The 113984-nt window shown below is 64.6% G+C and carries 82 protein-coding genes, 2 rRNA genes, 3 pseudogenes and 1 riboswitch; of the genes and pseudogenes, 32 read left to right on the forward strand and 55 right to left on the reverse strand.

The genetic code is table 11. The annotated features are described in order from the left end of the window. From QZM15_RS25975 to QZM15_RS25995, 5 genes are all read left to right on the forward strand, one after another. On the forward strand, positions 1-4901 hold a 4901-nt coding region (locus QZM15_RS25975; protein ID WP_302107563.1), incomplete at its 5' end, for a YadA-like family protein. 124 nt (positions 4902-5025) lie between these two features. Further along, a complete protein-coding gene (locus QZM15_RS25980; protein ID WP_302107514.1) occupies positions 5026-5694 on the forward strand; it encodes an OmpA family protein in 669 nt (222 codons plus the stop codon). A gap of 390 nt (positions 5695-6084) precedes the next feature. After that, positions 6085-7230, forward strand: coding sequence for a DUF2827 domain-containing protein (locus tag QZM15_RS25985; RefSeq protein ID WP_099317812.1), 1146 nt, complete (start codon positions 6085-6087; stop codon positions 7228-7230). A 14-nt stretch (positions 7231-7244) separates the two neighbouring features. Further along, positions 7245-8399: a DUF2827 domain-containing protein gene (locus tag QZM15_RS25990; protein ID WP_302107515.1), complete on the forward strand. Its 1155-nt coding sequence runs from the start codon at positions 7245-7247 to the stop codon at positions 8397-8399. Between the two features lie 28 nt (positions 8400-8427). Next, positions 8428-9564, forward strand: coding sequence for a DUF2827 family protein (locus tag QZM15_RS25995; protein WP_302107516.1), 1137 nt, complete (start codon positions 8428-8430; stop codon positions 9562-9564). Positions 9565-9588: 24 nt separating this feature from the next. On the opposite strand, the gene QZM15_RS26000 is transcribed toward QZM15_RS25995, so the two are convergent. From QZM15_RS26000 to QZM15_RS26075, 16 genes are all read right to left on the reverse strand, one after another. Further along, a complete protein-coding gene (locus QZM15_RS26000) occupies positions 9589-10005 on the reverse strand; it encodes a hypothetical protein (protein ID WP_059575451.1) in 417 nt (138 codons plus the stop codon). A 72-nt stretch (positions 10006-10077) separates the two neighbouring features. Further along, a complete protein-coding gene (locus QZM15_RS26005; protein ID WP_302107517.1) occupies positions 10078-10881 on the reverse strand; it encodes an EAL domain-containing protein in 804 nt (267 codons plus the stop codon). A 794-nt stretch (positions 10882-11675) separates the two neighbouring features. Next, entirely contained in the window at positions 11676-12818 is a 1143-nt protein-coding gene (locus QZM15_RS26010) for a DUF2827 domain-containing protein (RefSeq protein WP_302107518.1), read from the reverse strand. Between the two features lie 250 nt (positions 12819-13068). Continuing rightward, positions 13069-13575: a type VI secretion system lipoprotein TssJ gene (gene tssJ, locus QZM15_RS26015; RefSeq protein ID WP_059575458.1), complete on the reverse strand. Its 507-nt coding sequence runs from the start codon at positions 13573-13575 to the stop codon at positions 13069-13071. A 20-nt stretch (positions 13576-13595) separates the two neighbouring features. Continuing rightward, positions 13596-15422 (reverse strand): type VI secretion system baseplate subunit TssF, encoded by a 1827-nt coding sequence (gene tssF, locus QZM15_RS26020; RefSeq protein ID WP_302107519.1) that lies wholly within the window; start codon positions 15420-15422, stop codon positions 13596-13598. 23 nt (positions 15423-15445) lie between these two features. Beyond that, entirely contained in the window at positions 15446-19012 is a 3567-nt protein-coding gene (locus QZM15_RS26025) for an ImcF-related family protein (protein WP_302107520.1), read from the reverse strand. Beyond that, positions 18978-20294, reverse strand: coding sequence for a hypothetical protein (locus QZM15_RS26030; RefSeq protein WP_302107521.1), 1317 nt, complete (start codon positions 20292-20294; stop codon positions 18978-18980). Before QZM15_RS26030 ends, QZM15_RS26025 begins: the two co-directional genes overlap by 35 nt. Further along, entirely contained in the window at positions 20294-20554 is a 261-nt protein-coding gene (locus QZM15_RS26035) for a PAAR domain-containing protein (RefSeq protein ID WP_302107522.1), read from the reverse strand. Before QZM15_RS26035 ends, QZM15_RS26030 begins: the two co-directional genes overlap by 1 nt. 20 nt (positions 20555-20574) lie before the next feature. After that, on the reverse strand, positions 20575-21021 hold the full coding sequence (locus QZM15_RS26040) for a hypothetical protein (RefSeq protein WP_302107523.1): 447 nt from the start codon (positions 21019-21021) through the stop codon (positions 20575-20577). Positions 21022-21185: 164 nt separating this feature from the next. Continuing rightward, entirely contained in the window at positions 21186-21617 is a 432-nt protein-coding gene (locus tag QZM15_RS26045; protein ID WP_302107524.1) for a hypothetical protein, read from the reverse strand. A 292-nt stretch (positions 21618-21909) separates the two neighbouring features. Then, positions 21910-22563 carry a hypothetical protein gene (locus QZM15_RS26050; protein ID WP_302107525.1) on the reverse strand — a complete coding sequence of 218 codons (654 nt, stop codon included), beginning with the start codon at positions 22561-22563 and terminating at the stop codon, positions 21910-21912. A gap of 154 nt (positions 22564-22717) precedes the next feature. Next, positions 22718-23182: a hypothetical protein gene (locus QZM15_RS26055; protein WP_302107526.1), complete on the reverse strand. Its 465-nt coding sequence runs from the start codon at positions 23180-23182 to the stop codon at positions 22718-22720. 249 nt (positions 23183-23431) lie between these two features. After that, positions 23432-23797 (reverse strand): hypothetical protein, encoded by a 366-nt coding sequence (locus tag QZM15_RS26060; protein ID WP_302107527.1) that lies wholly within the window; start codon positions 23795-23797, stop codon positions 23432-23434. Positions 23798-24606: 809 nt separating this feature from the next. Continuing rightward, positions 24607-25197 carry a hypothetical protein gene (locus tag QZM15_RS26065; RefSeq protein ID WP_302107528.1) on the reverse strand — a complete coding sequence of 197 codons (591 nt, stop codon included), beginning with the start codon at positions 25195-25197 and terminating at the stop codon, positions 24607-24609. A gap of 11 nt (positions 25198-25208) precedes the next feature. After that, on the reverse strand, positions 25209-27473 hold the full coding sequence (locus tag QZM15_RS26070; RefSeq protein WP_302107529.1) for a peptidase M23: 2265 nt from the start codon (positions 27471-27473) through the stop codon (positions 25209-25211). A gap of 5 nt (positions 27474-27478) precedes the next feature. Beyond that, positions 27479-29830 (reverse strand): type VI secretion system Vgr family protein, encoded by a 2352-nt coding sequence (locus tag QZM15_RS26075; protein WP_302107530.1) that lies wholly within the window; start codon positions 29828-29830, stop codon positions 27479-27481. 379 nt (positions 29831-30209) lie between these two features. On the opposite strand from QZM15_RS26075, the pseudogene QZM15_RS26080 reads away from it, so the two are divergent. Further along, positions 30210-30509: pseudogene (locus tag QZM15_RS26080) on the forward strand (galactosyl transferase GMA12/MNN10 domain protein); the annotation flags it as partial. Between the two features lie 139 nt (positions 30510-30648). Here the strand turns inward: QZM15_RS26080 and QZM15_RS26085 are convergent. The 6 genes from QZM15_RS26085 to QZM15_RS26110 form a co-directional block, all read right to left on the reverse strand. Further along, the gene (locus QZM15_RS26085; RefSeq protein ID WP_302107531.1) at positions 30649-32763 is read right to left on the reverse strand and encodes a phosphocholine-specific phospholipase C; all 2115 of its coding nucleotides are present in this window, start codon (positions 32761-32763) and stop codon (positions 30649-30651) included. Between the two features lie 42 nt (positions 32764-32805). Then, the gene (locus tag QZM15_RS26090; RefSeq protein WP_011694854.1) at positions 32806-33009 is read right to left on the reverse strand and encodes a hypothetical protein; all 204 of its coding nucleotides are present in this window, start codon (positions 33007-33009) and stop codon (positions 32806-32808) included. 326 nt (positions 33010-33335) lie between these two features. Then, entirely contained in the window at positions 33336-35336 is a 2001-nt protein-coding gene (locus QZM15_RS26095) for an acetyl/propionyl/methylcrotonyl-CoA carboxylase subunit alpha (protein ID WP_302107532.1), read from the reverse strand. A 36-nt stretch (positions 35337-35372) separates the two neighbouring features. Further along, positions 35373-36158 carry an enoyl-CoA hydratase/isomerase family protein gene (locus QZM15_RS26100; protein WP_059575479.1) on the reverse strand — a complete coding sequence of 262 codons (786 nt, stop codon included), beginning with the start codon at positions 36156-36158 and terminating at the stop codon, positions 35373-35375. An 18-nt stretch (positions 36159-36176) separates the two neighbouring features. Next, a complete protein-coding gene (locus QZM15_RS26105) occupies positions 36177-37784 on the reverse strand; it encodes a carboxyl transferase domain-containing protein (RefSeq protein ID WP_302107533.1) in 1608 nt (535 codons plus the stop codon). 31 nt (positions 37785-37815) lie between these two features. Continuing rightward, entirely contained in the window at positions 37816-38997 is a 1182-nt protein-coding gene (locus QZM15_RS26110; RefSeq protein WP_302107534.1) for an isovaleryl-CoA dehydrogenase, read from the reverse strand. A gap of 170 nt (positions 38998-39167) precedes the next feature. On the opposite strand from QZM15_RS26110, the gene QZM15_RS26115 reads away from it, so the two are divergent. Beyond that, a complete protein-coding gene (locus QZM15_RS26115) occupies positions 39168-39914 on the forward strand; it encodes a TetR/AcrR family transcriptional regulator (RefSeq protein WP_059643618.1) in 747 nt (248 codons plus the stop codon). A gap of 47 nt (positions 39915-39961) precedes the next feature. On the opposite strand, the gene QZM15_RS26120 is transcribed toward QZM15_RS26115, so the two are convergent. Continuing rightward, positions 39962-40450 carry a MarR family winged helix-turn-helix transcriptional regulator gene (locus QZM15_RS26120; protein ID WP_099317826.1) on the reverse strand — a complete coding sequence of 163 codons (489 nt, stop codon included), beginning with the start codon at positions 40448-40450 and terminating at the stop codon, positions 39962-39964. 201 nt (positions 40451-40651) lie between these two features. On the opposite strand from QZM15_RS26120, the gene QZM15_RS26125 reads away from it, so the two are divergent. Both QZM15_RS26125 and QZM15_RS26130 read left to right on the forward strand, forming a co-directional pair. After that, entirely contained in the window at positions 40652-41731 is a 1080-nt protein-coding gene (locus QZM15_RS26125; protein ID WP_124658441.1) for an aromatic ring-hydroxylating dioxygenase subunit alpha, read from the forward strand. Further along, the gene (locus tag QZM15_RS26130) at positions 41728-42693 is read left to right on the forward strand and encodes a PDR/VanB family oxidoreductase (RefSeq protein ID WP_302107535.1); all 966 of its coding nucleotides are present in this window, start codon (positions 41728-41730) and stop codon (positions 42691-42693) included. Before QZM15_RS26125 ends, QZM15_RS26130 begins: the two co-directional genes overlap by 4 nt. A 167-nt stretch (positions 42694-42860) precedes the next feature. On the opposite strand, the gene QZM15_RS26135 is transcribed toward QZM15_RS26130, so the two are convergent. Beyond that, on the reverse strand, positions 42861-43307 hold the full coding sequence (locus tag QZM15_RS26135) for a hypothetical protein (RefSeq protein ID WP_302107536.1): 447 nt from the start codon (positions 43305-43307) through the stop codon (positions 42861-42863). Between the two features lie 404 nt (positions 43308-43711). Here QZM15_RS26135 and QZM15_RS26140 point away from each other — a divergent pair, with 404 nt between their 5' ends. Continuing rightward, on the forward strand, positions 43712-45874 hold the full coding sequence (locus QZM15_RS26140; RefSeq protein ID WP_302107537.1) for a TonB-dependent siderophore receptor: 2163 nt from the start codon (positions 43712-43714) through the stop codon (positions 45872-45874). A 13-nt stretch (positions 45875-45887) separates the two neighbouring features. Here the strand turns inward: QZM15_RS26140 and QZM15_RS26145 are convergent, their stop codons facing one another. The 3 genes and pseudogenes from QZM15_RS26145 to QZM15_RS26155 form a co-directional block, all read right to left on the reverse strand. Continuing rightward, positions 45888-47813, reverse strand: coding sequence for an SMP-30/gluconolaconase/LRE-like region family protein (locus QZM15_RS26145; protein WP_302107538.1), 1926 nt, complete (start codon positions 47811-47813; stop codon positions 45888-45890). Between the two features lie 419 nt (positions 47814-48232). Next, a pseudogene (locus tag QZM15_RS26150) lies at positions 48233-48343 on the reverse strand (aldehyde-activating protein); the annotation flags it as partial. 113 nt (positions 48344-48456) lie between these two features. After that, a complete protein-coding gene (locus tag QZM15_RS26155; RefSeq protein ID WP_124863247.1) occupies positions 48457-49650 on the reverse strand; it encodes a porin in 1194 nt (397 codons plus the stop codon). Positions 49651-49944: 294 nt separating this feature from the next. Between QZM15_RS26155 and QZM15_RS26160 the strand changes: the two genes are divergently transcribed. The 3 genes from QZM15_RS26160 (at position 49945) to QZM15_RS26170 (ending at position 51967) form a co-directional block, all read left to right on the forward strand. Further along, positions 49945-50586, forward strand: a complete 642-nt coding sequence (locus QZM15_RS26160) for a LysE family translocator (RefSeq protein ID WP_302107539.1) — start codon at positions 49945-49947, stop codon at positions 50584-50586. Between the two features lie 12 nt (positions 50587-50598). Continuing rightward, positions 50599-51135, forward strand: a complete 537-nt coding sequence (locus QZM15_RS26165; protein WP_059575501.1) for a GNAT family N-acetyltransferase — start codon at positions 50599-50601, stop codon at positions 51133-51135. A 97-nt stretch (positions 51136-51232) separates the two neighbouring features. Continuing rightward, a complete protein-coding gene (locus QZM15_RS26170) occupies positions 51233-51967 on the forward strand; it encodes a metallophosphoesterase (protein ID WP_059575503.1) in 735 nt (244 codons plus the stop codon). Between the two features lie 106 nt (positions 51968-52073). On the opposite strand, the gene QZM15_RS26175 is transcribed toward QZM15_RS26170, so the two are convergent. Both QZM15_RS26175 and QZM15_RS26180 read right to left on the reverse strand, forming a co-directional pair. Continuing rightward, complete coding sequence (locus QZM15_RS26175; protein ID WP_059575505.1) at positions 52074-53396, reverse strand: ATP-binding protein; 1323 nt, start codon at positions 53394-53396, stop codon at positions 52074-52076. Next, a complete protein-coding gene (locus tag QZM15_RS26180; RefSeq protein ID WP_059575507.1) occupies positions 53393-54133 on the reverse strand; it encodes a response regulator in 741 nt (246 codons plus the stop codon). The genes QZM15_RS26175 and QZM15_RS26180 overlap by 4 nt, the downstream gene beginning before the upstream one ends. 227 nt (positions 54134-54360) lie before the next feature. Between QZM15_RS26180 and QZM15_RS26185 the strand changes: the two genes are divergently transcribed. Beyond that, complete coding sequence (locus QZM15_RS26185; RefSeq protein WP_104012507.1) at positions 54361-54942, forward strand: thioredoxin family protein; 582 nt, start codon at positions 54361-54363, stop codon at positions 54940-54942. Between the two features lie 53 nt (positions 54943-54995). Here the strand turns inward: QZM15_RS26185 and QZM15_RS26190 are convergent, their stop codons facing one another. Then, on the reverse strand, positions 54996-55634 hold the full coding sequence (locus QZM15_RS26190) for an FMN-binding negative transcriptional regulator (protein WP_302107540.1): 639 nt from the start codon (positions 55632-55634) through the stop codon (positions 54996-54998). Positions 55635-55757: 123 nt separating this feature from the next. Here QZM15_RS26190 and QZM15_RS26195 point away from each other — a divergent pair, with 123 nt between their 5' ends. Together QZM15_RS26195 and QZM15_RS26200 are read left to right on the forward strand one after the other, a co-directional pair. Beyond that, complete coding sequence (locus tag QZM15_RS26195) at positions 55758-57293, forward strand: PLP-dependent aminotransferase family protein (RefSeq protein WP_302107541.1); 1536 nt, start codon at positions 55758-55760, stop codon at positions 57291-57293. A gap of 97 nt (positions 57294-57390) precedes the next feature. Further along, entirely contained in the window at positions 57391-59622 is a 2232-nt protein-coding gene (locus QZM15_RS26200; protein ID WP_302107542.1) for a penicillin-binding protein 1A, read from the forward strand. A gap of 34 nt (positions 59623-59656) precedes the next feature. Here QZM15_RS26200 and add read toward each other — a convergent pair whose 3' ends face one another. Both add and QZM15_RS26210 read right to left on the reverse strand, forming a co-directional pair. After that, the gene (gene add, locus QZM15_RS26205) at positions 59657-60757 is read right to left on the reverse strand and encodes an adenosine deaminase (RefSeq protein ID WP_302107543.1); all 1101 of its coding nucleotides are present in this window, start codon (positions 60755-60757) and stop codon (positions 59657-59659) included. 45 nt (positions 60758-60802) lie between these two features. Then, the gene (locus QZM15_RS26210) at positions 60803-62152 is read right to left on the reverse strand and encodes an NCS2 family permease (protein ID WP_302107544.1); all 1350 of its coding nucleotides are present in this window, start codon (positions 62150-62152) and stop codon (positions 60803-60805) included. Between the two features lie 94 nt (positions 62153-62246). On the opposite strand from QZM15_RS26210, the gene QZM15_RS26215 reads away from it, so the two are divergent. Continuing rightward, positions 62247-63155, forward strand: coding sequence for a LysR family transcriptional regulator (locus QZM15_RS26215; protein WP_302107545.1), 909 nt, complete (start codon positions 62247-62249; stop codon positions 63153-63155). A 31-nt stretch (positions 63156-63186) separates the two neighbouring features. On the opposite strand, the gene QZM15_RS26220 is transcribed toward QZM15_RS26215, so the two are convergent. The 4 genes from QZM15_RS26220 to QZM15_RS26235 form a co-directional block, all read right to left on the reverse strand. Next, on the reverse strand, positions 63187-64239 hold the full coding sequence (locus tag QZM15_RS26220; RefSeq protein WP_124863229.1) for a nucleoside hydrolase: 1053 nt from the start codon (positions 64237-64239) through the stop codon (positions 63187-63189). Positions 64240-64249: 10 nt separating this feature from the next. Then, on the reverse strand, positions 64250-65362 hold the full coding sequence (locus tag QZM15_RS26225) for a porin (RefSeq protein ID WP_124863227.1): 1113 nt from the start codon (positions 65360-65362) through the stop codon (positions 64250-64252). Between the two features lie 161 nt (positions 65363-65523). Further along, a complete protein-coding gene (locus QZM15_RS26230; RefSeq protein WP_124863225.1) occupies positions 65524-66837 on the reverse strand; it encodes a hypothetical protein in 1314 nt (437 codons plus the stop codon). Between the two features lie 334 nt (positions 66838-67171). Continuing rightward, positions 67172-68590 carry an MFS transporter gene (locus QZM15_RS26235; RefSeq protein WP_124658426.1) on the reverse strand — a complete coding sequence of 473 codons (1419 nt, stop codon included), beginning with the start codon at positions 68588-68590 and terminating at the stop codon, positions 67172-67174. Positions 68591-69038: 448 nt separating this feature from the next. Here QZM15_RS26235 and QZM15_RS26240 point away from each other — a divergent pair, with 448 nt between their 5' ends. After that, complete coding sequence (locus QZM15_RS26240) at positions 69039-71483, forward strand: DUF3772 domain-containing protein (RefSeq protein ID WP_124658425.1); 2445 nt, start codon at positions 69039-69041, stop codon at positions 71481-71483. Between the two features lie 51 nt (positions 71484-71534). Here the strand turns inward: QZM15_RS26240 and QZM15_RS26245 are convergent, their stop codons facing one another. From QZM15_RS26245 to QZM15_RS26265, 5 genes are all read right to left on the reverse strand, one after another. Continuing rightward, complete coding sequence (locus QZM15_RS26245) at positions 71535-72992, reverse strand: TolC family protein (protein WP_059575535.1); 1458 nt, start codon at positions 72990-72992, stop codon at positions 71535-71537. After that, positions 72964-74307 (reverse strand): HlyD family type I secretion periplasmic adaptor subunit, encoded by a 1344-nt coding sequence (locus tag QZM15_RS26250; protein WP_302107546.1) that lies wholly within the window; start codon positions 74305-74307, stop codon positions 72964-72966. Before QZM15_RS26250 ends, QZM15_RS26245 begins: the two co-directional genes overlap by 29 nt. Continuing rightward, positions 74304-76490, reverse strand: a complete 2187-nt coding sequence (locus QZM15_RS26255; protein ID WP_302107547.1) for a type I secretion system permease/ATPase — start codon at positions 76488-76490, stop codon at positions 74304-74306. Before QZM15_RS26255 ends, QZM15_RS26250 begins: the two co-directional genes overlap by 4 nt. 101 nt (positions 76491-76591) lie before the next feature. Next, positions 76592-81253: a calcium-binding protein gene (locus QZM15_RS26260; RefSeq protein ID WP_302107548.1), complete on the reverse strand. Its 4662-nt coding sequence runs from the start codon at positions 81251-81253 to the stop codon at positions 76592-76594. A gap of 3 nt (positions 81254-81256) precedes the next feature. Continuing rightward, positions 81257-81880 (reverse strand): hypothetical protein, encoded by a 624-nt coding sequence (locus tag QZM15_RS26265; protein ID WP_302107549.1) that lies wholly within the window; start codon positions 81878-81880, stop codon positions 81257-81259. 504 nt (positions 81881-82384) lie between these two features. On the opposite strand from QZM15_RS26265, the pseudogene QZM15_RS26270 reads away from it, so the two are divergent. Continuing rightward, a pseudogene (locus tag QZM15_RS26270) lies at positions 82385-82663 on the forward strand (transposase domain-containing protein); the annotation flags it as partial. Positions 82664-82718: 55 nt separating this feature from the next. Here the strand turns inward: QZM15_RS26270 and QZM15_RS26275 are convergent. Both QZM15_RS26275 and QZM15_RS26280 read right to left on the reverse strand, forming a co-directional pair. Then, on the reverse strand, positions 82719-83273 hold the full coding sequence (locus QZM15_RS26275) for a hypothetical protein (RefSeq protein WP_185716553.1): 555 nt from the start codon (positions 83271-83273) through the stop codon (positions 82719-82721). Positions 83274-83653: 380 nt separating this feature from the next. Continuing rightward, the gene (locus QZM15_RS26280; RefSeq protein ID WP_302107550.1) at positions 83654-85165 is read right to left on the reverse strand and encodes an aldehyde dehydrogenase family protein; all 1512 of its coding nucleotides are present in this window, start codon (positions 85163-85165) and stop codon (positions 83654-83656) included. 729 nt (positions 85166-85894) lie between these two features. On the opposite strand from QZM15_RS26280, the gene QZM15_RS26285 reads away from it, so the two are divergent. The 3 genes from QZM15_RS26285 (at position 85895) to QZM15_RS26295 (ending at position 89566) form a co-directional block, all read left to right on the forward strand. Then, on the forward strand, positions 85895-87379 hold the full coding sequence (locus tag QZM15_RS26285; RefSeq protein WP_367033705.1) for an amino acid permease: 1485 nt from the start codon (positions 85895-85897) through the stop codon (positions 87377-87379). Between the two features lie 138 nt (positions 87380-87517). Then, positions 87518-88786, forward strand: coding sequence for an FAD-binding oxidoreductase (locus QZM15_RS26290; protein WP_302107552.1), 1269 nt, complete (start codon positions 87518-87520; stop codon positions 88784-88786). Between the two features lie 105 nt (positions 88787-88891). Further along, positions 88892-89566 (forward strand): TetR family transcriptional regulator, encoded by a 675-nt coding sequence (locus tag QZM15_RS26295; protein WP_059575553.1) that lies wholly within the window; start codon positions 88892-88894, stop codon positions 89564-89566. A 54-nt stretch (positions 89567-89620) separates the two neighbouring features. Here the strand turns inward: QZM15_RS26295 and QZM15_RS26300 are convergent, their stop codons facing one another. Further along, a complete protein-coding gene (locus tag QZM15_RS26300; RefSeq protein WP_302107553.1) occupies positions 89621-91402 on the reverse strand; it encodes a phospholipase D-like domain-containing protein in 1782 nt (593 codons plus the stop codon). A 105-nt stretch (positions 91403-91507) separates the two neighbouring features. Beyond that, positions 91508-92266: a DeoR/GlpR family DNA-binding transcription regulator gene (locus tag QZM15_RS26305; protein ID WP_059575557.1), complete on the reverse strand. Its 759-nt coding sequence runs from the start codon at positions 92264-92266 to the stop codon at positions 91508-91510. Positions 92267-92490: 224 nt separating this feature from the next. On the opposite strand from QZM15_RS26305, the gene QZM15_RS26310 reads away from it, so the two are divergent. The 3 genes from QZM15_RS26310 to nadE all read left to right on the forward strand — a co-directional run bounded on the left by QZM15_RS26310 (position 92491) and on the right by nadE (position 94781). Beyond that, complete coding sequence (locus QZM15_RS26310) at positions 92491-92676, forward strand: hypothetical protein (protein ID WP_006480515.1); 186 nt, start codon at positions 92491-92493, stop codon at positions 92674-92676. Positions 92677-92869: 193 nt separating this feature from the next. Beyond that, complete coding sequence (locus QZM15_RS26315) at positions 92870-93739, forward strand: DMT family transporter (RefSeq protein WP_302107554.1); 870 nt, start codon at positions 92870-92872, stop codon at positions 93737-93739. Between the two features lie 190 nt (positions 93740-93929). Then, the gene (gene nadE, locus QZM15_RS26320) at positions 93930-94781 is read left to right on the forward strand and encodes an ammonia-dependent NAD(+) synthetase (RefSeq protein ID WP_059575561.1); all 852 of its coding nucleotides are present in this window, start codon (positions 93930-93932) and stop codon (positions 94779-94781) included. 75 nt (positions 94782-94856) lie between these two features. On the opposite strand, the gene QZM15_RS26325 is transcribed toward nadE, so the two are convergent. The 3 genes from QZM15_RS26325 to QZM15_RS26335 all read right to left on the reverse strand — a co-directional run bounded on the left by QZM15_RS26325 (position 94857) and on the right by QZM15_RS26335 (position 99116). After that, a complete protein-coding gene (locus tag QZM15_RS26325) occupies positions 94857-96533 on the reverse strand; it encodes a S10 family peptidase (protein ID WP_060315180.1) in 1677 nt (558 codons plus the stop codon). A 73-nt stretch (positions 96534-96606) separates the two neighbouring features. Beyond that, entirely contained in the window at positions 96607-98196 is a 1590-nt protein-coding gene (locus QZM15_RS26330; RefSeq protein ID WP_302107555.1) for a protease pro-enzyme activation domain-containing protein, read from the reverse strand. A 299-nt stretch (positions 98197-98495) separates the two neighbouring features. Next, positions 98496-99116, reverse strand: a complete 621-nt coding sequence (locus tag QZM15_RS26335) for a LysE family translocator (protein ID WP_059643529.1) — start codon at positions 99114-99116, stop codon at positions 98496-98498. 135 nt (positions 99117-99251) lie between these two features. On the opposite strand from QZM15_RS26335, the gene QZM15_RS26340 reads away from it, so the two are divergent. Beyond that, positions 99252-99716 carry an Lrp/AsnC family transcriptional regulator gene (locus QZM15_RS26340; RefSeq protein ID WP_006488501.1) on the forward strand — a complete coding sequence of 155 codons (465 nt, stop codon included), beginning with the start codon at positions 99252-99254 and terminating at the stop codon, positions 99714-99716. Positions 99717-99779: 63 nt separating this feature from the next. Here QZM15_RS26340 and QZM15_RS26345 read toward each other — a convergent pair whose 3' ends face one another. Next, a complete protein-coding gene (locus QZM15_RS26345) occupies positions 99780-100697 on the reverse strand; it encodes a LysR family transcriptional regulator (protein WP_302107556.1) in 918 nt (305 codons plus the stop codon). 134 nt (positions 100698-100831) lie between these two features. On the opposite strand from QZM15_RS26345, the gene speB reads away from it, so the two are divergent. After that, positions 100832-101788: an agmatinase gene (speB, locus tag QZM15_RS26350; RefSeq protein WP_059575568.1), complete on the forward strand. Its 957-nt coding sequence runs from the start codon at positions 100832-100834 to the stop codon at positions 101786-101788. Between the two features lie 54 nt (positions 101789-101842). Then, the gene (locus QZM15_RS26355) at positions 101843-103168 is read left to right on the forward strand and encodes an MFS transporter (protein ID WP_060315178.1); all 1326 of its coding nucleotides are present in this window, start codon (positions 101843-101845) and stop codon (positions 103166-103168) included. A gap of 108 nt (positions 103169-103276) precedes the next feature. Here the strand turns inward: QZM15_RS26355 and metE are convergent, their stop codons facing one another. Continuing rightward, positions 103277-105571, reverse strand: coding sequence for a 5-methyltetrahydropteroyltriglutamate--homocysteine S-methyltransferase (metE, locus tag QZM15_RS26360; protein ID WP_302107557.1), 2295 nt, complete (start codon positions 105569-105571; stop codon positions 103277-103279). A 127-nt stretch (positions 105572-105698) separates the two neighbouring features. Between metE and QZM15_RS26365 the strand changes: the two genes are divergently transcribed. Continuing rightward, positions 105699-106607 carry a LysR family transcriptional regulator gene (locus tag QZM15_RS26365; RefSeq protein ID WP_302107558.1) on the forward strand — a complete coding sequence of 303 codons (909 nt, stop codon included), beginning with the start codon at positions 105699-105701 and terminating at the stop codon, positions 106605-106607. A 22-nt stretch (positions 106608-106629) separates the two neighbouring features. Here QZM15_RS26365 and QZM15_RS26370 read toward each other — a convergent pair whose 3' ends face one another. Then, complete coding sequence (locus QZM15_RS26370) at positions 106630-107352, reverse strand: CbtA family protein (RefSeq protein WP_302107559.1); 723 nt, start codon at positions 107350-107352, stop codon at positions 106630-106632. A gap of 13 nt (positions 107353-107365) precedes the next feature. Further along, a complete protein-coding gene (locus QZM15_RS26375; RefSeq protein ID WP_034175140.1) occupies positions 107366-107575 on the reverse strand; it encodes a CbtB-domain containing protein in 210 nt (69 codons plus the stop codon). Between the two features lie 32 nt (positions 107576-107607). Continuing rightward, a riboswitch (cobalamin riboswitch) is annotated at positions 107608-107751 on the reverse strand. Positions 107752-107797: 46 nt separating this feature from the next. Between QZM15_RS26375 and QZM15_RS26380 the strand changes: the two genes are divergently transcribed. The 3 genes from QZM15_RS26380 to QZM15_RS26390 all read left to right on the forward strand — a co-directional run bounded on the left by QZM15_RS26380 (position 107798) and on the right by QZM15_RS26390 (position 111207). After that, on the forward strand, positions 107798-108385 hold the full coding sequence (locus tag QZM15_RS26380) for a histidine phosphatase family protein (protein WP_302107560.1): 588 nt from the start codon (positions 107798-107800) through the stop codon (positions 108383-108385). 164 nt (positions 108386-108549) lie between these two features. Then, positions 108550-110142, forward strand: a complete 1593-nt coding sequence (locus QZM15_RS26385; protein WP_302107561.1) for an inorganic phosphate transporter — start codon at positions 108550-108552, stop codon at positions 110140-110142. A 303-nt stretch (positions 110143-110445) separates the two neighbouring features. Then, positions 110446-111207, forward strand: a complete 762-nt coding sequence (locus QZM15_RS26390) for a 2OG-Fe(II) oxygenase (RefSeq protein WP_099317842.1) — start codon at positions 110446-110448, stop codon at positions 111205-111207. Positions 111208-111490: 283 nt separating this feature from the next. On the opposite strand, the gene QZM15_RS26395 is transcribed toward QZM15_RS26390, so the two are convergent. The 3 genes from QZM15_RS26395 to QZM15_RS26405 all read right to left on the reverse strand — a co-directional run. Next, positions 111491-112915, reverse strand: a complete 1425-nt coding sequence (locus tag QZM15_RS26395; RefSeq protein ID WP_302107562.1) for a DHA2 family efflux MFS transporter permease subunit — start codon at positions 112913-112915, stop codon at positions 111491-111493. Between the two features lie 562 nt (positions 112916-113477). Next, positions 113478-113590 (reverse strand): 5S ribosomal RNA (rrf, locus tag QZM15_RS26400). 155 nt (positions 113591-113745) lie between these two features. Then, positions 113746-113984, reverse strand: a 23S ribosomal RNA gene (locus QZM15_RS26405); the annotation flags it as partial.

A 113984-nucleotide genomic window follows, 5' to 3' on the forward strand; every position in this document is an offset into this window, starting at 1 on the left:
ACAGCTCGGTTACGTCGCTTTCGACTTCCACGTCGACGGGCCTGTCGTCGGCCAACAGCTCGATCGGTTCCCTGTCGACCTCGACTTCGACCGGCATCAACTCGCTGTCCACTGGCCTCAGCTCGGCTAACAGCTCTGTGACGTCGCTGTCGACCTCCACGTCGACGGGCCTCTCGTCGGCCAACAGCTCGATCACCTCGCTGTCAACCTCGACTTCGACCGGCATCAACTCGCTGTCCACCGGCCTGAGCACGGTCTCGACGAAGACCGACAACCTGGGTAGCAGCACCGCGTCGGCACTTGGCGGTGGTTCGACGTACGACCCGACGACGGGCAAGGTCTCGGCTCCGGCGTACACCACGTACAACGCGAACGGCACGACATCGACGGCCAATAGCGTGGGCTCGGCGATCAACAACATCAACAGTCAGGGCATCAAGTACTTCCACGCGAACTCGACCGGCGCCGATAGCACCGCAACGGGCACCGACGCCGTCGCCATCGGCACCGGCGCCGTCGCCGGCACGAACAACTCCGTCGCGCTCGGCGCGAACTCGGCGACCGCCGCGGCCACCCCGACGAGCAGCGCGACCGTCAACGGCGTTACGTTCGGCGGATTCGCCGGCGCCACGCCGGTCGGCACCGTCAGCGTCGGCGACCTCAACAAGGAACGGCAGATCACCAACGTCGCTGCCGGCCAAGTGACCCAGACCAGTACCGACGCGATCAACGGCAGCCAGCTTTATTCCGTCGCCCAACAAGTCGGTACCGCGACCAGTGCCATTTCGTCGCTGTCGACGTCGACTTCGACCGGTCTGTCGTCCGCGAACAGCTCCATCACGTCGCTCTCGACCTCGACTTCGACGGGCCTCTCGTCGGCTAACAGCTCCATCACGTCGCTCTCGACTTCGACCTCGACGGGCCTGTCGTCCGCGAACAGCTCGATCACTTCGCTCTCGACCTCGACTTCGACGGGTCTCTCGTCGGCTAACAGCTCAATCACCTCGTTGTCGACCTCGACTTCGATGGGTCTTTCGTCGGCTAACAGCTCGATCACCTCGCTCTCGACTTCGACTTCGACAGGTCTTTCGTCGGCCAACAGCTCGATCACTTCGCTGTCCACGTCGACCTCGACGGGTATCAATTCGCTGTCGACGGGCCTCAGTTCGACCAATAGCTCGGTGACGTCGCTGTCCACCTCCACGTCGACCGGCTTGTCGTCGGCCAACAGCTCGATCACCTCGCTGTCGACCTCGACATCGACGGGTATCAATTCGCTGTCGACGGGACTCAGCTCGGCCAATAGCTCGGTGACGTCGCTGTCCACCTCCACGTCGACCGGTTTGTCATCGGCGAACAGCTCCATCACGTCGCTGTCGACTTCGACTTCGACCGGCATCAACTCGTTGTCGACCGGCCTCAGCTCGACCGATAGCTCGGTGATGTCGCTGTCGACTTCTACGTCCACCGGTCTCTCGTCGGCTAACAGCTCGATCACCTCGCTGTCGACCTCGACCTCGACGGGTATCAATTCGTTGTCGACCGGCCTCAGCTCGACCGATAGCTCGGTGATGTCGCTGTCGACTTCTACGTCCACCGGTCTCTCGTCGGCCAACAGCTCGATCACCTCGCTGTCCACTTCGACTTCGACCGGCATCAACTCGTTGTCGACCGGCCTCAGCTCGACCGATAGTTCGGTGATGTCGCTGTCGACTTCCACGTCCACGGGTCTCTCGTCGGCTAACAGCTCGATCACCTCGCTCTCGACCTCGACCTCGACGGGTCTGTCGTCGGCCAATAGCTCCATCACGTCCCTGTCGACCTCGACTTCGACTGGCCTGTCCTCGGCCAATAGCTCCATCACGTCCCTGTCGACTTCGACGTCGACCGGCCTGTCGTCGGCCAACAGCTCGATCACGTCGCTGTCGACTTCGACTTCGACTGGCCTGTCCTCGGCCAATAGCTCAATCGATTCGCTGTCCACGTCGACCTCGACGGGCCTCTCGTCGGCAAACAGCTCGATCACGTCCCTGTCGACCTCGACCTCGACCGGCATCAACTCGTTGTCAACGGGTCTCAGCTCGACCAATAGCTCGGTGACGTCGCTGTCGACTTCCACGTCCACTGGCCTCTCGTCGGCAAACAGCTCGATCACATCGCTGTCCACATCGACCTCGACCGGCATCAGCTCGCTGTCCACCGGCCTGAGCTCGACCGATAGCTCGGTGTCGTCGCTGTCGACCTCCACGTCGACCGGCTTGTCGTCCGCGAACAGCTCGATCACGTCCCTCTCGACCTCCACGTCGACCGGCCTGTCGTCCGCGAACAGCTCGATCACGTCGCTGTCGACCTCCACGTCGACCGGCCTGTCGTCCGCGAACAGCTCGATCACGTCGCTGTCGACCTCCACGTCGACCGGCCTGTCGTCGGCCAACAGCTCGATCACGTCGCTCTCGACCTCGACGTCGACCGGTCTGTCGTCGGCTAACAGCTCCATCACGTCGCTGTCCACGTCGACCTCGACCGGCCTGTCCTCCGCAAACAGTTCGATCACCTCGCTGTCCACGTCGACCTCGACTGGCATCAACTCGCTGTCCACCGGCCTGAGCTCGACCAACAGCTCGGTGACGTCGCTGTCGACCTCCACGTCGACCGGCCTGTCCTCGGCCAACAGCTCGATCACGTCGCTCTCGACCTCGACCTCGACGGGCCTCTCGTCGGCTAACAGCTCAATCACCTCGCTGTCGACCTCGACTTCGACGGGCCTGTCGTCCGCGAACAGCTCCATCACGTCCCTCTCGACCTCGACGTCGACGGGCCTCTCGTCGGCAAACAGCTCGATCACGTCCCTGTCGACTTCGACTTCGACCGGCCTGTCCTCCGCAAACAGTTCAATCACCTCGCTGTCCACGTCGACCTCGACTGGCATCAACTCGCTGTCCACCGGCCTGAGCTCGACCAACAGCTCGGTGACGTCGCTGTCGACCTCCACGTCGACGGGCCTGTCGTCGGCCAACAGCTCCATCAGTTCCCTGTCGACTTCGACGTCGACCGGCCTGTCGTCCGCGACCAGCTCCATCACGTCCCTGTCGACCTCGACCTCGACCGGCATCAGCTCGTTGTCCACCGGCCTGAGCAGCACGGACAGCACGATCACGTCGCTGTCGACCTCGACGTCGACCGGCATCGGCTCGTTGTCCACCGGCCTGAGCAGCACCAACAGCGCGGTATCGTCGCTGTCGACCTCCACTTCGACCGCGATCAACGCCGCGAAGACGCACTACTACAGCGTCAACGACAACGGCACGCAGCAAGCCAACTACGCGAACGACGGCGCCACGGGCACCAACGCCCTCGCCGCCGGCGTGAACGCCAGCGCGGCGGGCGCCAGCAGCGTGGCAGTCGGCGACGGCTCGAACGCGCAGACGGCAGGCGCGGTTGCGATCGGCCAGAACGCCTCGGCAACGGGCGGCAAGGCCGTGTCGATCGGCTCCGGCAACACTGCGTCCGGCGATGGCGCGGTCGCGATCGGCGATCCGAACGTGGCGACGGGCACCGGCGCAGTGGCGATGGGCGCGAACAACACGGCGACCGGCGACGGCGCGGTGTCGCTCGGCAACCAGAACACGGCAACCGGCGCCAGCGCGCTCGCCCTCGGCAGCGCGAACCAGGCCACCGCGGACAACACGATCGCGCTGGGCAGCCAGGCCACGGCCAGCGCCACCGGCGCCCAGGCCTACGGCTCGGCCGCCAAGGCCACGGCCGCCGACGCACTCGCCTTCGGCACGAACGCGCAAGCGAACGTCGCGAACTCGATCGCACTCGGCGCGAACTCGGTCACGGCGGCAGCCGTCGGCACGTCGAGCGCCACGATCGGCGGCGTCACGTACCCGTTCGCGGGCGGCTCGCCGGTCGGCGTGGTGAGCGTCGGCGCACCGGGCCAGGAACGCCAGATCACGAACGTCGCCGCGGGCCGCATCTCGGCCACGAGCACGGATGCGATCAACGGCAGCCAGCTCAACGCGACGAACACGGCGCTCAACACGCTGTCGACGTCCACCGCGTCGAACGTCGCGTCGCTGTCCACCGGCATCAACTCGCTGTCCACCGGGCTGAGCACGACCAACAGCAACGTGGCCTCGCTGTCCACGTCGACCTCGACCGCGATCAGCTCGCTGTCGACGGGCCTGAGCACGACGAACAGCACCGTCACCTCGCTGTCGACGTCGACGTCGACCGGCATCGGCTCGCTGTCGACCGGCCTGAGCACGACGAACAGCAACGTGGCGTCGCTGTCGACCGGCGTGACGAACATCAACAACCAGTTGAACCAGTTGTCGACGACGATCAACAACAACACGACGCGTGCAGTGAACAACAACGGCATCGCCGCCGACATGAACGGCACCGGCAGCGATCACCCGACCGTCACCGCCGGCTCGAACTCGGTGGCGATCGGCGCCGGCTCCAACGACGGCGGCCGCTCGAACGTGGTGTCGGTCGGCAGCGACCAGCAGCAGCGCCAGATCACGAACGTCGCGCCGGGTACGCAAGGCACCGACGCGGTGAACGTGAACCAGCTGACGCAGGTGCAGACGACGCTGTCGACGGCGCTGTCGGGACAGCAGGCGCAGATCAACTCGCTGGGTTCGCAACTGCAGCAGACCGACCAGATGGCGAAGCAGGGTATCGCGGCCGTGGGCGCGATGGCCTCGATCCCGCAGCTCGATCGCGACGCCAACTTCGGGATGGGCGTGGGCACGTCGACCTTCCTCGGCCAGAAGGCGATGGCGGTCAACATGCAGGCGCGCATCACGGAGAACCTGAAGGCGTCGATCAACGGTGGTTTCAGCGGCGGTCAGAAGGTGATCGGCGCCGGCGTGCTGTACCAGTGGAAGTAATGCGTCGCGCCGCCAGGCCGCCCAGCTCGCCAGCCGTGCGGCCCGCGGCGGCCCCGACGGCCAGACGAGCCCGCCGCGCAACCCGTGGCGGGCTTCAGTCAACCCAAGCATTGAGGATGTAACCGTGAACAAACTCGCTCTTGCGCTCGCGCTTTCCGCAACGGCCCTCGCCGCATGCTCGACCGCATCCGGTCCGACCTTCAGCGCCTCCGAACTGCAGCCGCGCGACGGCGTGCGCGCCTTCCAGGTGGACTGCCACGGCCTGCTGTCGGGCCCGCAGACCTGCATGAAGGCCGCCCGCAAGATCTGCGGCGACGAGCCCGTGCGCGCCGTCGATTCGGCCCGCGCGCTGCGCGACCAATCCGATCCGGCCACGCTGGTCTTCCAGTGCGGCGTCGCACAGGCCGAAGCGGCCTCGGCCGCCACACCCGCACCCGCTGCCGCCGTCGTCGAGCGCGTGAACCTGTCGGGCGACGCGCTGTTCGCGACCGACCACGCGACGCTCGCACCGACCGCGCGCGAATCGCTGGACCGGCTGCTGAGCGAGCGCGCCGACCGCACGTACTCCCAAGTGACGGTCACCGGCTTCACCGATTCGGTGGGCAGCGACGACTATAACCTCGCACTGTCGAAGCGCCGCGCCGAATCGGTCGCCGCCTATTTGAAGGCGCATGGGCTGAAGACCGATTCGATAACGGTGTCGGGTCGCGGCAAGGCCGATCCGGTCGCCTCCAACGCGACGCCGGAAGGCCGCGCCAGCAACCGCCGCGTCGAAATCCGGCTGCAGCACTGAGCCGCCTGCGGCCGCCCATGCGGCCGCGCTATCCGGCGGGCCGCACCCGCCGCGCCGGAACTCCGCCGGACCACCGGGCGCCGCTTCGCCGGCGCCCGTCCCCGTTGGCCATCGGCTATGTCAAAGTTCGTCACGCCCTGCCAAAAACGGCGGTTTCCATGCCACAATCGCCGCAGACAGTCGCCGGGGCAGCCTGCCCGACGCGCGCCGTGCGGGGCGTGCCCGGCGACACGCCGGCATCCGGCTGCCGCCTTCGCGAATCTCGTCGCGCGATTCGCGCACCGCGGCGCCACCGGCGCAAATCGAATCATGACGATCCACGGCGCGCCGCTGCCGGCCAGACGCTCGACGCGATGCCCGGACGCACGACGCCGCAGAGGAAACCAACCGGTGACGGACATCAATGAAGCCGCCGCGGGCGGCACCCGCAAGCAACGGCCGGCGGTCGGCATCTCGCTGTTTGCGCGCGACGGCCAGGCGATCTGGGAAAACGGCATCCACCAGAACATCGCGTTCCTCGCGATGATGCTCAAGCGCTCGGATCGCGTCGGCCCCGTCTATTTCCTGAACGGCGGCGACGCCACTGCCCTGCCGGCCGGGCTCGAGCTCGACGGCCTCGACATCCCGCTCGTGAAACCCGCCGACGTCACGCACGAACTCGACGTCGTGATCGAAATGGGCGCGCAGTTGCCGGTCGAATGGCTGCGGCACATGAAGGCGCTCGGCAAGAAGATCGCCGCGTTCTTCTGCGGGCACGTGTATGCGGGCCTGTGCGAGACGCCGATCTTCGGGAAACCGTCGGGGCACGTGTTCAACGGCGCACCGTTCGACGAAGTATGGCTGCTGCCGCAATACGACAAGACCGCCGCGCCGATGCTGCGAACGATCCTGCGCGCCCCCGTTCACCTGATGCCGCACATCTGGTCGCCGTACTTCCTCGAGCGCCGCGTGGCCACGCTCGCCGACGAAGGCGCGACGTTCGGCTATCGGCCCGGCCAGCGGCCGTGGAGGCTCGCGACGCTCGAGCCGAACATCTCGGTCGCGAAGTCCTGTCACTACCCGATGCTCGCGTGCGACGCTTTCTACCGCACGCGGCCTGATGCGGTGCAACACATGTTCGTCGTCAATTCGATGCACATGAAGGAACATCCGACCTTCCTGCACTTCGCGAACAGCCTCGATCTCGTGCGCCAGCACAAGGCGACGTTCGAACCGCGGCTCGACCTGCCGGGCTTCATGGCGCGCCACGCGGATGCGGTCGTGTCGCACCATTGGGAAAACGGACAGAACTATCTGTATTACGACGTGCTGTACGGCGGCTATCCGCTGATCCACAACTCGACGCTGATCGGCGACGCCGGCTATTACTACCCGGACTTCGATTCGGCCGCCGGCGGCCGCGCGCTGCTCGAAGCGTGGCTGCATCACGACGAACGCCTCGACGACTACCGCGCGAAAGCCGGCCGGCTGCTGCAGTCGGTCTCGATCGACAACCCCGCGAACCTCGACGCGTTCGTCTCGCGTCTGGTCGCCTGAACCGGAGCATACGCATGTCGGACTCCAATGCCCGTCAAGCGCCCGGCGAGGGCAAGCACCTCGTCGTCGGCGTGTCGCTGTTCGTACGCGGCGCCGGCCAGTCGCTGTGGGAAAACGGCATTTTCCAGAACTGCCTGCTGCTGATCCTGCTGTTGCGCCAGTCGCCGCTCGTCGCGGATGCCGTGATGGTCAACGGCGGCGAACAGGTCGCCGATCCGCAGATGATGCTCGGCGAGTGGAACGTGCCGCTGCTGTCGATGGACGAAGCGCTCGAGCGCTGCGACGTGCTGATCGAGATGAGCGCGCAATTCGGCGCGGACTACCTGCGCGCGTTCCGCGAGCGCGGCGGCAAGGTCGTCACGATGCGGGTCGGCAACGACTACGTGATCGACATCGAACGCGCGATGTTCGACAAGCCGTCGGGCTTCCTGTTCTCGGGCGCGCCGTACGACGCGGTGTGGACGATTCCCGAATTCGAGCGCTCGTGCCTGCACTATTACCAGACGGGCTTGCGCGCGCCGGTCACGATCGTCCCGCATATCTGGCATCCGATGCTGTTCGACAAGGCGCGCGCGACGCTCGGCGCCGGTTTGTCGTTCGGCTATCAGCCCGGCAAGCCCCGGTGGCGCGTGACGATGTTCGAGCCGAACATCTGCATGGTGAAGACCAGCATCATCCCGATGCTCGTGACCGAGGAAGCGTATCGCGCGAAGCCGGCGTTCCTCGAATTCGTGCGCGTGTGCAACACGATCCACCTGAAGGAACATCCGACGTTCGTGCACTTCGCGAAGAGCCTCGACATCGTGAACCACGGCATCACGACGTTCGAAAGCCGCTACGCGGTGTACGAGTTCATGGCCGCGTACGGCGACGCGGTGGTGTCGCACACGTGGGAGAACGCGCAGAACTACCTGTATTACGAGCTGCTGTACGGCGACTATCCGCTGATCCACAACTCGCCGTTCCTCGGCAAGGCCGGGTATTTCTATCCGGACTTCGATTGTCAGGCGGGCGGCCGCGCGCTGCTGCAGGCGTTCGCCGAGCACGACGCGAATCTCGACGCGTACCGCGAGCAGTCGAGGCACGTGCTCGACTCGGTCAGCATCTACAACCCCGACAACGTCGCGGCCTATACGGACGCGATCGCCACGCTCTATCGCGACGCGTGACCTGTTTCCGCCCCACGGAGCCGATCCGATGAAACTCAATGTCGCGATAACGATGAACGTGCAGCGCGACGCGACGCAGTCGATCTGGTACAACGGCGCGAACCAGCACTGCGTGTACCTGTACATGCTGCTGAAGCAGTCGCCGCTGATCGGCGAGGTCTGGCTCGCGCACGACGACGGCGTCACCGAGTATCCGCAGGCGCTGATGATGGACGCGTTCGGCGACGCGCTGCGGCCGCTGTCGGCCGTTGTCCACCAGACCGACCTGCTGATCGAGATGAACGCGTTCATCGACCCGTCGTACACGGACGTCGTGCGCCGGCGCGGCGGCAAGTGCGTGTCGTACCGCTTCGGCAACGACTACGTGATCGCGGTCGAGACGATCAACTTCGAGAAGAACGACTGGCGACCGAACCCGCACCGCGTGCAGTTCGACGAGATCTGGACCAATCCGCAGCACATGCACACGTGCGCCGCGTATTTCCAGGCCGTGTACCGCGCGCCGGTGATCGAGCTGCCGCATATCTGGTCGCCGTACTTCATCGAACGCAGCCTCGACGCCGATCCCGAGCTGAAGGCGCGCTTCGGCTATCGCAATCACGGCCCGGCCAAGCGCATCGCGTTCTTCGAGCCGAACCTGAATGTCGTGAAGAGCGCGATCGTGCCGATGCTCGCCGCGAACGCGTGCTACGTCGACCATCCGGAGCTCGTCGAGCACGTGTACATGACCAACACGTTCGACAAGAAGGAGAACGTCGCCTTCAAGCATCTCGCGCTCGGGCTCGAGATGGTGCGCGACGGCAAGGCCACCGCCGACGTGCGCGCGCCGTTCGTCGCGTGGGCCGCGCATCACACCGACATCGTCGTGTCGCACCACTGGGAAAACGGCCTGAACTACCTGCTGTACGACGCGCTGTACGGCAACTACCCGCTCGTGCACAACTCGCCGTTCCTGCGCGACGTCGGCTACTACTATCCGGACTTCGAGATCTTCGATGCGGCGCGCGCGATCGCGACCGCCGCGCAGACGCACGACGCACGGCTCATCGACTACGCAGCCGCCGCCCGACGCTGCCTGCACCAGGTCGACGCGCTCGCCGAGCACAACGTGCGTGCCTATTCCACGCAGATCCAGCACCTGTTCGCCGATCGCCCGCTCGGCTGATTGCGATCGCACGCGCCCGTCGCGTTACACCCGTACCCGATCGCCGCTTTGCGCGGCGAACGCGCGGCCGTGCCGCCGTCCGATGCGCGCGAGCACCGCGAAACAACGGGCTGCCGACCGGCCCGCGCGGCCCGATTGCCTGACGAGGCTGTCGCATACGCCGCGCGCGATCGCCGACTCGTCACCGCACGCGCCGGCAATGACGCCCGCGTAATAGTGCCGCGCCGCCAGCTCGCGGCCGCCCGCGTCGAGCGGGTTCATCCGCTGAATGCGGCGCGCGACCGTCGTCAGGCCGTCGAGATAGGGCGCGACATCGATCGGGGCATCGGGCGACTCGGCGCCCAGTTGCCCCAGCATGTCGGCCAGTTCGGCGAGGGCGATCAGGCCGCGCACATCGGTTGCCTGCGTGCCCGTTCCGCCTCCGGCTTTCGTCTCCGCCATCTCCACGCCCCTTTTTGCGATTCGTCCCGCCCCCGACGCGCATCCCGCGCATCGCCCTGCCCGTTCCCGCGATCACGCGGCGGCCGGCGACCGCCACGAAAAGCGGATACCCTGCGCCCACGCGACGCCGGCATCCACGATGATCTGCCGGTCCATCTCGCTTTCCACACCCTCGACGACGACGTGCCGCGCACCTTCATGCGCAAACGCGATCAACCGGCGAAACCGGTATCGCCCGATCGCGTTGCGTTTGATCATCGACAGAATCGAGCGGTCGAGCTTCACGATGTCGGGATTGCCGACCACCAGATTGTTCAATGCACTGAAACCGACACCGAAATCGTCGATCGCGATCCGGCACCCGGCGCGCCGGAGGCGGTCCACGAACGACCGGCCCGCGACAGGGTTCAGCGGCCCCGTCTCCGTGATTTCGACCACCAGCCGCGCCGCCACCGACGGCTCGCACTCGAGCCGCCTGAAGATCGCGAGCCACGCGTCATCCACGACCGCACTGGCCGCCGCGATGTTGCACCCGTACACGGCACCGGTATCGGCGCGCAGCGCGTCGATCATCCGGCCGACCACCAACCGGTCGAACCAGCGCATCAGCCCGAGCGCTTCGAGGCGCGGCAGGAAGGCGAGCGGCGGCAGCGCGTCGCGCTCGCCCCATCGCAGCCGCGCCAGGCATTCCTGGTACAGCACGCCGCCCGACAGGTCGGCGCGGCACACGGGCTCGCGCGCGAACCCGAGCCGGCTTTCGACGAAACTGCGTACCGACGCGAGGTCGGGATGATCGTCGCGCGCGCCGAACACGCGGTCGATTTCGTCGCGATTCGCTTTCCGATTCGCCTCCTGGCGAGCTTCGACCGCATTCATCCGGCGCTCCGGCAAATGGCGAGCCGCCGATCGCGACTCGACCTCAACACATCAGCGGAACGAGCCGACCTCGACGCGCTCCGCCGCCCTACCCGGCCCATCCTGTCATGTCGATTTTTCCGGGGAGCGGACTGTTCGCTGCGGCGCCGTCAAATTCGATATTTTTTGCGATATTCGGTTACCTGAAATACATCACGCACGCACGATGCCGACAGTGCGACAGGTTACACAACCTGAATTACAAGGAACCCGAAGCTTGAGTCGTTTATCTTTTTCGTCGAAACAGTTTTATCTGAATCGTCTCTTCTCGAATTCCGCCGTCTCGGGAATCAGGGCACCGTCAATTGATCTGACCAATACCGTGCCGTGAAGTACCGATCAGGCGAGACAGGCCGCGGTGAAACACCGTTCTCCATACACGAGCCGCCCCGCGAGAAACCCGTTTCCGCACACCATTCGATCATTGCGGCATTCAATTTTCACGTTTCAAACGATATTATTAAAATTCCATGCAGAATCAATCTACATTTAATCAATAATACCAAACTTCAATTATATGAAGATTATGGATTGAAACATGTTTAACAATTTTTCCAACTTGTTAACCTATAAACTTGTTTTTGACGGACTTCCCTCGGAGCCGTCAATTTCGTGCCTTCGAAAACCGTCGAACCGATCGCGTTCGGCGGTTTCTTTTTTAACGGCATGATTTCGTCAGACATGAGGGCGGGACAAACCCGGCGGTGGCAGACGGCGCGCGGGCCGCAACGAACCGGTACCGCGGAAAATCGGCTTCAGGCAGCCGTCGCGCCGATCAGGTTCGCGAGCAGCGCGTCGTACTCGGCGACGAGCGCCAGATTCGACGACGTGTAACGGCCGAGGATCTCGCGCTGGCGCCGCGTGTACGCCTGCCAGTCGTCGTCGTGCGTATGCAGCGCGCGCAGCAGCGCATCGGCGCCTTGCTGCACGTCGTTGTCCGGATAGTAGTAACCGAGATCGGGCGCGAGGCTCGCATTGTGCACCAGCGGATAGCCCTGCCAGCACACGTCGAAATAGAAATAGTTGAGCGGGTTCGACCACTGGTGCGACACGACGATATCGGTCAGGTCGGCCAGGAACAGCGGCGTATCGAAACGCCCGACGAAGCTCGCCTTGCCCGCGCGCACGATGTCGAGATAGTTCATCAGCATCACGAACTCCGGGCTGTCGTGCGCGAGGCGATCGGCGTTCGTCACGTGCGTGAAGCAGATCGCGTCCGGGTCGCGGCGATACGCTTCATCGATGATCAGCATCGGATACACGCAGAACTTCACGACGTTGTGGTTCGGCTCCATCACCGTGAGCCGCTTGCCGGGCTCGCTGCGCGGCCGGTATTCGCCGTGCTCGGGCAGTGAGCGCGCGCGTTCGGTCAGGAACATCGGATCCCACACGAACGGCACGACGCGCCCCGGGCAGCGACGCAGCGACTGCAGGAACGGCAGCGACGACGGCGCGATCTGCGGAATTGCCCATACCTCGTCGTAGCCGCGGTTGATGAACAGCGAATCCCACAGCCGGCGGCCGAACAGCATCGACTCCATCGCGTTGATGTACTCGACGCCGCAGCAATAGCTGACGAGCTTCACGCCGCGCGCTTTCAGGTAGGCCGTCTGCTCGCCGTCGATTTGCCCGCCAAGCTCGATCATCACGTCGAGCGCGTCCTTCATGTCGGCGAACGCGCGCGTGTCGTACACGCTGCGGTCCCACGGCAAGGCGTCGGTCAGCGGCACGTCGGTCGTGTTGACCAGCGTCACGCGGTAGCCGTGCGGCGACGCCATCAGCAGCTTCGCGAGGAACAGCGCGTTCTGCTTGATGCCGTTGATCCACAGGCTTTCGTCGGGGGCACGCAATCCGATCGTGATGCCGATGCGCAGGCCGGTCAGGACAGGAGACGTCATCGTCGGCAGGATGGAAAGTTGAACGGGGATGGCATGGCGCAGTGTAGCGCGCGAAGCGCCGCCTGCGTCAAGCGGCGGCAATCCGGCATTCTAGCGGAGCGCCAGCCGCACACTGTCAGGGATGGTCAGCGGCCGGTCCGGAGCGCTTTTCAATGGAAGAAGAGCCCGTTGTGCGCCAGACATGGCCGAGTTAACTCTCACCATCAGGGATTCCGTCGCCGACGATCAAGCTCCCGAAACCGCACCTCGTTCATGGAACCAGCTCCATCCGATTGCCCGTCACGACCAGCTTGACGGGATCGGATTTCTTCCATTGCGATTTCGGGATCAGCAGTTGCCATTCGGCACCGGCTTGGTTACGGAAGAATCCCGCGACACCGACAACTTGCGCATCATCCGCCATGGGCGCCGACAGCTTCACCGTGGCGCCAGGCCCGAGCGTGGTTTCCATACTGCCGAGCAGATCGGCCCTCAGTAACGCTCTATCGTCATCGAGCAACTGGGCGTAACGCGCTTTTTCGAAGACCTTCGCGTCTTTCAGCTGGTAAACGCGCACCACAACCGGTAATGATTGACCCTGCTCATTTTCGTTGAGCGCGGAACGACTTTCGATCACCAGATTCATCTGCTTGACCTTCGCGACGAATACCGCGCGCGTCGTATCGACCGCCGTATCCATCACCGACTGCCACATGCCGCAGCCGGACATCGCCGCGACCATCAGCGCACCGACCGCTACCAGTCGAATGCTTCGCATCCTGCGATGGTTTCTCGGTATCACAACCAGTCTCCCTTCTTGCTCACGCACGGATAGCGCCGAATCGGCCCCCCGACGCCTTCGTACAGAACGAGTCGCACTGCAAAGTGGCAACACGCGTAGCGGCCTACGAAACGGCTGAGTACGTCGCCGAATAGCGCGACGTCGCCCGGCCCGGCGAAACCCGACGGCTCGATACCTACGTTCACATTCACGATGCGATCGACGCGCATACCGAACCGTTCCGTTTCCTCGTCGAGCCACACGTAATGGATCGCCTCGATACGTCGCCGGTTATCGTCCTGTCGCGTCCAGTCGTACAACGACAGCGCGCCGCGCAGCACGTTCGCGTCCATCATGTTCAGCTCGGTTGTGCCTGCCGCGTTGAAGTGAGAAATCACCCGCCAGTCATAGTCGCGCCCGCGCGGCGGATACAGCGGCATCGTCGGGGCCGTCAGGTTGCATACGCTCTCGACACCGTTAAAGGTCGAAGCAGGCGTGGCAATCGTCGATTCACGCAGGGCCATGCGCGGCAATCGGCCATTGTTTGCCAATACCCGGACCGTCACGTGCGCGTCCGGCAAGCTGCCCGGCTCATCCCATGGATGCCCGCCCAACGTCACGACCATCTCGCGCTGGCCGGTCACGCCTTGCCGAATCGACGCGTGGTAGTAGCGATCCGGCGATTCGTGCCGCATCATCCCGCCGCGGTGACGGAATTCCTTGATCGACCGATACGCGTATTGATTGGCGGTGCGCGGATCGGTCGCCACGACCGACAGCGCATCGTAGGGCTCGACGTGCTCGCCCGCCGACCGGGGAGGGAGCACCGGATAGTCGCGATCGTGTCCGTTGGGCCGGATTGCCTGCGCGTCCAGTTCGAACAGGTTGATCACCGGCGTGCAGAACAACCGGATATTGTCCGCGCCGAACGTGGCGTCACCGGGTATCCGATCCCGGATCACGATTTCGAATTCAAGACGCGTTTCGCCCGGTGGCACACTCGCCGCGTCGAAACCGCACAAGTCGACGAAGTGGAACTTCTCAGGGAACGCGAAATATTCGAGCATAGTCTGCTCGCGATCGAGAGCGGCGTCGCGTGCGTCGTGATCGACGGGCCACAGTCGCTCCTGTGCGCCAAAGCCAGCCGCCTCGAACCGCATCGCCGGACGCGGCTGTAGCTGGCCGTCGAGCAGGCGCGGCATGCGCACGCCGATCGACTCGACCTGGCGCGTGAACACTGCGTACAGCGCGGATGCGGTCGGCCGGTCGCCATGCAGGTAAAGCCGGATACGCGACAGGTCATCCAGCAACCGCTGCTCGCGGTGCAGCAGGTCGAACGCGAGCCGAATCACCGTGCGACCGTCCTCGCGCATACGCGCACCCGCCTCGCGCACGCCGAGCGGCAACAGGGTTACCGCCTGAGTGGTCCGATAAACGCATATCGTCCCGTCCTGGCCGACCGGTGTCGAATGAACCTGTAGCCCCGGCGGCAACGTATCGAGAATCCGCGCCTCGCCGGTGCGGGGCATGCACGCAAGGATCGCCAGCGACGGAATCGTGCGACCCGCATGCGGCCAAAGGTGGTCGATCAGCGGATCGGTGATTTCCGAATAGACGTCGTCGAGCTTCATGCGCAGCCGGCTCGTGAGGAAAGCGAAGCCCTCGTAAGTCTGCTCGACACTGTCGTGGAGTGCGCCGGGCATCATCGTCATTCCCACACGGCGGGCACCTTGCGGCTGTTCCTTCGCAAATTCCCGCGCCGCTTCGCGCAGGTAGCGCATCTCGGCATCGAAGTAGCGCAGGTACGGATCGTCCTCCGCGCCGAAGCCGACGCCTTCGGGCATCACCGGTTTGTTTTTGCCTTCACTCATGGCTGGAGATCCTGTGGCAGCGGCGGCAGGAGCGGCATGGTAGATACGACACCGGCGTTGCCGACGATGAAAATGCGATCGGGCATTCGGAATCCGCGCAGTTTCAGCAGGCCAATCGGCCCGGCGCCGACCTGTGTGCGCAGCACATACGAAAGCGGCTCGCTGCTCCCGGTGTTCCACGTGAGCCGATAGCGCGTGCTATCAAGCTGCTTGACGTCCGCCTTGCTCAGCAGACGCAGGAACGCCCAATCGCCGGTCGAATCAAACGCCTGCCGCAGGCCCGCGTCGAGCGTCTGCCACGTGAGCCCCGCGTGTCCGTTCAGGCCATTGCCTGGCCACGCCAGCGGCGTCCAGCGTTCCTGCTGATTGAAATAGACGATCTGCTTGCCGTCGATCGACAGTTCCGAGCGTGTTACCTCCGGCGTCGGCAGGGCCATCATTTCGAATTTCTGTCCCGCGTCGCCCTGCAAGTAGAGCTGCGCGCCCACAGTCGACAGCTGCCGGACGGCGCTCAGGAATTTCGGGTCGAACTGCAGCGCCTGCGGCGCAAACTCGTTCGGCACCCAGTGATCGCCCTCCAGCTTCATCACGCCGGCCAGTTGTGTAGTGACGAAACGCGAAATCAATCCGGTGTCGGGCCGCACATAGCGGCCAAGCTCAGCGAAGGATGCATCGGCCTGCGTATCGAAGAACGGATAGCGGCCGCTCATCGCCGCGTTGAAGGGCGCGGCAACGCTGGCTCGCCATGCGTCGTTCAGGCTCGCTGCGGCCGGTTGCAGGATCGTCTGCCATGCGGCCTCGAGCGGCTGCGCAAACACCGCATCACCAAAACCCGCCCATGCCGCGCCCAGACTTGCGGCCGTCAGCGCCGCGTCATCGCGTGCTTGGGACAGCTCCGACAACTTCCCCTGGAACACCGCCTGCGCGAGCGAACGCGCCATCGCCTGCGCATCCGGACTGCCGGAAATCTGCTGCAACTTCAGCCGCATCGTCGTGACTGCCGTCAGGTAGCGCGACAGGCTCACACCGGTCAGCGCGATACCGGCCGGCAGAGCGCTCTTCGCGTTTGCAGCGGCCGGCGACGCGCCCGTGTCGCTCATCAGCATGAGCAGCGGACCGAACGGCTTGTCGAGCGGGCTGACGACGGCCGCCCCTGCCTGCTCGTCCGTGCCGATCAGGTCTTGCGCCTTGCGCACCAGCGTGTCAACCAGCGCCTGCGACGGGCGGCCCGCCTGGGCCTGATACTGCGCGGATTTCATCAGCGCGATCAACGGCGAGGTCTGTGCATCCGCGAGCCGCGAAAGCTGTGCCACCGCACCGCCGAGATTGGATGCCGGCTGCCATTTCATACTGTTGAGCATGCGCTGCCACGCAGCCGTGTACTCGTCAAAATAACGCGCCGTCAGCCGCTGCTTCAGTTCCTCGGCCGCGCGCTTCTCGTCGACGATCGGCTTGGCTTGGACCATGCCCTGTGCGAGCGTATTGCCAATCGGCTGCGGCGCCTGCGAACCGGTCAACACCCAGTCACCGCTCACCCGGCGTTCGCGGGATGCCTTGTCGATCGCCGCAGCGATCATCCCGTCCCATGCCGCGCGCGTATAGATTCCCGGTACAGTCTGCGACGCCGTGAACATCCCGTAGGCATCGGAACCGTTTAAAAGGGTTTCGAGCGACGCGTCGGCGTATTTGTTCGTAACGTCGTCGATAATACTTTGGTACACCGTGTCGTCGGCCGATGCGAGTCCCATTTGCGTGATCAACATGTTCCGGGTCGCGGTCACAACACCGTCGTCCATCGCGATCCGCCATTCGGGATGCGCTTTGAGGTGATCGGCGTAAAACGCCGCGAGCCGCCGGCCGGTATCGTCGCGCTCGCCTAGCGGCATCTCGACGGGTCTCGGCCACAAGGCGACCAGCAGGCGCCTTAGAAACGCCGGATCGGCTCGCGACGGATCGCCAAGCATCAGGTAAGTCTTGAGCGCATTGTAGGTACTGCTGCGTATGTCCTGCGATTGAAGGCTGTCGGCGCGCGCCTGGTCCGCGGCTTTCAGCAACCCGTCGATCGTTTGCACGACGGGTATCTGCAAGTTGCGGGTCGCCGCGATTCGGTATGGTTGCCAGAGGCCGCTCAGGATTTCGTCATTGCGCGACAGGCCCGCGCGCAGGTACCACGGTGCGCCATGGTGCTGCCGGTATTCAAGCTTTTCCATCAACTGCTGTAGCGCGAGTTGCGTGCGCCAGGCAACTGCAGTCTGTGGCCGGGCGCCGATGGCAGCATTCGCCGTCGCCTGCGCCTCGCGCATGAGTTGCTGGTTGCCAATGAACGACGTGGTCATCCATACGCACCATGCAATCGTGGCAAGGGTCACACACATCGCCAGCGCGTTCGACCAGCAGAACCCCACGCGCCGACCATTGCCTCGTCGATTGGCAATTTCCAGCCACGTCGGCAACAACGCGGCGGGTTGCCTCGCGAACTCAACCGTTCCGTTCGGAACAGTTGCAGCGTTTGGCGCCGCGCTCCTGTCCCCACCCTCGGCGACCGGGGCAGGCGTCGGCATGGTCACCGTCGTCGCGAATACGGGTGCGAACATCACGCCCGCCAGCGGTGCTCGCAAACAGTGCGAAGCAAGTAGCGCTTGCCAGCTCGCGACGATGTGTTCGTGCTGTTTGCCAATGTATCGCGAGATCTCGGCGAGACAGGTGATGTGCGAGGCTTCCGTACAAAGCCGCACGCCTGCGTCCGCCGTATCACGTTCGATAGCGGCAAGCTGATCGCGCAAGGTGGCGACCGCCGCGGGCGCCCCGTTGTGTGCGAGTTGCGAAAATGCGCCAATCGCGTCGAACGTCTCGGGGCTCCCTCCCCGCACGGGCACCGCATGCAGGAAGGTAACGGGCGCGGCCCAGCCGAGATCGTTCGCGAGCGCGGCAAGCACACGCGGCAGCTCGGTATCGCGCTCATCCGCGTCCGTAACCTGCACCACGCTATCGACCGGCCGGCGACGACGCAGCATCCGGATTTGGCGGCGCCACTCACCCGCCTCGATACCGTCGGGTTCGGCGTGCACGAGGATCGCATTGCCGACGGACATCGCACCCGCGCGCTTGAGGCCGGGCGCGACTTTGTCGATCAACACGTTCGTCCCGTTCACCAGCAGCCATGGTGACCGGTATCGCCAGCGCCAGCCTTGCGAGACACGTAGCTCATCGACCATACGTTGCAGACGGGCATCGCGTTTCAGCGGCTTCCGCGCCTTCGTCGTGTCGCCGGTCTCCTTGCGAAACATCTGTCCGGCGACGGCATACGCGCCGATGAAAAACAAGCTGATGTGAATAGCGATGAAGAGAATCAGGGCGATGACGATGACGATCACGACCTGCATACGCGCCATGCCGGGCGAGAGATCGAACAGATCGCCGCGGCCCCACACGAGGCCAATCGCGAACGCGGCGGCGATCAGCGCAGCAGCGATCACGCCCCAGAGCGCGACGCGTCCAGAAGGCGCAGATTCGACAGTATGGGCCGAGTCAAGCGGTCGCAAGGTCAGTTTCGGATCGATCATGCTGAGTGTGTTCAGGCAACAAAGTTTCCTTCCCATGCGTACCGGGAAGGACGTGAACAATGGCCGACTGCACGCCATCGACGATCAGTTGCGGCGTGCCCGCCGCACCCCATTCGCTTGCGGCTGCGACGGACAGCCAGCCGCTGGCGTTACCGAAATCGCCCACGATGTAGGCGAGGTCGCATTGGGCGTCGCCACTCGCAAGCGCATCCAGGTTCGCGATACGCAGCCCCTGATTGCAACGCTTGACGGCACGCGTGACCCACGCACGCGTCACGGCAGCGAAATCCGCGCTGCCCCATATCACCGCATTCGCGAAGCCGTACTCGATCTCGTCGGCCTTGCCCTCGACGGGTCGATGCAGGGCTGCCACCACGGGCACATCTTCCGGTAGAGCGTAGAAGCCGGCATCGAGCAGTATCGCGACACATCCCTCCGTGCTGCCGGTCGGAGGCTGTTCTTCGTGCCATGCCGTTGCAATCACAAGCAGCGGGCATGCCTCGCGAGCGTCGAGCCATGCGTCGGCCACCAGCAACCCGTGCGAAGCAGGTACGGCCAACACGGTGAGCGATGGCAGGCCCGCCAATTGGAGCGCGTCGCGCACCTCCTGTTCGCGCAAAGCTTCCTCGCCGGGTTCGGCCAGCACACGCACCTTTGGCCAGTAAGCCGATTCATACTGCGTGAGCGCGTGCAGGCTCGGGGTGAGCGAGTCAAGCGCTTCGGCGATCTTGAGTGCAAGCTCGGTAATGGGTCGCGTTGGAGCCGCATCGGCCCCGCTTTCCTCCGCCGGATCGGCCACGTCGGGTTCAGCGAATGTTTCCGGAGGATCATCAAAGCGGCAATGCTCGACGACACCTGCGCCAAAACGGGGCTGCTGCTGTCGCGGCAGACGCGCGCCAACACGAATCGCCTGGGCAAGCGTCTGATCGTTCAAGGGAAGGCAGTAGCCGATGCCAAGCACCCGTAGCGGCTGCTGCGCGAAACGGATGCGCTCCGCCAGCCATCGGTCGCGATGGAGGTTGCGGTGATACGCGCGATACCACACGGCCTCATAGCGCGCTCGCTCGATCGCAAAGAGAAAGCCGAAAAAACCGTTCGGGATACCTGCGGCGCAGAACCAGAACCATGGGCTGCCCGCGCGTTCACCCTTCGGCCATATCAGCAGGACAACGGCCGCTCCGGACACCGCGCAGGTCAGCCAAATGCAGAACCACCACGGCCAGAACCGTGGGCCGCGCGGATAAGCGCTCGGGCGCCCCGCTCGAGAGAGGTCGACGGGCATTATTCGAAGTGGACGTTCGGCAGCGACGAGATCAACCGACAGCCACATGCGCAGCGATGGCCGTCCAGCGCGAATGGCTTGTGGCCGCGATCGGCAAACTTGTCGGTGCCCTCGTCAATGACGGTCCGGCCGTGCAGTTCGCAGATCGCCTCGTCGCCTTTACGAGCAAGCGGGCGGCCCATGAATGTCGTCCAGGGCGAGCCGCTGGTGACTTCGCCGCCGTGTTCGAGTTTGTCGGCTTTGCGGATGGGAGATTTCATAACAGCCTCAAAATCAGTTGTTAATCTTTGCATTTCTGCATTGAAAACTGTGGCTCCGACCCTGGATCAGAAGACTTGATTTTCATATCTTTTATATCTATGACATCAAATCCAAAACGGCTAGAAATTAACATCGACCTCCGATCAGAACCAATCGCAACATCATATATCCCGCCGCCGTATGTTCTTTTTAAAATCATGCCCAACTTAGGTTTTAATATATAAATTGAAAGAAATGTTGCTTGAGGACTGCGAAGATCTATCTTGTTTGGCAACCCATAAACAACGAAGCTCTTTTCATCCAAAGAAAAAACACCCCCATCAATACTGTGATCAATTTTAACTACCCCTATTTCCTTCCCGTCTCGCTTAACGAGTATTTCGGCCTGACCAGTAGCCTGCGCTGAATATCTTCCGTCACAAGATGTAACAACTTGCGCACGCGCATTCGACAGTAAAATTGTCAACAAAAAAAATTAAGATAAACTTCTTCATGCCTTGTCTCCCAATATTCGTTGCGTCTTTTGTCCGTCCGTCCGGCGTATTGTCCGCCTCGCAGAACAATCATTTCTTGTCGCGCACGAAATTTTTCCATACATTGACCACAAAAACCGCCAACGCGCATCAATAATCATCTTCGAAAATTGAATAATCTTTCGCACGTTTTTCTGTCAATTTCGACCGATCTTCCCGCTCGTATTTCAATGATTTCAAATTTTGCGTCTATCCCACATTGATGTCGATCCAACGATATATACTTTCCATCAAGTGATATAACAGGATTCATATCTGAAGATGCCTCCTCTTCCAATTTGGAATTACTTACAGTGGTTCGATAGAATCCTGGAATTTCAACCAAACTCCTGTCACTACCGATCCTCCCAACAATCGCCACAAAACCCAAGGGAGAAACAGCTACCGGCACCATTGATGCATAAATTCCCGCTTTGACGTTTACGTCCGACAGGAAGCCCACATGCGGGGCTGCGCGCCTCACATGAACCGGCCTGCCGGCCTTGCAATGATTTAATTCATTGACAAGAACGTAGTCAGTACCGGACACGATAACCGCCTCACCGTCGGAACTCAGCGTAGTGTCTATTGGTTATTTGTCGATTAAGCAGTGAACGTCCCCAGTCATAGTTCGCACGGTCAAATCGAAAGATTTTACTGTGGTCGCAACACTAGTAGTCCGGCAGCAACCTTGAGCCGAGGCAGCCAGCAGACCAATAAGTACGAACATTTTTACTTTCAAAGGAGAACCTCCCTGACCACGCAAATATATTAAATTCTCTTATCAAACCCACTCAATCATCGCTGACAATAATTTGTGCAATTACCCCCCCTCACAACAATCATTTATTTTTCGGCAGCGAATTTGAATATTTTTTCTCTAGTACCTTTCGAATCGATTCAGCATCCTTATAACGGGCATGCGTTGAGCGCCCATCGCGGAAACCACATTCACATTGGTTCAAGAAAGGTGCGCTGGCATCACTTTGCAGTCCGGCAAAGACAGCTCCCGCTTGAGGATCGCCAGTCAACTTGTAGACATAGCCATCGTAATACTCCCCACCGTAGTCGTAATGATTCAGTGGCGTTCGCACCAAAACAACGACCTCCTTACTCTTTCGATCATGATCTGCATTCGCAAAAAACACAGTATAAATTTCAGGAACCCCATCATCCTTCACATAACGATCGAATAATACATCGCGCCAAATATGACTCTTATCATAAAATATTAGATGCGCATCAAGCACGTAAGGCCCATCACCTTTAGCATAATCACGAAAACTAGATGTATTCGCGACAAAATAAATATACACCCCTTGCATTGCGGGTGCCGCATCGATGATCGGCGGCTGCAATTTATGAACTTCTCCAATACGGGCCTTTATTTCCGCCTGAATAGTGGCTGGAACATCGGCCGCATAGACTCGATGCACTGAGAACAGACAAAATAACACCAGTGAGACACCGAATACAAATCCGTGTCGACCACCCATAATAGCCAACCCTCAAAAAAATCAACCCTAAAAATTCCCAATCGATAAGTACGCACCGCCCCTCAAAAGCACACGTTATTTATAATTTATCTCGAGTTTTCATCTTTTTTATTGACGATCCATTATTCCCATTGCCGCTAAATTAAGCCATTTATCACCTCTCAACCGACAACCTAGTAATACACCTTTTAGGAACATTTCTACTCCAATAAGTGCTAACCAAATAACGCCTCTTTTCACCCATCCTAAGGTTAGCAAATTCATCCCCGCATGAAGGAAACCTCTCCACAAACTCATTAGACGATGGGGAAGACGTGAAAACCCTATCGACTTCATACGTCCCCATTCCATCGTCCGCATGCGACACCCAAAAGCCGAGCCGCCCGCTAAAATCATAATTACCGATTTTTATACTAAGTGGCTTTTCTGAATCGATAAATATTTCCCCCTGCTTAACCCCGCTCTTTCCAGATAAGCTCCAAAACAAATTTTGCCCCTTAATTCTCACTAGGGCCATGATCCCCGGAGATGGAGCAAAGGTCCTTAAAACATCATCAGCCCACGCGAAAAATGATGTCGAGAACATCACTACAGCCAGCAAAGTCCTGATAATCTTCATTGATCACTCCGGCTTAAGCATGTTTACCAACACCGCTTTTTGAGGCGAGGCGGATTAGCTAACACCACCCCATCAACATCAACTCCATCGCCCAAGACGCGCGTTCTAAATACTGAGTACGGCTGCCTCTCGCCGCATCCACTTTCACCACCATTAACGAGCCGATTCATAAAATCTACGTTCTAAGCTGAAACATCTTCAATATCCACTCAAAAAAAACTTGCACTCACTTTCGACTCGCACGAGATGTCAAAAAAATCGAAATGATGAGAATAGATAATTGAAAGCGCGCGCCCTCTCCCTACCGACCTTCAACGTCCGGTCTCCGTAGTACAAACGAAAAACAGTCGAACGTGCACCATTACCAGCAATGAAAACCCATTGTTGCTTTTGATATTCAACAATGGCTCCCGTCGGTTTTATTGCCGGGTAGCTTATGATATAGAGGTCACCACCTGACAACTGAACATGTTCCTTCGAGACCGCCCTAAATAGGCCGTTTTGAGCCGCTCCGTCTACCGACTCAACTTGCGCCAGACGATCCCCCACCGGAATCGCCTCGACAGTCAGGGCAAAATCTGTCAAAGCGCGCCAGTCGTCGGGCATGTGCGGCATAGGCCCAGTTCGTTTAAGCCGAAGCTTCCCCGTATATAGAAACGGTATGTAGCACTCATCTTTCCCTAATGCGATGGTGTGCCCAACGTCGACATACTCAAGGCCATTGGGGATCGCAAACGACAAATGACAATCATCCCTCAAGACCCTCTCCGGTTCCTTGCCACTCGCCGAACACACAAAGACCATAAAGCACAAAATACTCACCCCCCGCAAAATGAATCGCCTCATGATTCCTCACATTACCGGCTTGTAGCCTACATTCGGCACCACCTCCCAACCACCCACCTACCTACCCAAGCAAATTAATTTTTCTCACATTTTTGCATTTCAAATCCTGGAACATACGTCACATCAAACGAATGTGTCCTCTCTTTCTCGACATCCATCACCTCAACTCCAAATCGAATATTAATAACGATAAATTTTCGATCGTCACTAAATTCGGCATCATATACTCCGCCCCCCATAAATCCCTCCCCTACAGCACGAACACCCCTCCCAATCAAATATATAGAAGGGTATAAAACTTAGGAAATCGACGATCCATCGCAAACGGAAGCCCAAATATAATCAACACGTAATCGTCGAGACTAAATACTCCGCCATCGATAGAGTGATCGATTTTCATCGCCCCAACGTGCCTCCCACCCCTCAAAACAGCCATTTCTTGGGGCCGCTGATTTTCGCCACATAACTTTTCCATCGCAAGACGTTTCTATTCCGGCCTTCGCACCACCATGGAAAATAACCAAAACCAAGTGAAGTGCAATTTTTCTCACAAGCCGCCTCGAAATTCGCATCCATGGTTATTTATCGATTTTTATGGATTTAATGATCTCATTAATCACCCTCACCTTACCCATTGCCTTTTCACTAAGCCTCCCGCCCGGAGCGGGTGGCTTCTCAATGATGGCAGAGACGAAAATTACCGGAGGTGTATTGGATTTCTTAGATGAAATCAATGCTGCTTCGTAACAAATCGCGGGGCGCTTTTCTGCAGTGTCAGAAATATCGCAGAGCGTGTTGTCAGCCTCATAAACGATAAAATCTCCAATTTCTTCCTTTCTTGTTTCATAGAAACCACCGTAGCTCCCTTCTACATATACAAGAGCATCATCAGGCAATGAGGAAATTCGATTTTTACCTTCCGAAGGAAGCTCTCCGTATTTAATGAATCCATTGTCTTGGAAAATTTTGTCGGACGTTTTGTCGTATAGACATATGGTAGCTATCGTTTCCAGCCGATTAACATCTACGCATACGGAACCGGAACCATCCGGATTGGCTCGCTTGTTTTCGTATGCAGGCAAATGAATTTTTGTTTCGTTATCAAATGTAAAATTTTTCGCATATAAAGGCGACGCGAATCCAAGCAAGACAGTTGCGATGAGAGACATGACGAAATTTCTCATACCAGATCCATTAATATTCTTGAAATGCGTTGAGTGTGATTGATACGATCTTCCAGCCCGTTTGGCTTGCTCGTCTTTTTGTTTATCCCGTTGATAGCGCGAGACACGACGAAAATCGATTGAGCAGAGACATCCATCTCCTGGATCGATGAATTAATCGTAATGAACTTATTGCTTGCGGCACCTGCCGTCCAATACCACCCGCCTGCATCAATACAGTTAAATGGATCGATGCTAATTTGTTGGGGAGCGGCAATAATTGGCCGGATGCGTGTTTTGTCTACCAACCATTTTATGTCGAAGGACGATGAATCTAGCCAGCCGCGGTACACCCAGTAGCTGGCATAGTTCACTCGCCCGGTAAGTTGCTTCATACCCCGTCCACGGAATTTGATCCCATCACCAGCGTCGGTATTTCCAAGATCAGCTCGCCCTTCAAGATAGTCGAAATAGCGATCATCTTTATTTTTGTAAAAATCACTTGCTTCAGGTTGCAGACTCGCCGAAAAATTGGTGCTGGACGCCTCCATCATGCGAGCCAGCATGAACGACTCCACTGCCCCTTGACCAAGAAAATGCGTCATCCTCGTTGGCGTATTTACCAAATACTTTCGCATTCCATGATTGAGCGGTACCCGATACTGTTCTCTCTTAGCGTATGGGTCCGGTGTTTCTCGACGGTTGTAGAGCTTATCTGGGTAGATACATGACAGTTCGTATGACGATAGCCAATGACACCGCCTAAAATGCCGAATAAACGCAAGCGGATGAAAAAACCACAGCTTCTGCCCTGCCGGAAGCCCCGTCTTGTTCCAAAACTGAACTTCCTTCAGATACTTCATGAAATCGTTGTAGCCCTTGTCGTTACCATGGTAGTAGCCACCTTCGTCGAGCAATCTCGCATAGCGTTCTTCGTTGTTTGTACTATCCCATTCACTCGGCGCATTGCAGACAAGTCCGCACAACTGCTGCCGTACCCGCGCGTTATCTTTTACATAGGCCGAGAGCGCCCTCGTCTTATGAGCTTCCGGCGTTTCCCCTTCCACCATTGGTACTTCGTGCGGGGCAGCATCGTTCAGTACTTTCTTCAGCGCGTCCACATCGCACAGTCCGTCGCTGTCGAACGGCGTATTGCCCTCACTGATTTTCTGCCAGCCCATATAGGACAGGAAATCCGCGTCGGAGAACTTATGGATATTCGAGTTATTGATATCAATGTAGCCCGCCTTGTCTGTCGTCCAGTTGACCGGCATCCACGTCACGCATGCATCGGCAGCCAACGTTTTGTCCGTGGACAGGATGCGGCCAAAGCGAAGCAGCTCGTAACCGTCGCTCGGGCATGACGAATAAAGCGCCGCAGCACGCTTGTACAGATCGTATTCGTAGTCCTTTTCCTCGACAGGCTGCGGCGTAAGCAGCGTGCGGGTGCCGTCTTGCGCAACACTCCACACATTGGTGTATTTCGAGCCGAGGCTAAAGTAGGTCTCGACAAGCAACGGCAAGGTATTCGAGCCCTCGTGACCCGGCTTGAACTCGATGCCGTGTAATTTGTTGCGGGCATCGACCTTCGCTGGCAGACGGCGAAACTCGCTGCCTGCCGGAATGACGAAATACGCATGCCCCCACCAGTCCGTTTCGGCAGGAGCGGGAGGAGTAGGCGTGCTGTTACCCAGTTGCGTGCACCCAAAATAGGCGTCGAAGTCCTCAGGCAACATGAAAATCTCAAAGTGCAGATGGGGCATCCCCTCATACTTCCCGTGCCATCCCAGTATGTCCTTGCGTTTGACACTCAGACTAACTTTCGGATCTTCTTTCCCGGATTTCGCCGGCGTCACCTGCCCCTTGCTCACCGGCCCAGTCGGCATGCGCAGGAACTCGGGCATCTTTTTGGCGTTCGCGCTGTGCTGCCCGTATTCCGCCAGCGGCATCAGATGCATGTAGAGCGAATAGAAAGTCAGCGTGCGGCCTTCACCGGTTTCGGTCGTATGCTTGAGCAGCACAAAGCCCGTATGGCTCTTACCGTCGTCAACCGCATGCTGACAGACCCGGTAGGCAACAACTTCGCCGTCTGCAATCGCGTACACCTCGCCCTTGGTATCGGGTTGAAGATGCACACCGCAATGCCAGCGCCGATCAAAGGCGATCGGATAAATGCCATGAGCACATTCGAACTTGTCTACCGCATCCATCATCGGATCGGGGTTCGTCCCGGTTGGGGCCGCGAGACCTGCGTCGGGCAAAAACGGCGGGCTGATAATCATGATCGTTACCGTGTGTGGCTGTATTTGGCGCTGGGCTGGTAGTCGCTCACCGGCAGTTGCGGCAGATTGACGGACGTATTGCCGGGCCCCTCGAACGTGAATGAAGCCGCTCTGATGCGGAATTCGCCAGGGCAGTTGAAAACAACGCTGCCGTTCTCGATGGTCATTGACGCGCCACCGCTTGCCACCATCGCCCTTGTCTTGGCACTCACGAGCACGTTCGCGCCGGCGCTCGACACATGCAATTGCCGGTCGGAAAAAAGATCCATGGGCGCGCCTTGTGCCTGCAACTCGATTTTCCCTTTCGAGAAGATCTTGATGCCAAACTTGTGCGCGCACAGCGAGATCAGGTCCCCCGCCACCATGCGCAGTCGCTTGACGATGCTCACGTCCATATCCCGGCCTGCGGTGACAATCACGTTCTCGCCCGCCGAGTGCTGCGTCGATTTCGCTGTCACGAACGCCATGCCGCCAGGTGCACTCGCAAGCAGCCCCGCGTCGCGAAGCTGATTCAGGCCATCGAGCAGCGCCGCTTGCGCCGCACGGTCCGCAGGGTCGGCCTTGGCCTGCGTCGTCGCTGCCGCAAGGTCCGTTACGCGCTGCAATGCTGCCTTCAGCTGCGCAATCGCGGCAGGCATATCGAGATGCGGCGTCTCGGAGCCGGCTGCCGCGTCCGCCGACAAAAACAACCCCTTCGGCGCGCGCACCGCGCCCCAGTGCTGCGTGGTCAGTTCGAAGCCCTCGCCGCGCTTGTGCTTCTCCGTGTCGACCAGATAGCCCATGTTGAGCGACGACTTCCCGAACACCGTCGCCAACCGAACGCCCTCGTGATTTTTCAGGTCTTCGAAGCGCAGCTTGTTGCCAAGCAACGGTGAACGGAACACGGCACGGCTATACCAGCCCTCCTTGCCATGCACCAGATCCCGCCGGGCGTAGTCATGAACCGCCCCGGCAATCAGCAACCGATCGCAATTGCCTTGCGTCGGGACAATGCGCACCTCCGTTCTTGGCAATAAGGGGATGTGCAAGCCACCCTGATACGACGCGGACGCGCGCAGCAGCCGCAACGGCATGCTGTTCGTGCCGCGCTTGCCGCTGTGCCGGGTGAACAGGAGCCTGACGCGATAGCGGCCATATTCGTCCATCCATGCGTACGGTTCGTCATCGCCGGACTCGACCACACCGATCAGCATCCCGGTGATCCATCGCCAATGCCTTTCAGGAACGTATTCGGGCCGATAGGTCTGATGCGCCGGGATTGCTTCGAGGGTATTGATCACCGACTGGCTGCGGCTACCGGTCGTAACGAGCTTCGTGATCACGATCCCGTGCGGCGCCTCGGGCACTACGTCATTGGTTATCCGCACCACCATGCCGGGCGTCATACCGATCACGTTACTCGTGCCCGCGAGCCGCATCTGCCGCGTGCGCAGTTCGTCACGCCGCGCATCGGCCAGCGCCTGCCCCTCTTCGATCGAATGGAAATGCTCGATGCCGCGGTTCACGCTCCCATAGACCGATCGATCGTCGTCGGCCACGACCGATTCGACCTGCAACGGATCGTCGGGGATGCGATAGTTGTGGTCCCATTCGCGTACCGTCTGCGGCACCAGCGCGCGCGTGGCTTCCAACGTCAGAATCGCCTCGTGCCAACTCGTCAGGCCGGAGTGCGGCAGCAACGGCACTTCGAGCGCCCGCACATAGCCTCGCGCCGTATTGCCGAACACCAACGTGTCGCGTTGGGGGCCGTCCTCTTTCTTCGCCTGTTTGAAGTAGTAGTAGACGCCCGCGCGGCGGCAATGCCGATCGATAAAGTTCGCGACCGTCTCTTCGTACATCACGGTTTGTTCGAACTTCCCGTCAAGCCCTTCCAGCTCGAACTCGACGTCGAAGGACTGGAACAGACTGCGATCGACGATCACGTCGGTGAGCAACTCGCGCAAGGATCGGTCGAGAAACACGGCCGAGTCGTGCACCGATTCGAGCAGCGCGAACCGCGGCTTCAAATGAAGCTGATAGGTTGCCTCGTCACGCGTGGTCTTGATTCGCGTCCACTGCGTGACGACGCCGTGCACTGTGCGAGCGGTGTGGCGCACGGGGTCGATCAATCCCGGCAGGGACGGCACCGATGCATGCTCGTCGATCGTGAAGATCGCCGGCCACCCGACGGTGGCCGCGCCGTCGATATGCTTGTCTGGAGACGTGACCGTGATGTCGGCCAGAAACGGCGTGTTCATCGCCTCGGTGAGCGTGAATTCGAACACGGAGAGCGCGGAAGCAAGCGTCGCGATCTCGAGATGAAGAGACTGGGTAACGATCGCGCTCGGGTGTTGGAGCACGTCCTGAATGGTTCGCATGGCCACCGTTGCATGACGGGTTACATACATCGGCACGCCCCATTCGCTACAACCTCAGGGATACGATGCCGTCGAATTTTCCCGAGTTAAGCAAATTTTCATAATGAAATCCATGAGACAAATACGAAATTTGAAAATCAAATCAACGACAAGAAAATTAGGTTTACGAATCGTTAAAATCTCGCAATTTTCCGTCAAGAATGCAATATCAGAATATTCCGAGAGATATCCATGCGATGATTTTTATTTCAATGGAATTACTGGAAAATTAGCGAGCACCGAAAGTTGGGGGCTGGTACCTGCTGCAAAGCAACACGTCCAACATCACGCAGCACCGGTTCGTACAATCCGTCACCCCTAATCGCTCTGCCGGTATGTCGTCGACAGGCTGCTCGAAGGATCTGACTGGCTGCTCGCGCAAGATATCGGCCGGCGGGCGTTCAACTCGGGCGTGATCACGTTCCGGCGCACCGAACGTAACGATGCGATGCCGCGCGACATGATGACCACGATCGCCGCACGGCAGGGCAGGTCGAGCGTCTATGCCAGCGATGGCAACCCACTGCATTTCATGCGTACGATGGAGCGCGACGGGCAGTTGCACGGCGAAGGCGTGGCCGATCTCGTCAGCCTCGACACGCCCAGGCTGTTTCGCCGTGCGGACAGCTACATCGAGCATGACCAACGGATGTGGCCCGCCACGCGCGCGGACGATGGCGCACGACGGCGAACCGCCGCACTGAAGCCGCCGCTTCGGAATCGGAACCGCAAACTCCCGCGCCGGGTGGATTCAACCGGCCGGCGCGCGTCGGTTACCGTCAGATCGCCGCGATCGTCGGCGCCACGGCGGCCGGGTCGGTGATGCTCGGCTTACCGGTCTCGACGTGCCCCGCGATGCGGCGCACCCAGCCGGCATTGCCCGCCACCGCGAACTGCAGGTCGTACCAGTGGCTGCTGCATGACAGGTCCCAGTGCGCTTCGACGCGCTGCCCGGCCGGAACCGTCAGCGTGCGCGCCGCGCCGCCGTACGCGACATCGGTCGCCGTGACCGTGAGCGGGCTGGCGCCCGCATTGGCGATCGTCACGTAAACGTCGCCGTTCGCGGTGTCATAGCACGGCGTGATTTCAGGCTTGGCAGCGGCATCCGCGGCAGCCGAACCCGCGAAACGCCGGAAATAGCCGTTCGGCCCCCACACGCTCACCAGGTAGTTGCCGTTCGCATCGAGCGCCCACGTATCGGTCAGTTGCTTGCCCGCTTCGACCGTATAGCGGCGCGGCATCGCGGACAGGTCGCCCGTGTAGACCCAGAAGTGCGCGCCCTGCGTGCCGGTATTCGCGAACGTCAGCGCGTAGCCTTGCGGCTGCAACCGGCCGGTGACATGCAATTCGTACGGCAGCGCGCGCGCCGGCCGCGTGCCCGGTTCCTGCGCGGTCACGACCTGCTGCGCGGTGCTGGCCGGCGCGGTCTGCGACGACGCGCGCGAGCATTGCAGATCCGCCTGCGCGACATACGCCTGCGTGTTCGGCAGGGCCGGCACCGTCGCATCCGATTTCGAGAAGTCGAGCGCCGACGTCAGGTCGCCGCAGATCGCGCGGCGCCACGGCGAGATGTTCGTTTCCATCACGCCGAAGCGCTTCTCGATGAATTGCAGCACCGACGTGTGATCGAACACCTGCGAGCAGACGAAGCCGCCCTTCGACCACGGCGACACGACGAACATCGGCACGCGCGGGCCGAGGCCGTACGGCAGGTTGTCGGCCGTATAGGTGCCGGCTTGCGTGGCGGTCACGACGTCGTGCCGCTCGAGCGACACGTCCACCGTGCTCATGCCCGAGCCCGGCAGCGTCGGCGCAGACGGCGGCACGACATGATCGAAGAAGCCGTCGTTCTCGTCGTACATGACGAGCAGGACCGTCTTGCTCCACACGTCCGGGTTGGACGTCAGCGCATCGAGGATCGTCGAAAGATAGTACGCGCCGTACAGCGGCGTGAACTTCGGATGCTCGGAATACGCGGCGGGCGGCAGCAGCCACGACACCTGCGGCAGCGCATTCGCCTGCACGTCGGCCTTCAGTTGCGTGATCGGACGCGTGCTCATCCCGCGCGTCTGCAGCGACGAACCGGCCGGCGCGTTCACGAAGTTGCTGAAGCACGCGAGCATGTTCGTGCCGTAGTTGCCGGTGAAATTGTCGAACCCGGTGCCCTGCTGGTAGATCTGCCACGAGATGCCGGCTTTTTCGAGCCGTTCCGGGTAGGTCGTCCAGTTGAAGGGCGGCAGTTGGACCTTGTCGAACTGATTGTCGATATAGTCGGTGTTGTCGAGCAGCGGGCCGCCGCCCGTGCCGAGCGGATCGACCATGCCCGTCATCAGGTACATGCGGTTCGGGTGCGTGTTGCCGGGAATCGAGCAGAAGTAGTTGTCGCACACCGTGAACGCATCCGCGAGCGCGTAATGGAACGGGATGTCGTCGCGAACGTGATAGCCCATCGTCATGTTCGACTTCTGCACGGCCCACTGGTCCGCGCGGCCGTTGTCGATCGCACCGTGCGTCGTCGCCCACGTGTGCGGGAGGCCGCCGATACATTGCGCGTTGACGCCCGGGTTGGTCGTGTCGTAGCGAAACGGCGCGATCACGCTCGACTTGTCTTCCTGACGCGGCTGGAACCACACCGGCTTGCCGTTCGGCAGCGTGACCGGGAAGCGGTCGTTGTAGCCGCGCACGCCGCTCAGGTGACCGAGGTAGTGGTCGAACGAGCGGTTCTCCTGCATGAACACGACGATGTGCTGCACATCCTGGATCGTGCCCGTCACGGTGTTCGGCTCGATCGCCAGCGCCTTGCGGATCGATTCCGGCAGCAGTGCGGTGGCGGCGGTCGCGCCGGCGAGGCCGGCCGAGAACTTCAGAAAGTCGCGTCGTGAATGAGTGGCCATGCTGATTGCTCTTGATGGGATTTCTGGTGGAAACGGCCGGTATCAGGAAGCAGGCGACGAAGCAGGCGCGGTGAAACCCGGCGGGCACCGCATCTGCGCGGTGGCGACCACGGCGCCGCCGCACGCGGCCTTCTGCTGCGCGACGGGCGCGGCGGGTGCGGTCAGGTCGTCGTTGCAGGCGCCGAGGACGGCGGTCAGCGCGATCAGACCGACGACCGCGAAAGGCCGTAGGGCCGACGTTCGCATAACGGTTCTCCGTGGGGATGATGACGTGACGCGGCGCGAACCCGCGCCGGTCATATCGACGCCGAGATGCTATGTTCGACTTGTTACACGATGGTGTCGAGTGGCGGGAAGATCGAGGTGCGCGCAGCGGACGGCACCCGATGGTGTGGGAGGAGCAGCGAAGGTCGTAAGGCGTTCGAAAGACTGGCGCGAATCACGCGTCCTGCTTCATGTGTCGGCGCTATCGAAGCCGCGCAGTCCAGACGACGGGCGTACGGCGAACCGCAACGCATTTTTTGCGGGCCGGCCGCGACGGCAACCGGCCCGCGCACAAGGCCAAGGCCGGTTCAGCCTTCCGTCATCATCAGCAACTGCGCGCCGTCGGCGACCTGGTCGCCGACGCCGTACAGCACTTCCGCGACGACGCCTGCGCTCGGCGCGCCGATCGTGTGTTCCATCTTCATCGCTTCCATCACGATCAGCGGCGTGCCGGCTTCGACCTTCTGGCCCGGCTCGACGAGCACCGCGATCACCTTGCCGGGCATCGGCGCGGTCAGGCGGCCGCCGCCGTGCTCCGCGTCGCCCGCATGCGCAAGCAGGTTGCGCCATTCGAACGTCTCGGCCGCGCCCTGCGTGAACACGTGGAACGTGTCGCCGTCCGCATACACGCGGCCGCTGCTGCGCACGCCGCCGAGCGTCACGTCGAAATCGAGCGGCGTGGCGCCGCGCGTCCACGCGAACGGTTGCGCGGCCGCGTCGCCGATCGCGATGCACGTGCCGGCGCCGTCGTCCTCGCAGGTCACCGTCACGTCCGCTTCGCGATCGGTCGCATGCCATTCGAGCGTGCGGCGATAGCCGCCGTTCAGCCGCCAGTTCGACAGCACGCGCCATGGCGACGCCCCCTCTTGCGCGGCCGCATCCCGTTCGCGTGCGAGCAACGCCGCGCAAGCCAGCGCGAGCGCCGCACCCGGCGGTTGTTGCGGTGCGAACAGCGCATCGTGGTTGCGCTCGATCAGGCCCGTATCGAGCTCGGCCGTCGCGAACGGCGTGCACGCGACGATCCGCTGCAGGAACGCGGCGTTCGTATGCAGGCCGACCACTTCGCACGCACGCAGTGCACGCAGCATCAGGCCCAGCGCTTCCGTGCGGTCCGCGCCGTGCACGATCAGCTTCGCGATCATCGGATCGTAGAACGGCGTGATCGCATCGCCTTCGCGCACGCCACTGTCGACGCGCACCGCCGCGCCGATGGCGAACTCGACGCCGGCCGGCAACCGCAGATGCTTCAGCGTGCCCGTCGACGGCAGGAAGCCGCGCGCGGGATTCTCCGCGTACAGGCGCGCCTCGAGTGCATGGCCGTTCACGCGCAGTTCTTCCTGCTTCAACGGCAGCGGCTCGCCCGCCGCGACGCGCAGTTGCCATTCGACGAGGTCGAGCCCCGTGACCATCTCGGTCACCGGATGCTCGACCTGCAGGCGCGTATTCATTTCCATGAAGTAGAACGATTCGCCCGTCATGATGAATTCGACGGTACCGGCGCCGACATAGCCGACCGCGCGCGCGGCCGCGACGGCCGCTTCGCCCATCGCCTGGCGCACGTCCGGATGCAGGCCCGGCGCCGGCGCCTCCTCGAGCACCTTCTGGTGGCGGCGCTGCACCGAGCAATCGCGGTCGAACAGGTACACGGTATTGCCGAGCGTGTCGCCGAACACCTGCACCTCGACGTGGCGCGGGCGCGTCAGGTATTTCTCGATCAGCACGCGGTCGTTGCCGAAGCTGCTCGCGGCCTCGCGCTGGCACGACGCAAGCGCCGCCGGGAAATCGTCGGAGCGCTCGACCACGCGCATCCCCTTGCCGCCGCCGCCCGCGCTCGCCTTCAGCAGCACCGGATAGCCGATCGCGTCGGCTTCGCGATGCAGGCTGGCCGCGTCCTGGTCGTCGCCGTGATAGCCGGGCACGAGCGGCACGGCGGCCGCGTGCATCAGTGCCTTCGCGGCGGCCTTCGACCCCATCGCCGCGATCGCGTCGACCGGCGGCCCGATGAACACGATGCCGGCCGCTTCGCATGCGTGCGCGAAATCTTCGTTCTCCGACAGAAAGCCGTAGCCGGGGTGAATCGCCTGCGCGCCGGTCGCGCGCGCGGCTTCGATGATGCGCTCGACGCGCAGGTAGCTGTCTGCCGCGGCCGAGCCGCCGATATGCACGGCCTCGTCGCACGCGGCCACGTGTTTCGCGTTCGCATCCGCGTCGGAATAGACGGCGACGCTCGCGATCCCGAGACGTTTGCACGTCGCGGCGACGCGGCACGCGATTTCGCCGCGGTTGGCGATCAGAATCTTGTCGAACATGGCTTCGATGTCGTCCGGAAGGTTGGGGTCACGCGATCATTCACGCCACGACGGCGCACGCTTGTCGAGGAAGGACGCGATTCCTTCGCGCGCTTCCGCGCCGGCGCGGGTCTTCGCGATCCAGTCGGCGGTCTGCTCGATCAGCATCGCGTCGAGCGGCCGGCCGGCCACGTCGGCGACGAGCCGCTTGCACGCCTTCACCGCGTCGGGGCCGTTCGCGACGAGCGTCGCGGCCAGCTTCGCGACCGTTTCGTCGAGCGCGTCGGCCGGCACCGCGTCGTGAATGAAGCCGAGCGACGCCGCGCGCGCGCTGTCGAACACTTCAGCCGTCGTGAAGTAGCGGCGCGCCGCGCGCTCGCCCATCGCACGCACGACGTACGGCGCGATCGTCGCCGGAATCAGCCCGAGCCGCGCTTCCGACAGGCAGAACTTCACGCCGTCGGCGGCGATCGCGATGTCGGCCGCGGCGACGAGGCCCACGCCGCCCGCATACGCGTCGCCGTGCACGCGCGCGATCACCGGCTTGCCGCAGCGATAGATCGCTTCGAGCATCCGCGCGAGCTTGCGCGCATCGGCGCGGTTCTCGTCGTCCGAGTAACCGGCCATCTTCTTCATCCAGTTCAGGTCCGCGCCCGCGCAGAATGCGGCGCCTTCCGCGGCGAGCACGATCGCGCGCACGCCTTCGTGCGCATCGAGCCATTCGAACGCGGTGGTCAGCTCGGCGATCGTCGTCTCGTTGAACGCGTTGCGCACGTCGGGACGCGCGAGCGTGACGGTCGCCACGCGGCCGGCCTCGCTTACCTTGATCGTTTCGTATCGCATCGGTCTGCCTCCCGGGCGTTACATGCGGAACACGCCGAAGCGCGTGTCGTCGATCGGCGCGTTCATCGACGCAGCGAGGCCGAGCCCGAGCACGTCGCGCGTCTGCGCGGGATCGATCACGCCGTCGTCCCACAGCCGTGCGCTCGCGTAGTACGGATGCCCCTGGCGCTCGTACTGGTCGCGGATCGGCTGCTTGAATGCTTCCTCTTCTTCCGGCGACCATGCGCCGCCCTTCGCCTCGATGCCGTCGCGGCGCACGGTCGCGAGCACCGACGCCGCCTGTTCGCCGCCCATCACCGAGATGCGCGCGTTCGGCCACATCCACAGGAAACGCGGGCCGAACGCGCGGCCGCACATCCCGTAGTTGCCGGCGCCGAACGAGCCGCCGATGATCACCGTGAATTTCGGCACCTTCGCGTTCGACACGGCCGTCACCATCTTCGCGCCATGCCGCGCGATGCCTTCGTTCTCGTACTTGCGCCCGACCATGAAGCCCGTGATGTTCTGCAGGAACACGAGCGGGATCTTGCGCTGGCAGCACAGCTCGATGAAATGCGCGCCCTTCACGGCCGATTCGGAAAACAGGATGCCGTTGTTCGCGACGATTCCGACCGGATGGCCCCAGATGTGCGCGAAGCCGGTGACGAGCGTCGTGCCGTAGCGCGCCTTGAATTCGTCGAACTCCGAATCGTCGACGATGCGCGCGATCACCTCGCGCACGTCGAACGGCTTGCGCGTATCGGCCGGGATCACGCCGTACAGGCTCTTCGCGTCGTAGCGCGGCGGCTTCGGCTCGCGAAGCTGAACCGGCGACGCGATCTTCGGCGCGAGGTGACCGACGATGGTGCGTGCGATCGACAGCGCATGCGCGTCGTTCTGCGCGAGATGGTCGGCCACGCCCGACAGGCGCGTATGCACGTCGCCGCCGCCGAGATCCTCGGCGCTCACTTCCTCGCCGGTCGCGGCTTTCACGAGCGGCGGCCCGCCGAGAAAGATCGTGCCCTGGTCCTTCACGATGATCGACTCGTCGCTCATTGCCGGCACGTAGGCGCCGCCGGCCGTGCACGAGCCCATCACGACGGCGATCTGCGCGATCCCCGCGGCCGACATCGTCGCCTGGTTGTAGAAGATGCGGCCGAAGTGGTCGCGATCGGGAAACACGTCGTCCTGGTTCGGCAGGTTCGCGCCGCCCGAATCGACGAGGTACACGCACGGCAGCCGGTTTTCCGCGGCGATCTCCTGCGCGCGCACGTGCTTCTTCACGGTGATCGGATAGTAGGTGCCGCCCTTGACCGTCGCGTCGTTGCACACGATCACGCATTCGCGGCCGGCGATGCGGCCAATCCCGGTGATGACGCCCGCGCCCGGCGCGTCGTCGTTGTACATGCCGTTCGCCGCGAGCTGCGAGAACTCGAGGAACGGCGCGCCCGGATCGAGCAGTTGCGCGATGCGATCGCGCGGCAGCAGCTTGCCGCGCGACAGGTGCTTGTCGCGCGCGGCCTGGCCGCCGCCCTGCGCGAGCTGTTCGATCTTCGCGCGCAGGTCGGCGACGAGCGCCTCGAGCGCCGCGGCATTCGCGCGGAAGTCTTCCGAACGCGGGTTCGGTTTCGATTCGATGATCGGCATCGACGGGGCTCCGTTCGCGTGACGTGGGGCGTTACATCGTTTCCGCGAACAGCTCGCGGCCAATCAGCATCCGGCGGATTTCGCTCGTGCCGGCGCCGATCTCGTACAGCTTCGCATCGCGCCACAGGCGGCCCACCGGGTATTCGTTGATGTAGCCGTTGCCGCCGAGAATCTGGATCGCCTCGCCGGCCATCCACGTCGCCTTCTCGGCCGTGTAGAGAATCACGCCCGCGCAGTCCTTGCGCACCTGGCGAATGTGGTCGCTGCCCGCCGAGTCGAGATGGCGGCCGACCGCGTACAGATACGCGCGACACGCCTGGAACGTGGTGTACATGTCGGCGACCTTGCCCTGGATCAGCTGGAATTCGCCGATCGCCTGGCCGAACTGCTTGCGGTCGTGGATGTACGGCACCACGGCGTCGAGGCACGCGGCCATGATGCCCGTCGGGCCGCCCGACAGCACCGCGCGTTCGTAGTCGAGGCCGCTCATCAGCACCTTCACGCCGCCGTTCAGCTGGCCGAGGATGTTCTCTTGCGGCACCTCGACGTCCTGGAACACGAGCTCGCCCGTGTGCGAACCGCGCATGCCGAGCTTGTCGAGCTTCTGCGCGACGGAAAAGCCCTTCATCCCCTTCTCGACGATGAACGCGGTGATGCCGCGCGGGCCGGCTTCGATGTCGGTCTTCGCATACACGACGAGCGTGTCGCAATCGGGGCCGTTGGTGATCCACATCTTCGTGCCGTTCAGCACGTAGCGGTCGCCGCGCTTGTCCGCGCGCAGCTTCATGCTGACGACGTCGGAGCCGGCGTTGGGCTCGCTCATCGCGAGCGCGCCGATGTGTTCGCCCGACACGAGCTTCGGCAGGTACTTCCGCTTTTGCGCGTCGGTGCCGTTGCGGTGGATCTGGTTCACGCACAGGTTCGAGTGCGCGCCGTACGACAGGCCGATCGACGCCGACGCGCGCGAGATCTCCTCCATCGCGACCATGTGCGCGGTGTAGCCCAGGTTCGCACCGCCGTATTCCTCGGAGACGGTCATGCCGAGCACGCCGAGATCGCCGAACTTCTTCCACAGATCCATCGGAAACTGGTCGGTGCGGTCGACCTCCGCCGCGCGCGGCGTGATTTCCTTCGCCGCGAACGTCGCGACGGCGTCGCGCAGCATCTCGATGTCTTCACCGAGCATGAATTGCACGCCGGGCAGGTTGATCATGTCTCCTCCGTCTCCAGAAAGTGTGTCGCACTCACCGATTTCTGAGTTTCGCTCAGATCGAATGAATACGCCGATTCATTGACCAATACAGCGGAAATTTTGCACAGTTTCGCGCCTCGCCCGGTTCGCCGTCAATAGTTTTTTGAGTGATACTCAGATATGATGCGAAGATGACAGCCGCCCCCGCCGACACCATGACCGCCACCGCCAAAGCCGATCGCGCCGACGCGTCGCGCGCCCCCGCCGGGCGCAAATCCCAGCAGCGCGTGCAGGACATCCTGCGCGCCGGCCGTGAAGTGTTCGCCGAAAAAGGTTACGAGCATGCGACGGCCGCCGAGATCGCGCAGCGCGTGGGCGTGTCGGAGGCGACGGTGTTCAGCTATTTCCGCGGCAAGCGCGAGCTGTGCGCGCGTGTGATCGCCGACTGGTACGACGAAATCATCGCCGCGTTCGAACACGGGATGCCGCGGGACGCGTCGGTGCAGCAGCAGTTCGCGTTCATCGTGCGCACCCATCTGCGCTTGATGCTCGTGAACGGCACGGGGCTGTGCGCGCTGGTGCTGTCGGAAGGCCGCGCGAAGCAGCATGCGCTGAGCGACGAGCTCACCGCGCTGCAGCGCCGCTACACGGCGCCGTTGATGGACGTGCTCGCGCGCGGCCAGGCGGCCGGGCAGGTTCGCGCGGATCTGCCGCTGAGCCTGCTGCGCTCGATGGTGTTCGGGCCGATGGAGCACGTGCTGTGGGATGCGATCCTCGGGCACCGCAAGCTCGATACGGAAACGACGGCCACGCAGTTGATCGACATGCTGTGGGCGGCCGTGCAGCCGCCGGCGCCGGAACAGGCGGCGCTCGTGCGCTTCAGGAACGAAGTGGCCGAAGCCGTGCGGCGGCTGGAAGAGCAAGCGTCACGCGGGTGATGGCCGGCGCAGCCCGCGCCGCCGTTCCGCGCCGTCGCCCGGCGCCGCTACGAATCCTCGCTCACCCGCAGCGGCGCGCGGCTCTGCTCGTTGTTCAAATGGACGAACTTGCGCAGCAGGCGCATCAGTTCCTCCGCATCGTCCTCACCCATCCCGTCGAACAGGCCCGCGCGCAGTTCCTTCACCGACGGAATCAGGTGCGTGAGCAACTCGACGCCCGCCGGCGTCAGCAGCAGCCGCCGCTGACGCCGCGGCAGCACTTCGCGGACGATCAATCCTTTCGCCTCGAGCCGGACCGCGAGATCGGCCGTCGTCGACGTGTCGAGCGCGACCCGCTGCGCGAGCGTCACCTGATCGAGCCCCGGATTCTCGTACAGCATCCGCAGCACCGCGTACTGCACGGGCGTCACGTCCCGGCCGAGCTTCTCGTAGAACATCGCGACCGCGATCTGGTGCGCGCGCCGGATCAGGTGCCCGGGTTCGTCGTACAGGTCGATCGGGAAAGCCGGCAGGTCGGCGGGATTCGTTTTTTCCATGGATGAGTCGATGACATAGGCGGCGCGCACCGGTTGCGCGCGCCGTCGGCATGGCGCTGTCTCGCGCCATTTCCCGGGAAAACCAGTATACCGCTCGCCTTGTCCCGCCCCCTATCAGTGAGTACACTGAATCTCATTCAGTACACGGAATGAAGATCGGGCCGCTTCCCCGGCGGCACCGCCCCGAAGGAGACAAGGAACATGTTTCTCAAGAATGCCTGGTACGTGGCCTGCACGCCCGACGAGATCGACGGCAAGCCGCTGGGCCGCAAGATCTGCAACGAATCGATGGTGCTCTACCGCGCGGCGGACGGCCAGATCGCCGCGCTCGAGGATTTCTGCCCGCACCGCGGCGCGCCGCTGTCGCTGGGGTTCGTGCGCGACGGCGTGCTCGTGTGCGGCTATCACGGGCTCCAAATGGGCTGCAACGGCAAGACGGCCGGCATGCCGGGCCAGCGCGTCGGCGGTTTTCCGTCGATTCGCAGCTTTCCGGCGGTCGAGCGGTACGGCTTCGTTTGGGTGTGGCCGGGCGACGCGTCGGAGGCCGATCCCGCCAAGCTGCCCGCGCTGGCATGGGCCGAGGATCCGGCCTGGGCGCACGGCGGCGGCCTGTATCACATCCGCTGCGACTACCGGCTGATGATCGACAACCTGATGGACCTCACGCACGAGACGTACGTGCATGCGACGAGCATCGGCCAGAAGGAAATCGACGAAGCGCCGCCGAAGACGACCGGCCACGGCGACGAAGTCGTCACGAGCCGCTTCATGGAGAACGTGATGCCGCCGCCGTTCTGGCGGATGGCGCTGCGCGGCAACGGGCTCGCCGACGACGTGCCGGTCGACCGCTGGCAGATCTGCCGCTTCACGCCGCCGAGCCACGTGATGATCGAAGTGGGCGTCGCGCATGCGGGCCACGGCGGCTACGACGCGCCGGCGGACAAGAAGGCGTCGTCGATCGTGGTCGACTTCATCACGCCCGAAACCGACACGTCGATCTGGTATTTCTGGGGGATGGCGCGCAATTTCCGGCCGGACGACGACGCGCTGACCGCCGAGATCCGCGAAGGCCAGGGCAAGATCTTCGCGGAGGATCTGGAGATGCTCGAGCGCCAGCAGCGCAATCTCGAGCAGTGGCCCGAGCGCACGCTCCTCAAGCTCAACATCGACGCCGGCGGCGTGCTGTCGCGCAAGGTGATCGACCGGCTGCTCGCCGCCGAAAACGCGGCGAGCCCGCCGCGGCCCGCGATTCCGGTCGCGCACGTCAAGGAGGCGTCATGAGCGACGCGACGTTGACGGTCCGGGTGGCCCGCAAGTGGCGGGAAGCGCGCGACATCTGCGGCTTCGAATTCGTCAGCGACGACGGCTCGCCCTTGCCGCGCTTCGACGCCGGCGCCCATATCGACGTGCATCTGCCGGGCGGGCTCGTCCGCCAGTACTCGCTGTGCAATCACCCCGGGCAACGCGATCGCTATCGGATCGCTGTGCTGCGCGAGGCCGAAGGCCGCGGCGGCTCGCGCGCGATTCACGACGAAGTCCGGCAAGGCGATACCTTGCGGATCGGCATGCCGCGCAATCAATTCCCGCTCGCCTCCGACGCACCGCACCATCTGCTGCTCGCCGGCGGGATCGGTGTCACGCCGATTCTGAGCATGGCGGAACGGTTGTTCTCGACCGGCACGCCGTTCGACATGCACTACTGCGCGCGTTCGGCCGATCGCATGGCCTTCGTCGAGCGGATCAACGCAGCCGGTTTCCGTGATCGCACCCGCTTCCACGTCGACGACGGCGACCCGGCGCAACGTTTCGATCTGGCCGCCGTGCTCGCGGCCGCGCCTGAAGGCACGCATCTGTACGTATGCGGCCCGCGCGGCTTCATGGAGGCGGTGCTGAACGCCGCGCGCGAGCGCCACTGGCACGAAGCGCGGCTGCACTACGAATTCTTCGGCGGCGCGGTCACGCGATCCGGCGCCGATCGCGCATTCCAGATCCGGATCGCGAGCAGCGGCCAGACGATCGACGTGCCGGCCGAATGCACGGTCATCGCGGCGCTGGCGGCGCACGGCGTCGACGTGCTGACCTCGTGCGAGCAAGGCGTGTGCGGCACCTGCCTGACCCGCGTGCTCGAAGGCGAGCCCGATCATCGCGATTCATATCTGACCGACGACGAAAAGGCGGCCGGCGACCAGTTCATGCCCTGCTGCTCGCGGTCGCGCACCGACCTGCTGGTACTCGATCTGTAGAGCGACAGACGGGCTGCCAGACGCGCGGCGGCCGACCACGATAACGGAAACGATCAATGGCGAATCCTGCCCGCCGTCGGTCAATACACCTGAATTCCCGACCGATCGATGGTGCTGCAACCCGAATCCGCGTGACCCTCGCACGCCGGCGCCGCCCATCGCTCTGCTCAATCGGCGAGCCGGCAATGCGTCAGCTTCAACCCCGGCAGCACCGGCGCGTCGATATAGCCTTCGTTCACACAACTGAACCGGAAAGCCGCGGACGTGACGAACGGCTTGATCTCGCCGCCGGGGAATTTCGGCTTCAGCGCGCCCTGGTCGGCCACGTCGAAATGCGTGTCGAACTGCTCGCCGTCGGCCGTCAGCGCGCCGAAGTACGTGCCGCCCGGGTCGCTACCCATCCGGATCACGGCGCCGACGAACGTGAGGCGCTTGCCGTCGTACTTCGTCTTCGCGGCGGCCATGTCCCGCGTATAGGCCTCGATCACGGCGCCGTAATGCGCGTCGATCGCGGATTCGGCGTTCGACGCCGCACCGGCCGCCTGGTGAACGCCCGCCAGCAGCGTGCAGGCAGCAAGCGCGGCCGCCGCGAATGGTGCGGAAATCTTCTTCATGGGTGGTCTCTCCCGTCCAGCGTGGTGGTTGAAATGATCGAACCCGGCGCGATGCCGGTTGAATTCGCTTCCGTTGATTTAATCGTTCGAATGGCGGTACGCGGCTGCGATCACTTCATCCGCCCGCGTGGTCGCGCGCGGCGATGGCGTCGCGCTGAACGCGACGTGGCAGGAAGATGACATGGTGCGGCCCCCGGTTCTCTCTCGTTGAATTTCACTGCGTCTGATTTTGGCCGCTACGGTAGCAGACGGCCGACAGGCCGGCAACCGAGGGCCGAGCATCGTCCTGCCGTCCCATTACAATTGCAAATGGTTCTCATTACATATATCATGCGCGTCCTGTACGCAACGCAATGTCGCGGCCCGCGCCGCGATCCTTAGCATTCCTCTTCCCGCATCGATTCATGCCATCCCGTCGAATGTCCTGCCGCGCCCGGGCCGCGCGTCCGTGGCGCACGCGCCTGCCTGCCCTGCTCACCCTGTGCGTCGCGAGCGGCGCGCATGCGGCCGGCACCGAACCCGTTGCACCCGCACCTGCGACCGCCGCCGAACACGAACTCCCGGCGATCAGCGTCAATGCATCGGCCGCCGTCGACCCGACGATCGGCTATCAGCCGCGCACGACGAGCATCGCGGGCGGCGACGACCGGGCGCTGAAGGAGATTCCGCAATCGGTCGCGGTGGTCAGCAGCAGCGTGATGCAGGACCAGCAGGCGCGCTCGCTCGACGACGTGCTCGGCAACATCAGCGGCGTCACGCAGACCAACACGCTCGGCGGTACGCGCGACGCGTTCATCAAGCGCGGCTTCGGGTCGAACAACGACGGCTCGGTGCTGGTCGACGGCGTGCGCACGCCGGTGCTGCACAGCTATCTCGCGACGATCGACCGCGTCGAAGTGCTGAAGGGCCCCGCTTCGCTGCTGTACGGGATGCAGGACCCGGGCGGCGTGATCAACCTCGTCACGCGCAAGCCGGAAGACACGTTCGGCGGCTCGATCTCCGCGTCGCGCACGAACCACGGCGGCAGCAGCGCACAGTTCGATCTCACGGGCCCGCTCGGCAAGCCTGGCCAGATCGCGGGCGGCACGCTCGCATTCCGGCTGACCGGCGAATACGACACGAGCCGCTACTGGCGCAGCTTCGGCCGCGAGCGCAACGCATTGATCGCGCCCGCGCTGTCGTGGCACGACGCGAACACGTCGATCGACGTCAGCTACCAGTACGTCGATTACACGATGCCGTTCGACCGCGGCACCGTGCTCGTGAACGGCCAGCTCGACGATGCGCTGCGCTATCGCCGCTACGAGGAAGCGTGGTCGCAAAGCAGCGGCATCCAGGAAACGCTGCGTACACGTATCGAACACCGCTTCTCCGATGCATGGCGCGTGCGCGCAACTTACGGCTGGGGCCGCGATCGCTACGATCAATACCTCACCCGCGCCACCGCGTTCAACAGCAGGACCGGCGCGCTGACGCGCTCGTCCGATGCGAACCTCGGGCGCAACGACTCCGACCAGATCGCGACGCTCGGCCTGCTTGGCAACGTCACGCTCGCGGGCATGCAACACGCGATCTACGTCGGCGGCGAATACGAGCGGCAGCGCAGCTTCCGCGGCGACACGATCCGCGGCAAGGCGACGACGGGCTTCGATCTTTACGATCCCGTGTACGGCCTGCTCGCGCCGGGCGGCGTACCCAACGCGAAGCAGAGCGATTCGCGCTCGGTCGTGCATGCGTATTCGACGATCGTGCAGGACTCGGTGAAGATCACCGAACGCCTCACCGCGGTCGGCGGCCTGCGGTGGGAAAACTGGCAGCAGGAGTCGGGGATGGGCCGGCCGTTCGTGTTCGCCGACCGCTCGCGCGGCAGCGTCTGGCTGCCGCAGTTCGGGCTCGCGTATGCATTGACGCCGGCGCTCACCGCCTACGCGAACGTGAGCCGCTCGTTCAAGCCGAACGTCGCGTCGAACGTTGCCGCGCCGCTCGCGCCGGAATACGGGCGCGTGCTCGAGGCCGGGCTGAAGTTCAGCCTGAAGCCCGCGATCACCGGCACGCTCGCCGTGTATCAGATCGACAAGCGCAACGTGGCGGTCACGGTCGGCGACATCACGTCGACGATCGGCACCGCGCGCTCGCGCGGGATCGAGCTCGACGTCGCGGGGCAGATTACGCGCCACCTGAGCGTGATCGGCAGCTACGCGTACACGAACGCGAACGATCGCGACAGCAACACGCCGCTCGTCAACGTCGCGCGCCACACCGGCAGCCTGTTCGCGGTATACGACACGGCCATCGCGAACTTGCCCGGGCGCTGGCGCTTCGGCGGCGGCGCACGTCTCGTCGGCGCCCGCTCCGGCGACACCGCGAACAGCTTCACGCTGCCCGGCTACGTGACCGTCGACGCATTCGCGGCCTACGAAACGACGATCGGCAAGTTTCCGACCCGCTTCCAGCTCAACGTGAAGAACCTGCTCGACAAGACCTACTATCCGTCGAGCAACAGCAACCTGATCGTCGCGGTCGGCGAGCCGCGGCTCGTCACGCTGACGACGACGGTATCGTTCTGACGGGCCCGCGCGATCACGGACGCCAGCGGTACACGACGATGCTCGACCCGTTGTAGTTGTCCTTCGTGATCACGTACTCGCCGTTCGAGCGCAGGTACGCGCGCACGCCGTACATCGAGTCGACGTCGTTGCCGACGTCCATCGCCGACGGATTCGAGTTCGTCAGCGTCGTGACGAGCGCACCCGTGTTCAGGTCGAATATGTCGATGTTCGGCACCGTGTGCACGTAGCCGACGAACAGATAGTGCCCGGCCGCCGCGATCGATTTCGGGTTCGCGCTCGTCAGGTTGATCACCGGGTTCGGCGCGCTCGTGTTGCCGTTCTTCCAGCCGCGATAGACCTCGATGTGCCCGTTCATCGCCGTCCAGTCCCAGTTGCCCGCGAGGCCCTGCGCGAGGATCATCGTGTCGCTGTCGGCCTGGTAGATGATGCGCGTGACGGGCGCCACGCTGCTCGGCACGGGCGTCGTCACCGGCTTGCCCCATGACGGCTTGCCGGTCGCGTCGAAGCCCGTCATCGGATAGCGCGTGATCACGTTGGAGCCGTTCAGCCCGGCCCACACGTCGCCGTTGCCGTCGATGTCGAAACCGGCCGTCACCTGCAGCGTCGTGTTGAACGGCTTGCCGGGCAGCGAGCCGGCCGGAATCGCGATATAGCCGCTCGCGGTGTTGAAGTAATAGAAGTTGAAGTTGCCCGGGTTCTGGCCCGATGCGACGAGAATCCGGTTGCCGCCGACCGCCACGAGCTGGCCGAAGTGCTGGCCGCGCTGATAGTCGTTCATGTCGAGGCGCGGATCTTTCGGATAGGTGAACGGGTCGATCGTGTTCGCGACGAACGTGCCGCCCGCGGTGCCCGTGTACACGTTGTTGCCGCTGAAGAACAACGCGCCGTCGGTCGCGGGGTCGGGCGCGGCGACGCCCTCGAAGTTCAGCGCCTGCAGCTTCCATTGCAGCGTGCCGACCGGGCTGTACGAATGCAGATCGGTGCTGCCGTTGCGGCCGAGATCCCAGCCGCCGCCCCAAGCGTTGTTCAGCACGTACAGGTTGCCGGCCGCATCCTTGCCGAGCGCCGCGACGCGCGTGAAGCGCTTGTCGCCGACCTGCCCCTTGATGCCCGTCGTCGTGTCGAGATAGCCGCCCTGCACGCCGAACGTGCCGACCTGCACCGGCAACCCGGGCAGCCCGCCGTACACCTTGATGTTCATGTCGGGCCCTTCGTCGCCCACCATCAACCGGCCCATCGGCGCATCGAAGTACAGCGACGCCGGCCGCGCGCCGGCCGCCATCTGGAGCGTGTTCATCGCCGCACCGGTCGGGCTGAACTGCGCGACGACGCCCGCGCTCTTGCGCGCGACCCACAGGTTGCCGGCCGCATCGAGCGCCAGCGCGCCCGGGCCCGTGACGCCGATGTCGCGCTGCCATACGCCGTCGGTCGTGTAGACGCGCACGCGGTTACCGTAGAAGTCGCTCACGTACAGCAGGTTGCCGGCCGTCGCGAGGCCCGTGATCACGTCCGCATACTGGATGCCCGTCCACGTGCTGACCGGAATGCGCAGGTCGCGCTGGTTCGTGCTTCGGTTGTAGCGGCCCACCGAGCCGCTGCCGAACGTGCGGTTGTAGCCGAGCGCGACGAACAGCGACGTCGAATTGCCGGTGATCGCGCCGCCGTGGAATTCGTCGTGAATGCCGATCGTGCCGAGCGGCTGGCCGTTCTGGTAGATCGCGACGCCGCCCGCGTTCTCGTCCCAGCGCGACGCCGTGTAGATCACGCCTTCGGGCGCGACCCACATCGAGCGCGCGCCGTTGCCGACGTGCGAGGCCAGCGTGCCGTACGTGTTCGCGAGCCAGTCGGTCGAGTATTGCGCCTGCGCGTGGCTCGCCGGCGCCAGCATCGCGATGCACATTCCGAGCAACGCCGCGCGGATTTGTTTCATTGACATGAATAATGCTCCCAGACGAACCATCGTCGACACTGTAAATCGCGGCGCATGAAATATTGGTGATTCCGGAAAATTCGCATTCGCCGTTCCCCGGAATTATTCACTCCGCGCCTTTTGCCGTCCGGGGCTTTTTCGTCAACGATCGCAAAATCGCCTAACCCGCGCCCATACAGCCTTCCAGCGTGCAGCTCCGACGCATTTCCCGGCATTTTCTTCCGGATCACGCAATGCAAATACGTCATTTTTTCTGCCACGACCGCATTGCTTTTTCATTCCCCGGAAATCGTTTCTATTATTACAAATCGAAATCGAAATGAAAGAAAAAAATTATTCGGCGCGATCGGAAATGCGTGATCCTGCAACGGACGGGAAAGCGGGAGGAAAAGCAGGAATGCGGAGGGGAAAGCCGCGCGCCGGCCGTACCGGCTCGGCTGCAGGTCGCCAGGCAATCGTCCGCCGTAGGCACGCGCACGCAGCCTGTTCGGCACGACGCGCACGCCGAGCCGATTCGTTCCGGACACGATCTCGCCGCGCAACGTGACGGTCGCCGCGCCGCACCGGCAGTGCGGACAGCGTTCGCGTCATGCCGTCGCCTCGAAAAGTGTAGCGGCGGTACAGGAGCATGCGCGCAACGGCCGCCGCGTCAGAACTTCTGGCGCAGCCCGAGGCTCACGATCGCCTGCGACCGCGAATCGGACGAATGGCCGTTCGCCTTGTCCGACACCGACGCGGTCGCGGCCACCGGCCGGCCGAGCGCGTCGAGCGTCGTGCCGGACGCATGCTGGTACGCGCCGAGCAGGTACACGCTGGTGCGCTTCGACAGGTCGTAGACCGCGCCGAGCGTGACGTTGTGATACTGCGCACGGCTGTCGATGCCGTCGACGTCGCTGCCGCGCGTGTAGCTGTAGCCCGCGAACAGCTGCGTCTGCGGCTGCACGTTCCAGCGCGTGAACACGCCCGCGACGTTGAACGTCGCATGGCCGCTGAACAGCGACTGCGCGCCGCCGCGATACTGCACGTTGCTGTAGTTCACGCCGACGACGGCCGGCCCGAAGTTGTACGTCGCGCCCGTCGCGATCACCTGCTGCGACTGCGCGCTCGCATAGCCTTCGTTGATCGACGAATTGAACAGGCCGTCGTCGGTGCTCCGCCACTTGCCTGCCGTCGGGTCGGTCGCGCCCGTCTTGCTGTTGTCCGAGCGCTCGTAGCCGACACCCACGCGCAGCGGGCCGGCCGCGTACGCGGCGCCGACGCTCCACGTGTTGCGCTGCTTCATGCTCCCCGGCTGGCCGCCGAAGCCGTACAGCGCACCGAACGTGAAGCCCGAGTAGTTCGCGCTCGTGTACTTGATCGCACTGTCGACGCGTGCGGTCTGGTCGAGATCGTCGATGTCGCCCGGGTGCGCGCCGAAGCCGCCGATGAACGACGACGGGCCGACCGGGCTCACGAAATCGTCGAGCGACGTGTACTGGCGGCCGAGCGTGATCGTGCCGTAGCGGTCGCTGCCGACGCCGACGAACGCCTGCCGGCCGAACTGGCGGCCGCCCTGGCCCGACGTGCCGTTCGTGATGTCGAAGCCGTTCTCGAGGACGAACAGCGCGCGCATCCCGCCGCCGAGATCCTCGGAGCCCTTGATGCCCCACCGGCTGCCGGACAGGTTGCCGGTCGTGAGCCCGACGTTCGAATGCCCGGTGTACGCGCCCGCCGAGCCGGCCCGTTCGTTGCTGCGATAGGTCACGCCCGCATCGACGATGCCGTACAGCGTGACGGAGCTTTGCGCGGCGGCGATACCCGCGAGCGAGAGCAGCAGCGGGGCTGCGATCAGTTGCTTGTTCATGGTTTCGTGTCTCCGGGCGGTGAACCCGTTGTTCTGGCTGTTTGCGAGTAGCGAGCGGGCGCCGACATCCGCCGGCGGTGCAAGGCCGGCGACGTCCGCGCGCGACGATGCGGCGGGCGTGCCCGCTGCGGCCGGTATGGTAGTTGGAACCGGTTCCGTTCCAAAGCGGAATAATGACAACAGTTTCTTGTCAAAATCGCGATAGTCGGAGACGGCGCCGAGGCGGCGGCGCCTGTACAGCGCGGGGCGGCGCGGACGATAATCGGCTGCGCGCCTTCCACCGGGAGCTTCTTCATGCATGAAACGACCCTGCTGGTCTTCTCCGCCGTCGCGTTCGTCGGCATCGCGACACCCGGCCCGACCGTGCTGCTCGCGCTGACCAACGGCTCGCGCTACGGCGTGCGCCGCGCGGCCTACGGTTTCGCGGGCGCGATGCTGTCCGACTTCGTGCTGATCGTCGCGGTCGCGCTCGGCCTCGGCGCGCTGCTGATGGCGTCGGCGTTCTGGTTCTCGGTCGTGAAGTGGCTCGGCGCCGCCTACCTCGCCTATGTCGGCATCCGGTTGCTGACGTCGAAGGGATCGCTCGACGTCGCGGCCGCGCAAGGCGACACGGCATCCGGACGCACCGGACGCAACGCGTCGATCTTCGCGAAAAGCTTCCTGACCGCGGTGACGAACCCGAAGGGCTATCTGTTCTTCTCCGCGTTCCTGCCGCAGTTCCTCGATCCGGCCGCGCCGCTCGCGCCGCAGTACGTCGCGCTCGCGGTCACGTTCGCGCTGCTCGACGGCGCGGTGATGTTCGGCTACGCGCTGCTCGGCGCCCGTGCGGTGCGGCTGCTGAAGCGCTCGGGCGCGCTGTGGCTCGAGCGCACGTGCGGGGCGATGCTGCTCGCGCTCGCCGGCTCGCTGGCGCTGTACCGGCGCCGTGCCGCGTAGGCGCCGGGTACGATGAAAATCGCCGCGCCGCCCTGCTCCGGATTTCCCGGCCTGTCGCTCAGGCAACTCGAACGCGCGGACCTCGACGCGTGGTACGCGTACCTGTCGAACCCGGCCGTTTTCCGCCACACGAGCTGGAACCTGCGCTCGCCCGGCGATCTGCTGCCGCTGTTGGACAGCATCGAATCGGCCGATCCGGATTCGATCCGGCGTCTCGCGATCGTCGATACCGAATCCGGCGCGCTCGCCGGGACGATCGGGCTGCATACGGTGTCCACCGCGAACCGCTCGGCGGAGATCGCGTACGACCTCGCGCCGTCGCACTGGGGGCGCGGCATCGCGAGCGCGGTGTGCGAAGCCGTCACCGCGTGGGCGTTCGCCGAAGGGGGCTTCATCCGCATGCAGGCCGTCGTGCTGACCGGCAACGCGGGCTCCGCGCGCGTGCTGCAGAAGTGCGGCTACCGCTACGAAGGGCTGCTGCGCGCGTACAAGATGGTGCGCGGCACGCCGGGCGATTTCGCGATGTACGCACGGCTCGCGACCGACTGACGCGCCGCCCACGGCCTCACGTGCCGACGCCGTGACGCGATTGGACGGCTCGCGCCGAATTGGCGACAATCGCCGTTCCCCTCATCGACGCTCCGCCATGAAAATCGCCGCGCTGTCCGATATCCACGGCAACCTCGCCGCGCTCGACGCGGTGCTCGACGACGTCCGGCGCCGCGGCGCCGACGTGATCGTCAATCTCGGCGACATCGTGTCGGGCGCGCTCCATCCGGCCGAAACGGCCGACCGCCTGATCGCGCTCGACCTGCCGACCGTCAAGGGCAATCACGAACGGCAGTTGCTCACCGAGGATCGCGACGCGATGCGGCTGTCGGATCGATGGGCGCACGACACGCTGCGCGCCGACCACCGCACGTGGATCGCCGCGCTGCCCGAACGCCTGATGCTCGACGGCGACGTGCTGATGGTGCACGGCACGCCGGCCAGCGACCTCGTCTATTTCCTCGAAACGGTCACGCCCGACGGCTGCCGCGCGGCCACGCCCGACGAGGTCGCGCAGCGCGCGGGCAACGAAACGGCCTCGCTGATCCTGTGCGGCCACACGCACGTGCCGCGCGCCGCGAAGCTAGACGACGGCCGGCTGATCGTCAATCCCGGCAGCGTCGGGCTGCAAGCGTATACGGACGATCTGCCGCATCCGCACCGGATCGAGACGGGTTCGCCGCATGCGCGCTACGCGATGGTGTCGCGCACCGCCGCCGGCTGGAACGTCGAATTCCATGCGGTCGAATACGACTGGCACACGGCCGCGGCCATTGCGGCCTCGCGCGGGCGCGACGACTGGCGCGTCGCGCTGCGCACCGGCCGCTGCTGACGCACTCGCACCGCTCGTCGACGCGCAGCCGAGACGCGTGTGACGTCGCACGCATCGCACGCTTCGGCACACGCCCGACACCGCGACGCTCGCGCGCCGCGTCGCTTCACCCCGCGTTCCTCAGCGTCAGCCTCGCTTCGAGGCCGCCGCCGTCGGGCCGGTTGTTCAGCGTGAGCGTGCCGCCCATCGCAAGCGCCAGTTGCCGCGCGATCGCGAGGCCGAGCCCCGTGCCGCCCGTATCGCGATTGCGCGACGTCTCCACGCGCCGGAACGGCTCGAACACCGCGTCGAGCTGATCGTCCGGAATGCCGGGGCCGCGGTCGAGCACCGCGATCACCGCGCCGCCGTCCGGCGCCGCCTGCACGTCGATTTCGGCCGCGCCCGCGAACTTCAGCGCGTTGTCCACGAGGTTGCCGACGATGCGGCGCAGCGCCTTCGGCCGCGTGACGAGCGCGAGCGGCGCATGGCTGTGCAGCGCGACGTCCTGCCCCGCATCCGTGTAGTCGTACACGATGCTGTCGAGCAGCGCATCGAGATCGATGCGGCGCGCGGCCTCCTCGGTGCCGTGCAGCGTCCGCGCGTACGCGACGCCCTCCTTCACCAGATGCTCCATCTCGAGCAGATCCTGGCGCAGCTTCGCGCCCTGCGTGTCGTCGTCCATCACGTCGACGCGCAGCCGCATTCGCGTGATCGGCGTCTGCAGATCGTGCGAGATCGACGCGAGGATCTGCATGCGCTCGGCCATGTACTGCGCGATGCGGTCCTGCATCGCGTTGAAGGCCCGCGCGGCGCGCGCGACTTCAGACGGCCCGTCTTCGTTCAGCCGCTCGCCCTTCAGGTCGGGGCCGAGCGCGTCGGCGGCCTGCGCGAGCTGCTTGAGCGGCCGCGTCGCGAGCCGCACCGCGAGCCAGCAGCACGCGGCCAGCACCGCGAGCTGCACCACGAGCACGGCCGGCAGCCAGCCCGACAGCGGCACCGTCGACATCGGATGAATGTCGATCGTCAGCGGTGACCCGTCGGTCAGCCGCAGATGCACCTGCAGATGTTCGCGGTCGCCGGGAATCGAGTTCGCGGTCAGCGGGTAGTCGCCGCCGATGCCGTCCGAGATCGAGCGCTCGACGCGCGCCGACAGCCGCGCTTCCGGCGGCGTGCCGGTTTGGCCGGGCCCGAGGATGAACGCATAGCTGCGCCGCGCGAGACGCGGCAGCCACGCGGCCCGCTCGGCCGGCGGCAGATGGTCGAGCAGCGCGACCGAGCTCGCGACCTCGCGCTCGATGTAGCCCATCATCAGGTTCGTGGTCGCCTGGTCGCGCTCGGTCATGGTGAGCCAGAACGACAGCGTCTGCGCGAGCGCGAGCCCCACGAACAGGATCAGCGCGAGCCGCGCGAACAGCGAACGCGGCCAGTGCCACGGCGTGCGCGCGCTCATGGCGTACCGTCGATGGCGGTCACGGCCGACGAGAACACATAGCCCTCGTTGCGCAGTGTCTTGATGTAGCGCGGTTCGCGCGCGCCGTCGCGCAGGCGCTGGCGCAGCCGGCTCACGAGCAGGTCGATCGAGCGGTCGAACGGGTCGGACTGCCGCCCTTGCGTCAGGTTGAGCAACTGATCGCGCGTCAGCACGCGCTGCGGGTTGTCGAGGAACACGCGCAGCAGCCGGTATTCGGCGCCGCTCAGCGCGACCAGCGTGCCTTCGGCGTCGAGCAGGTGGCGCCCGGTCGTGTCGAGCTGCCATTCGCCGAACGCGAGTATCGCGGCCGTTTCCGTCACCTGCATGCCGGGCGGCAGCATGCGCGCGCGGCGCAGCACCGAACGGATCCGCGCGAGCAGCTCGCGCACCGCGAACGGCTTGGCCAGGTAGTCGTCGGCGCCCATCTCGAGGCCGATGATGCGGTCGGTTTCCTCGCCTCGGGCGGTCAGCATCAGCACCGGCACCGTGCGGAACTTGCCCGCGCGCAGGTCGCGGCACAGCGTCAGGCCGTCCTCGCCGGGCAGCATCAGGTCGAGCACGATCAGGTCGGGCGCGCCGTCGTCGAGCACGTGGCGCATCTCGCGGCCGTTCGCGGCCAGCGACACGCGCATGCCGTTCTTCTCCAGGTAGTCCGCGATCAGTTCGCGGATCGCGCGATCGTCGTCGACGATCAGCACGTGGTCGATCTTGTCCATGAGTCGGTGTCGGTATCGGGGTCCGGGCGGGCGATGTCCGCTTTTATACCGCACGGCGGGCACGCGTTTGTATCGCAATGTATCGCGTCGCCGCGACGACACACAACATTGCACACGCGCGGCCGGCCGGACACATCGCAGATACGTCGGCGCCGCCTAATGGGGCCTGTCGAAACCCGCCCGGACGCCGACATCGCGCCGCGGCCCTCAAAGTTCAGGAGAACGCCATGCTGCCCCGACTCAAGACCGCCGCCCTCGTCATCGCCCTCGCCGCCACGGCCGGGCTCGCCGCGTTCGCCGGCACCCGGGACGACGCGGGCATGCAGACGTCGCTGGCCGGCATGGCGGCGCCCGGTTTCACCGGCATCGAGCGCTGGCACAACAGCGCGCCGCTGACGCTCGAGCAGTTGCGCGGCAAGGTCGTGCTCGTCGATTTCTGGACGTACTCGTGCATCAACTGCATTCATACGATCCCGTACGTGAACGACTGGTATCGAAAGTATCGCGACCAGGGGCTCGTCGTGGTCGGCGTGCATACGCCGGAATATCCGTTCGAGCGCGACGCGAAGAACGTCGCCGATGCGATCAAGCGCTTCGACATCCGGTATCCGGTCGCGCAGGACAACCGCTACGACACGTGGCGCGCGTACGGCAACCAGTACTGGCCCGCGCTGTACCTGATCGATGCGAACGGCAAGATCGTCTATACGCGTTATGGCGAAGGCGGGTACGACAAGACGGAGGCCGCGATTCGGGAAGCGCTCGCGCAGGCAAAGGCAGGGATGAAGGACTCGACGCGCACGCAATGATCAGCGCGGCGCGCGGGCCCGCGGCTCGCCCGCGCGCCGCGGTCCTCGTGTGCTCAAGTGCGCTTCGCGTCCGCCTCCGCCAGCATCGCCTCCCCGATCGCGAGATGGCCGTCCGCGACCAGCGCTTCGCCGGCGCCGCGGATATCGGCTTCGGCCTTGTTCTGCCCGAGCTTGCGCTTGCCGACGAGCCGCGTGATCTCGATCCGCAGCCCGACGATCGATTGCAGCATCGTGTCGATATAGTCCTTCGGCGCATCGCCCATCTTCCACGGCACGGGTTGCGACGCCTCGTGCGTGCGCGTCAGCCGCGCGACCACGCCACGCACGAATTGCTCGTCGTCGCACACCGTGATGCGGCCGTGCGCATGCACGACCCGGTAGTTCCATGTCGGTACCTCCCGGTGCGTCGCCTGCTTGCTCGGATACCAGTTCGGCGAGATGTACGCGTCGCCGGCGCGGAAGATCACGAGCACCTGGTCGCCGTTCGCGACGTCCTGGCAGACCGGATTCGCGCGCGCGACGTGCGCGTGCAGTTCGCCGAGCCCGCCGTCGCCGGGCATCAGCTCGAACGGAATGTGGTTCGCGTCGAGCCCGCGCTCGCCGTGCGTGATCAGGCTGCCGAACGGATGCTGCACGATCAGCTCGCGCATCGCGTCGGGGTTGGGTTCGTTGTAGTCGGCGGGGATGTACATGTCGGCTCCACGGTCGTGCGGGGTGGGAAAGGGTGCGGGCGCAGGCCCGTCATGCGTCGATTGTGAGCCGAAACTGGTTTATTCTGTAGAGCCGGTTTGAAACAATTTCAGCAGACCAGAATCATGGCAAGAACGGCCCGGATCGTCGAAATCCCGTCGCTCGGCGCGCTCGACCGCGCGGCCGGCGACCTGAGCCGTCAGCTCGCGCAGGCGCTGCGCGACGCGGTGCGCCGCGGCGACGTCCGGCCGGGCGATATGCTGCCCTCCACGCGGTTGCTGGCGGCGTCGCTGCAGGTGGCGCGCGGCACCGTCGTCGACGCCTATGCCCAGCTCATCGCCGAAGGCTTTCTCGAATCGCGCGGCGGAGCGGGCACGCGGGTCGCGCACGCGCTCGCGGAACCGCCGCCCGGCAACGGCCCGGAATCGCCGGCGCCAGGCCCGGACCCGATGCGCGACGGCCTGCCCGAACCGGCCGCCACCTTCGCGCGGCTCGCCCGCGAATTCAGCCCGCTGCCCGCGATGCCGTTCGCGATCTCGGTGCCCGTCGGCCTCACCGCGCCCGACGACATCTGGCGCCGGCTCGGCAATCGCCTGCGCGCCCGCGGCGCCGGCGCGCCGTCCGGCTATGCCGATCCGCAAGGCGCGCTGCCGCTGCGCGAGGCGATCGCCGATTACGTGCGCCGCTCGCGCTCGGTACGCTGCGACGCCGGCCAGGTCGTGATCACGAGCGGCACGCAGCAGGGGCTGCATCTCGCGAGCCAGGTGCTGCTCGGCGAACACGACCGCGCGTGGGTCGAGAATCCGGCCTACCGCGGCATCACCGCGCTGCTCGAAAGCACCGGGCGGCGCGATGCGATGGTGCGCGTGCCGGTCGACGCCGACGGCCTCGACGTCGACGCCGGCGTTCGTCTCGCGCCCGATGCGCGTGCCGCATTCGTCACGCCGTCGCACCAGTACCCGCTCGGCATGCCGCTGAGCATGGCGCGCCGCAACGCGCTGCTCGCGTGGGCGCGCACGCACCGCGCATGGGTCGTCGAGGACGACTACGACAGCGAGTTGCGCTACGAAGGCTATCCGTTCCCGTCGCTGCAGGGCCTCGCGCCCGATCGCGTGATCTATCTCGGCACCTTCAGCAAGATCCTGTTTCCGTCGCTGCGGCTCGGCTACGTGATCGCGCCCGACGCTCTCGTGCCCGCGTTCTGCGGCGCGCGCGTGCTGATGGATCGTCATGCGCCGACCGCCGATCAGCATGTGCTCGCCGCGTTCATCGCCGAAGGCCATCTCGACCGCCACATCCGCCGCGTGCGCGGCGTCTATGCGGAACAGCGCGCGCTGCTGATCGACACGCTCGGCGCGCGGCTGCCGCGCGAACGCGCATGGGTGCAGCCGGGCGACCAGGGGATGCACGTCGTGCTGTGGCTCGCGCAAGGCATCGACGATCTCGACGTGGTCGCACGCGCCGCCCGGGCCGGTGTCGCGGTGCGCGCGGTGTCGCCGATGTTCGCGCCCGGCACGGCGCGCCCGGGGCTCGTGCTCGGCTTCGGCGGGTTCGGCCGTACGCAGATCGAAGCGGCCGCGCAGCGGCTCGCGGACGTGGTTTCGTCGGTGGAATCGCGGCCTCGCGCATGGCAAAAGGTTGTCGGCGGGCAACAAACGTAATCGTCTGTAAATCCTGCAAGTAAACGGCCGTTTCGACTGCCGGCGCACAGGTTCCGTTTGCTAGGATCGCGCGTCTTCCCTCCGCGCTCCTGCCGCCGTGAATCGCTTCGTGCCGTTTCTTCGAGACGCGTGGCTCCGTTGCCGCGCCCGTATCGCGCCGCTCGCCGCCGCGTGCCGCACGCGCGTCCGCGCACTGTGCGCCGGCGCGCTGCATCGCCTGCGCCATCCGACGCGTCGCGGCGTGGCGCTGACGCTCGCCGCGATCCCGGTGCTCGGCCTGCTGGTCCTGCTCGCGTTCGTTCCGTTCACGCCGAGCATCGGCGACATCCGCAAGGCGCGCATCGACCGCCCCGCCCGCGTGCTGTCGGCCGACGGTCAGCTGATCGCCGAATTCCGGCCCGTGAACCGCGAATGGGTGCCGCTCAGGCAGATCTCGCCCCACATGGTCGACGCGCTGATCGCGACCGAGGACCATCGCTTCTACCAGCATCACGGCATCGACTGGCGCCGCACGCTCGCGGCCGGGCTGCGTACGTTCTCCGGTGATCGCCAAGGAGGCTCGACGATCACGCAGCAGCTCGCGCGCAATCTGTATCCCGATGAAGTCGGCCGCGCGCCGACGCTCACGCGCAAGGTGAAGGAGCTGATCACAGCGTTCAAGATCGAAGCGGTGTACAGCAAGGACGAGATTCTCGAAACCTACCTGAATACCGTGCCGTTCCTGTACAACGCGTACGGCGTCGAAATGGCCGCGCGCACCTACTTCGGCAAGTCCGCCGACCAGCTCGACATCACGGAAAGCGCGACGCTCGTCGGGATGCTGAAGGGCAACAGCTACTACAACCCGGTGCTGAATCCGGAACGCGCGGTCCAGCGGCGCAACATCGTGCTCGGCCGGATGGCGCAGATGGGCATGCTGTCGCCGCCGCAGCTCGCGAAACTGCAGCGCCGGCCGCTGCGCGTCGACTTCGAACCGCAGTCCGCGCAGCCGGGCCTCGCGCCGCATTTCGCGGTGCAACTGCGCAAGTGGCTGATCGCGTGGGCCGACCGCAACAACTACGATCTCTACTCGGACGGCCTCGTCGTGCGCACGACGCTCGATGCGCGGCTGCAGGACATGGCCACGCAGGCGCTCGCACGGCAGACCGAACGGCTGCAGGCGATCGCCGACAGCGCATGGCGCGGGTCGTCCGGCTGCGGGCTGCGCAACGACCTGTTTCGCGGCTTCATCCGGCAGACGCCCGAATATCGTCAGGCCCGCGAAACGGGGCTCGCCGATGTGCCGGCGCTGAAGCAGCTCGGCGCGAATCGCGCATTCATGCGCACGCTGTGCGAGCGCAAGACGCAGGTACAGGCCGGCTTCGTCGCGATCGATCCGCGCAACGGCGCGATCCGCGCGTGGGTCGGCAGCCCCGATTTCGGCAGCGAGCCGTTCGATCACGTGATCCAGGCGCGGCGTCAGCCGGGCTCGACGTTCAAGCCGTTCGTCTATGGCGCCGCGTTCGCGGACGGGATGCGGCCGGGCGATACGTTCGTCGACCGTCCCGTCGCGATCCCGATCGACGCGCACACGGTGTGGCGTCCGACCGATGCGGAACCGCCGACCGGCGAGCCGATGACGCTGCGCGACGGGCTGGCGCTGTCGCGCAATCGCATCACCGCGCAGGTGATGCAGCACGAGGGCGCGGCGAAGGTCGCGCAGCTCGCCCGCGCGATGGGTGTGCGCGACAGCCCGCTCGACGCGGTGCCGTCGCTCGCGCTCGGCACGAGCCCCGTCACGCTGAAGGAAATGGTGTCCGCGTACGGGACGATCGCGAACCGCGGCGTGTACGTCGCGCCGCAGACGATCACACGCATCGAGGATCGCGACGGCAAGGTGCTCGCCACATTCGCCAGTGCGCCGCCGGAGCGCGCATTGCCGGTGGCCGCGGCGCAGACGCTGGTCGACGTGATGCGCGGCGTCGTCGATTACGGGACCGGCGCCGACATCCGCTCGCGCTACGGCATCCGCGTCGACGTCGCGGGCAAGACCGGCACGACGCAGGACAACACCGACGGCTGGTTCATCCTGATGCATCCGCAACTGGTGGCCGGCGCATGGGTCGGCTTCGACGACGGCAGCGTGACGCTGCGCAGCGACTACTGGGGCGCGGGCGCGCACAGTGCGCTGCCGATCGTCGGATCGTTCTACGATGCGGCGCTGCGCGCGCGGGCCATCGATCCGCACGTGCAGTTCTCGCCCGACTTCCGGCCGCGTAGCGCGCCGGCGCCGAAGCGGCGCACGCCGCAGCATTCCGGACTGTTCGACTGGTTGAGGTTGTTTCGCTGAGCGTGATGCGGGCGGGCTTGGTCAGAAAACGCGCTCAGCCCGCCGCGAGCGTCGCAGCCAGCGCGTCGTATTCAGACGCCCATGCCGCACGCCACACCGCCTTCGTCGCGTCATCGACCCACGCGCCGTCGATTCCGTTCAGCATGAATTGCTTCAACTCGGCCACGGTGAAGCCGAAATGGCTGAACATCAGCTCCCACGCTTCCGAAGGGTTCACCTTGTGCAGCGTCGGATCGTCGGTGTTCGGATGGATCTTCAAGCCGAGGTCCGGCATCTTGCGCATCGGATGCAGCTCGGCCCATTGCTCCGGCGGCAGCGTGCGCAGGTAGTACGAATTCGTCGGCACGACGGTGAATACGATGCCGCGTTCCGCGTAGCGCGCGCACAGTTCGGGGTTGTCGACGATCGTATAGCCGTGATCGACGCGATCGACGTGCAATAGATCGACAGCCGTCTCGACGTTGCGCCACGGCATCCCGAACTCGCCCGCATGCGCGGTCGTGCGAAAGCCCGCCGTGCGTGCGTTTCGGTACGCCTTCCAGAACAGCTCGGGCGGCCGGTCGTTCTCGCGATAGTCGATGCCGAGCCCCGCGACTTCGTCCGCGCGATTCGCCTTCATCCACTCGACGATCGCAACCGCTTCGTCGGGGTCCTGCTCGCGATCGATGCTCGGAATCAGGCGCGCGCCGATCCCGAAATCGGCCGCGGCGTCGCGAATCGCCGTCACGATCGCGGCCTGCGCGTCCGCATACGCGATGCCCGACACGCGCACCGTTCCCGTCGGATTCCAGAAGAATTCCGCATGCCTGACGTTGTGCGCGGCCGCGTCTTCCAGATACTCGTAGGCAATCCGCCGCAGGTCGTCGGGGCGTGTGAGCAAATACTTGTCGAGCGCGCGCAGCACGTGCAGCACGCCCACCGGCTTCTCGCCGCGCGCGTAGAACGCGTCGATCTCCGCACGCTCGATCGGCGCGCCGCTGCGTTCGGCCAGCGCGACGAACGTGTCGTGCCGCACCGCGCCGAGCAGATGGCAATGCAGCTCGACCTTCGGCAACGCGCGGAAGAAGGCCCGATGGGCGGGCGTAATCTCGATGCCCGTGCGCGCGGCCGGGACGTTGCCTGGTGTTCCCTTCATGTCAGTCTCTTTTTTGGTAGTGCCGATGCGTCGCGAAGCCGTCTCTCAGTGCGGCTTCACGACGGTCCAGAAGTAATAGCCGAGCGGCAGCGCGAGCACGACGAGCCCCCACGACACGTCGCGCCAGCGGCCGGCCAGCAGCTTGACGAGCACGTAGCACAGCAGCCCGCCGGCAATGCCGGTGCCGAAGCTGTTCGACATCAGCGTGAGCAGCACCATCGACATCACGGGCAGCGCATCGGTGAAGTCGTCGAAATGCGTGTGGCGGATCGTCGCGAACATCGACAGCCCGATCAGGATCAGCGCCGGTGCGGTGGCCTCCTTGGGGATCGCGAGCGCGACCGGCACGAACAGCAGCATCGCGGCGAACAGCATGGCCGCGGCCAGCGACGACAGCCCGCTGCGGCCGCCGGCTTCGACACCCGCCGCCGATTCGATCAGCGCGGTCAGCGCCGGAATGCCGAACACGGGGCCGAGCGTCGCGGCAAGCGAATCGACGAGGAACGGCCGGTTGATGTTCGGCAGGTTGCCCTGTTCGTCGAGCAGGTTCGCCTTCGCGCCGACCGCGAGCGCGGTGCCGAGCGTCGAGAAGAATTCCGCCGCGAAGAACGCGAACAGGTACGGCGCGGCGGCCAGGCTCAACGCGCTGCCGATATCGAGCTTGAACGCGATCGGCGCGATGCTGTGCGGCAGCGACATGAACGACGCGGGCAGGTGCGTGACGCCGAGCGGCACGCCGGCCGCGGCCGCGACGAGGATCGCGATCAGGATCGCGCCGGGCACCTTGCGCGCCTGCAGCACGATCGCGACCGCGAGGCCGATCAGCGCAACGAGCGCGCCCGGCCGCGAGAAGTCGCCGAGCGCGAACGCGTTGGTCTTCGCGTTCGCGACGACCATCCCCGCATTGCGCAGCCCGAGCATCGTGACGAACAGCCCGATCGACGCGCCGAGCCCGAGCTTGATCTGCACCGGAATCAGGCGCACCACGACGCCGCGCGCGCCGAGTATCGTCAGCAGGAAGAACAGCACGCCCGACACGCACGCGATGCCGAGGCCCGTCTGCCAGCCGACGTGCTCCGTCGTCGCGAGCGTCACGCCGATGATCACCGAGCCGCCGATACCGGGGCCGACGAGGAACGGCAGGTTCGCGTAAAGCCCCATCAGCGTGGTGAACAGCACGAACACGACGATCGTCGCGGTCGTCGCCGCGCCGCGGTCCATGCCGCCCGTCGCGAGCAGCGACGGGATCACGACGAGCAGGTACGCGGCCGCGAGAAACGACGTGACGCCCGCGATCGTCTCGGTGCGCACGCTCGTGCCCCGCGCGGCGAGCGCGAAGCGCCGCTCGAGCCAGTTGGCCGGCGCGTGCGCCGGCATCGTGTCAGTCGCTGACATGGTGGTTCTCCCGTGATTCAGAATATTGTCCAGTGTCGGGTCGTGCAGCGCGGTCTTATACTGCCGCGTACCGCATCCCGACCGTTATTGCCCGATGTCCGACCGCTCGTCGCTGCTCCCCGCGCTCACGCTGCGGCAGGTCCAGCACTTCGTCGTGCTCGCCCATGCACGCAGCTTCACGCAGGCCGCGCAGGCGCTGTCGCTCACGCAGCCCGCGCTCACCGCGTCCATCCGCCAGATCGAGTTCCTGCTCGGCGGCCGCCTGTTCGCACGCACCGCGCATCGCCTCACGCTGACCACCGCGGGCGAAGCCGTGCTGCCGCTCGCCGAACGCCTGCTCAACCAGGCACGCGGCACCTTCGACGACATGACGCGGCTCATCGGCGAACGTATCCAGACCGTGCGCATCGCGTTCATCCCGTCGGCCGCGGGCCGCCTGCTGCCCGCGCTCAACGCACTGCGCGACACGCACCCGACGCTGCGCTTCACGCTCACCGATTTGCCGAACAGCGCACTCGTCGAAGCGGTGCGCGACGGCGTCGCGGATCTCGGTATCGGCGTGCGCGAACCCGACGGCGACGACGGCACGCTGCGCTACCAGCAACTGTTCGAGGACGAAATCGTGATCGTCGTGCGGCACGACGATCCGCTCGCCCGCGCGAAAAGCGTCACGTGGGCGAAGCTCGTCGATCGCGACCTCGCGGTGTTCGTGCGCGGCAGCGTCAGCGAATCGCTGCATCGCACCGGCGGCGCCGGGAAACTGCGCCTGAACGTCACGTACCGGATGGAATACACGGAGCCGCTCTACGCGCTCGCGCGCAACGGCCTCGCGACCGCCGTGCTGCCGAGCCTCTACACGATGCATCTGCACGATCCCGAACTCGTCGCGCTGCGCGTCGACAAACCGCGCGTCACGCGAGCGATCTCGCTGATCTCGCTCGCCGCCGACGATCGCGGACCGCACGTACGCGCGTGCCGCGAGTGGATTGCGAAGCACATCTGATGCCACGTTCGCCGCGCGTGGCCGCCCGCGTTCAGGGCAGCTTCGCGATGCGCTCGACGAGCGTCGCGTAGAAGCGGTCCGCGTCGACTTCGTTGATCCACGTGGCATTCGGGGCACGGCCGCTGCGGCCGTTCCAGTCGACGACCGTCTCGCCGAGCGTCCATTGCCCGATCGTCTCGACCACCACGTTCACCTTGCGGCCGCCGAACAGCGTCGGATCGACGAGATAGCCGACGGCCGTCGGGTCGTACATCGGCGCGTCTTCAACACCGCGCCGCTTCTTGTTGTAGGCGAGCTCGGCCTCCATGATGTCCGCGACGATCGCGCCGCAGCGGTTGCCGAGCGCGCGGAACGGCGCGACGCGCGCCGGCGTGATCGGCGCCTTCACCGCGACGTCGCGCGGCAGCACGACGATCGGCACGCCGCTGCCGAACACGACGTCGGCAGCCTGCGGATCGACGTAGACGTTGAACTCCGCGGCCGGCGTGATGTTGCCGCGCTCGAAGAACGCGCCGCCCATCAGTACGATATCGCGCAGTGCGCCCCGAATCTGCGGCGCCTCGACCAGCGCGGTCGCGAGGTTCGTCAGCGGGCCGAGCGCGCACAGCGTCACGCTGTTCGGCGCCGCGCGGCTCAGCGTATCGACGAGGTACGACACCGCGTGACCGGCGGCGAGCGGCGCGCGCGGTGCGTGCAGTTCGACGCCTTCGAGCCCCGTCTTGCCGTGCACGTTCGCGGCCGTCACGAGGTCGCGCACGAGCGGGCGCGGGCAGCCCGCGTACACCGGCAGCGTCTTCGTGCGGCCGGCCCAGTCGCGGACGATCCGCGCATTGCGTTCGGTCAGATCGAGCGGCACGTTGCCTGCCACGGCCGTCAGCGCGCGCACGTCGAGCCGGTCCGGCGCGCCGAGCGCGAACAGAATCGCGATGGCGTCGTCCTGCCCCGGGTCGGTATCGATGATCACCGTGCGGCGCGCGGCGTCACCGCCGGCCGCGAATGCGCCCGTTTCGGGCAGCAGCGCGGTGCCGGCCAGCGCGGCGGACAGTTTCAGGAAGGTGCGGCGGGACGCGATCGGATGGGTCATGGTCGGGCGCTCAGAACACGTGCCGGACACCGAGCGTCGCCATCATCTGGCGCGTGCCGGTCGAACGCGCATACGCGAAGATCTGCGCGTGATCCGCGTCGCCGGCCGCCTGCTGCACGATCACCGTCAGCGCGACGTCGGTGCGTTTCGACAGGAAGTAATCGGCCTGCAGGTTCACCTGATGCCATTTCGGACGCTTGTCGATCACGTCGTACTTGCCGTTCGTGAACGCATACGCGGCGCCGAGAAAGAGCTGCGGCGTCATCGTGTAGACGACGTTCACGCCCAGGTTCTGCAGGTGCAGGTGCGAATTGTCGAGGTAATCGTAGCGCACGTCGGTGAACATCGCCGCGAACTGCGCGCGGCCGATCGTGTAGAAGCCGCCCGTGCCCGCGATCCGCTGCCGGCTTGCGTACGCGGCCGGCGACATCGCGCTCTTGCTGAAGATCAGCAGCGGCGAAGCATAGTCGTTCGCGATCGCGCCGTCCTGGTTCGTCGCGCTGTACGGATGGTTGTACTGCGCATAGACCGCGCTCCAGCGCAGCGGGCCGCGCTCATAGCCGAGCCCGAGGCTGTACGCGCTGTTGTTCGCGAAACCGGTGGCATTGCTGAAGCCGTACAGTGCGGTGAACTTCAGCCCGTAGTAGACGGGGCTCACGTACTTCACCGAGTTCTGCACGCGAATGTCGTTGTAGCCGTTGTCGTTGTCGCCGATGTTCACGCCGTTGCTCGCGATGATCACAGGCCCGATGTAGTCGTGGATCGCGTCGTACTGGCGGCCGAACGTCAGCGAACCGTAGGTACGATCGGCGAGCCCGACGTACGCCATGCGCCCGAACTCGCGGCCATTCTGCGCGGCCGTGCCCGTCATCACGTTGAAGCCGTTTTCGAGCTGGAAGACCGCGGACAGCCCCTGCCCCAGATCCTCCTTGCCCTTCAGCCCCCAGCGCGGGTTCTGGTTCGTGCCGGACAGCGCCTGCCACGCGTTCTTGCCGCCCTGATTCGTCGCGAACCCGACACCGGCCGAGATGAGACCGTACAGCGTGATGCTGCTTTGCGCACCGGCATGGGTCGCGAAGGCGCCGAGCATCGCGAGCGGAGCGAGCTTGTAGAGAGTTTTCATGCGGGTCGTGTGGTCGATGAGGGTCCAGGCGCGGCAGGGTTCCGCGAAACTGGGCACGACTATACGAACCCGGATCGGATAATAAAAGTTTGCTTTCCTTATATGTCAATAAAACGGATTTATTCTCATCTTCACGCCTTCCGCGCTCGGCGAACGGGCCGTCAATCCGCCGTGTCCCCGCCCTTCGGCAGCTTCGACCACGCGCCGCGCCCCGGCATCGGCGACCAGGCCGGGCGGGTCTTGCGCGCGCTGTCGATCACGACCAGATAGCGGCCCGCGATCGGCGTGATGTCGCGATCGCGACGCAGCACCCACAGCGACTTGCCGGCCTCTACGCGTGCCTGATAGTCGTCGTCGAGCAGCCCGTGCTGGTCGAGGAACGTATTCAGCGACGCGGGAATCCGTACGCAGCCCTTCGAATGCCGGATGCCGAGCAGCGCTTCGAGCCGGTCGGGGTCGGTCGCATGCATCTGGAAGCGCATCGGCGACACGCCGCCCTTGCCCCAGCCGCGCTCGCCGTCCACCCAGCCGAAATCGTAGATGCGCATGTCGCGGCGGCCGTAGCCGCGGATACCGTTCTCGTTCGTCGTGCCTTCCGCGCGGAAATCCATCGTATCGGGCGAGTGATGGAACACGCCGAGCGGCGTCAGGAAATGGTCGTACTGGCCCGGCAACCCGGTGCCGACCGGTGATGCGCCGATCATCAGCCACGCATTGGCCGGCGTCGCGCGAAAGTAGATGAACAGCGCCTGCACGTTCGGCGCGCGATCGACCATCACGACGTATTCGCCCGCGAGATCGCCGAGGTCCGCATCGGCGAGTGCTTTCTGAAGCCGCTCGCCGTACGCGCGCTGCTCGTTCGCCGGCACGTTCAGGCGTCGCGTGACTTCCTGCGTGAATCGCTTGCGGATGTCGAGCGCGCGCGTCGTCGCGCGTTGGGCTTCCTCGGCAGACATCGGCGGATGCCGGCGCGGCGGAGTGGGCGGAGGCGGCTCGGCCTCGCTGGCGGGCGTGCCGGATGCGGCCGATGCAGGCGCGGCGGCCGACGCCGCGGATGCGGCCGACGCACCCGATGCCGCGCCCGCGGGTTCCGCGTGATTCACGTGTGACGCGGCGGATGCCGGCGCTGCCGCCGATGATGCACCCGGCGCCGCATGCGCGGACGAAGCCGGATGCGTACCGGAGGGCGCCGAAGCAGGCGGCACAGCGGGTGAGGATGAGGACGAGGATGACGCGGCAGACGGCGCAGCGTCGGACGCGGCAAAGGCAGGCGGCTCGGCGAGCACGGAAATCGACACTGCGGCAGCAAGCCACACGGATGCGGCGACTGCGCGATCGAGGCAACGCGGCTTCGCAAAGCGCCGCGTCAAATAGGCAAGAATCATACGTTCGAGGCCATCGGCCGATCCCGCCGCCGCATGCTGCTGGTGCGAGCGGCGCATCTTCCGCGCAAGCCATCGACACGTCCGGCGCATCGCGCGCGCCCGGCGCCGACGCCTCTTCGCGGCGGAGCCGTTCGCTGATGCAACGCGGGCGCTCCGATGGCGGCTAATGAGTCGTCAGGCCCTCCATTTTACTCGTCGGTGCGTGAATCGGCAGCGACGAAAACCGCGATTTCCCGTGAAATTGCGCTTCGTCACGCTTTGTTTCAACTCGTTTCCACTTGCGCGTTCGTTGCATGGCAGGCTCGTGCCGTTCGATCGATTCGGTCAACCAATCATTCCAACGCCCCGTCCATCTGAACTCAGAACCTCGACCACATCGCACGCATGTCGCACGAACCGCGCGACACGCGTGCGCACCTGCCCACTACTTCGAGATGGTTTCGAGCGCGATACCCTTCGTGCGCGGTCCCATCCCTCCGATCGCGGCCATTACGATCACCATCGCGCCCGCGATGAACGCGAACACGCCGAACGTGCCGAAACCGCGCAGCACGGCCGCGATCACGAACGACGAGAAGATTGCCGAGAAGCGGCTCCACGAATAGACGAAACCGACGGCCCGCGCGCGGATCGACGTCGGGAACAGCTCCGCCTGATATGCGTGGAAGCTGTACGACATGATGTTGCTCGCGAGCGTGAGGCCGATGCCGAGCACGATCAGGAAAGCGCCCACCGTCGTCTGGCTGAACAGCAGCCCGCACACGACGATCGCCGCCGCCATTGCGACGATCACCGACTTGCGCTCGAAGCGATCGGCGATCACGAGGCCGATCAGTGGGCCGATCGGCGCCGCGAGCGCGATCACGCTCGAATACATCAGGCTCGACGTGATCGTGATGCCCTGCTTGATCAGCAGCGTCGGCACCCAGTTCGCGAAACCGTAGAAGCCGACCGTCTGGAACACGTTGAAGATCGTCATCATGATCGTGCGGCTGCGATACGGCGGCACCCACATGTCGCGGAAGCTGCCGCGCGGCGGCACGGGTTCGGCCGGCGCGGGCAGCGGCAGCGGCCGCCCGTATTCGGCTTCGACCTTCGCCTCGAGCGCGCGCATGATGCGGTCGGCTTCGTCGACCCGGCCCTGCTGCGCGAGCCAGCGCGGGCTTTCCGGCAGTTCGCGGCGGATCCACCACACGAACAGCGCGCCATGCGCGCCGATCAGCACGACCCAGCGCCAGCCGTCGAGGCCGAGCGGCGCGTGCGGCACGAGCAGGTACGCGAGAAACGCGACCACCGGCACCGCGACGAACCCCACCGCCTGCTCGCACGCGAACGCGCGACCGCGGATCTGCTTCGGCACGAGTTCGGAGATGTACGTGCCGATCGTCACCATCTCGACGCCGAGGCCGAGACCGACGACGAAGCGCCAGAAATTCAGCCCGGTCGCGGTGTCCTGGAACGCCATCACGACGTTCGCGGCCGTGTACCACAGCAGCGACCACGTGAAGATCGCGCGGCGGCCGAAGCGGTCGGCGAGGAAGCCGCACGCGATCGTGCCGATGAAGAGCCCCGAGAACAGCGCGGCGATGAAACTCGCGACGCCCGTGGTGCCGAACAGACCGTGCGTCGTCGCGGAAAGGATGCCGCTTTTCACGAGGCCCGGCGCGACGTAGCCGCTGTACAGCAGATCGTAGAGTTCGAAGAAGAAGCCGAGGCTCAGCAGCACGACGAGCTTCCAGACGCTGCGCGTCGGCGGCAGGCGGTCGAGGCGGGCCGAAATGGAGCCGGGGTCGATGGAGGGGGATGGGGCTTGTGCCTGCGGAAGGCTGTCCGTTGAGGCCATCTTGGGCGCGTCTCCTGATCGTGTCGTGTTGTGTGTTGTCGTCCGGCGGACCGTCGAACCGCCGCCGGGCGAATCGCTGCATTGTACCGGCACGCCCGTTTCGCGCAGGTGCGAACCGGCAAGTCGGCTGCGATACAGGCACCGAACCGAATCGATGCCCGATTCCGCGCCGGATAATGTGTAAATTGCGTAACCGTGTATCAGAGCCGAAACGCGCGTCAGCTCGGCGTTGCAGCGCCGCCTTCCCCCGCCCGCCGGCGGCGCAAGCCCGGCAATACGGGCCTGCCGCGCCGTTTCGCGCAGGCACGCGCCGCCAAAATCGCGGCGAACGGCAAGACGCAATCGGTACAACCACGCGTTCCGCGCCCCGGTAACATGCTACCGGGCCAACTACCGGCTTCCGGCTGCCTTTCGGCAATCGGCATTGTCGGCAAATCGTAAGCATTCCATGTCCATACAACGACTATCCCTGTACGCCCGCCGGATCGTGCTGATCGCGCTGCTGCAGTTCGCGGCGATCGCGACCGCCTCGGCGTTTCCGGCGGCCGCGTCCGCGCCTGTCGCGAGCGGCGTCGGCGCAACCGAGCCGGCCATCTCGCTGCCCGACGCGGTCGCGCAGCTCAAGCAGATGCAGGCCGAGCTGGACCGCATCAAGCAGCAGACTTCGACTACGTCCAACAGCAAGGAGCTGGACGCGCTCGACGATTCGGCGCAGGAACTGAGCGCCGATGTCGCGAAACTGCAGAGCGATCTCACGCCGCAACGCGCGCAGGTCCAGGCGCAACTCGACGTGCTCGGGCCGCCGCCGGCCGAAGGCGCCGCGCCGGAAACGCCCGCCGTCGCGAAGCAGCGGGCCACGCTCGACGCGCGCAAGACGCAGATCGACGCCGCGCTGAAGCAGGCCGCCGACCAGAAGGCGAGCCTCGCGAACCTGACCGAGCAATTCGCGAAGCTGCACCGCAGCCTGCTGAAGAACCAGCTCGCGTTCCGTTCGGGCAGCATCTTCAGCGCGCAGTTCTGGCTGCCGCTGTTCCACCTGGCGCCGGACGACCGTCAGCGACTCGACGATTTCAACGGCGAACTGTTCGACATGCTGCGCTCGTCGTGGGTGCCCGGGCAGCGGACGATCACCGCGATGCTGCTGATCGCCGCATTCGCGGCATGGCTCGGCGGCCGCCGGCTCATCGAGCGCGGGCTCGCCTGGGTCGCGCTGAACCGCCTGCCGCCCACGCGCCTGCGGCGCAGTGCGCTGGCGCTGTCGACCGCCCTGTCGACCTTCCTGGCAACGGCGATTGCGGTGCAGATCTTCTACCTCGCCGTCGCGCGCCGCTACGAGCTCACGCCGTCGCTGACCGATCTGTGGGACCAGTTCGTGAAGCTCGCCGCGACCTGCGCGCTGATCGCGGGCCTCGGCCGTGCGCTGCTCTGCACCAAGCACCCGTCGTGGCGCCTGCCCGCGCTCGCCGATCCCGTCGCGCTCGCGATGAAGCCGTTCCCCAGCATCCTCGCCGCGCTGCTGCTGGTATCCGGTACGCTCGAATCGATCAACCGGATCGTCGACACCAGCCTGTCGGTCACGCTGTTCGGCCGCGGCATCGTATCGCTCGTCGTCGCGCTGACGGTCGGCGCGTCGCTGTTGCGCGCGAACCGCGCGCGTGCCGCACTCGCGGCGGCAGGCGAGGCGCCGGAGCAACGCTCGACGCTCGCGGGCCTGATCCATGCCGGCGTCACGCTCGCGATCGTCGTATCGTTGATCGCACTCCTGATCGGTTACATCACGGTCGCGCGCTTCATCACGTACGAGCTCGTGTGGTTCGAGATCGTGCTGTGCGCGACCTACATCCTGATCCAGTTGACGCGCGACGCGAGCGAGAGCCTGTTCTCGTCGAGCCTGTCGACGGGCCAGCAGATCAAGCACCTGTTCGCGCTCGAAGACCGTCACCTCGATCAGGCGCGCACGGTCCTGTCCGGCTTCGGCACGAGCCTGCTGATGCTGATCGCGGCGATCGCGCTGCTGACGGGCGGCTTCGGCACGACGCCCGGCGACCTGCTCGACAGCGCGGTCGCGATGATCGGCAGCCAGCGGCTGCAGAGCCTGAACATCATGCCCGACCGGATCATGAACGCCGTGATCGGGTTCGCGATCGGCTTCTACCTGCTGCGCTCGCTGCGCCGCTGGCTCGACGGCGAGTTCATGCCCGCGCTCGGCATGGATACCGGCATGCGCGTGTCGCTGATCACGCTGTTCACCAACGTCGGCTACGTGCTGCTCGTGCTGATGACGCTCGGTCTGCTCGGCGTCAGGTGGAGCAATCTCGCGTGGATCGTCAGCGCGTTGTCGGTCGGTATCGGCTTCGGCCTGCAGGAAATCGTGAAGAACTTCGTGTCGGGGCTGATCCTGTTGACCGAGCGCCCGGTGAAGGTGGGCGACATGGTCAGCATCGCGGGCGTCGAAGGCGACATCCGCCGCATCAACGTGCGCGCGACCGAGATCCAGTTGAGCGACCGCTCGACCGTGATCGTGCCGAATTCGCAGTTGATCTCGCAGAACGTGCGCAACGTAACGATGGGCAACAGCACGCAGGGTGTCGCGACGCTGGTGCTGACGTTCCCGCTGAACACCGATCCGGAACAGGTGCGCGACCTGCTGCTCGATGCGTATCGCGCGCACCCGGCGATTCTCGACAAACCGGCGCCGTCGGTGACGTTCAGCCAGCTCGCGCCGGACGGGATCACGCTGAGCGTGACGGGTTACGTGTCGAGCCCGCGGATCGCGAGTTCGACGAAGAGCGATCTGCTGTTCGAGATCCTCAAGCAGTTGCGCGCGGCGGGGATTACGCTGTCGAGCCCGCAGATGCTGGTCGTGCAGAACATGCCGGCGGAAGAGAAGTGAACAAAGACGGCCGGTCGCGTACTGCAGCTACCGCGATGGCCGTCTCCAGTCCTACCGGAATGCCCATCGTCCGATGATGCCGGCGCTGGCAAGCAGTCGAAGCCGTGCCGCCTCCCATTCGGCGAGCGTTCGCACCCGTTCCTGGCGGGCATCGGCAAGCGCCGCCTGCGCCGACAGCAGTTCCAGAATATCGCCTGCGCCGAACGCGTAACGATTGCGCGCCGATGTCAGCGCCGCTTCCGCGGCAGCCAGCAAGCGTGCCGACGCTCCCAGGTTATCCGCCGTCGTCTCCGCATCGGCGTGAGCCTTCAGCACGTCACGCAGAATCTGCTGCTGCGTATCGTGAAGCTGTGCCTGTGCCAGTTCGGTCTGAGCCTGCGCGCCGCGAATCCGATACGTGCGGGAAAAACCGTCAAAGAACGGAATCGTCAGAGTCAGGCCGATGCTGGTTTGCGTCGCCCGCACCGACTGCAGCCCCTGATTCGGGTAGCCGTTCCGGGACAACGTGCCGCTCAGATCCAGCGTCGGCATACCCTCTGACCGTGCAGTCGTCACCTTCGCTTGTGCAGCCTCCCATTTGGCTCGCGCTGCACGAATCTCGGGATGAGAACCTTCGGCCGCGCGAAGCCAGTCGCTTAGCTGGCGCTCCGCGTCCAGCGCAACTGGTACGACTGCCTCTTCGACCTCGACCCGCGTGCCGGCGGGCAGACCGGTCGCAAAGACCAGTTCGGCGCGGGCCCGCGCGACCTCTCCGCCCGCTCGCCGGGCAGCGAGCAATGCCTTGGCCAACGCCGTCTCCGCCTGCAATACGTCTGCTCGGGATGCAACGCCCATGGCCAGTCGCTTACGCGACGCACGCAGCGTCGATTCCGCCAAGGTCGCGGATTCGGTACGCGCGGCAAACGCGGCTTGAGCATTCTGAACATCGAAATAACTCCCGACGACATCCGCGACCGCCTTTTGCATCGCTGCGTCGTGGCTCGCCAGCGCGGCCGTCAGCAGCTGTTGCGCCGCCGCGCCGTTTGCAGCCCGCCCGCCAAAGTCGAGTAGCCGCCAGTTCAACGTCGCGTTCGACGCTCGACCGACACCGCGCGTATTCATCGACGGTGCATCGGGATACCGGCTATATGTCGTCAGTTGGCTGATCGATCCGCTGATAGTGGGGAGCCATGCCGATCTGGCTTCACCCACCGCAGCGGCCTGGATCTTGATCGATGCCCACGCCGCTCGGATACGGGGGTTGTGGCATAGCGCAAGATCGACCGCATCACCAATCGTCAGCGGCTTCGCCGGGTCAGTCGACGAAGCGCACACAACTGGCGCGTCATCGCCCGGTAATCGCTTCCCCGCATCCAGCACCGGCGGACGGGTCAGCAGCGGATCGGCGAGGCCATCCGGAATCCAGCGTGTTTCGGCATTGCACGCAATCGAAACCAACATCAGGCCGAAGATCCACGGACGCGCGCGATCTTTCAAGCTCCTAGCGCTCACGCAAACTCTCCCGTGCATGCTGCAGCAACGGCGACAGCACATACTCGATTACCCGCCGCGTGCCGGTTCTGATTTCCGCACTGCCCGACATACCCGGCGACAGTGCGATCTCGCGACCGTCGATCATCAGCGCCGAACGATCGAGCATGATCCTGACCGAGTAGACGAGCCCCTTCTTGTCGTCGTCTATCGCATCGCGCGAGACATGACTCACGGTCGCCGACACCGTGCCGTATTTCGTGTACTCGAATGCGTCGATCTTCACGCTGGCGGCCTGCCCTTCCTTGACGAAGCCGATATCCCGGTTGTCGACGAATGCTTCCATTTCTACCGCCCCCTCTCGCGGCACGATCTGCATCAGCGGCTGCGCGGCCGGCACCGCCGTCCCGATGGTGTGGACGGCGAGCTGCTGGACGGTTCCGTCGATCGGCGCGGTCAGGCGCAGCAGTTCCCCGTGTGCCTCCGCTCGCCGCATGTCGCCCGACGACGCGTCCACGATACGCTGCGCATCGTTCAGCGCATCCTGGGTATTCCTTCGCGTCTCTGCCACGAGCGCCGCGCGTTGGTGACGAGCATCCGCCAGTTGTCCCGCCATATCGATGCGCTGCTGCTCGGCCTCGATCCACGCGTGCTCCGCAACGTCACCGGTCTTCATCAACCTGGCGTAATCGTCCGCACGACGCGCCGCAAGCGGAGCGGCCTGGCCGTACCTGTGTATTTCGCTGTCGAGACGGTCCCGCCGCGCGACGAAATCGCGCCATTGATCCAGCAGGTGTCGCTCGACCTCGCGCCGCCGCTCGGGCGACACGCCCTCCACATCCGCCAGTCGAGGTTGTCGCCCCGTGTCGATCGCGTCGATCAACGCCCGTGCACGCTCGACCTGCAGTACCGCATTCAGCCGGTCGCCGTCCGCCCGTTGACGTTCGGCGTCGATCACGCGTGTGTCGAGATCGATCAGCGCATCGCCCGTCTTCACGATCTGGCCGTCGCGCACGTGCAGCGCTCTGACGCTCGCCACTTCGACCGCCGCCAGTGTCTTGGTCCGGGAGGATGGAATGATCTTGCCGCCGCCGTCGACGACAATGTCGATTTTCCCGAAATACGACCAGACGATCGCCGTCATCACGAGCAGGATGAGTATGCGCGCGACCCACCGGCCTGCCGGCGAGACAGGCGCCGCCTGGACCGACAGCGCCGCCGGGAGAAATTCGGCCTCGTTCGCGTCGAATGCCGGCAGCGTCATCCGATGGCGTCGCTTCCAGCAGTGACGCCAGACGTCGCGGTAACGCCCCACCAGTTCACGCCAGGCCTCTGCCTGCTGCAGCACGCTCATGTCCGTGCCTCCGCTACGTCGCGGCCGCCCTGTTGCAGCGAATACAAGTGTGCGTAGATGCCATCCCGCATGCGCAGCAGTGTGTCGTGCGTACCGCTTTCCACGATCTGCCCGCGATCCATCACGAGAATCCGGTCGGCATCGCGCACCGCCGAGAGCCGGTGCGCAATGATCAATACCGTGCGTCGCGCGCAGATGTCGCGCATGTTGGCCTGTATGACGGCTTCGGATTCGTAGTCGAGCGCGCTGGTCGCCTCGTCGAATATCAGGATGCGTGGATCGGTCATCAATGCGCGGGCAATGGCGATGCGCTGCCGCTGGCCACCCGAGAGTCCGGTGCCATGCTCGCCGACGAGTGTGTCGTACCCCTCCGGAAGTTCGCAGACGAACTCGTGTGCGCCGGCCAGCCTCGCGGCATCGATCACCGCGTCGATCGACGCAGTGGGTCGAGCCAGCGCGATGTTGTCCCGTACCGAACGATTGAACAGCGTGTTTTCCTGCAAAACGACGCCAATCTGCTGGCGAAGGCTCGCCGTATCGATCACGGCGATATCCTGCCCGTCGACGAGCACTCGCCCGCGATCCGGCACGTATAGCCGCTGCGCGAGCTTGGTCAGTGTGCTTTTGCCCGACCCGGAGCGGCCGACGATTCCAATGACCTCCCCCGCCGCGATCCTGACGGAGATCTGCCGGATGACATCGCTTGCATCCGGCCGGTAGCGAAACGATACCTGGTCGAACTCGATCGCCCCGTCGAGACGGGGTACACGCGTCTTTTTCGCTGCGGTTTCGGGCGCCGTGTTCAGGATATCCCCGAGGCGCCCCATCGAAATCCCCACCTGTTGAAAGTCGTTCCACAACTGCGCGAGACGCAGTATCGGACTGGATACCTGCCCGGCCAGCATGTTGAACGCGACGAGCTCGCCGACCGTCAACTTGCCGTCGATCACCAGCGTGGCGCCCAGCCACATGATCGCCGCGGTCACCAGCTTGCTGATCAACGTCACGCCGCCGCTTGCAATCGTGGCAACGTTGGTCGCCGCCAGTCCCGCACTCACATAAGCGGCCAGTTGACGATCCCATCGGTCCGTCCAGCGCGGCTCGAGTGCCATCGCCTTGACCGTATCGATTCCGCTGATGGTTTCAACGAGGAACGACTGATTCTCGGCGCCCTTATTGAATTTTTCGTTCAGACGCCGCCGAATGATCGGCGTAAACACGACCGACAACAATACGTAGAGCGGAATCGAAACACCGACGATCAACGTGAGCCACGCGCTGTACCAGAGCATCACCCCGAGAAAAACGAACGAAAACGCGAGGTCCATCACCAGCGTCACGGCGTTGCCGGTCAGGAACGCGCGAATGTTCTCCAGCTCGCGAATACGGGCGACGGAATCGCCTACACGGCGCGCCTGAAACCACGCCAGCGGTAACGCCAAAAGATGGCGGAAGAGCCGCGCGCCGAGTTCGACGTCGATCTTGCTGCTCGTATGCGCGAAGACCCACGTTCGTATCCCCGAGAGCGCCGCCTCGAACAGCGTCGCGCAAATCAGCCCAACGGCGATCACGTTCAACGTCTTCATCGCGTGATTGACGAGCACCTTGTCCATCACCACCTGGAAGAAGAGCGGCGTGGCAAGCGCAATCAATTGCAACACCAGAGAAATCACGAGGACCTCGCCCAGCAGCTTTCGATACGTGACGATTGCCGGAATGAACCAGCTGAAATCGAAGCGCGCCAGAGTGCCCGCAATGCTGCTCCTGCTCGTGAAATAGATGAGCTCTCCCGTCCAGATTTCCAAAAGACGCTCGCGCGTCAGCACGGTAGGCGCCTCACCCGGAAACTGGACAAGCGTTCGAGGCGCGCGCGTTCCATCCCCGGCCTGATACTGCGCGACCACGAAATAGCCGCCTTCACCCTTCATCCGTGCGACCGCGGGCATAGGCGCCCGATCCAGTCGTTCGGGGTTCTGTTGAACGACCCGGGCCGTCATGCCGAGCGAACGCGCGGCTCGCAGGATTGTTTGAGTATCGAAACGATCGAAACCAAATTCATGTCGCAACGCGGCTTCGTCGGCCGCGATGCCGTGCAGGCTCGCCATCGTCAGAACGACGGCGAGACCGGAGTCGACATCCTGCGTCGGAAACGACGCCTGAGGCCGGAAATTGGAACTGTCCATGGAGGGAATACGTGGCGAGGAAGGAAATGCGATACGGCCGGCAGCAGGCCGTCCGGTCGCACTAATGTGCAACCGGACGGATGGACGTTCGGGAACGGGAATTAGCGCCAGCTTGTCGCCAGCGTGGGCGCAAGCGCGGCCTGATGCTCAGGGGGCAGCGTTACCGCTCCTGCAGCCGGCGGCGACCATGCCGCCATGGCCTGTACCAGCTTCTCGACATCGGCGTTGACGAGCGTCCGACCATCGTCCAAGCGGATCTGCTCGATCTGATAGCGTGATCCCGAGTACCAGTCCCGAACCGTAGCCGTATCGCTGGAGCCGAGGATACTGATCTCGAGATCGTCGCCGACGTGACGGAACCACAATTGATCCGCGGATACACCAGCCCCGATGCTGATCACATCGTTGTTGCCGAGCGTTTCGTCGTCGTCCCGGATCGTGTCGCGGCCGGACCCGCGGCCAAATCGATAGGTATCGTTGCCCAAGCCGCCGACCAGGATGTCGTTGCCGGCACCACCATCCAGCACGTTGTTACCGCGATTGCCGATGATCGTGTTGTCGAGTGCGTTACCCGTGCCGTCGATGTCCTCGTTCCACAGTTTCAGCGCTTCGGCCGTGTAGATCGCGTAGGCATTCGGTACGTTGGCGGCTGCCCGGAACTCCTGAAGGCTGATGTAGCGCGTCATGTCGCTGACGCGCCGGCGGCCCGAGTCGGCGATATAGAAGCCTTTGAGCTGGCCGTCAGAGTCTCCGTAGACCGCGCCCGTCACGGTGACGACGTGATTCACGCCACCGCCATCGAGATAAGCGCTGTCCTCCCAGAGCCGCCCCGAGTTCAGCGCGAGTATCACGCCACGACCACTGCGCACGAGATTCGCAACCGCATGCTCGTCGTAGCCGGCAAGCAGATTGTTTGCAATACCGTAACTCTTGAGCAGCGCCTGTTGCTGAACGTAATTCGACCCGCCTCGCTGGTAATCCGTTGCCGCCGGGCTGGTGACGGCCCATTGATTGTCGATTGCGCGCCGGACGACGTCTCCCTCAGTCGTCGGCGTCCCGGTCTGCGTCAACAGATTCGCGATCGAGGTCAGCGCACACGTTCCCTGGAACGTCGGAACCGCATCGCCTTGCATGTAATCCAGCTCGTTGGCCTTCGGGTACCCGTACACGTGAACAGCCACGCCGTCGACAAGCCCTTTTTCCGGCTTGCCGAAATCCAGCAGGTTCAGGTTCTCGACGTGTTCGCCCAACGTATAGCTGATCTTGCTCTGCACGGTATCGATACCCTCGCCGGCGAATTCGACGACACGGTCGCCGACATTGTCGACGTAGTAGGTATCGTTGCCCTTTCCGCCGATCATCGTATCGGCACCGGTGACACCATCGAGGATGTTGTCTGCGCTGTTGCCGACGATCCGGTTATCGAGCGCATTGCCCGTGCCGTTGATGTTGAAGCCTTCGACGAGTCTCAATTCTTCGATATTGGCATTGAGAATGTAGTTTGCGCTGCTGATGACCGTGTCGTAACCCTCGTTTGCGTATTCGAGAATCACGTCATTGACGCTGTTCACGATATAGGTATCGTTGCCCGCGCCGCCTTCCATGTGATCCGCGCCGGCCCCACCGTCGAGATAGTCGTCGCCGAGACCGCCGAGCAGCGTGTCATTGCCTTCTCCACCGTAGAGATAGTCATCGTCGGTTTCACCGGGGCCTAGCGTCCTCTTCGCCTCGTTGTCGCCGGTGAAACCCACCAGCAAATCGTCGCCGGCGCCGCCGTACAGGATGTCGTTTCCGACCTGGCCGAACAGTCGGTCGTCGCCGTCGCCGCCGTAAAGCCGGTCGTGGCCGTCGCCCCCCTGAATTTCGTCGTTGCCTGCGTCGCCGTGGAGCAGATCGTTGCCGAGACCGCCGAGGATCAGATCGTTTCCGGCTCCGCCGTAGATCGTATCGTCGTCGGTTTCCCATGCGGCCAGCGACTGCTTCGCGTCATTGCTGGCCGTAAAGCCGACGAGAATATCGTCGCCGTCGCCACCCCAGATCGTGTCGTTGCCTGCACCGCCAAAAATCTTGTCGTTGCCGGATTCACCGGAAAGCGCGTCGTTGCCGTTGCCGCCGTTCAACTCGTCGTTACCCGCCCCACCGAAGAGCCGGTCGTCGCCATCTCCGCCGTCGAGGAAATCGTGGTCGTTGCCGCCGTCGAGGTAATCGTTGCCCAAACCGCCGTACAGCGCATCATTGCCGTTGCCGCCATACAGCGTGTCGTTGTCGGATTCACCCCACGACAACGTTTGCTTCGCATCGTTGCCGGCGGTAAAGCCGACCAGCACGTCATCGCCATCGCCGCCCCAGAGCACGTCGTCGCCGGCTTCGCCGAAGATGCGGTCGTTACCGGCGTCTCCAAGTAGCTGGTCGTTGCCTGCGTCACCATGCAGTTCGTCGTTCCCGGCGCCGCCGAAGACCGTATCGTTTCCGTCCCCGCCACTCACGAAGTCCGCTCCGTCGCCACCGTCCATGTAGTCGTGGCCGAGGCCTCCCCACATCCGGTCGTTGCCGGCGCCACCGTACATGACGTCGTCATCCGTTTCGCCCCAGGCCAGCGTTTGCTTGCTTTCGTTCGATGCGGTAAAGCCCATCATGATGTCGTCACCGTCGCCGCCGTTCATGATGTCGTTGCCGGCCTGGCCAAATAGCCTGTCGTTGCCGATCCCGCCGTCGAGGACGTCGTTGCCGGCGCCGCCGTTGAGTTCGTCGTCACCTTCCTCGCCGTACAGTCTGTCGTCGCCGTCATAGCCGAACAGCGTGTCGTTGCCGGTGCCGCCCCACAAATTGTCGTTGCGGCTGCTGCCGCCCATGATGTCGTCGCCGCCGCCGGCGAGGAAGTTCACGAGCAGGCCGCTGTTGATCCAGTGACCGTATGCGGCGTAGTAGTTCGCATCGAATACGTCGTTGCCGTCGGTTCCGACGAGATAGGTTCGATTGCTGTTGTTGACCTTGATTTGATTCGGGCCGAAAAAGATAAAGTCTCTGCCGCCGTTGACCCAGTAAATATTGTCGTTGTCGCGCAACCACCGATAGTTCGAAAACGGTACGCTCGGCGCCAGATAGATTCTTCCGGGCTGGCCCGCAACGTCGCTCCCCTTCCACGGCGCGGCGGCAGAGCCTGCCGCATACCAAGCGTTGCCGCGGGTCAGAAGGTCGTAATCGATAGCGCGGATCTCGGAAATCCCTGCCTGCCGGAGTGTTTGAAATTCGCCCGCGTCGCCGATGCCATCTTCATTGGTGTCGACCCAGACTTGCAGCCCGCTCAATTCCGCGCCTGAAAGCTTGCCGTCGCGATTGGCGTCAAGCGATCCAAGCGCTGCCGCGCTCAGGCGACGCCGCTGCGCGTCGAGCAGTACGGGGGTCTTGTTTGCAATCGATACTGCCGCGTCCAGTGCGGCGCTTTTCGCTTCGTAGAATGCGCCGATCGGGTTTTGCCAGCCTGCGGGCATCGTGAACCCGTAGTCGTTTTTTCCGCCAAAGGTCAGGGTTCGCGAAATAATCTGGCTCAGATCCAGATAACTTGTGCCGCTCAGTAGGCCGGTGGCGCGATATCGCGACAGCAGGCTGTCGGCAAAGGCGGCATCGCGGACGTTGGACAAGTCGTAGCGCTGACCGCCGTTTACGACGAAATTGCGGTCGGTAACGCCGTCGCCGTTGGTGTCTTCGCGGATTACGCTGGCGCCGTTACCGAGGTGGGTTTCTGTTTTGATGTTGTCGAAGACGCCGTCGCAGTTGGCGTCGGTCTTCGTGGTCGTGAAATTGTCGCCGAACTCGATTGTGGTTTCGCCCGATACATAGCGAATAACCCGGTCGTTGACTGAAGTCACCACGCCGGATTGCCCAATATATTCGATCACGCTGCCGCCCTTTCCATCGGGAGTAGTGACTTTTGTCGAATACCCTACCCACCGATCACCGACGCTAACACTTCCCGCCTCAAATCCAGGCGCCTGATCCCTATATGGCAGGTTGGCAACCTCGATTCGGACGCCATTACTATAAGTCGTGGTAACCCATACGCCATCAACGTAAGAGTCTTTAACAGAAACATTCGACGACGAGACTCCCATCAGCCGGTCGATAGTGTGTGACAACTCCCGCCGGAAGTTAGGGCTGTTGCTCTCGCTCCAATCGAAGACATTCGGAGCGATGTATTTCTCCCAACCGAACTTCGCCGTCGCGCCCCCGATCACGCCGACTCCAATAGTCAAAATGCCCCCGACAACTCCCGATATGGTGACAGGCCACAAAACCGCCGCGACAATGCCGCCCAACACGCCCATCGCAACACCGCCAACTTCGTACGATGACGCGTTTGGATCCTTGAGAACCCAAAGTAGCTGCGCTGCGGAAATGAGACTACCCAGCCGTGCCCCGATCCCCTGAATACCTTTTGCTATGCTATCGGCTTCCGTCGCAATCGCTGTAAACGACCGTGCCTTAGCCAACTCCGATCTCATCGCCTCTACACGTGCGATTAGCTGGGCGTCGAGGCGGCTACGGTCAACGCTATCCAACCCTCGAATCACCGCAGTGCTAAGTTCGTCAAGGTTCTGCCACATTATCCGTGAGTACTCGGCACGCGCGGCTGCGTCGACAGACAATCTGACCGCATTGGTGGAAATGTGCCCGGCATGAATGGAAATTTTTTCCAACACCTGCTTTACACTCTCTCCCGCAGCCCCCAACGCGTCCCACTCATCAAGTTCATGCCAAGCCATGAATCACTCCTCTTTCGATGAAAAAATTCTGGTCATAAAAAACCAAATCCAACTAAGACCTAGAGAAATACACATAATATGAGCACCGCCGGCGAACAATGGCCCCACCAAGCCAAGCCACAATCGAGACTCACTAATTGGAATGAAATTAAATTCGTAGTAATACCCCTCAACCAAAACAAAAATCCCACATAAAAGGAAAAACGGAGCCCCAAAAATTACCTTTGCCTTCCCTGCCATCGACAATCTTTCATACGTTTCCCTCCCCTTAGCCTGACCAGCATAAAGCAAGCGAAATCCGACCAGAAGCCTAAAAGGGAACGCGGCAAGCATCAGCGCAAAATAGAGTGCAGTGACGTCGGGGAATTTTGACTTTTCAACAGCACCGAATATCAAAGGAAATACTTTGCCGACGCCGGCTACAATCACATCCAGAAAGGGCCATTGCACCAGCACATCCTCCGGCGCAAGCCAAGCTACGATTACACCGGCGACATGCAATACCAGAATAACCGGACTGAATTTATAAATTCCAATTATTTCACCAACAATACTTCGAGATTCATTCGAATCAGTTTCCTTTTTCAATATTAAGTCACGTCCCATTAATTTTACTTTCCAATCCATTCAACATTGGCGACCCATATTAAAGGCACCCCAACCAGCTCTTACTCATTCATCAATCGCTCGACGCCAATACTTCTTTCTGCTCAGATTCGCGTAATTTCATAATTCGAAATATCAATGTCATCCCAAAAACCACATGAAAATCCGTTTTCTGCCGTACCTTACCCGTCACCGAGCACAACACCACAAAGGTATAGAAAGAATTGAAATAAAACAAGCAAACGATTAATTTTTCATACACATACGAAACAAGGAAAACAATTCCGTACTTGTCTGATCCACGCCTTACAACCCCGAATTAGCTGCCCTTTACACATCCACAATACCAGTCGATCTACTCTATAGACCCATGAGCCAATCAATACCGCAAAAAATCAAAAAAGCCGGCGCTGTGGCAGCAATGCCGTTCAGTTAAAACCTGAAAGGTATTTTGTTTTATCGTTGGAGTAGTAAATTTATCGTTGGAGTTGTAAACGGAGCGGCAAACTGTTAACTTGGTCAGCGATGCTGAACGACCACCTGACCTTTCTACTGGATACCGCACCTGCCGACCTCAGTCGACTCAGCAAAGCATCTGCCACATAACTGGATCGAACAGGCCATCGAAGCGGCGGGCGCGGCCGGCATTCGTCGGCGGTGCTTACCGGCCGAACAACTGGTGTGGCTGGTCATCGCGCTAGCAATCTACCGGCACTGGTCAACCAGCGAGGTGGTCGATAGATTCGATCTGGTCTTGCCAACGAGGGCACGTTCGTCAGCAAGAGCACCGTCGCTCAAGCACGCCCAGGCCCGGCGAGGCGCCCGCGGCCCGGCTTATCGGGTTCATTCCGTGCCATTTTTACCCCCTCATTTTCGACGACACCCATGAGACAAAAATAAAAACCCATACAAAACCTACTGCAACACCGAATGCCTCAACACCGCCCGCAAATAATGGCCCGACAAGCCCAAGAAAAAATCTAGAATTTGAAATAGGAATGATGTTAATTTCATAGTACGGCCGACCAAACAATACCGCCACGATCCCAAACCCAAAGAAAATAACGACTCCAATTGAAGCAAAAATTCTTTTCCAGAAAAATCCTCTAATTATTTCAAATGTCCTATCCCTATCCGCATAAAATGCCCTAGTTGAATCAATGATTCTCAGCGGCAGAAACACATACATGATCGCAAAATACAATCCGGTCACCTCAGGAAACACCGACCTCTCAATCGCTTCCCCTATAACTGGAAATATATTCGCCATATAGGACACAAACCTTCCGAGCGTCTGGTATTGCACCAATATGTCATCGGGAGCAAACCATGCCATCAGAGCGGAGACGAAATGCAAAGCCAACATTCGCGGACAGTAGCGGTAATACCTCAGAAGGCCTTTCAATTCATTCATAGATTGCTTCGCCAGAATTCTTATACTCGCAAAGAGGCCTCACCCTACAATCGGCCTTAATTTACGTCCCTCAAAGCCACATCGACCCCTCAAAAATATAGAAAGAATTGAAAGAAAACAAGCAAACGCTTAATTTTCATACATATACGAAACACGGAAAACAATTCCGTACTTGTCTGACCCACGTCTTACGGTCCTGAATTAGCTGATCTATATGTACCCACCACCAGTCGATCTACTCTATAGACCCACGAGCCAATCAATACCGCCAAAATAAAAAAGCCGGCACTCTGGCCGGCTTTTCCGCTAAACCTGAAGACCGACGTATTGTCAGTCGCTATGTACAGTCAGCACACGATACGTGTTCACGACACGGTGCATCAAACATCAAACTTCACCCCCTGCGCCAGCGGCAGTTGCCGGCTGTAGTTGATCGTATTCGTCGCCCGGCGCATATACGCCTTCCACGCATCCGAACCCGACTCGCGCCCACCGCCCGTTTCCTTCTCGCCACCGAACGCGCCGCCGATTTCCGCGCCGCTCGTGCCGATGTTCACGTTGACGATCCCGCAATCGCTGCCGGCCGCCGACATGAACTGCTCGGCCTCGCGCATGTCGTTCGTGAAGATCGCCGACGACAAGCCTTGCGGCACCGCGTTGTGCAGCTCGATCGCGTCGTCGAAGTTGTCGTAGACCATCACGTACAGAATCGGCGCGAACGTCTCGCGCTCGACCACCGCCGACTGCTGCGGCATCCGCACGATGGCCGGACGCACGTAGTACGCATCCGCATGACCGACGTCGACGCGCTCGCCGCCCTGCACTTCGCCGCCCTGCTCGCGCGCATCGGCCAGCGCCTTCTGCATCGCGTCGAACGACGCACGATCGACCAGCGGGCCGACCAGCGTGCCTTCCTCGAGCGGGTTGCCGACCTTCACCGACGCATAGGCCTTCTCGATGCGCGGCAGCAGTTGCTCGACGAGGCTGCGATGCACGATCAAACGGCGCAGCGTCGTGCAGCGCTGGCCGGCCGTGCCGACCGCCGCGAACGTGACCGCGCGCACGACGAGATCGAGGTCGGCGCTCGGCGCGACGATCATCCCGTTGTTGCCGCCGAGTTCGAGGATGCCGCGTGCCAGGCGCTGGCTCAGCACCTTCGCGACTTCCTGGCCCATCCGCACGCTGCCCGTCGCGCTGACGACCGGCACCTTCTTCGACGCCGCCAGCGCCTCGCCGACATCGCGCATGCCGAGCACCAGTTGGCTCAGCTCCGCCGGCGCGACGCCCGGATGCGTCTTCTCGAACTCGCGAAGCGCCTTCTGGAGCAGCACGTGGCAAGCGATCGCGGTGAGCGGCGTCTTCTCGGACGGCTTCCACACGACCGAATCGCCGCACACGAACGCGAGCGCCGCATTCCACGCCCACACCGCGACCGGGAAGTTGAACGCCGAAATCACGCCGCACACGCCGATCGGGTGCCACGTTTCCATCATCCGGTGGCCCGGGCGCTCCGATGCGATCGTGAGGCCGTAAAGCTGGCGCGACAGGCCGACCGCGAAATCGCAGATGTCGATCATTTCCTGCACTTCGCCGAGCCCTTCCGACGTGATCTTGCCGGCCTCGAGCGTGACGAGGCGGCCCAGTTCGGCCTTGTGCTCGCGCAACACGTTGCCGAACACGCGCACGAGTTCGCCGCGCACCGGCGCCGGCACCGTGCGCCACTTGAGGAACGCGTCGTGCGCGGCGTCGATCTTGCGCTCGGCGTCGGCGGGCGTGTCGACGGCCAGCGTCGCGAGCGTCGCGCCGTCGAGCGGCGAACGCGCGGTCAGCGCATTGCCTTTCCACTGGGCGAGATCGATGTCGAGCGCGGCAAGAATGTCGTTGAATTGCATCACTTCCTCTTCAGGGACAGATTGATCGGTGCGGCGGCAGCGCCGCCCGCGTGATTCGATTGGAGCGCGTTCGAGCGCCTCGTGCAAGCGGATGCGCCGCGCGGCGGGCCCGATGCGCCATCCGGCGCATCGCGCTGCGCCGCCGCCGAAAGCCCGGCCGGACGGCGCGCCCCGGCCTCGCGAGGCACGATCCATGAAACACATTGTCGATGGCCACAAGTCGGGCCGCTATTGATATTAACTCACGACTTCATTCCCAAAACGCAAGAAGTCAGTCGGGCAGCCGCGTCCGTTCGTGCTCCGATATCGGACGGTTCCAAAGCTCGTGGACGGGTGCTCGGACGCGTCGCGCCGCGACAGCAGTTGATGATCATCCCGCATCACCCTGTTCGGAAATATCGTTTGCTCGCCCGTGCACCCCGCACCCACAATCGGTGCGACGTCGAGGTGCAACGCACCCGGCGTGCCGCCGGCCGCCACTACGGCGCCCGGACGACCGACGAAGGCGCACGCATCAGGGCCCGGCTCAGCGGGCCGGCTTCGCCCCGCATCACCGCTGCCCGGCCCGCGGCCGGCAACGCGTCGCGCTTCGTCACCGAACAACAATCCCGGAGACAGCGCCCAGCGCCCGCCATGCATTCAGATGCCCGCCCCGATTCGTCCCGCCCGTCCGGCTCGCCGCCCGCGAAGCCGTCCCTCCACCGTGCGTTGCAGGCCCGCCATCTGCGGATGATCGCGATCGGCGGCTCGATCGGCACCGGCCTGTTCGTCGCGTCCGGCGCGTCGATCTCGCAGGCCGGGCCGGGCGGCGCGATGCTCGCGTACATGGTGATCGGCCTGATGGTCTATTTCCTGATGACGAGCCTCGGCGAGATGGCCGCGTTCATGCCGGTGTCGGGCTCGTTCGCGACCTACGGCGCGAAGTTCGTCGACGAAGGCTTCGGCTTCGCGCTCGGCTGGAACTACTGGTACAGCTGGGCCGTGACGCTGGCGGTGGAACTGGTCGCCGCGCAGCTCGTGATGAATTACTGGTTCCCGCACGTGCCGGGCGTCTGGTGGAGCGCGCTGTTTCTCACGCTGATCTTCGCGCTCAACGCGCTGTCGGTGCGCGGCTTCGGCGAAGCCGAATACTGGTTCGCGCTGGTCAAGGTGCTGACGGTGCTCGCGTTCGTCGGCGTCGGCCTGCTGATGATCTTCGGGATCATGCAGGGCGGCCCGAGCGCCGGCTGGGGTAACTTCACGACCGGCGACGCGCCGTTCGTCGGCGGCTGGGCGACGATGCTCGGCGTCGCGATGATCGCGGGCTTCTCGTTCCAGGGCACCGAGATGATCGGCGTCGCGGCCGGCGAATCGGAAAACCCGCGCACGACGATTCCGCGCGCGGTGAGCCAGATCTTCTGGCGCATCCTGCTGTTCTACGTGTTCGCGATTTTCGTGATCGGCGTGCTGATTCCGTACACCGACCCGAGCCTGCTGAAGAGCGACGTGACCGATATCGGCGTGAGCCCCTTCACGCTCGTGTTCCGCCACGCGGGCCTCGCGTTCGCGGCCGGCGTGATGAACGCGGTGATCCTGACGGCCGTGCTGTCGGCCGGCAACTCGGGCATGTATGCGTCGACGCGGATGCTCTACAACCTCGCGGTCGAGGGTCGTGCGCCGAAGCTGTTCGCGAAGCTGTCGCCGGGCGGCGTGCCGCGCAACTCGCTGTATGCGACGACCGCCGTCGGCGCACTGTGCTTCCTCACGTCGCTGTATGGCGACAAGACCGTGTACCTGTGGCTGCTCAACACGTCGGGCATGGCCGGCTTCATCACGTGGCTCGGCATCGCGGTCAGCCACTACCGGTTCCGCAAGGGCTTCCTTAAGCAGGGCTACCGGCTCGACCAGTTGCCGTACCGGTCGAAGTGGTTCCCGTTCGGCCCGCTGTTCGCGTTCGCGCTGTGCGCGGTCGTCGCGCTCGGCCAGGACTACCACGCGTTCCTCGCCGACAGGATCGACTGGACGGGCGTCGCCGCGACCTACATCGGCCTGCCGTTCTTCCTCGCGATCTGGCTCGGCTACGCACTCGTGCGCAAATGCCGCCTGGTGCGCTACGAGGACATGGAAATCGCGCCGTGGATCGAACGCAACGCGGCGCATGAAGCAGCCGAAAAGGCCGACGCCGGTTATCCGGCCTACGTAGCCCGCCCGGTCAACCCGACGCCGGGCGCCTGACGCCCGGTACCGCGCCAGCGGCCACCCCTTCGCGGCGCCCGGCCCGCTGCGCTGAAAACCCCATTCGACGCGGCGCGCGCGTTCAGGCAAGATCGACGCGCCGCCCGTTTTTCCGCCGTCACGAGTCACCGAACACGCATGCAGAACTTCTACGAAGCCACCGTTTCCCGCCAGCCCTACCCGCAACTGACCGGCACGATCGATACGCAGGTCTGCATCGTCGGCGGCGGCCTCGCCGGCCTGTGCACGGCGCTCGGCCTCGTCGAACGCGGCGTGCACGACGTCGTGGTGCTGGACAGCGAGCGGGTCGGCTTCGGCGCGTCGGGCCGCAACGGCGGCTTCGTGTTCGGCGGCTACAGCCTCGACAACGCCGACCTGCTGCGCACGCTCGGCCGCGACGAAGGGCGCCGGCTATACCGGCTCACCGTCGACGCGGTCGACCTGATCCGCGCGCGCATCGCCCGCTACGGAATCGACTGCGACATCGTCGACCGGGGCGTGATGCTCGCGAACTGGTTCGACGATCCGGCGCGGCTCGACAGCGTGCGCACGCTGATGAAAGACGAGCTCGGCGTCGACTGGGAACCCGTCCCTACCGACGCGCTGCGCGAGCGGCTGAAGACGCGGCGCTATTACGGCGGCCTGTTCGAGCCGAACGCATTCCATTTCCATCCGCTGAAGTACGTGCTCGGCGTCGCGGCGGCCGCGTCGCGCGGCGGCGCCCGCGTGTTCGAGCGCTCGGCCGCGCTCGGCATCGCGCGCGACGGCGCCGGCTACGTCGTGCGCACGGCCCAGGGCACGGTGCGCGCGAAGGACGTCGTGTTCGCCGGCGGCGGCTACGCGCGCGGCGTGTCGCCGCGCATCGAGCGCGCGGTGCTGCCGATCGCGACCTACGTGATCGCGACCGAACCGCTCGGCACGCGCCTGCCCGACGCGATCGACGCGCCGTACGCGATCTACGACACGCGTTTCGCGTTCGACTACTACCGTCCGCTGAAGGACACGCGGATCCTGTGGGGCGGCCGGATCTCCGTGCTCGACCGCGGCCCCGACGCGATCGCGCGCCTGCTGCGGCGCGACCTGCTGCGCGTGTATCCGCAACTGGACGGCGTGAAGGTCGACTACGCGTGGGGCGGGCTGATGAGCTACGCTCGGCACAAGATGCCGCAGATCGGCCGCGACGCCGACGGCGTGTGGCACGCGATCGCTTTCGGCGGCCACGGGATGGCGCCGACCACGGTGGCCGGCGAGACGCTCGCCGCCGCGCTGGCCGAAGGCCGGCCGGTGCCGGACGGCTTCGCCGCGTTCGGGCTCACGCGCACGTTCGGGCTGGCCGGCCTCGCCGCCGCGCAGCTTGCGTATACGGCGTACCAGGCCCGTGACGCGCTCGCGTCGTGCCGCCGCTGAGCGCCCGCGGCGGCCTTGCCGATTAGAGCGGAAGGTCGGCCGGGCGGGCATTTTCCGCATGCTAGAATGCCTTTTCCAAGCCGCCGCGAACCACAACAAAGTCACATGAAAGCAGGAAGCAAGGCCGCCACGTCCGACCCCCGCGCGCTTGCGTCCGATGCGCGGCGCAAATACGATCCCGAGCAAACCAAGCGCAACATCCTCGAGGTCGCCACGCAGGAATTTTCCGCGATGGGCCTCGCCGGTGCGCGCGTCGACGCGATCGCCGAGCGGACGAACACGACGAAGCGGATGCTCTACTACTACTTCGAAAGCAAGGAAGGCCTGTACGAGGCCGTGCTGGAGAAGGTGTACGGCGACATCCGCGCATTCGAGCAGGAACTGCACGTCGGCGACATGGAGCCGCGCGAAGGCATGCGCCGTCTCGTCGAATTCACGTTCGACTATCACGACAAGCATCGCGATTTCGTCCGCCTCGTGTCGATCGAGAACATCCACGGCGCGAAATATCTCGAACAGCTCAAGTCGTTCAAGAACCGCAACGTCAGCATCATCAAGACGCTCGAGGAACTGGTCGAGCGCGGCGCGGCCAGCGGCGCGTTCCGCAAGGACATCGACGCATACGACCTGCACCTGCTGATCAGCTCGTTCTGCTTCCATCGCGTGGCGAACCGCTACACGTTCGGCGCCGCATTCGGCCGCGATCCGTCGGCGCCGCGCCTGCGCGCGCGGCATCGCGACACGATCGCCGACGCGGTGCTCCGCTACGTCGCCGCGTAAGCGACGGCAACCCGTCGGAGCGCGCGCCCGCCGCGCCCGTCGCACGTCGGCGCATCAGTCCGTCGGCGCGGTCGACGCGAGCGCGATCCGCGCCTTCTCTTCCGGGCTGCCCGCCACGTAATACTTCTTCGCCCAGCTCGAATCCGGCGCGAGCGCGAGCCGTGCATGCGCGCCCGTGCCGCGCCGCTTCGCACGAATCGCCAATGCGCGAGCGCGATAGTGCTCGTAAAGCCGCAGGAATTCCGCGAGATAGATCGCCGCGATCCGCTTGTCGCGGATCTCGAGCAGGTTCTCGTCGTTGTACTGCTCGGAATTGCGGCTCATGTTCGCCGAGCCCGTATAGACGACCGGATTCGCGCCCTCCGCATCGATCACGATGAACTTGTGGTGGATCACGACGGGCGGAAAGGCCGGCGCCGGCTCGCCCGGGAAGAGCCGCAACTCCGGCTCGAAACGCTGCGGCACGGTGGCCGGCGAGAAATACGACGCGTCGATCACGTCGTGGTTGTCGCGGCTGCGGTGGTACAGCTCGAGGTTCGCGAGCGTCGCCGCATCGAGCGACTGGCCGGCCTGCCGCGCGGCATCGGCCTTCGTCGCGCCGCCAACGTTGATCCGGTTCACCAGGCCGAACATCATCAGCCCGCGGTCGCCGGCCGCGAAGCACGCATCGCGCAGCGCAGCGTCGGTCGGCATGAACAGGCAGAACGACACCGAATGCTTCGCGGCCGCGATCGCGGCGACGATCGTATCGATCTCGGTACGCTGCCCCGCCGGCTCCGGCGAGTACGCGACGCGTACCTGCGCGCTGCCGATCGTCATCGGCGCCGACCAGCCGGGCGACAGCCGGGCGGTTTCCGCAATCGACGGATTCCCGGCCAGCGCGAGGGCGCGCTCGTTGTACAGCGCAGCGAGCGCGGGCGAGTCGAACGCATGCAGTACGTTGGCCTGCTCGGTCAGCCCCTCGGTCGTGAAGTTCGCGGAACCCGTCAGCACGCGCGCGGGCGCCGGGTTCGACCGCGCATCGGTCACGATGAACTTGTCGTGCATGATGTGCGTCCGGTCGCGCGGCGCGAGCGTCGCGAGGCCTTGCAGCGCATCGACGGCCGGCTGGTTCGGCGACGGCAGCGGCGGCTTGCCCTTGCGCGCCGTCGTGTGCGCGTCATAGACGATCGCGAGCGACGCTTCGCCATGCCGGCGCCCGAACGAGGCGAACGCAGGCAGCGCCCACAGCGTGTCGGTCAGGTGATAGACGGCCGACACCGCGCGCGACGCGGGATCGAGCATCCGAGCGAACACCTGCTCCATGTCGTTCGCGAGCCACGCGCGCAGCTTCAGCGCCTGCGCGGCGCTCGGCGTCTCGTTCGGCGCGAGGCCGAGCGCCGCGACCTGCTTCGCGAACGCCTGCGAGCTGACCACCGCGCGGTTGAACCACGTGCCGATGCCATCCTCGACGTGCGCGGGCAGCACGACGTCGCACGCGCCGGCTTGCGCGTCGAGCACCTGCAGGTTCGCCGGCGTGCCGACGACCGGAAAGACGTCGTAGCGAAACGACGCACCGCGGTCCTGCGGATCGATGCGCGCGTCCCACCACATGAATTTCTGGATCGGCGCCTGATCGGTCGGCGCATCGCCCTGCGTGTCGGCGGCCGGGCCGTCGAACGTCAGGCGGTTGGGCAGCCAGCTGTCCGGCGCACGCGTCTTGCCGTCGGCCGACCAGAAGCCCGGCGTGCGCCGGATCGCGAAGCCGAGGAAATCGGCGCGCGACGCCGCATCGGGCCAGTCGAAAGCCAGCAGGACGAGGGTGGGGGAAAGATAGCTGCGCACGCTGACGGCCATTCGTTGCTCCCTGGCCTGACGGCCGGTCGAGGTGAATGGGTCAGTGTCGACGGCGGTTCTTCCGGCACGATGACCGTTCGATGAACCTTGTATGTCGGACGCGCGTCAGTCGCACACGAGCAGCTCGATGCCGCGAGCGGTCAGCGCGCGGCGCACCGCCTTGTCCGGCGCGCGTTCGGTGACGAGATAGCGGGCGGCCGACGCGCCGTTGATCCGCACCGGCGTCACGCGGCCGAACTTCGAATGGTCGGCGACGATGATCGCCGTGCCCGCCGCCGCGATCATCCGGCTGCGCACTTCTGCCGCGAGCCGCGAGTAGTCGGTGCATTCGCCGTCGGGCGTGATGCCGCCGGCGCCGACGAACGCGAAATCGACGTGGTACTGCGCGAGCTGGTGGATCGTGTCGAGCCCGAACGTGGCGTCCTCGTCGTCGGACAGCTCGCCGCCGAGCAGCGTCACGCGGTTGCCGTTGCGCCGCGCGAGCACGAACGCGGTGCGCCAGTCGTTCGTGTAGATCGACAGCCGGTGCCGGTCGGCGAGCGCCAGCGCGACCGCATGCGGCGTGCTGCCCGAATCGATCAGCACCGATGCATCGTCGGGCACGAATTCGGCCGCGCGCCGCCCGATCGTGCGCTTCGCGTCGGCGTTCGCGGCTTCCCGCTCGGACAGGCTCGGCTCCCGGCGAGCCGCGGCCAGCGCGCCGCCGTGCGTCATCACGAGCAGGCCGCGCGCGGCCAGCGCGTTCAGGTCGCGCCGCACGGTTTCGCGCGACACGTCGAGCGAACGGACGAGTTCCGCGACCGACAGCGCGCCCGAGCGTCCAAGCTCCGACAGGATGTATTGATGACGTTGTTCCGCCAGCATCGCGTGTGCGCCCGAGGCGACTGGTAATGGATAAGCCGGCCATTGTATTACGGTCGTTTGACGACCATTTGACCGCGCCGGGGAATGCGGCCGAGCGGCGGCCGCGCGCGTCGCCCGAAAGCGAAATTCAGTATTGCCGGGCGCGCGCGAATCGGCGCGGCGCCGGTTGCTACACTTGTCGTTTCGCCGAACGACCGACCAAGACCAACCAAGGGGCTCGCGCCATGTATCGCAAAGGCAGTGTGATCGAAATCCAGTTTCCGCCGGAACGCCTCAACGACGCGGCGGGCGACCCGTACTGGATCGACCTGACGCTCGACGAAGCGCGCCGGCTCTACGAACAGCTCGCCGCACGCTTCGCGACTGACGCGCGCGCCAACCAGCCGCTCGATACGTTCTCGATCGACTGATCGCCGCCGCGTCGTAGCCGCCCGCACGGGGCGGTACGCATCGCCTTCGCATCGCCCACCCGGCGCGCGATGATCGCCCGCACCGTCACGCACCGCGCGGCGTGAGTGCAGGATTCGACAAGACACCGGCACGGCTTCGCCCGATACTGGCCGACTTTCCGGTTCTGTCCGGCCGCGTCGCGGCCCGTCACGCATGCTCAACTCGATCGTCGCCGCCGTTTTCGTCGCGCTCTGGTCCACCGGCTTCATCGTGGCACGGGCGATCAAGCCCTACGCCGATCCGAACCTGTTCCTGCTGGCGCGCTTCGCGGGCACGGCCGCGCTGTTCGGCGTGGTGGCGCTCGTCGCACGCGCGCCGTGGCCGGCCCGCCGCGAATGGCCGCGCCACCTGATCGCCGGCGCGCTGCTGCAAGGCGTCTATCTCGGCGCGAGCTACTGGGCCGTCGCGCAAGGATTGAACGCGGGCGTGATGGCGCTGCTCGGCGCGCTGCAGCCGCTCGCCACCGCCGTGCTCGCGGTCCCGCTGTTCAACGAACGCCTGCCCGCGCGCGGCTGGCTCGGGATGGCGCTCGGGCTGGCCGGCGTCGGGCTCGTGCTCGCGCCGAAGGTCACGGGCGGCGTCGCGCCGCCGCCGGGCGCGGCGCCTGCGTGGCTCGTCGTCACCGTGTCGGTTCTCGCGGTCGGGGCGATCACCGCCGGCTCGCTGTACCAGAAAGGCAAGCTCGCGCAGAGCGACCTGCGCACGGCGGTCGCCGTGCAGAACTTCGGCGCGGCGGTCGTCGCGGCCGCCTTCGTCGTGCTGCTCCATGAAACCCGCTGGATCGGCGCGCCGGCGCTGTGGGTGTCGCTCGTATGGGGCGTCGTGTTCCTGTCCGGCGGCGCGGTCACGATGCTGATGTGGATGCTGCGGCGCGGCAACGCCGCTCGCGCGACGTCACTGCTGTTTCTCGCGCCGCCGCTGGCCGCGCTGCAGGGTTACGGGCTGTTCGGCGAAACGCTCGCGACGATCCAGCTCGCCGGCTTCGCGCTCGCGCTGGTGGGCGTCGTGCTCGCGCGGCGCTGACGCCCGCCGTCGCCCCGCCCGGAGGCCGTTCGCGCCGCATCCCGCACCTGCCTGGCGCACCGCGCACCATGGCGACGCGCCGCGTCTCGCCGAAGCAACGCGAAACCGCCGGAAACGCAGGCCCGGCGCGGCGGCGCGCCGCGATTGCGCTTATGATGGGCGCCTTGCAATTCGTTCCGGAATTTCCCTCATGACCTCCGCCGATTACGCCAGCCGCCAACGCGCGATCATTGCCGAACTGAACGTCGCCCCGCACTTCGACGCCGAAGCCGAAATCGCCCGGCGCGTCGATTTCCTCGCGCAGTACCTTCGTTCGACCGGCCTGCGGACCTACGTGCTCGGCATCAGCGGCGGCGTCGATTCGTCGACGGCCGGCCGCCTTGCGCAACTGGCGGTCGAGCGCCTGCGCGCCGACGGCTACGATGCACGCTTCATCGCGATGCGCCTGCCGAACGGCGTGCAGAACGACGAAGAGGACGCGCAGCGCGCGCTGGCGTTCGTGCGCGCGGACGAGGTGCTGACGGTCGACGTAAAGCCGGCCGCCGATGCGATGCTCCGTTCGCTGGTCGCATCCGGCCATGCGTTCGACACGCCCGCGCAGCAGGATTTCGTGCACGGCAACATCAAGGCGCGCGAGCGCATGATCGCGCAGTACGCGGTAGCCGGCGCGCGGCGCGGCATCGTGATCGGCACGGATCACGCGGCCGAATCGCTGATGGGTTTCTTCACGAAGTTCGGCGACGGCGGCGCGGACATCCTGCCGCTCGCGGGCCTGAGCAAGCGTCGCGTGCGCGCGGTCGCGCGCGCGCTCGGCGGCGACGAGCTGATCGTGATGAAGGTGCCGACGGCCGACCTCGAGGAGCTGCGCCCGCTGCGCCCCGACGAGCACGCGTATGGCGTGACCTACGACGAGATCGACGATTTCCTCGAAGGCAAGCCGGTTGCCGATCGCGTGTATGAAACGGTGCTGCGCTTCTACGACGGCTCGCGCCACAAGCGCGCACTGCCGTACACGATGTTCGACTGGCCGGCCACCGCATAAGCCGGCCGCCGCGCCACCGACATACCGCCGCGCGCACCGTCGCGGCTGCGCGCGGCCGACCGGCGACGGGCCACGCTACGCGCGCCCGCCCGTCTTCTTCGCCTGCAGCGCACGAATGCGCATCCGCGCGCCCGTATCGCTGACCGTCGCGTCGTACATCGTCGCGAGATCGCGCTTGAGCGCGGTGCGCGACCCGGCGTCGAGGTACACCATGTGCCCCGACGGATAGAACCGCGCGGACAGGTTCTGCCGCACCTTCTGGTCCTCCAGCGGCATCTGCTGCAGATCGATCACGGTCTGGTAGAACGGCGTGACGAAATCGTAGAAGCCGTTCGCCGACAGCACCTTCAGGTCCACGTTCAGCGCCATCACCGCGGCGAGGTCGCCGGCCGTGTAGAGAATCACGTTGCCCTGTGCATCGATGCCCTGCTGCGCGCCGGTCGGGTCGATGTGGCTGAAATCCCAGTTCTTGAAAGCCTGGTCGTTCAGGTCCGTGAACGCCGAGTTCGACGTGAACTTCAACTGCTCGTTCAGGTAGCTGTTCCACATCGCCGTATAGACGCCCGTCACGGCTGTCATCGTCGGATCGTTGCCGCCCGAATTCGGGTCGATCTTGCCGGCGATGCCCGACGAGATCCCGGTCACGCGGCCGTCGTACGAACCGAGCGCGAGCCCCTGCGCATGCAGCAGCGTCGTCAGGAACAGCGAATTGCCGCGCGTGTCGTAGCCCGCGATGTCGAGCCCCCACGATTGCAGCGTCGCCGTGTCGATGCCCGTGTATTCCGACAGTTTCCGCACGGTGGCCGGGTCCGCATGCGGCGCCGCGCGCAGCGCGCTCAGGTAGTCGGTGCGCGCGAACTGCGCGACTTCCTCGACGAACGCGCCGAGATCGCTCGGCGCCGGCTTGATGCCGAGCTTCTTGTGATACCACGCGTCGGCCGCGGCGGTCGGCAGCGTGCCGACCGGGTTGCCGGCCTGCCGGTAATCGAGGATCGACGATTGCAGCGTGACGCCGTTCAGGTCCACGCCGTCCTCGTGCAGCTTGTACGCGAGCACGCAGCTGCGCGCGGTGCCGTACGATTCGCCGAACAGGTATTTCGGCGAATTCCAGCGGTTGTTCTTCGTCAGGTAGCGCTTGATGAACTGCTTGAGCGAATCCGCATCCTGGTCGACGCCCCAGAAGTCGCGATTCTTGTTCGGCGCGACGGCCGCCGAATAGCCGGTGCCGACCGGATTGATGAACACCAGGTCGCTGTGGTCGATCATGCTGTCCGGGTTGTCTTCGATCTGGTACGGCGCGGGCGGCGTGAACCCCGGCATCGACGTCTTGATGCGCTTCGGCGCGAACGAGCCGAGCAGCACGAACACCGACGACGAGCCGGGCCCGCCGTTATAGAAGAACGTCACGGGCCGCGTTTCTTCCTTCGCGCCGTCCGCCGTGAACGCGACGTAGAAGATTTTCGCGGCCGGCTGCGAACTGCTGGGATCGACGGTCACGAGGTGGCCGACCGTCGCCGTGTACGCGATGCGCCTGCCGTCGATCAGGATCGTGTGGTGCGTGATCGCGGCCGCTTCGGTCGTGTCGGTCACCGAGTCGTCGGGGCCGTTGCCGTACGCGACCGGATCGAAGAACGGCTGGTCGCGGCCGCGGCTCAGCGCGACCGGGTTGATGGTCGGCGGCACGCCGTGCGAATTGTGGTCGCCGTGATGCAGCGGATACACGCCGCCGGAAGATGCGGAATCGATGCCCATCGTGCTGCTCCTGGAGGTGAAAAAAGACGCGGGAAGATCACCCGCGTCGAAAGTAAAGGCAGGTACCGGCGCGTCAGCTCGACGGCTTGCGCGCAAGGAGCGCCGCCAGTTTCGCACCGTCGGGGCTGCCGAGCCCCGTGCACGCGTCCCAGCCGGCCGCGGCCGCATAGGTGCCGTTCGAGCCTTTCGTGATGTCGCGCAACGCGTCCGGATGCTTGTACAGCACCGGATTGATCCAGCCGGCCGATGCGCCGGCCGCCGCATTGATCCGCGCAATCAGCGCGGCCCACAGCGGTGCGACCGCGCTCGTGCCGCCCATCACCGCGGGCGTGCCGGCGACCGACACTTCGTAGCCCGTCTGCGGCGACGCATCGCCGGCCACGTCCGGCACACCGCGCTTGGCGAGCGGCGTGGCGGTGCCGTCGGCGCGTGCGACCTTCAGCCCCTGCTGCCACGCCGGCAGGTCGAACAGCGAACTGACGCCGCCGCCGCCCGCGCCGCCGCCCGACGCCTCGTCGTTCCACGTGACCTCGCTGCGGATGCCCTGCCCGGGCAGCGCATCGAGCTGCGTGCCGCCGCAGCCGAGCACGTACGGGCTCGACGCCGGGAAATCGACGTGATCGGCGCCATCCTGCAGCCCGTCGCCCGAGCCGCTGTCGCCCGACGCCGCGCATACGGTGATGCCCTGCGCGGCGGCCGCCTGCAGCACGCGGTTGAACGCGTGTGCCGACTGCGCCTGCCAGATCGCTTCCGGGCCGCCCCAGCTGATCGAGATCACGGAAGGCCGGTGGGTCTTGTCGGTGACGGCCGCGTTGACGGCCTGGATGAAGCCCGCGTCGCTGTTCGGCGCGAAGTAGACGGCGATCTTCGCGGCCGGTGCGATCGCGCCGGCGATCTCGATATCGAGCGCGACTTCGCCGTCCGGCCCGTTCGGATCGCCGGTCGGCGCATTGCGGCCGGTGCCGACGTTCACGTCGACGAGCGTCGGCGGTGTCGTGATCCCGAGCCCGCGGAAATACTGCTGGATGTCCGCCGCGCGATAGCCGCCGCCGAGTTCGATGATCGCGATGCATTGCCCGGCGCCGTCGCCGGCCGGAAAGTCGTACAGCGACGCAAGCTGGATCGGCGTGAACGTGACGGCCGCCCCGCCGCGCGCAGGCTTGAACGGCGGACGGAAGCGAAAATGCGGCCGCGCCTGCGGGCGGCTGTCGAGGCCGAGCACGGCGGTTACCGCGTCGCCGAGCTCGTCGGGCAGCGCGATCGGGCCCGAGCGGCCGCGATACTGACCGATCGACCGATGCTCGAAACGCTCGAGCTTCACGCTGAACGCGGCTTCGAACTGCGCGATCGTGCCGGACACCACGACGACGCTTTCGACCGGGTCGACGCGATCGACCGTCAGTTGATGACGATGCGCGAATTCCTCGGTCTTGCGGATGTCGTCGGGATTGGCGGAGAAACGCTGCGCGAATGCGTCGCGCGACACCGGTTTTGCGCGGGCGTCGCCGGTGGCGAGCTGGTGGACCAATGCATCGAGTTGCCCTTCTTCCTGCCGCCGCAACATGATCGTGACGTGGATGCGTTCTGCCGGATCGCACTGGCCGAGACACTTGGACTCGGCGACGATGCGGGGTTCACGGTCGGCTTGAAGATGCCTTGCCATGTTCAGACCCTCCTTGGTACCGCGTTGCACGGAACAGCCAGGAAATCGGACATAGCCTGCGGACGACGGTTCCGTTCGGTCAGTCGATTCGCGACGGCGCGTTTGCGACGGCGCGTTCGCGACGGCGCGTTCGCGATCACGCGAAGTCAGAGGAAGTTTAGAACAGTCAGACGATTTGCGCGCACGCCCTTCTGCGGCAAGCGTTTGCGCGAAGGCCGGCATCGCGCGGCCTGAATCGACTCGTGCATGGCCCGCCCGCGCGGCCGATCGCCCCGCCGGCGGCCATGTCGGCGCAACGCTCAGTCCATCGACAAACGCAGCGCGAAACCGATCAACGCCGCGGAGAAGGTCCAGCGCTGCACCGTCTGCGCGAGCGGATGCGCACGCATCCACGCCGCGATGCGCGACGCGCCGAACACGCACGCGAGGTCGAAGCACACGCCGGCCGCCACCAGCAGCGCACCGAGTTCGAACATCTGCCAGACGACCGGCCCGACCTCGGGCCGCACGAACTGCGGCAGCAGCACCGAGCAGAACAACAGCGCCTTCGGGTTCAACAGATTGGTCAGCAATCCCTTCACGAACGACTGCCGCAGTTCGCCCGCCGCCGCGTCGCCGTCGCCGAGCGCGAACACGGGCGAGCGGAACACCTGGATCGCGACATACGCGAGATAGAGCGCGCCGCCGTAGCGGATCACCTCGTACAGCCACGGCGCGCCGCGGATCAGCGCCGCGACGCCGCATGCCGACAGCGTCACGTGCACGGTGCGGGCGAGCGACAGGCCGGCGGCCGCCGCCATCCCCGGCCGCACGCCGCGGCCGATGCTGGTTTGCAGCACGAGCGCCATGTCCGGCCCCGGCACCGCATAAATGGCCGCCAGCGCGGCGAGATAAATCAACAGCAAATGCGTGGAAATCATGGTCTGCCCCTCGTCCTTCAATGACGATATGTTGCCGCCGAAGGCAGAGGGATTATTGGCCATTTGCGGCTCAGGAATGGCGAGTCGTAGCGGAATCCGCCACAATATCGCCGTCACGACAAGGATTACGCCAACATGATCGACCTCGACAAAACCGACCGCGCGATCCTCGCCGCGGTGCAGCGCGACGGCCGCCTGCCGATCGCGCGGCTCGCCGAATCCGTCGGCCTATCCGAGACGCCTTGCGCGCGGCGCCTCAAACGTCTGGAAAACGACGGCTACATCGAGCGCTACCGCGCGCAACTGTCGCGCCAGGCGCTCGGTTTCGGCGTGGTCGCGTTCGTGCTCGTGCGGTTCGCGACGCACGACCGCAAGGTCGCCGACCGGTTCGAACGGGAAGTGCTCGGCATCGAGCGGATCCTGGCCTGCCACAACGTCGCGGGCACCGCCGACTACCTGTTGCAGGTGGTCGCGCGCGATCTCGACGATTACGGCACGTTCCTGCGCGATTCGCTGCGGATGCTGCCGGGCGTGACGTCGATCGAATCGGCGCTGTCGCTGCGCGAGGTGAAGCACGATGCGGGGTTGCCGGTGCCGTGATGCATGGCTGGCCGGCAAGCCGCCCGCGCGCAACGCGCGTTCACCGGGTCGGCCGCGCCGGCGTCACACCACGTCGGGCGCCTGATGCGCGCGCTCGAGATCCTCGAGAAACGCTTCGACCAACGGATCGCCGCGTCCGTCGCGCGCCACGACCATGTGGAACGTGACCTCGTAGTGCAGTTGCTCCGGATTGAGCGGCGCGAGCAGGCCTTGCGCGACATAGGGCGCCGCGAAGTGCTGCGGCAGGTAGCCGAGGTGATGGCCTGACAGGATCAGCAGCGCGACGGCCTCCATGTTGTCGGCGGTCGCGGTCACGCGATCGGGCGTCGTCGACATCTGCGCTTCCGGCAGCGGATACGAGCGCCACGCCCACTCGAAGCCGGCGACGTCGGCCGGCGTCAGCGTGCCGGCGCCGTCGAACAGCGGATGGCCGCGGCCGCAGTACGCGACCTGCCGCTCGATGAACAGCGGCGTGTAGTGCAGCGTCGGCACGCGATGCCAGAAATAGCCGACCGCGATCTGGATCTCGTTGCTCAGCAGCTTTTCCTCGAGATCGCCGGGCGCGCGCACCGAAATCGAGAAGCGCACGGCCTCGTCGCGCGTGCGGAACGCGGCGATGGCTTCGGCGATCCGCGCGTTCTGGCTCACCGGCGTATGGCCGATCAGGCCGATGTTCAGCGTGCCGACCAGTTGGCGATCCATGTGCCGCGCGGCCATCCCGAATTCGTCGAGCGCCGCGAGCAGCTTGCGGCTCATCGCGTGGAACCGTTCGCCCTTCGGCGTGAGCCGGAAGCCGCTGCGGCCGCGCTCGCACAGCCGGTAGCCGAGCCGCGTCTCGAGCGACGACAGCTGCGCGCTGATCGTCGACTGGCCGACGTTCAGTATCGCCTGCGCGGCCGACACGCCGCCCGCGTCCGTGACCGCGAGAAACACGCGGATCAACCGCAGATCGAGGGTCGACAGATTCCCCAGCACGTTCATCCCCTTCCATACATCGATGAAGATCGATGTTTACGTCGATATCTTCGCATTCTTCTTTGCCGCCGGAGCGCGTAAAACTGTGCGCCAGGCCGTGTCGCATGATACGGCAACCCCACACCGGAAGAGACGAACCCATGAACGACCACACCCATTTCCAGCCGCTCGGCGGCAATGAAATGCCGCGCTCCGGCGGCATCGCGACGATGATGCGCCTGCCGCACGTGGCGAGCGCCGAAGGCCTCGACGCATGTTTCGTCGGCGTGCCGTTCGATCTCGGTACGTCGAACCGCACCGGCGCGCGCTTCGGCCCGCGCCAGATCCGCACCGAATCCGTGCTGCTGCGCCCGTACAACATGGCCACGCGCGCGGCGCCCTTCGATTCGCTGCAGATCGCCGACATCGGCGACGTCGCGATCAACCCGTACAACCTGCACGATTCGATCGCCCGCATCGAGGCCGCGTACGACGCGATTCTCGAGCACGACTGCAAGCCGATCACACTCGGCGGCGATCATACGATCGCGCTGCCGATCCTGCGCGCGATCCACCGCAAGCACGGCAAGGTTGCATTGATCCACGTCGATGCACACGCCGACGTGAACGATACGATGATGGGCGAAAAGATCGCGCACGGCACGCCATTCCGCCGCGCGGTCGAGGAAGGGTTGCTGCACGGCGACAAGGTCACGCAGATCGGCCTGCGCGGCACCGGCTACGCGGCCGAGGATTTCGACTGGTGCCGGGAGCAGGGCTTCCGCGTCGTCCAGGCCGAGGAATGCTGGAACAAATCGCTCGCGCCGCTGATGGAAGAAGTGCGCGCGCGCATCGGCGACACGCCCGTCTACATCACGTTCGACATCGACGGCATCGACCCGGCCTACGCACCGGGCACCGGCACGCCGGAAATCGCGGGCCTCACGGTGCCGCAAGCGCTCGAGATCATCCGCGGCGCGAAGGGGCTGAACATCGTCGGCTGCGATCTCGTCGAAGTCGCGCCGCCGTACGACCCGTTCGGCACCACGGCGCTGCTCGGCGCGAACCTCGCGTACGAGCTGCTGTGCGTGCTGCCGGGCGTCGCCTACCGCGACTGATCCCGGCGCCGCCACTATTCCAAATCAGAGGATTCCAGAGGAGCACACACCAAGATGGGGACTTCCGTCAAGCAACCGAAGCGTGCGGCGCTCGCTTCGTTCGTCGGCACCACGATCGAGTGGTACGACTTCTATAGTTATGCGACCGCCGCCGCCATCGTGTTCGGGCCGCTGTTCTTTCCCGGCGAAAACCGCTTCATCAGCCTGCTCGCATCGTTCGGCTCGTTCGCGGTCGGTTTCTTCGCGCGGCCGCTCGGCGGCGTGATGTTCGGCTATCTGGGCGACCGCTTCGGCCGCAAGCGCTCGCTGCTCGCGACGCTGATGCTGATGGCCGTGTCGACGGTCGCGATCGGCCTGCTGCCCACCCATGCGCAAGCCGGCGTGATCGCACCGATCCTGCTCGTGCTGATGCGCGTGCTGCAAGGCATCGCGGTCGGCGGCGAATGGGGCGGCGCGGTGCTGCTCGCCGGCGAGCATGCACCCGAGGGCAAGCGCACGTTCTTCGCGTCGTTCGCGCAGTTGGGCAGCGCGAGCGGCCTGATCCTGTCGATGCTCGCGTTCGGCGCGATCAGCACGCTGTCGAAGGACGACATGATGAGCTGGGGCTGGCGCGTGCCGTTCCTCGCGAGTTCCGTGCTGCTGATCGTCGGCTTCGTGATCCGCGCGAGCGTGTCGGAATCGCCCGAGTTCGAGGAAGTCAGGAAGAGCGGCAACATCGCGCAAAAACCGCTGCGCGAAGCGCTCAAGGTCTGGCCGCTGCTGCTGCTCGCGATCGGCGCGAACGTTTACGGGATCGCCGGCGTGTATTTCAGCAACATCTTCATGATCAGCTATGCGACGCAATTCCTGTCGCTCGACCGGTCGATGGTGCTGCATTGCATGACGATCGTCGCGGTGCTGCAGTTCGTCGTGCAGCTCGCGGCCGCGTTCCTCGCGCAGCGCTTCGGCACCACGCGCGTGCTGCTGATTACCGGCGCCTGGGCGATGATCGTCCCGTTCGTGATGCTGCCGCTCGTGCACCTGGGCACGCCGGTGTCGATCACGATCGGCGTCGGTCTCGCGACGCTCGCGGAATCGGGCTACTACTCGGTCGTCGCGGGCTTCGTCAGCGGCATCTTCGTCGCGCGGATCCGCTATACGGCGATCTCGATCGCGTACCAGGTGTGCGGCGCGCTCGCCGGCGGCCTCACGCCGCTGGTCGCGACCATCATCGCGCAGCACGCCGCGCCGCAATGGTGGCCGCTCGCGCTCCAGTACACGAGTGCGGCCGTGCTGTCGTCGCTCTGCGTGTGGCTGATCTCGCGCCGCGTCCGCATCGACGATGCGGGTGCGCCCGGCAAGACGAACGACGCGCTGCCGCGCGGCACGCGCACCGCGTAGCGCTCGACGCGTGGTGCACATCCATGCATGACAAAAAACGACCCGCTGCCGCGGGTCGTTTTTTCGTCCGATCGTCGATCGCGACGGTACCGCACCGCGTTCGCTGCGTCACTGCACCTGATTGCGCAGCGTCTTCGCGGCGGCGACCATGTTCGTCAGCGCCGGAATCACTTCCGCCCACTGCCGCGTCTTCAGCCCGCAATCCGGGTTCACCCACAGACGTTCCGCCGGAATCCGTTCGGCCGCCTTCTTCATCAACCCGACGATGTGATCCTGCGTCGGAATGTTCGGCGAATGGATGTCGTACACGCCCGGCCCGATTTCATTCGGATACTTGAACGTGTCGAACGCGTCGAGCAGCTCCATGTCCGAACGCGACGTCTCGATCGTGATCACGTCGGCATCCATGTCGGCGATCGACGCGATGATGTCGTTGAATTCCGAATAGCACATGTGCGTGTGGATCTGCGTATCGTCCTGCACCCCGTTCGCGGCGATGCGGAACGACTCGACGGCCCACTTCAGGTATTCGCTCCATTGCGCGCGGCGCAACGGCAGACCTTCGCGCAGCGCCGCTTCGTCGATCTGGATCACGCGCACGCCCGCCTTCTCGAGATCGAGCACTTCGTCGCGGATCGCCAGCGCAAGCTGGTAGCACGATACCGAGCGCGGCTGGTCGTCACGCACGAACGACCAGTTCAGGATCGTCACCGGGCCGGTCAGCATGCCCTTCATCGGCTTGTCCGTCAGTGACTGCGCATAGGCGATCCACTCGACCGTCATCGCCTTCGGGCGGCTGATGTCGCCGAACAGGATCGGCGGCTTCACGCAGCGCGAACCGTACGACTGCACCCAGCCGAACTGGCTGAACGCGTAGCCGTCGAGTTGCTCCCCGAAGTATTCGACCATGTCGTTGCGCTCGGCTTCGCCATGCACGAGCACGTCGAGTTCGAGCGACTCCTGTTCGCGCACGCTGCGTTCGATCTCGGCCTGCATCGCCGTGCGATAGCCGGCTTCGTCCAGCGCGCCGGCCTTGAACCGGCTGCGCGCCTGGCGGATCTCGGCGGTCTGCGGGAACGAACCGATCGTCGTCGTCGGAAACGCCGGCAGGTTCAGTCGCGCCGACTGCTTCGACGCACGCTGCGTATAGGGGCTCGCACGGTTGCCGAGCTGCGCGTCGATGCGCGCGATCGCGGCCTTCACCGCCGGGTTGTTCACGCGCGGCGAGCGGCGGCGCGAGTCGATCGCGGCGGCATTCGCGGCGAGCGCGTCGGCCACCTTGTCGCGGCCTTCGTTCAGCGCGGTCGCGAGCACCTTCAGCTCGTCGAGTTTCTGCAGCGCGAACGCGAGCCACGAGCGGATTTCCGCGTCGAGCTTCTCCTCGCTCGCGAGATCGACCGGCACATGCAGCAGCGAGCACGACGGCGCGAGCCACAGCCGGTCGCCCAGTTGCTTCGCGAGCGGTTCGAGCCAGTCGAGCGTCGCGTTCAGGTCGGTCTTCCAGATGTTGCGGCCATTGATCGCGCCCACCGACAGCACGCGGTCGGCCGGCAGTTCACGCACCAGCGCGTCGACTTCGTCGCGTGCGTTGATCGCGTCGATATGCAGGCCGTCGACCGGCAGCGACGCCGCGAGCGTCAGGTTGTCCTGAAGCTGGCCGAAGTACGTGGCGAGCAGCAGCTTGATGCGGCGCGTTTCCAGCGCCGCATACGCGGTGCGCAATGCCTGGCGCCATTCGGCATCGAGCTCGGTCACGAGAATCGGCTCGTCGATCTGCACCCATTCGACGCCCTGCGCGGTCAGCGTGTCGAGCAGCGCGCCGTACACCGGCAGCAGCTTCGGCAGCAACGCGAGGCGATCGGAATCGTCCTTCGACTTGCCGAGCCACAGGTACGTGACGGGGCCGAGAATCACCGGTTTCGCGCGCACGCCCTGCGCGTTCGCTTCGGCCAGTTGCTGCAGCAGACGCGACGGATCGAGCGAGAAATTCGTATCCGCGTGGAACTCCGGCACGATGTAGTGGTAGTTCGTGTCGAACCACTTCGTCATTTCGCCGGCCGCGACACCGCCGCAGCACGCCGCATGTTCTTCCGCCGACTGCGCCGAACGGCCGCGCGCGACGCGGAAATAGTTGTCGAGCGCATCGCCGTGGAAGTCCTGCACGCGCTTCGGCAGGTTGCCGAGCGTGAAGCTCATGTCGAGCACCTGGTCGTAGAACGCGAAGTCGCCGATCGGTGCGAGATCGAGATCGCGCTGGTCGTGCCAGTGGCGCCGCCGCAACTCGGCGCCGAGCGCCTTCAGTTCGTCGCGCGACGATTCGCCCTTCCAGTAGCGTTCGAGACCGAACTTGAGTTCGCGCTTCGCGCCGATGCGCGGAAAACCGAGGTTGTGTGTCGTGACCATGAAGCTGCCATCCAGAGAAAAATGAAGATCCGGCAGCCATCATAGGGATTTCAAACCATGAAATAAAATGGCATTATTTCATTCATCCATTAACATTCTTCATGTATTCGTGGAATGAGCGCCATCCATGCTGGAACGATTCCATCTCGTCGTCATTCGTGAAGTCGAGCGCCAGGGCTCGCTGACCGCGGCGGCCAATGCACTGCACCTCACGCAGTCGGCGCTCAGCCATACCGTCAGGAAAATCGAGCAGCAGCTCGGCACACCGATCTGGGACCGGGAAGGCCGCGGCCTGCGGCTCACGCAGGCCGGGCAGTATCTGCTGAAGCTGGCGAACCGGCTGCTGCCGCAGTTCGAGCTCGCCGAGGAACGGATGAGGCAGTACGCGAAAGGCGAGCGCGGCACGCTGCGCATCGGGATGGAGTGCCACCCGTGCTACCAGTGGCTGCTGAAGGTCGTGTCACCGTACCTGTCGCGCTGGCCCGACGTCGACGTGGACGTGAAGCAGCGCTTCCAGTTCGGCGGCATCGGCGCGCTATTCGGTTACGACATCGACGTGCTGGTGACGCCCGATCCGCTGAACAAGCCGGGGCTGCGTTTCGATCCCGTGTTCGACTACGAACAGGTGCTCGTGGTCGCGGATTCGCACCGGTTCGCGCATGCCGACTACGTGACGCCCGCGCAGCTGGCCGACGAGATCCTGATCACGTACCCGGTCGAAACCGATCGGCTCGACATCTACAACCAGTTCCTGACGCCGGCCGGCATCGTGCCGAGGCGGCACAAGTCGATCGAGACGACCGACATCATGTTGCAGATGGTCGCGAGCGGGCGCGGCGTGGCCGCGCTGCCGCGGTGGCTCGCGGACGAGTACGCGGACCGGATGCCGGTCGTGCCGGTCAAGCTCGGCAAGAAGGGCATCGCGAAGCAGATCTTCCTCGGCATCCGTGAAGCGGATGCATCGATTGACTATCTGGCGGCGTTCGTCGCGCTGGCGCGCGAATCGACGTGGAGCGCGCCGCGCATGCTGCGCTAGGTGCGCCCGGTTGCCCCGCGCGTCAGGCGGCGCGCATTCCCGCGCGCTCGCCGCGCTCGACCCATGCACCGAACAGCAGGCCGATCGTCGTCCACATGATCACCTGCATGCCGATGGCCGCCACGCGGAATTTCCACAGCAAGGCCGCCGGGAAATCGGCCGGCAACTCGCTGACCGACGGCAGCCCGATCTGCACGGCCGCGATGATCGCGACGAACACGAGCCCGGCGACGATCGATGCGTTCCACTGCCCGAGCTTTGCCAGCAAATGGCGGCGCACGCTGACCGAGAACACCATCGTCGCGACCGAGATCGCGATCATCAGGAAAAACAGGCCCGTGCGATAGCCGATCGTGTCGGGGTCGCCGACCGACGGCGGATTGGCCGGGTACTTGAGGTTCGGCACGATCACGAGCGCGACGAACGCCCCCAGCGCGAGCCACGCGGCAAGCGGGCGCGCCGGCAGGCGGCTGCCGCGCCCGTACGCATACGCGAAGACCAGCGAGAACAGCCCGCCGAATGCCGCGCCGTAGGTCACGACGCCCGTCAGCAGCCCGAGGCCGGCCTGCGTATGGCGGCTGACCAGCTCGGGCTCCGGCGCCTCGCCTTGGGCGGCGGTGGTTTTTTCCTCGAAGGCGATTGCCTGATCGACTTGCGGTTCGCCGACGATTTTCGCGAAACCGAACGTGAGGAGGCCCGCGGCGATGCCGGCGAGCATCCCGCGCATGAGCAGCTTTCCGACCATCTTTTACTCCGCGTCAGTGGCAGGGAAAGCCGAGCAGATGGCGGCCGTCGTGGACGAATTCGTGTACGACCATGCCCGGCACGAGCGACGTCGCGCCCTGTTCCGCACCGACGAAATAGAGTGCGAGCAGCAGGATCAGGCCGACGAACACGGCCCACGGCAACAGCTCACGGACGGGGATGGGTGCCGGCACGACCGCCGGCTTCAGCACTGCTTCGCTCATGGATGCACCTCAGGGGAATCGCGCCCCGACAAATGATGGATGGGTACGAAGGCAGGTCTGGCTTCCGGGATCATCGATTTTCCGGTTACAGTGGCGCGACCGCGCCGGAATTGCACCGGCTTCCGCGCTTCGTATCGGGCGAATTGTACGCGCGAACGTTCGCGTATTGAAGCGATGCCACATGGGCAAGCACATCCCGTTCCGGATCATCCGACAACCGACATGACCCTGCCTGCCTCGCTGCGCCTGATCGCGCACGCATCGACCCGCGCCATGCGCACCGGCACGTTTCCCGACGCCGATCCGCTCGACGCACTCGGGCTCGCCGAAGCCGCTGCGTTGCGCGGCCGATGGATGGGCGTTGCCGGCTCGCTCGTGCTGTGCAGCCCGGCACGCTGCGCAAGGCAGACGGCCGACGCACTCGGGCTGCACGCCGATATCGACGATGCGCTGCGCGACCTCGACTACGGCAACTGGCGTGGCAAGCGGCTGCACGATCTCGCGCGCGACCTGCCCGACGAACTTGCAGCATGGATCGGCTCGCCGTCCGCGTCGCCGCATCGCGGCGAATCGTTCGACGCCGCCGCGCATCGGGTCGGCACATGGCTGGCCGCATTGCCGCGCGATCGCGATGTCGTCGCGATCACGCATGCACCGATCGTCCGCGCGGCCATCGCGCACGTGCTGCGGATGGATCGCGAGGCGGCCGCCCGCCTCGACGTCGCGCCGCTGTCGTGCACGACGTTCGTCGCGTCGCCCGGCGGCTGGACGTTGGCCGCGACAGACGACGTGCACGACACGGGTGCGTAGGCCACTGTCTCGTTCACGATGTGGGTAGACGATGCGCCCCGACGCGTCACATGCCGCCGCTTGCCTTACATCCCGTAAGACGCACCGTTCGTCGTCCCGACTGTCATCAAACTGACTGCTAGCCGCAGCTAGGATCGGACGCGGTTCCCTCACGAGATGCCGTCATGAATCAACCCGCTTCGTCCTCCCCGCACCATCCCGGCTCCGTCGCACGCAACAGGCAGATCGGTTATGCCGCATTTCTGCTGGTGCTCGTGCTCGGCGCCGTCTATATCGCCACGCACTTGCTCGCCGATCTGGCGCCGGTCCGCGAAGGGACGCTGTTCCCGTATCTGCTGCTCGGCGCCGCGCTGCTGATCGCGCTCGGCTTCGAATTCGTCAACGGCTTCCACGACACCGCGAATGCGGTCGCCACCGTGATCTATACGCACTCGCTGACGCCGAACGTCGCAGTGATCTGGTCGGGCATGTGGAACTTCCTCGGTGTGATGGTCTCGAGCGGTGCCGTCGCCTTCGGCATCCTGCAGTTGCTGCCGGTCGAACTGATCCTGCAGGTCGGCAGCGGCGCGGGCTTCGCGATGGTGTTCGCACTGCTGATCGCCGCGATCGTCTGGAACCTCGCGACCTGGTATTTCGGATTGCCGTCTTCGAGCTCGCATACGCTGATCGGCTCGATCATCGGCGTGGGGCTGATGAACCAGCTGATGCACGGGCCGTCCGGCACGAGCGGCGTCGACTGGGGCCAGGCACTCGGCGTCGGCAAGTCGCTGCTGCTCTCGCCGATCGTCGGTTTCCTGTGTGCATCGCTGCTGCTACTCGCGCTGAAGGCCGTCGTGCGGATTCCCGAGCTGTACAAGGAACCGCCGAAGGATCAGCCGCCGCCGTTCTGGATTCGCTGCCTGCTGATCCTCACCTGCACCGGCGTGTCGTTCGCACACGGGTCGAACGACGGGCAAAAAGGAATGGGCCTCATCATGCTGATCCTGATCGGCACGGTGCCCACCGCGTATGCGCTGAACAAGGCCGTCACGCCCGCCGAATCGCAGACCTTCGTGGCCGTCGCGAACCAGGCGGCCGCGACGTTCGGGAAGTACACGAACGGCGTCGCGCCGTCCGCGAACCCGCGCGCCGATGTCGAACACTACGTGCAGCATCGTGAACTGACGCCCGCCGTGCTGCCGGCCGTCGCGCAGTTATCCACGTCGCTCGCGACCGCCGTCGGCGCGTCGGGCTCGATGGCGGCCGTGCCGCAGCGCGACGTCGACAACGTGCGCAACACGATGTATCTCGTCTCCGAAGCCATTCGCCTGATCGAGAAGTCGGGCCAGCCCGCGTTCGCGGCCAACGACAAGCTCGCGATCAACAACTATCGCACGCAGCTCGACCACGCGACCAAATTCATTCCGACGTGGGTAAAGGTCGCCGTCGCGATCGCGCTGGGTCTCGGCACGATGGTCGGCTGGAAGCGGATCGTCGTGACCGTCGGCGAAAAAATCGGCAAGCAGCATCTGACGTACGGACAGGGCGCATCGGCCGAACTCGTCGCGATGCTGACGATCGGCGCCGCCGACGTGTACGGGTTGCCCGTATCGACGACTCACGTGCTGTCGTCGGGTGTCGCGGGCACGATGGCGGCGAACGGCTCCGGCTTGCAATGGAGCACGGTGCGCAGCCTCGTCCTCGCATGGGTGCTGACGCTGCCGGCGTCGATCGCGCTGGCGGCCGGGCTTTACTGGTTGTTCCGGTCGCTGGCCTGATCGCGGACGCGGCGGGTGGCGGGCGATCGCCGGCTATCCGCCGCGGCAGGTGGGATATGGCGCTTCTCCGCTTCTCCGCTTCTCCGCTTCTCCGCTTCTCCGCTTCTCCGCTTCTCCGCTTCTCCGCTTCTCCGCTCCGGCACGTCGCAACATTCAGTGTGTCGATGCCGCGCCTTCAATGCTTCCTGGCCCGAATTAAAGCGCAAGATCTGGAGCGTATCGGCATGTGGACGCCGCTAGACTGGGTTCATCGACTTTCATCGTGAATCCGACCGTGCGCGACCGCACGACGCCGCACTGCCGATGCCCCGAGGTACGCCCGTGAACATTGCCGATCTGCAACCCGCCGTCGACTCGCAGGACATCGCGCAACGCGTCGACACCCTCGACTGGTCGAGCGTCGATGCCGAGCTCGATCGCTACGGATGCGCGCGCGTGCCGGGCCTGATGTCGGCACGCGAGTGCGATGCACTCGCGTCGCTCTATCCGCGCGATGCGCTCTATCGTTCACGCGTCGTGATGGCGCGGCACGGCTTTGGCCGCGGCGAGTACAAGTATTTCGCATATCCGCTGCCCGCGGTCATCGCCGAGCTGCGCGCGACGATCTACCCGCATCTCGCGCCGATCGCGAATCGCTGGAACCAGGCGCTCGGATGCGACGTCCGTTATCCGAAAGACCATGCGACGTTCCTAGACCGCTGCCACGCAGCGGGACAGACGCGACCGACACCGCTGATCCTGCAATACGGTGCCGACGACTACAACTGCCTCCATCAGGACCTGTATGGCGAGCACGTGTTTCCGCTGCAGGTCGCGATCCTGCTGTCGGCGCCGGGCCGCGATTTCAGTGGCGGGGAATTCGTGCTGACGGAACAGCGACCACGCATGCAGTCGCGTGCGGAAGTGGTGCCGCTGACACAAGGCGACGCGGTGATCTTCGCGGTACACGGCCGGCCCGTGCAGGGAACCCGCGGCGTCTATCGCGTCAACCTGCGGCACGGCGTCAGCCGGATTCGAAGCGGCCACCGCCATACGGTCGGCATCATCTTCCATGACGCGCAGTAGGGAGGTAGTGGATAGCGGGCATTGGGCATCGGGACGGACGGCTGCTGTCTCGTCCCGCCCCTGTCGCGCATCGCATGCATGGTCGCCGCGGCACCGCACGCTATCGTTCCGAGAGCGTTCCGACAAAGCACGATCGACCAGAAGGCCGCGTGCCCGCAATGACTGAATACCGATTGCGCCGACCGTCAAGCGATCCACGCAGAAACGAATCGGCCCTTCGGGGTGAGTGCTGCAAAACATCCGCGCTCACCTGTCGCCCCGCCAATACGATTGCCAGTCCGGCCTATCCTCGCGCCATGTTGGCCCGCAGCCGGTCGCCGGCATCGGAGGCAAGCCGTGCATAGCCCGGCAACGTCAGCAGCGCGAGCACGCCCGCTGCGACGAACGCCCAGCGGAAATCGTCGAGCACGTAGTGCATGCCGGCCGCGTCGCCGCGCCCCCATGCCGCGAGCCGCAGCGACAATGCACCGAACGCGATCCCCATCCCGATCGTCATCTGCTGCGCGGCGCTCCACAGCGTGCTGGCCGCGCTCGTTTGCTGAGGCGGGATATCCGCATAGGCCAGCGTCGCGAGCGTCGTGAACTGCATCGAACGCGTGAGCCCGTAGACGAATACGACGAACAGCGTGATCGCCAACGGCGTCGACGCAGTCAGCCAGCCGCATGCGATCGTGAAAATGCCGACGATCGTGACGTCGACGAGCGCAACGCGCCGGAAGCCGTAACGATCAAGGATCCACGACGTGCCCGCCTTCATCCCGAGATTGCCGAGCGCGCTCGCGAGCAGCAGCAGGCCGGACTGAAACGGCGATAGCCCGAAGCCGATCTGGAACAACAGCGGCAGCAGGTACGGGACGGCGTTGATCGCCATCCGCGTGATCGAGCCGGTGATCACGGTCACCGAGAACGTCGGCACCTTCAGCGTCGTGAAATCGAGCAGCGGATGCGCGCAGCGTCGCGCATGCTGCCAAGCGGCAATGCCGAACAGCACGCTCGCGCCCACCAGGACACCCGCGCGCGTGAAATCGACATCCTGCTGGCCGGCCGCTTCGGTGCCGATCAACAGGCAGGTCAATGCGCCGCCGGCCAGCACGAAGCCGACCCAGTCGAGCGGCCGTTGCTCGTCGGCCCGCGTATTCCGGACCATCAGCCACGTACAAACGAGCGCGGCAAGGCCGAACGGGACGTTCAACAGGAAGATCCATCTCCACGATGCATAGGTCGTGATGAAGCCGCCGATCGGCGGCCCGACGACGGGCGCGACGATCCCCGGCCACGTGATCGTCGCGATCGCGCGCATCAGCCTCGCCTTCTCGGTACTGCGCACGACGATCATCCGCCCGACGGGCACCATCATCGCCCCGCCGACACCCTGGAGCAGCCGGGCAGCCGTAAACGACATCACCCCTTCGGACAGCCCGCACAGCACCGACGCACCGGTAAAGACGACGATCGCACTCGCAAAGACGGTGCGTGAACCATAGCGATCCGCGATCCAGCCGCTGATCGGGATGAATACCGCCAGCGCCAGCATGTAGGCCGTCATCCCGAGGCTCAGTGCGTTCGGTCCGACGCCGAAGGAGCGGGCCATTTGCGGCAGCGCGGTCGCGATCACCGTCGTGTCGAGGTACTCCATGAAGAAGGTCGCGGCGACGAGATACGGCAAGAAGTCGGTCGTCCGACCACCTTGAGCGGGGCTGTCAGTCATGAACGATGCGGAAGACGGAATGCAAAAAGCGCCGACCGCCGGCGGATGCAGGCAAGCACCGGGGAATCGGGACGAGCGATGATATTACCCCGAAGGGCTTGCTTCCCGCTCTGCCGGGCATGTCGCGCGAATGAACTTTATGCGCATAGATTTCTATGATGATTTCGTGCTGCGATCGCCGAGCAGTGCGCATGACGCAGCGCCTCGAAGGAGAGGCAGATGCAGGGATTTTCGTCAGTAGGCAGTATTCATCGATCATTGTCGATCAACATCGCTCATCATCAGCCATCGCAACATCGTCGGCGAATGTGCAATATTGGCCAGATCGATCCTGAAGACGGATGGTACGGTTAGCGGAAGGAGGTGCTGGGAGTTTCAGGACGGTACAACGGCCACTACCCGAGAATAACGGAGCGCAGGATTGACCGGTCTGCACTGCTATTCATTACGTCGCAGCGGGACTCGGCGTAGGTAGCCTCGGTAATGCTTCGCCGCCGGCCTTTTCGGGATGCCGAAATGCAAAAACCCCCGCCTTGTTGGGCGGGGGTTCTTGGCTTAGGGAGCCTGACGATTACCTACTTTCACACGGGAATCCGCACTATCATCGGCGTAGAGTCGTTTCACGGTCCTGTTCGGGATGGGAAGGGGTGGGACCGACTCGCTATGGTCATCAGGCAAAGAGGGTTGTTCTGCTGGCGTGGCCAACAGAACCAATCTGGGAAGAAGCAGTAATTTTGAGTTGTGTGTATCACACACGAGAATCCAACTTGTCGCTTTGGATCGCGGCCAGTGCTTACACACGGCGCAGATCTATAAGGCAGACTTGTTATAGGATCAAGCCTTACGGGCAATTAGTATCAGTTAGCTGAACGCATTACTGCGCTTACACACCTGACCTATCAACGTCCTGGTCTCGAACGACCCTTCAAGGGGATCTAGTCCCCAGGGATATCTCATCTTAAGGCGAGTTTCCCGCTTAGATGCTTTCAGCGGTTATCTCTTCCGAACATAGCTACCCGGCGATGCCACTGGCGTGACAACCGGTACACCAGAGGTTCGTCCACTCCGG

It is taken from the genome of Burkholderia sp. AU44665, from assembly GCF_030504405.1.
Taxonomy (GTDB): Bacteria; Pseudomonadota; Gammaproteobacteria; order Burkholderiales; family Burkholderiaceae; genus Burkholderia; species Burkholderia semiarida.

What these genes read in the sequence shown, in the direction of transcription:
- QZM15_RS25990 (WP_302107515.1), top strand. Translation starts at nt 7,245, where the DNA reads ATGTCGGACTCCAATGCCCGTCAAGCGCCCGGCGAGGGCAAGCACCTC.
- QZM15_RS25995 (WP_302107516.1), top strand. Translation starts at nt 8,428, where the DNA reads ATGAAACTCAATGTCGCGATAACGATGAACGTGCAGCGCGACGCGACG.
- QZM15_RS26000 (WP_059575451.1), bottom strand. Translation starts at nt 10,005, where the DNA reads ATGGCGGAGACGAAAGCCGGAGGCGGAACGGGCACGCAGGCAACCGAT.
- QZM15_RS26005 (WP_302107517.1), bottom strand. Translation starts at nt 10,881, where the DNA reads ATGAATGCGGTCGAAGCTCGCCAGGAGGCGAATCGGAAAGCGAATCGC.
- QZM15_RS26010 (WP_302107518.1), bottom strand. Translation starts at nt 12,818, where the DNA reads ATGACGTCTCCTGTCCTGACCGGCCTGCGCATCGGCATCACGATCGGA.
- tssJ (WP_059575458.1), bottom strand. Translation starts at nt 13,575, where the DNA reads ATGCGAAGCATTCGACTGGTAGCGGTCGGTGCGCTGATGGTCGCGGCG.
- tssF (WP_302107519.1), bottom strand. Translation starts at nt 15,422, where the DNA reads ATGCCCGAAGGCGTCGGCTTCGGCGCGGAGGACGATCCGTACCTGCGC.
- QZM15_RS26025 (WP_302107520.1), bottom strand. Translation starts at nt 19,012, where the DNA reads ATGATCGATCCGAAACTGACCTTGCGACCGCTTGACTCGGCCCATACT.
- QZM15_RS26030 (WP_302107521.1), bottom strand. Translation starts at nt 20,294, where the DNA reads ATGCCCGTCGACCTCTCTCGAGCGGGGCGCCCGAGCGCTTATCCGCGC.
- QZM15_RS26035 (WP_302107522.1), bottom strand. Translation starts at nt 20,554, where the DNA reads ATGAAATCTCCCATCCGCAAAGCCGACAAACTCGAACACGGCGGCGAA.
- QZM15_RS26050 (WP_302107525.1), bottom strand. Translation starts at nt 22,563, where the DNA reads ATGGGTGGTCGACACGGATTTGTATTCGGTGTCTCACTGGTGTTATTT.
- QZM15_RS26055 (WP_302107526.1), bottom strand. Translation starts at nt 23,182, where the DNA reads ATGAAGATTATCAGGACTTTGCTGGCTGTAGTGATGTTCTCGACATCA.
- QZM15_RS26060 (WP_302107527.1), bottom strand. Translation starts at nt 23,797, where the DNA reads ATGCCGCACATGCCCGACGACTGGCGCGCTTTGACAGATTTTGCCCTG.
- QZM15_RS26065 (WP_302107528.1), bottom strand. Translation starts at nt 25,197, where the DNA reads ATGTCTCTCATCGCAACTGTCTTGCTTGGATTCGCGTCGCCTTTATAT.
- QZM15_RS26070 (WP_302107529.1), bottom strand. Translation starts at nt 27,473, where the DNA reads ATGATTATCAGCCCGCCGTTTTTGCCCGACGCAGGTCTCGCGGCCCCA.
- QZM15_RS26075 (WP_302107530.1), bottom strand. Translation starts at nt 29,830, where the DNA reads ATGCGAACCATTCAGGACGTGCTCCAACACCCGAGCGCGATCGTTACC.
- QZM15_RS26085 (WP_302107531.1), bottom strand. Translation starts at nt 32,763, where the DNA reads ATGGCCACTCATTCACGACGCGACTTTCTGAAGTTCTCGGCCGGCCTC.
- QZM15_RS26090 (WP_011694854.1), bottom strand. Translation starts at nt 33,009, where the DNA reads ATGCGAACGTCGGCCCTACGGCCTTTCGCGGTCGTCGGTCTGATCGCG.
- QZM15_RS26095 (WP_302107532.1), bottom strand. Translation starts at nt 35,336, where the DNA reads ATGTTCGACAAGATTCTGATCGCCAACCGCGGCGAAATCGCGTGCCGC.
- QZM15_RS26100 (WP_059575479.1), bottom strand. Translation starts at nt 36,158, where the DNA reads ATGCGATACGAAACGATCAAGGTAAGCGAGGCCGGCCGCGTGGCGACC.
- QZM15_RS26105 (WP_302107533.1), bottom strand. Translation starts at nt 37,784, where the DNA reads ATGCCGATCATCGAATCGAAACCGAACCCGCGTTCGGAAGACTTCCGC.
- QZM15_RS26110 (WP_302107534.1), bottom strand. Translation starts at nt 38,997, where the DNA reads ATGATCAACCTGCCCGGCGTGCAATTCATGCTCGGTGAAGACATCGAG.
- QZM15_RS26115 (WP_059643618.1), top strand. Translation starts at nt 39,168, where the DNA reads ATGACAGCCGCCCCCGCCGACACCATGACCGCCACCGCCAAAGCCGAT.
- QZM15_RS26120 (WP_099317826.1), bottom strand. Translation starts at nt 40,450, where the DNA reads ATGGAAAAAACGAATCCCGCCGACCTGCCGGCTTTCCCGATCGACCTG.
- QZM15_RS26125 (WP_124658441.1), top strand. Translation starts at nt 40,652, where the DNA reads ATGTTTCTCAAGAATGCCTGGTACGTGGCCTGCACGCCCGACGAGATC.
- QZM15_RS26130 (WP_302107535.1), top strand. Translation starts at nt 41,728, where the DNA reads ATGAGCGACGCGACGTTGACGGTCCGGGTGGCCCGCAAGTGGCGGGAA.
- QZM15_RS26135 (WP_302107536.1), bottom strand. Translation starts at nt 43,307, where the DNA reads ATGAAGAAGATTTCCGCACCATTCGCGGCGGCCGCGCTTGCTGCCTGC.
- QZM15_RS26140 (WP_302107537.1), top strand. Translation starts at nt 43,712, where the DNA reads ATGCCATCCCGTCGAATGTCCTGCCGCGCCCGGGCCGCGCGTCCGTGG.
- QZM15_RS26145 (WP_302107538.1), bottom strand. Translation starts at nt 47,813, where the DNA reads ATGTCAATGAAACAAATCCGCGCGGCGTTGCTCGGAATGTGCATCGCG.
- QZM15_RS26155 (WP_124863247.1), bottom strand. Translation starts at nt 49,650, where the DNA reads ATGAACAAGCAACTGATCGCAGCCCCGCTGCTGCTCTCGCTCGCGGGT.
- QZM15_RS26160 (WP_302107539.1), top strand. Translation starts at nt 49,945, where the DNA reads ATGCATGAAACGACCCTGCTGGTCTTCTCCGCCGTCGCGTTCGTCGGC.
- QZM15_RS26165 (WP_059575501.1), top strand. Translation starts at nt 50,599, where the DNA reads ATGAAAATCGCCGCGCCGCCCTGCTCCGGATTTCCCGGCCTGTCGCTC.
- QZM15_RS26170 (WP_059575503.1), top strand. Translation starts at nt 51,233, where the DNA reads ATGAAAATCGCCGCGCTGTCCGATATCCACGGCAACCTCGCCGCGCTC.
- QZM15_RS26175 (WP_059575505.1), bottom strand. Translation starts at nt 53,396, where the DNA reads ATGAGCGCGCGCACGCCGTGGCACTGGCCGCGTTCGCTGTTCGCGCGG.
- QZM15_RS26180 (WP_059575507.1), bottom strand. Translation starts at nt 54,133, where the DNA reads ATGGACAAGATCGACCACGTGCTGATCGTCGACGACGATCGCGCGATC.
- QZM15_RS26185 (WP_104012507.1), top strand. Translation starts at nt 54,361, where the DNA reads ATGCTGCCCCGACTCAAGACCGCCGCCCTCGTCATCGCCCTCGCCGCC.
- QZM15_RS26190 (WP_302107540.1), bottom strand. Translation starts at nt 55,634, where the DNA reads ATGTACATCCCCGCCGACTACAACGAACCCAACCCCGACGCGATGCGC.
- QZM15_RS26195 (WP_302107541.1), top strand. Translation starts at nt 55,758, where the DNA reads ATGGCAAGAACGGCCCGGATCGTCGAAATCCCGTCGCTCGGCGCGCTC.
- add (WP_302107543.1), bottom strand. Translation starts at nt 60,757, where the DNA reads ATGAAGGGAACACCAGGCAACGTCCCGGCCGCGCGCACGGGCATCGAG.
- QZM15_RS26210 (WP_302107544.1), bottom strand. Translation starts at nt 62,152, where the DNA reads ATGTCAGCGACTGACACGATGCCGGCGCACGCGCCGGCCAACTGGCTC.
- QZM15_RS26215 (WP_302107545.1), top strand. Translation starts at nt 62,247, where the DNA reads ATGTCCGACCGCTCGTCGCTGCTCCCCGCGCTCACGCTGCGGCAGGTC.
- QZM15_RS26220 (WP_124863229.1), bottom strand. Translation starts at nt 64,239, where the DNA reads ATGACCCATCCGATCGCGTCCCGCCGCACCTTCCTGAAACTGTCCGCC.
- QZM15_RS26225 (WP_124863227.1), bottom strand. Translation starts at nt 65,362, where the DNA reads ATGAAAACTCTCTACAAGCTCGCTCCGCTCGCGATGCTCGGCGCCTTC.
- QZM15_RS26230 (WP_124863225.1), bottom strand. Translation starts at nt 66,837, where the DNA reads ATGCGCCGGACGTGTCGATGGCTTGCGCGGAAGATGCGCCGCTCGCAC.
- QZM15_RS26235 (WP_124658426.1), bottom strand. Translation starts at nt 68,590, where the DNA reads ATGGCCTCAACGGACAGCCTTCCGCAGGCACAAGCCCCATCCCCCTCC.
- QZM15_RS26240 (WP_124658425.1), top strand. Translation starts at nt 69,039, where the DNA reads ATGTCCATACAACGACTATCCCTGTACGCCCGCCGGATCGTGCTGATC.
- QZM15_RS26245 (WP_059575535.1), bottom strand. Translation starts at nt 72,992, where the DNA reads ATGCACGGGAGAGTTTGCGTGAGCGCTAGGAGCTTGAAAGATCGCGCG.
- QZM15_RS26250 (WP_302107546.1), bottom strand. Translation starts at nt 74,307, where the DNA reads ATGAGCGTGCTGCAGCAGGCAGAGGCCTGGCGTGAACTGGTGGGGCGT.
- QZM15_RS26255 (WP_302107547.1), bottom strand. Translation starts at nt 76,490, where the DNA reads ATGGACAGTTCCAATTTCCGGCCTCAGGCGTCGTTTCCGACGCAGGAT.
- QZM15_RS26260 (WP_302107548.1), bottom strand. Translation starts at nt 81,253, where the DNA reads ATGGCTTGGCATGAACTTGATGAGTGGGACGCGTTGGGGGCTGCGGGA.
- QZM15_RS26265 (WP_302107549.1), bottom strand. Translation starts at nt 81,880, where the DNA reads ATGGATTGGAAAGTAAAATTAATGGGACGTGACTTAATATTGAAAAAG.
- QZM15_RS26275 (WP_185716553.1), bottom strand. Translation starts at nt 83,273, where the DNA reads ATGAATGAATTGAAAGGCCTTCTGAGGTATTACCGCTACTGTCCGCGA.
- QZM15_RS26280 (WP_302107550.1), bottom strand. Translation starts at nt 85,165, where the DNA reads ATGCAATTCAACGACATTCTTGCCGCGCTCGACATCGATCTCGCCCAG.
- QZM15_RS26285 (WP_367033705.1), top strand. Translation starts at nt 85,895, where the DNA reads ATGATCGCGATCGGCGGCTCGATCGGCACCGGCCTGTTCGTCGCGTCC.
- QZM15_RS26290 (WP_302107552.1), top strand. Translation starts at nt 87,518, where the DNA reads ATGCAGAACTTCTACGAAGCCACCGTTTCCCGCCAGCCCTACCCGCAA.
- QZM15_RS26295 (WP_059575553.1), top strand. Translation starts at nt 88,892, where the DNA reads ATGAAAGCAGGAAGCAAGGCCGCCACGTCCGACCCCCGCGCGCTTGCG.
- QZM15_RS26300 (WP_302107553.1), bottom strand. Translation starts at nt 91,402, where the DNA reads ATGGCCGTCAGCGTGCGCAGCTATCTTTCCCCCACCCTCGTCCTGCTG.
- QZM15_RS26305 (WP_059575557.1), bottom strand. Translation starts at nt 92,266, where the DNA reads ATGCTGGCGGAACAACGTCATCAATACATCCTGTCGGAGCTTGGACGC.
- QZM15_RS26310 (WP_006480515.1), top strand. Translation starts at nt 92,491, where the DNA reads ATGTATCGCAAAGGCAGTGTGATCGAAATCCAGTTTCCGCCGGAACGC.
- QZM15_RS26315 (WP_302107554.1), top strand. Translation starts at nt 92,870, where the DNA reads ATGCTCAACTCGATCGTCGCCGCCGTTTTCGTCGCGCTCTGGTCCACC.
- nadE (WP_059575561.1), top strand. Translation starts at nt 93,930, where the DNA reads ATGACCTCCGCCGATTACGCCAGCCGCCAACGCGCGATCATTGCCGAA.
- QZM15_RS26325 (WP_060315180.1), bottom strand. Translation starts at nt 96,533, where the DNA reads ATGGGCATCGATTCCGCATCTTCCGGCGGCGTGTATCCGCTGCATCAC.
- QZM15_RS26330 (WP_302107555.1), bottom strand. Translation starts at nt 98,196, where the DNA reads ATGGCAAGGCATCTTCAAGCCGACCGTGAACCCCGCATCGTCGCCGAG.
- QZM15_RS26335 (WP_059643529.1), bottom strand. Translation starts at nt 99,116, where the DNA reads ATGATTTCCACGCATTTGCTGTTGATTTATCTCGCCGCGCTGGCGGCC.
- QZM15_RS26340 (WP_006488501.1), top strand. Translation starts at nt 99,252, where the DNA reads ATGATCGACCTCGACAAAACCGACCGCGCGATCCTCGCCGCGGTGCAG.
- QZM15_RS26345 (WP_302107556.1), bottom strand. Translation starts at nt 100,697, where the DNA reads ATGAACGTGCTGGGGAATCTGTCGACCCTCGATCTGCGGTTGATCCGC.
- speB (WP_059575568.1), top strand. Translation starts at nt 100,832, where the DNA reads ATGAACGACCACACCCATTTCCAGCCGCTCGGCGGCAATGAAATGCCG.
- QZM15_RS26355 (WP_060315178.1), top strand. Translation starts at nt 101,843, where the DNA reads ATGGGGACTTCCGTCAAGCAACCGAAGCGTGCGGCGCTCGCTTCGTTC.
- metE (WP_302107557.1), bottom strand. Translation starts at nt 105,571, where the DNA reads ATGGTCACGACACACAACCTCGGTTTTCCGCGCATCGGCGCGAAGCGC.
- QZM15_RS26365 (WP_302107558.1), top strand. Translation starts at nt 105,699, where the DNA reads ATGCTGGAACGATTCCATCTCGTCGTCATTCGTGAAGTCGAGCGCCAG.
- QZM15_RS26370 (WP_302107559.1), bottom strand. Translation starts at nt 107,352, where the DNA reads ATGGTCGGAAAGCTGCTCATGCGCGGGATGCTCGCCGGCATCGCCGCG.
- QZM15_RS26375 (WP_034175140.1), bottom strand. Translation starts at nt 107,575, where the DNA reads ATGAGCGAAGCAGTGCTGAAGCCGGCGGTCGTGCCGGCACCCATCCCC.
- QZM15_RS26380 (WP_302107560.1), top strand. Translation starts at nt 107,798, where the DNA reads ATGACCCTGCCTGCCTCGCTGCGCCTGATCGCGCACGCATCGACCCGC.
- QZM15_RS26385 (WP_302107561.1), top strand. Translation starts at nt 108,550, where the DNA reads ATGAATCAACCCGCTTCGTCCTCCCCGCACCATCCCGGCTCCGTCGCA.
- QZM15_RS26390 (WP_099317842.1), top strand. Translation starts at nt 110,446, where the DNA reads ATGCCCCGAGGTACGCCCGTGAACATTGCCGATCTGCAACCCGCCGTC.
- QZM15_RS26395 (WP_302107562.1), bottom strand. Translation starts at nt 112,915, where the DNA reads ATGACTGACAGCCCCGCTCAAGGTGGTCGGACGACCGACTTCTTGCCG.